Genomic DNA, 115,343 nt, shown 5'->3' on the forward strand with positions numbered 1-115,343 from the left:
GGGCTCGAACTTCGTCAGCAACCACTGCAAATCCACGTCCTGCATCTCCAGCACGTGCTGCTTCTATTGCAGCGTTCAAAGCCAATAGATTGGTTTGTTCTGCGATAGAACGAATGACGTCAACTACACCGGCAATCAACTGCACATCGTTGTTCAGATTGTCCAAAGACGAGCTACTTTGCCCGATTTCTTCAATCAACGAATGAATGCTTTCGATGCTCTTGTTGACGACATCTCTTGCCTGGCCACCTACATCGCTGGTTTCTCGCGCTGCGTGTGAAGCACCTTGGGCACTGACGGAAACCTGGTGCGCAGCCGTGGACATTTCATGAATGGCTGTCGCTACTTGATCTGTCTCCTGGCGTTGACGATCCATGGCCTGTTCTGACCTTTGTGCCTGGACCGACATATCTTCGACCATTTCGGTCAATTGTTCGGTCATCTCAGCAATCTGTCGCACGAGGCTATGAATTTTTTCCACAAACACGTTGAACGAGTGCGCCAAATCGCCAAGCTCATCGTTGCTTGAAATCGGCAAACGGTGTGTCAAGTCTCCATTTCCAGCGGCAATGTCGTCCAGGTTCTTTTTGATGACCAGCACTGGTTTCACAATGCTGTTGCCAAGCCAAATGCCGATCAGCGCTACGAGTAGCAGCACGCAAAAAACAAGGGTGAGTATGTATGACGTGTACTGGCCGATCCGCGTATAGCGCTCACTGGCGATGGCCTGCACCTGAACTTCAAGATCGTCCAGATTTACTTGGGTGCCCAAGATCAGGTCCCACTTGTCCAGGTAAACGGTGTAACCGAGCTTGGGCGTAGGTTTAGGGCTTGTGGGCGTCTGCCAATCGTAGCGAAAAAAATGAGTGCCGGTCTTGGCTGCTTCAACCAGCCCGCGAATGACATACACGCCGTTGGCATCTTTGCTATCGACAAAACTCTTGCCGATATCGGTGTTCAGGTTTGCAGAGAACACTCGAACAGACGTGGAGTCATAGCCGTAAAAATAGTTTTGTTTATCGAAACTCAGCGTTCGCAAAATTTTCACGGCCTGATCGCGAGCCTCCAGATCTCCATAGCGGGAAGCGTCATATATCGACTGAATCGAAGCTTGGGCAATTTCCATATAGTGCTTCAGTGACGTTTTTCGCTCGTTGATCAGGAGCTCGCGCGTCTGCGCAACCTCCTCGGATGCCAGCTTTTGCAAAACCCAAAAGGTGGTGCCGCTGATCATCGACGCCAGTAAAAGGCCGGGGATAATCGCCAGAAGGATGACTTTGCTACGAAGATTAAGCGTCACGATGAGTTTCGCCTCACTCAAGAGAATTTATTGTGACCCACCCATTTTTACCTTGAGCCAATTGGCTCAGCGCTGCATAAAAGTAGGGGGTGTTTTTGGTTGAAGCTGCTGAATCTGGAGAGGTTACGCTCTCCATTTTTATGAAAAGAGTCTTTAATGATCGAATGATCAATAGTAGTCTACGCCCAGCGGAAACGGCTTGTCGATGCCCGGCCATAGATGGAGGTTTCACCCCACACGGGCAGGTATCGATTTCAAAAGTAGGAGGGGCCAACAATGAGTGGCTCGATCAACTCCTCTTCATTGAATCAAGCGGGGTCGTTCACTGAGCGCGGGTATCTTGCGCACGACGCAACGCGACGTTGCGTCCTGTCCATATTCTCTCGAGGTGCAGTGCCGCCTATGTTGTTGGCCTGGCAAACATGAATGCGAGTGACCTTCATCGGAGAGTCACCGCTGTCGAACCTCAGGAGTCTATGGCATGGGCGTTTCTACAAGTGATACAGCAGCGACGATACAAAAAGCATCGATGACAAAGGGGCTGGTGCTTCTGTTTGCTTTTTGTTGTGGTGCCATCGTGGCCAACATCTATTACGCACAACCGATTATTAGCTTGATCGCCCCGGATATTGGCATGTCGAGTGGGAGCGCGAGCCTCATTGTGTCGCTGACCCAGATTGGTTATGCGCTCGGATTGTTTTTCCTGGTGCCCTTGGCGGACTTGGTAGAAAACCGCCGGCTGATGATCACGACGATCGTGATTACGATCTTCAGCCTGATCGCCGCCGGTTTATCCAAGCAGCCGAGTGTATTTCTAGTGGTATCGGCGCTCATCGGTTTCAGCTCAGTGTCCGTGCAAATGCTTATCCCATTGGCCGCACATCTGGCACCGGAGGAGTCTCGCGGCCGGGTGGTTGGCGGGATTATGGGGGGCTTGCTGCTGGGGATTCTGCTTGCGCGTCCGCTGTCGAGTCTGGTTGCCGATCATTTGGGCTGGCGGGCCGTATTTATTGGGGCCGCTGCCTTGATGCTCGTTATCTCCATCGTGATTGGCATGACCATGCCCAAATGGCAACCGACCCATCGCGCGTCTTACGGTCAATTGCTGAAGTCCCTCGGCGAACTGTTTTGCCGTGAGCCTGTACTGCGTCATCGCGCGCTCTATCAAGGGCTGATGTTTGCGGCGTTCAGTTTGTTCTGGACCGCCGTGCCGCTGATATTGAGTCGTGAGTTCGGTCTCACGCAAAGTCAGATTGCGATTTTCTCTTTGGTTGGCGCCATCGGTGCCATTGCCGCGCCTATCAGTGGCCGACTTGCTGATGCAGGGCATACCCGACGAGCGTCCCAGCTGGCCATGGTGCTGGGAGTATTGAGTTTCCTTCCGGCCTTCATCAATCCCTTTTACGGTGTGATTGGTTTAGCGGTCACCGGTGTAGCGCTGGATTTTGCGGTGCAAATGAACATGGTGCTGGGCCAGCGAGCCGTCTATGCCCTGGGCACTGCCAACAGAGGCCGCCTGAATGCGTTGTACATGATCAGTATCTTTATTGGCGGTGCAATTGGTTCTTCGGTGGCCAGTTCGCTTTATGAGCACGCCGGCTGGTTGGCGATTGCTGCGGTGGGAAGCGCATTGTCACTGGTTGCTTTAGTCGTCTTCTCGATGGTTTCCCGTCAGACCCGAATTGATGCAACGCTCAAGCTGAACAACGGATGAGTCAAGGAGTGTCATGGACAAGCTGCTCGCATTGAAAATGTTCGTTCAGGCTGTGGATTCGAAGGGCTTTTCTTCCGCCGCTCGACAGTTAGGCCTGGCGACGTCTTCTGTGACTCGGATGATCGATGGGCTTGAGACTGAACTGGGCGCAGTACTGCTTAATCGCTCCACGCGCCAAATCTCATTATCAGATGCCGGAGCCGCCTACTACTTGAAAGCGCGGGAGGTACTGAATGCTGTCGCCGAGGCGGATGCCACGGTCACTGACCGTGGGGAATTTCCTGCAGGGCATCTTCGTATTTCCGTACCCGTAGCGCTTGGGCGCCGTCTGATTGCGCCTCATATTGCGTCGCTGTTGAAGCGTTACCCTCAACTTGTGTTGGACATGACGCTCTCCGACGACATCGTTGAATTACTGGGGGAGCGCGTCGATCTGGCGATCCGATTGGGATCGGCAGCCGCCATGGATGGTGTCGTCAGTCGTCCCGTCGGTCATTTCAAACGCCGGGTGGTGGCGAGCGCCGAGTACCTGAATGCACATGGTTTTCCTGAACATCCCATGGACCTCATGCGGCACGAGTGCTTGCGTTTCAGTTATGGCCCAAAGCAACAGGTGTGGACTTTCTTAAAGGAGGGCGAGGAGACTCGAGTTCCGATTGAGGGCCGCTTCAAAAGTAACAATGCGGAAGTTTTGCGTGAAGTTGCGCTGGCGGGTGGCGGGGTGGCTTTGTTACCTGACTGGCTCGTCAACGACGATATAGGCAGCGGTGATTTGACTTCATTGTTTGAGCCTTTTGTTATCAATCCTAACGAGGCCAGTTCGGCCATTTCTGCGCTGTATCTTCCCAATCATCGTGGCTCCAAGCGCGTCAATGCGTTTATCGATTTCATTAGCGAATTGCTAGGGCCTGAAGGCTTAGTCGAGAGCTGATCGCTTCATTGTTGTTTTCGAGCGCTTGACGAAACAAACCCCTTTCGCCGTGTGGGCACGGTAGATCTCCGGAGATTTGAATGAGCACTGCGACATTGCATTACGTCTACGACCCGTTCTGTGGCTGGTGCTATGGCGCGGCGCCGATGATCACGGCGGCCACCGCTATTCCTGGCCTGGAAATACAGGCCCATGGCGTGGGCATGCTTTCGGGGGACAAAAGCAAGTTGATGTCGGGTGAGTGGCGCGATTTTGTTCGTCCTCACGAAGCCCGGATTACTGCATTCAGCAAACAAACCTTCGCGGACGCCTATGTTCAAGGCGTACTGGAAAATGAAAATGTCCAGCTGGACTCTTCACCACCGATTGCAGCGATGTTGACCGCTCAACAGCTGTCCGGACGCGGCATCGAAATGCTCAAACGCCTGCAATTTGCCTACTACCAAGAAGGCCAGGCCATTGCTGATCGAGGGGTAATCGCTGGCATTGCCAATGAGCTTGGGTTTGAGCCCGAAGTGTTCATGGCAACTTTTGATGTGATCACTGCAGACTCATTGCAGGACCACATCGACCGCAGCAACGGGATGCTTGAATCTCTGAATGCGCGCGGATTTCCGGCATTTGCGCTGGAGATCGATGGCGAAATGGAAGTGTTGGCCATAGGGCATTACTTAAGCCGACCCGCCTTGTTCAAGAAGGATATTGAAAGCCGTCTGGCCAAATAAGTGTGGTTCATAGCCAGTGCATTCTTTTGTTTTGTATGATGCCTTAATGAAGCTCCAGTGAGGCGTTATGCAAGACTCAAAAAATAGAGACGAGAACGAGTCGGGGAAATCAGCGAAATCAGCAGACTTCGCCAAATCGACGACTCGACGTCTGTCGCCTGAGGTCAGGGAAAAGCAAATCGTGCAGAAAGCTATTGAGCATTTTGCGACGTGCGGATTCTCGGGCAGTACGCGGGAGCTGGCGCGACAATTGGACATTACCCAACCTTTACTCTATCGATATTTCCCCAGCAAAGAGGCACTCATAGACCGCGTGTACGACGAGGTGTATCAGTGGGATTCTTCGTGGGAGTCGATGATCAAGGATCGCTCCGAACCCCTCCAGTCTCGCCTGGTGCATTTCTACACCTCATATGCTCGTGTGATTCTGCGCCGAGAGTGGATTCGTATCTTCGTATTTGCCGGGCTGACACGTGAAGGTATCAATGATCGGTATCTGGCTAAATTGCGTGAGCGGGTCTTCATTCCTGTCATTGCAGAAATCCGCCACGCTCATGGATTGGCGCCGTCCTCAGGTGAAACGATCAATGAAAAAGAGCTCGAACTGATCTGGAGCCTGCATGCCAGCATTTTCTATATCGGTGTGCGCAAATGGATTTACGATCTTCCAGTGACTGAAGACATTGATGCGCTGATCGAGCAAATGGTTGATGCGTTCCTTAACGGCAGTCCTCACGTACTGCAGCAAGTCGATAACGATCTCGGTGGGAAGCCTCGCTTGAATTGATCGGCTTCGATTCCCCGTTTCCTGCCTCCTGATCTCCTGTTTTTCCCCCTCTTTTTTGTCGACCACTCATCACCTGTTTCAGCCTTCAGCTGAGCGGGTGGTAAGGGGCATACGCGCGCCATTTTGCCCTGAAAAGCCCTTTCCCAGCGCCTGAAGCCCGTTCTCTGTGGGCGACGCCACATCGTGGTTCAAGCGTGTCCTCAAAAATTTGATCCTCCACCTATTTACTTCAATTTCGTCAGGTCGTATTGTTTATCAACTGATAAATAAATACAAAAAACTGTTGGAGGCACCATGCAAGTCGTGAAGCTCGCTCATTACTCGATCCGGTCGTTCGACCTGGAAAAGTCCAGTCGATTTTATGAAAGGGTGCTCGGTTTTACGCCTGGCTACCGGCCGCCATTCGATTTTCCTGGCGTTTGGTTGTACATGGGAGGTGATGAAAAGGACTTCGGCACGGTCCACATTATCGGGATTGACCCTTCCAATCCTGAAGGCCTGAAAAAATACCTGGGCGATAAGGAGATCCCGCTGACAGGCACTGGGACTGTTGATCACATTGCTTTTTTGGTCACCGGCCTGGTCGAGTTCTGGGACGTCTTCAAAGCCGAGGGGATTGAGTGGCGCGATCGCACTGTGCCGAGCCTCGGCCTGCATCAGGTGTTCATCGAAGATCCGTCTGGTGTCACCATCGAGCTCAATTTCCCTGCCTCCGAGATTGAGGCGGTGGGGTCTTACGCCTCCCATGCCTCTGCAACTGTGGGAGAGCAGCCATGATGAACTCCTTGCACAAGCCCCGCGCCATAGTTGTGGGCGGCTCGCTGGGCGGCCTGTTTGCAGCAAATATGCTGTTGCGCAAAGGTTGGGACGTTGAGGTCTTCGAACGCGTTCCGGATGAACTCGCAGGACGAGGCGCGGGGATCGTTACACACCCTGAGTTGTTCGAAGCGATGGCCGCAGCGGGAATTCCCCTCGACGCCTCTGTAGGTATCGATGTGCTTTCGCGCGTCACTTTGGCCCAGGACGGCGATGTCGTACTTGAGAACGCACTTCCACAAACGTTGACCGCGTGGGGGAAGATGTACCAAGTGCTTCGCTCAGCGTTCCCAGATTCCCTGTATCGCTGTGGTGGCAGTGTCGTGTCGGTCGAAAGTACTGAAACCCATGCCAGCGTTACATTGGCCGATGGGACGACTCATCAAGCCGACGTCATTATTGCGGCTGATGGATTTCGGTCGACAATTCGCCAACATTTTTTACCCGATGTGCACCTGCAATATGCCGGCTATATCGCCTGGCGCGGGTTAGTCGATGAAAGTGCGCTGTCTGACGCTGCTCACGCCGTGCTTTTCGATAAATTCGCGTTTTGTTTGCCCCCGCATGAACAGATCTTGGGGTATCCAGTTGCCGGGCATTCCAACAGCACCCTCGTCGGCGAGCGCCGTTACAACTTTGTGTGGTACCGCACCAGCGGTGACGATGACTTGAAGAATTTGCTGCGTGATGAAAGCGGTAAACAGTTTGAAGGCGGGATTCCTCCGGCGCTGATACGCCGTGATGTGCTCGACAATATGTACAAGTCCGCAGAGACATTACTGGCCCCGCAGTTTGCCGAAGTCGTTAAGAAAGCTGCTCAGCCGTTATTCCAGCCAATTTACGATCTGGAAGTACCCAAGATGAATTTCGGACGTGTCGCGTTGCTCGGCGATGCGGCATTTGTGGCGCGTCCTCATTGCGGGATGGGGGTTACCAAGGCCGCCGGTGACGCTTTGGCAATCGTGGAGGCACTGGAGCGACATGCATCCGTTGAAGAGGCATTAGCGGACTATAGCGAGCAACGCTGTCGATTCGGGGCATCGATTGTTCAGCACGCCAGGCATCTTGGCGCGTATATGCAGGCGCAACTGAAAAGCGAGGAAGAGCGTGAAATGGCGGAGTTGTACCGGACCCCGGAAGCCGTGATGCGTGAGACCGCCGTGCCCGTGAAGTTTTAATTCAGCCCCAAGCCATTTGCAGGAGATCACCATGGAACATGCATATCCGCAAGACGGTGGCCCGACCATGCCCGCTGAGCAGGTTGATTACGCTGTTCAAAACCCGATTCTCGAAAATCCGGAGTTTCGTGCTTTGGTAAAACAACGACGGATATTTTCGTGGAGCATGACGGCACTTATGCTCGCCGTCTATTTTGGTTTTATTCTTTCCCTGGCCTTTATACCCGCCCGTTTGGGTACGCCTATTACAGAAGGCCAGCCGATGACGTGGGGCGTGCCAATCGGTTTTGGAATGCTCGCCTTCACGATTCTCCTCGTCGCTGTCTATGTCTGGCGCACTAACACCTGCTACGACCCTAAAATAAAAACAATTATCAGGAGCTTCAACAAATGAAGCGTCTACTCATTGCAATTTCCGCCATGCTTGCTTCGGTAACGGTATATGCGGCCGACGTCCCTGGCGCCGTACAAAAACATAATCCCATTGCCATCGGCATGTTTTTGGCATTCGTTATTTTCACTCTGTTCGTCACACGGTGGGCGGCACGCAAAAACAATAGCGTTGCGGATCACTATGCCGCAGGAGGAAAAATTACCGGCTTCCAGAATGGGTGGGCTATCGCGGGCGACTATATGTCCGCGGCGTCTTTGCTAGGTATCTCCGCGTTGGTGTTCACCAGTGGATTTGATGGTCTGATTTACTCGATCGGCTTCCTTGCCAGTTGGCCGATCATTCTGTTTCTGATTGCGGAGCCCTTGCGAAATCTGGGGCGCTACACCCTGGCAGACGTACTGTCCTATCGACTGAAACAACGTCCCATACGAGCATTTTCGGCCTCCAGTTCCATTGTGATCGTGTTGCTTTACCTGGTTTCTCAATTGGTAGGTGCCGGAAAACTGGTGGAGTTGCTGTTTGGTTTCGATTACACCGCGGCGGTGCTTCTAGTGGGCACGCTAATGGTGATTTATGTTTTCTTTGGTGGGATGTTAGCAACCACCTGGATTCAGATTATCAAGGCCGTATTACTGCTGACTGGCTGCGTGTTCATGGCTTTCATGGTGCTGTCCCAATTCGGATTCAGCCTGAACCAGCTGTTTACTCAAGCGACCCAGGTGCATCCTTCACATGTTGCAATCATGAGCCCAGGTGGTTTGATTACCGACCCGGTGTCTGCGATTTCACTAGGCTTGGCATTAGTCTTCGGCACGGCAGGCCTTCCACATATTCTTATGCGGTTTTTCACTGTCGGTAACGTCAAGGCCGCGCGGCAAAGTATTCTTTATGCCACAGGCCTGGTCGGTATCGGTTATGCCCTGATCGTTATTATCGGCTTCGGCACCATCGCGCTGGTTGCCAGCAATCCCGATTATCACGATGCATCAGGTGGCATATTAGGCGGCGTTAATATGGTTGCGATTCACCTCGCACACAACGTTGGCGGGAATGTTTTCCTGGGGTTTATGTGTGCAGTGTCGTTCTCGACGATATTGGCGGTAGTGGCAGGGCTCACCCTTGCAGGCTCGTCTGCTGTTTCACATGATCTCTACGCACACGCCTTGCGCCGGGGCACCGCCAGCGACCGTGAAGAGATGCGCGTCTCTCGCGTTACAACCATCGTGTTGGGTGTGTTGTCGATTCTATTGGCCATTGCTTTTGAAAAACAGAACATCGCATTTATTGTGAGCTTAACGTTCTCCATCGCCGCGAGTTCCAATTTCCCCGTGCTGTTATTGTCGATTTACTGGAAGGGGCTGACGACACGTGGCGCCGTAATTGGCGGATCGTTGGGACTGGTATCAGCCATTACGCTTTGCATTCTTAGCCCGACCGTTTGGGTCAAGATCCTGCATAATCCGCAAGCCTGGTTCCCGTACGAATATCCGGCCTTGTTTTCCATGACCGTGGCATTTGTCGGTATTTTTTGGTTCTCTATTACTGATCGCTCAGTCAGTGCCATCGGTGAGCGCAATCGATTCCAGAATCAATTGGTCGATTCTGAACTGGGTACGCCGGCTACATGGAGCGCGCAGCTGAAAGCTGATTGATTCAGGTGACGTTACTTGCGTTAGAAAGTGGTCTGTCTGCTGTATGAAAGTGCAGCGCTATTAGTTAATTTTAAGTTTGTGCATATCGCTCAATTGTGCTCTCGCGCGTTGCATGCCTGCGCCTGGAAAGTCGCTTAAAAGTGTAGACAAAAATAATAATCTCTACTTTGGTGCAAAAACAATGAAATGTACTTTGACTGTTACAGTCGCCCTATGTGTATTGGTGCAGCAAGCCCATGCGGTGGGTTTCATCGATGACAGTAAAGCGGCGCTTAAACTGCGTAACTTCTATATCAATAGCGATTACCGAGATTCAGCGACACCCGCTCAGAAGGCCGCCAACCAGAGTTATCAAGCGGAGTGGGGACAAGCCTTTCAGCTCGAATTCATATCGGGTTACACCCCAGGGCCCGTAGGTTTCGGTGTTGATGCGTTAGGCATGTTGGGTGTCAGGGTGGATTCAAGCGCTGGCAAGCATGGCAACCCAACGGGGACCAACTACGGCGGCATAGTGTTTCCAAGCGACGGCGACCATGCGGTTGACGAGGTCTCCAACCTGGGGTTGACCGGTAAGGTAAAAATATCCAAGACCGAGCTGAAGCTTGGAACCTTGGTCCCGAAATTGCCGGTGATCTTCAGCAATGACGGACGATTGTTGCCGCAAACCTGGCAAGGAACCCAGGTTACTTCGGCAGATATCAAAGATCTGACGTTGGTGGGGGGCCAAATTGATGAGGTGAAGGGGCGTAACTCCAGCAACAATGAAAATATGTCAATCGCGGGTGCGAACAATGCGGTCACGGGTCGCTTCAGTAATAAATTCATCTACGCCGGTGGCGATTACAAGCTGACAAAAGATCTAACCTTGCAATACTATTACGGCAACCTGAAAGATTTTTATAAGCAAAACTTCTTTGGTCTCATTCATAACTGGGCAATCGGTCCTGGGGTGCTGACCAGTGATGTTCGATACTTCAACAGCAAAAATGATGGTGCGAATGGTCATGATCCGGCGTATTTCACGACGGGTTACTACGGTGGTAATACATTAAAAGGGGAGGTCGACAATAATCTGTTCAGTGGATTGTTTACCTACGCCGTTGCGGGTCACACCTTTGGTGCAGGTTATGAAGTCAGCAATGGTAAAAGTGACTTCCCGTATTTAAATCAGGGTGATGGCCCAACCACCTACACCATTACGGAGATGCAGGTTCAGAAATTTGTTCGTGCCGGCGAGAAATCATGGCAAGCCCGTTACTCTTTTGACTTCGCAAAAGTGGGCTTGCCAGGTGCGACGGCAGGTGTTGTGTATGTCAAAGGTGATGATATCAATACTATTGCTTCCAGCAATTCCAGCGAATGGGAACGAGATATTACGCTGGCCTATGTCGTGCAATCGGGCCCCTTAAAAGGCTTTGGCGTGATGTGGAAAAATGCAATGGTGCGGAACAATATCCCTAACGCCCGTCAACAAGACGAGAATCGCGTGATTATAAATTACCAATTGGCGTTGTTTTAGTTTCTTGATCGAGACCGCGTCAGAGCAGATATCCAAGTATCAAAAAACGTATCCGGTGGTCCGGTCGTGTGTGACTGGCCGCTGTAACTGACAGGTAACGCTTTTACGAGTGTTGCGTGTACATGTCGTTCTCTTCCAACGGCATGTTTTGTAGAAGAGTAACATTTCCTTTAGTTGGGGTAGGGCGGTGCAAGTGATCCTTCACCGCCTTTTTTTATTCCTTCACGCTGATAGCCCGTTGAATCGACGCAGCAATTGCGTCAGTTGTTGCAGATCCTCATCGTTCCAGCCATCGATACGCTGCCGAAAGACGACGCCCTTGTGAACAATGGCGTGGCGGATTCTGGTCCGGCCTTGATGGCTCAAATTCAAAAGGGTGCCTCGACCATCCGAAGGATTCGGTTGCGCCTCCACCAGTCCCAGGTGGATGAGCCTTGCTGTCAACCTGCTCGTCGCGCTGCGATCCATCGCTACAGCTTCGGCGACACCACTGACCTTCGCCGGCCCGAACGCGAGTAGCCAGTGCGCGATATGGAACGCTGCCGGTGGCAACTCTGGGTGAAATTCGGCTGATGTCGAGACCGTCAGGGCTCGCGAAGCACTCAGCAGTGCACTGAATTGTTCACCCAGCGCGAGAACCAGGCGCTCCCGATCGTTGGAGGTCTGAGTGAGCGGTTTGTTTTCTGGTGTTTCCATGTCCGTCTGTTCCCGTTTCTGTCAGCAAAAGCCTGCCTGCTGTTCGTTCATGGACAAATGCTTATTTGCGATTATGGTGGACATTAGTCCATTAACTGAGCTGACGGATAGTGAAAACACCACAATGAATATCAACGCAACCATTGTCCTTACAGGTGCTACCAGCGGAATTGGTCAGCTTGCTGCCATCGAGCTGGCCAGGCGAGGTGCCCATCTCGTTCTGACTGCGCGTGACAAGACAAAGGCTGCTGCAACCTGCGAGCGCATTCACGCGGCTGTACCTGATGCGCGTGTCGACGTTCACTACGCGGATCTCAGCAGCCTCGATTCCGTCGCTGCGCTCGGTTTCGAACTCGTCTCGCAATACGAGCGCATTGATGTGTTGATCAACAACGCAGGCCTTCACGCTTTTGATCAGCGTGTCACCGTTGATGGCCACGCCGAGATGCTCGCGGTGAACTACCTCGCCCCCTGGCTGCTGACAAACCTCTTGCGCGATACGCTGGTTCGCTCGGCCCCCTCGCGGATCATCACTGTTGCTTCAGAGGCGTCGAGACGCAGCGGCGGGCTGGATCTGGAACGAGATCTCTTCGATACCGTGCCATTCACGCGCCTTGGCTCTTCGAAGAGTTATTCGAAAACCAAGTTGATGGACATCATGTTTTCGCAGGAACTGGCGCGTCAGCTTCTAGACACCGGCGTTGCGGTGCATTGTCTGGACCCAGGCTTCAACGTCACGGGGCTTGGCCGCGAACTGGGATTCTCTACGTTGCTGGCTAGGGCTCTCAATTGGTTGCGCATCGGTGATCCGCAGCGCGGTGCGGACATCATCGTCCGCTTGGCTACCGATTCAGATATCTCTCCGGCATCGGGTGGCTACTTTTCGGTGAATGACGCGAAACCGATACAGCCTACGCCTCCAGCGGAGAACGCCGCCGCCTGCCAAGATCTTTGGGCGGCGACGTCAGCCCTGCTTGCCAACCATTACAGGTCATAACGTCAACACCGCCCGATCGATCATGACCCCAGTGCATCCTGCCAGCCTCGTCGTGCCAGGGGCAGATCGAGCAAGCGTTTGCCGGTGGCATCGTTGATGGCGTTGCCCAGTGCTGCGGCCATGGGTCCCTGGACGATTTCCGCGGCACCAAGAAATGGCTGATCCGGCTGATCAATCATGTGGACCTCGACCTGTTGCGGTAAATCCGGAAAACGCATGATCGGATAGCCGCTCCAGTCGAAGCTGTGCATGCCGCTGGCGTCATAGAGGACTCGCTCATAGAGCGTCCAACTCGCGGACTGCACGATGCCGCCCTGAATCTGATTGAGCAGCCCGTCGGGGCTGACAATTTGCCCCACGTCGACGGCGGCGACTACGCGATCAATCATCACCTGTCCGGTCTGGCGCTGCACATGCAATTGCACGGCGATCGCGCAGTAACCCATGCTGTTTTTGTAGCGCGCGAAGGCGAAGCCGATTCCGCTGCCGGGTCCCGTTGCTTTTTGCGGCCAGCGAAACTCCGCGGCCACGCGCTCCACCACCGCCCGTGCTCGGGGATCGCTCAAGTGATTCAGGCGAAATTTCACCGGGTCGATGGTGGCCCTGGCCGCCAGTTCATCGACGGTGCTCTCGATGGCGAACACGTTGATATGGGCACCAAGCGAACGCATGGCCGAGGTCCTGAAAGGCATGGTCAGCACAAAGTTCAGATCGACTTTCAGGTTGGGTATCTCATACAACGGAACGGCGTTGCGGTCGCCGTCACCTTCGGGCTGAGCAATCGGGACGGAAGGGGCGGGGGTGAAGGGGTTGGTCAACAGCCACGCCGGTAAAAGGCGCCCGGCATTGACGATACGTTCGTTGTGCGGGGTACTCCAGAGTTCGTATTTCCAGTCACGAAGACGCCCGCTGTCGTCCAGTCCCGCTTCCACTTCGGCAAGCATGGCCGAGCTATAGGGCTCCCAGAGATTTTCCTGTTCGCGCATCCATTGCACCCGTATCGGCTTGCCGGGAATGGCCATGGCGATCAGCGCGGCATCGGCGGCGGCGTCATCGGCGCCGTTGTGGCCATAGCAACCGGAACCTTCAGCGTGGATGCAACGCACCTGAGCTACCGGCAGGCCGACCATCTCGGCGATACCCTTGCGCAGAGGGTAAACACCTTGGGTATGGGTCCAGACGGTCAGTGTTCCATCCTTGAACCAGGCCACTGCGCAGGAGGGCCCGATGGAGCCGTGCATCAGGTATTGCTTGGTCACTCGAGCCTTATAGGCGCGCGGCACCGGTTGCGGGAGGTCACCCTTATCCCTCACCGGGTAGCGTCGCGACGGCAATTCGGTGAGGAGTTGATGGATGTGTGTCGAGTCAGGTAGCGGATTACCTTCGGTCCAACGGGCCGTGGCGTAGCCCTCGCGCATCGCTTTGACCGCCAGCCACTCATCGGTGGCGACCACGGCGAGGTAGCTGCCATTGCGGATCAGTTTCACCCCGCCGGGTAGTTTCCCGAGGCCGGCCTCGTCAATCTCCAGAAGCTGACTGCCGCGCCGGGGCGGGCGTATCACACGGGCGTGCAGCATATCGGGCAGGCGCATGTCCTGCACGTAGGCGGCACCGCCGCTGACTTTGGCCGGGATGTCCAGTCGAGGCAACGATTTGCCGATCAGGGTGAAGCTGCTGGCTGGTTTGAAGGGCGAGTTGGCCGATGCAAAGCGATGCATCTCAACCCCCACCACTGCCTGTGCGTAGGTCATGCTGCGGCCTTGTGCATCGTAGATCAGCGCATTCCGCGTGGTCAGGCTGTCGATGCTGCACTGCCATTGCCGTGCTGCGGACTCGAGTAACAACTGACGCACCTGGGCCGCGGCGTTGAACAGCGCAGTGCCGCTGTCGACGATTGTATGGCTGCCAGCGGTGTAACCCTCATTGGGTGTCAGCGCGGTGTCGGCAGTGAGAAAACGGATGAGCCCAGGTGGCACTTCAAGGCGTTCGGCGGTGATCTGCAGGAGCGCAGTTTTGACACCAGTGCCCAGCTCCACTTTGCCGGTGTAGACGGTGATGCCATCTTTCGCATCGATGCGGATCCAGGCGTCCAGATAGGGCGTGGCCCGCAGGCTGCCGGGCAGACCAGGCGCGAGGATGGCCGTCCCCAAGGTGTCCACTTCGGTGTCGGCGAAGGCGCGGGGAATACCCGGAAGCATCGCGAACCCCATCACCAATGCCCCGTTTATCACGAAGGCGCGGCGGCTCAGATTGACGTTTTGCGTTGGAGTTTTCATACCTTGCCTCCCTGCGCGACAACCGACTTGATCGCGGCGAAGATCCGCACATGGGTGCCGCAGCGGCACAAGTTGGGCGCCATGTGGCGACGGATCGTTTCATCGTCTGGATGCGGGTTGGCCTCCAACAGCGCCTGTGCCCGTACGATCATCCCCGCGATGCAATAACCACACTGGGCCGCCTGTTCGTCGATAAAGGCTTTCTGCAACGGCCCCGGTTGCTCGGCGCTGCCCAGGCTCTCGACGGTGCGCACCGATTTGCCTGCCATCGCGCCGCACGGCGTCAGGCAGGAAAACACCGGTTTGTCGTTCACTAACACGGTACAGGCGCCGCACTGACCCAGACCGCAGCCGTATTTGGCGCCATTGAGCCCCACTTGGTTGCGCAAGGCATACAGCAGGGGCATGTCGTCCGCGATGTCCAGTTCGTGAGTCTTGCCGTTGATGTCGAGTGTGATCACGGTTGTTGCTCCTGAGCCCGAATGCTTTTGATTGTCTCGTCGAGGTCCGTCCAGGGGCGGTTCGCACAGCTTTCGTTGCGCAAGAACTCGGCAAGTGCAGCCACATGACTGTCGTCCAGGCTATGGTCGAAGGCAGGCATGTAGTGGCTGGAAGCGGCGCTGGACATCGGGATGCCCTGCAGGATGGTCTGGATCAAATTGCGTGGCGAGTCCGCCGTCACCGCCGAGGTGTTTGCCAGTGCAGGCCGCGATTCAATGACGCGCATCGGTGCTGCGCTGCCGTGGCAACTCGCGCAGGCCCCATCGAACAACGAGGCACCCAGAAGCGCCCTGGCGCTGGGCTTGACCCCAGAGGTGCAGGGAGGCGACGGTGCATCCGATGAGGTTTTCTTGAGGTCAAGAATGTACTGCGCGATGGCATGTGCGTCTTCCGCCGGTAATTGCGCGATGCTCAGGCTGACCGGCAACATCGGGCCCGCCGCTGCGCCATGTCCTTCGGCGACCTCGCCCGTCAGATAGGCGACTAACTGGGCTTCATTCCAGGGATGTTGTGCCTCGGCCATTCCGCGTAGGGCAGGTGCTGTCCAGCCATCGACGACGCCACCGTTGAACAGTTCGCTGCCTTTTTCCCCGCCAATCAGATTCAGGGGCGAATGGCAGGATGAACAGTGTCCCGCGCCCTCGACCAGATAGCGTCCGCGGTTCCATTGCGCAGATCGGTTGGGAAGTGGTTCCAGCGGATCCCCATGCAGGAACAGCAAGTTCCAGAAAGACACCAGCGGGCGGAAGTTCATAGGGAAGACCATATGATTGTCGGGAGCGGTGTATTTGACCGGGTCCACGCTCATCAGGAAGGCATAGGCGTCGGCGATATCAGCATCGCTCATCTTCCGGTAATGCACATAGGGGAAAGCCGGATAGAGAAAGTGGCCGTCACGCGCGATGCCTTCACGCATGGCCCGTTCAAAGGCGTCCAGCGACCACTGACCGATACCAGTTTGCGGATCCGGGGTGATGTTGGTGGTGAAGAGGGTTCCGAAGGGCGTTACCAGCGGCAAACCGCCGGCCATGTAGGCGCCCCCCGGCCGAGTGTGGCATACCGCACAGTCACCCGCTTCGACGACACGGCGGCCTCTGTCCAGAGTCTCGCGATCAGCATTCAGGGGTTGGCTGACAGTGGCAATTTCCGGCCTCCACATCATCCAGAACGCAAACCCTAACCCCGCGACGCCGATTGCCAGAACGGCACCGATGATCGTCTTGCGCTTCATCGCCTTACCTCTCGAGCTGAATTAACGACAGATTTCTCAATCCGCCGCGTGCGATTGGCGTACGGCGATTTTCCATGGCGTGAGCTTAGAGAGAGCAGTTGTGATGGAGTACCCCATCAAGGCGCAACGCTACATTGCGTAAGTCGCAACGTCAGTTGCCGTTAGCGCAGAGATCGCTCCATCGTTGCGTTTTACGAAAAGCAACGTTGTCCAGCGGGTGGATTCTCTGGCGGGGCCTGCGGACCTACCGTGGCAGGGTGAAAACATTCAACCACGGAGACCGTCATGAGTTTGCACTCAACCAAAATTCAGGTGACTTACGACTTCATCTGCCCATGGTGCTGGATCGGTGAGGAAAATCTTGAACGCGCACTGGCCGCGTCGGGTTTTTCAACGGACCGCCCCATTAGTTTCCTGCCTTATCAGTTGAACCCAGACATGCCTGTTCGAGGCATGGATCGCAAAACCTATCGCTCTGGCAAGTTCGGGAGCTGGGCGCGTAGCCAGGCCATGGACGCACAGGTCACCCACGCCGGTAAGGCCGTCGGCCTTGAGTTCGATTATGAGCGAGTCGAAAAAACTCCCAACACCCTGGCCGCGCATCGGTTGGTATGGCGCGAGCAACAGGCGGGTCGAGACGCATCCTTGCTGGTCAAGGCCATTTTCAAGGCGTACTTCGGCGAGGGGCGGGACATCGGCGACCTCACTGTGCTAGCCGACATCGGTGCCGAAACCGGGCTGGACCGAGAGATCATTGTCGACTTTCTCAAAGCCGATGAAGGCACGGCTGAAATCTTGAAGCTTGAAGCCCAAACCAAGGCGTCCGGTGTGCGCTCGGTGCCGAGTATTCAGATCGCAGATGACGTGATCAGTGGCGCCCAGCCCATCGAAATAATGATCCAGATACTGAAACGAAGCCAAGCCGCATAGGCGTTTTTTCAATCCCAATCCCTTCAGGAAATCATCATGACTCATCATTTGTTCAGTCAGATCAAACTCGGCCAATTCACCCTCGATCACCGCGTCGCCATGGCGCCTCTGACTCGCTCGCGGGCGGGACAACCGGGCAACGTACCGACATCGATGAACGTCGAGTACTACCGTCAGCGTGCCAGTGCCGCATTGATTATTACCGAGGCTACACAGATTTCGCAGCAGGGCCAGGGTTACGCCTGGACGCCTGGCATCCATAGCGACGAGCAGATTCAGGGCTGGAAGGCTGTCAGCGAAGCCGTGCACGCAGAAGGCGGGCGCATTTTCCTACAGCTCTGGCATGTGGGGCGAGTGTCGCACCCGGTGTTCCAACCCAACGGCGGTTTGCCGGTGGCGCCGACCGCGCAGCCGGTGCCCGGCAAGACCTTCATCCTGAATGAACAAGGCGAGGGCGTCTGGGGTGATGTACCTGTCCCTCAGGAGCTGGACATTCCAGGGATCGAAGCGATCGTTGTCGACTTCCGCAAGGCCGCTCGCAACGCGATTCTGGCCGGTATGGATGGAGTGGAAATTCACGCGGGCAATGGTTACCTGCTCGACCAATTCATCAATAGCGACAGCAATAAGCGGAGTGATCGCTACGGCGGAAGTATCGAAAACCGTGCGCGGTTACTACTTGATGTTGTGGAGGCTGTGACTGCGGAAGTAGGTGCCGAGCGCGTTGCTGTTCGTCTGACACCGATGGGGCGTTTCATGGGGATGGGCGATGACACCCCGGAGCAAACCTTTGGCTACATTGCATCCCGGCTCAATCACTGGAGTCTCGCTTACCTGCACCTGGTAGAACCGATGATGGTCGGCACAGTACTCGACGAAAGTAACGATCCCCGCTGGGACGCCATTATCAAGCAGCTACGTACTGACTTTCACGGTGTTCTGATGCTGGCGGGTGGTTATTCCGGCGAAACCGCAGAACAGGCCATCGCGCAAGGCCGTGCTGACCTCATCGCTTTTGGTCGCCCGTTCATTGCCAACCCCGATTTGCCGGCTCGCTTGCGCGGTCGCAACGAACTCAACGTGGCGGACGGCGACAGTTTCTTTGGCGGCGACGCCAAGGGGTATATCGACTATCCGGTGTTGGCATGACGCAACGGTAAACCGGAGTTTGGGGAATCACCCTGCAACGAGGAGAAAGGTAATGAAGAGTTCAGACGTTCCGAAGGCCTTGGTCATAGGTGGTTCCCTGGGAGGGTTGTTCGCCGCCACGGCGTTACGCGCGATTGGCTGGCACGTCGATATTTTCGAGCGGTCCCCCGCGGCGATGGACAGCCGTGGCGGTGGCATCGTTCTGCAAGCGGAGGTCCTGCACCATTTTCGCTATGCGGGCATTCATCCAGCAGGTGCGCTGGGCGTCCGGTCCCATGATCGTCTCTATCTGGACCGAGCCGGAAGCGTCGTGCATAAAGAGCAGATGCCGCAAACTCAGACATCCTGGAATACGCTGTACAGCTCATTATTTTCTGCATTTCCTGCTGAGCATTATCACCGTGGCAAGACGTTGGTAGATCTGACCCAGAATGAGCACCGGGTGACTGCGACTTTTGCAGATGGCAGCAGTGCGGAGGGTGACTTGCTGATTGGTGCTGATGGCGCGGGTTCTACCGTGCGAAGCGTGGTGTTGCCTGGGGCGGCACCTACTTATTCGGGGTATGTGGTGTGGCGTGGGCTTGTCGATGAAGAACAACTTCCAGACTTTGCCAAAACGCAGCTTTACGAGGACTTTGTTTTTCAACAGGACCCTGAATCGCTGATGCTGGAATACATGGTGCCGGGCGTGAATGGCTCCGTTAATCCTGGGGAGCGTCGGTTCAATTGGCTGTGGTATTTGAAAGCTGCGCAAGGTGCGCAGCTGGACGCTGTGCTCACTGACAGCAATGGTCTTCGGCGTAATCACTCCATTCCGCCCGGGGCCTTGGCCACTGAGCAGAATGCTTACATACGGGAAATGGGTGAGCGCCAGACGAACCCGGCTTTTCGAGAAGTGATTCGCCAGACCAAGGATATTTTTGTGCAAGCGATCCTTGATCTCAAAGTTCCTCAGATGGTGTTTGGCCGTGTGCTGTTGACTGGCGACGCGGCTTTTGTGCCGCGCCCTCATACCGCCGGAAGCACGGCAAAGGCAGCCCGTAATGCACTGTCTCTGGCCCAATCAATCGACGCCGTCGGCGACATTGATAAAGCCCTGCTAGCCTGGCAGAAACAACAACTTGCAGAAGGCAAACGCATGGCAGACTGGGGGGTGAGTATGGGCAATCGGATTATGGGGATCGCCCAAGCATGATATAGCTGCTCACATCGGACTTATTGGCGAGAGCCTTGCGCTGGCTAGATAAAGGTGGGTTGTGATCGTTGGGCTGTTGCAGTCTTTATAGCTTGAATATAAAAGAGGAGATTAGCTTCATGTCGAAGCTATCTCCTATTTTTAGCGTCTGTAAACTTTGAGGCATTAACCATTCTGGCAGGCGCTACCCAGTATTTTATATTGCAGGTCGTGGGTTATACCCTTGTGATCCACATACACCATGTGCGCGTCCACTGGGCCGCAAGCGTTGTTTGGGTCCTCTACCGTAGTGAGGTCGATGACCTTGGCGATATCCAGGTGTTCGGAATAGTTGTACTGTTCAGGTTCAGGGGTAGAGGCACTGTTGTGGGCGCCATCATGGGCTGAAGCGTAAATGCTAAACATCATGAGCGAGGCGAGCATCGCATATTTCATCAGGTTGTTTTCCAGTAAGAGTCAGAGAGGAAGCAACATCTCTTTGTGTGCTGCTGGAATCAATTATGCTGTCGTCATGATCTTTATAAAAATACTCAAGCCGGATACTGAATATTACCGAAAGTGATAGAAGCCCTTATTTAATCCAGCGGTGAGTAGGTATGGCTGAAGAAGCTCGGTGTTTTTGTAGATACTGTTGGTCTGGTGATTTTTTAGGGTGTTTCGACCTATGTATTAAATGTCGGTATTGATCCACAGTATGATTTATTAGTATTTGTTTATTTTAGTTCGGATGATTGGACTGTGATCCCGAACTGAACGGCAAAGACGAATTGATGAAGCCTCGAACGACATGAAAAAAAATGCCGGTCAGACCGGCCAAAGGGAAATCAAGAGTTACGCCAACGTTATGCGGGGAGGCCCAGGATTCTGGCCGCGTTGGTGCCGAGCACTGCCGCTTTCTCGCGGGGACCCAGGCCTACGCTTTCGACAAAACGCACCGGCTGTTCATAGCCCATGTCGAAGCAGTAGTCGCTGCCCAGTACCAGATGGTCGATACCGACATTGGCGATCAAATAGTCCAGCACTGGCCCGGAATGCGACACGGTGTCATAGCTGAATCGCGTCAAGTAGCTGCTCGGCTTCTGCGCCAGGCGTCGTGTTTCAGGACGTGAGGTCCAACCGGCATCGAGACGTCCCACGAGTATCGGCAATGCCCCACCTGCGTGAGGCAATGACACATGCAGGTTTGGGTATTGATCCAATACTCCGCCGAGGATCAGGTGTGACGCCGCGATAGCGGTATCGAACGGGTTGCCCAGCAAGTTGCTCAAATAATATTTGCTCAGGCGGCTGCCGCCGACCGTTTGTTGCGGGTGCAGGAATACCGGGAGTCCCAGTTGTTCTATGCGGGCAAAGACTGGCGCGAAACGCAGATTGTCCAGGTCCAGGCCATTGATGTTGGTGCCCATGTACACCCCCCGAACCCCAGGCAATTCGGCTGCGCGCTCCAACTCGGCAATGGCATCGTCAGCCTCTAGCATCGGTAACGTGGCCAGTACCACAAAACGTCGCGGGTGTTGGCGATGGACCGTCGATGCGGCATCGTTCCAGGCACGTGCCAGGCGGGCATTGAGTCGTCGATCTGCCCAGTACACCATAGGCACGCTAAGGGACAGCGCCTGTACATCGACGCCGGAGTGGTCCATATCGAGCAAGCGCGCCTGCACGTCGATAAATTTCAAGGGCAAAGGTCCTAACCCGCCGGCCGGAGTGGCGAAGCTGAAAGTAGTCTCATGGCGGGTATAGCTTCCACCGAACGCTTTGCCCTCACTTCCCAAAAGGTGTAAGAACTCTTCAGGGTAGTAGTGCGCGTGGATATCCACCGATCGCACAGGGATGTCAGCTCCTCCCTTGATCGGTTCCGCCGCCGAGACGGGCGATAAACGGGTCACCAGCAGGCCACCCGCGGTAGCTGCCATGATGCCCAGCAGTTGGCGACGGGTCTTTGAAAGACAGCAGGGGCATTGCATTGTCGATCTCCTTTTTATTGTTGTCGTAGCGGGTTCAGGTGCGCGCCTTTGTGCTTGCACGGGTTCAGAACGACCGGCCCCGCCGTGGGCATGTACCTGATCCGAGATGCTGTTTTATTAATCAATCGATCATTTGTTGGGTTTTGATTATCATCTGATCAATTGGAAGATCGCAAGCATCTTTAATTAATCAGGGCATTGAGCACAGCCTTGCAAGATTCCCATTGCTTGGTCATGCACAGTCGCTACCTTTATCTTTACCTTTCGATCTCGGAATCCGTTCATGGATAAGTTGCTGGCACTGAAAATGTTTGTCGAAACGGTGCGCTGTGGGGGTTACTCGTCTGCGGCGCGTAAGCTCGGCATCTCCACATCGTCAGTGACGCGGCAGGTAGCGGGGCTGGAAAGTGAATTGGGAGCCAGCTTGCTTAACCGCACCACGCGCAACACGAGCGTCACGGTGGCGGGGCAGCACTATTTCGATAAAGCCGTGGCGATCCTCGAAGCCATCGACGAAGCCGATGCTGTCGTTGCCGACCGTGGCAGCGAAGCCCAAGGGCGTTTACGCGCCAGCGTCCCGGTGGAATTCGGCCGGCGAATCATCGCCCCGCACTTGGGGCGGTTGCTTGAACGCCATCCCGGTCTGGAAATCAGTCTCTCGCTGAGCGACGAGGTCAGTGACCTGCTCAGCGAACAAATCGATGTGTCAGTACGTCTCGGTTCATCGGTTGTCAGTGATGACATCGTCAGCAAGCGGCTGGGCGATTTCCAGCGTTGGGTGGTGGCGAGTCCCGAATACCTGACTCGAACTGGACTGCCCCGACACCCTCGCGACCTGCTGGAACATCAGTGCTTGCGTTTCGATTACCGCACGGGCCACCACAATTGGACATTCCAGGGAGATGAGGACGTCATCCGCTTGAATGTGCAGGGACGGCTGCAAAGCAACAATGCCGATATTCTGCGCGAGGCCGCCTTGGCCGGTGGCGGGGTGACGCTATTGGCCGATTGGCTGGTAAGTGAGGATGTCAGTGCAGGTCGGCTGACTCGCGTGCTGGAGCAATATGAAGTCAACCCAGGCAGTGCAAGCACCTGCATCAATGCGCTGTATCTGCCCAACCATCGTGGTTCCAGTCGCATCAATGTATTCATCGAGTTTCTTCAGGAAATTCTCGCGCCTTAAGCACGTCCTGTGCATCAGGCAAGACCGCGTTGCGCGTCGCTTTTGATCGAAGTGACTGCCAGCCAATACCAGCGCAGCGCGCGGTCGGCCGATCTGATTGCCCGTTCGGGCAAAAGCAGCGTTGCCGAATGCGCAATGAAGCCTTGCACAGGGCAGCGATTCTCCCCGCGTGCTCGGGTTCGTACAGTGGCACCCATCAACTGACCCCGGTCGTCAAAGCGGCATCCCGCGGCCACTGACAAAAAATTTCGTTTAGAACTCGCCCCGATTCGGCCAGCTACGGCTCGCTATCGCCTGGCGAAAGTATGAGGAATGCCCCATGAAACCTACACAGACGGTTCCCTTGATCGTCTCCGCTCTGGCGCTGTCGATCGTGCTGGCGGGCTGCAAGCAAGAGGCGCCCGTGCAAGACGTCAAACCGCCCCAGGTTGGAGTCGTCACGCTTCAATCACAGACTTACACCGTGCAAAGCGAACTGCCGGGGCGTACCGCACCTTTTCGCGTCGCGGAAGTTCGGCCACAAGTGGACGGAATCATTCAGCAACGCTTGTTCGACGAAGGAAGCGAGGTCAAACCCGGCCAAGCGCTATACCGCATTGATCCATCGCCATACGAGGCAGACGTGGCTCGTGCCCGCGCCTCATTTCAACAAGCACGTTCCCTTGCAGACCGTTATCGACAGCTGATCGGAGAAAGAGCCGTGAGCCGCCAGGAGTTCGAGGATGCGCAGGCGCGACAACTGACGGCGGAGGCTGATCTCAAGCGTGCCGAAATCAACCTGCGTTACACCCGTGTGCTCGCGCCGATTGCCGGCCGCATCGGCCGTTCCAGCGTGACCGAAGGGGCGCTGGTGAACAACGGCCAGACGGGAGCCATGGCGTCCATTCAGCAGCTCGACCCGATTTACGTCGATATCACCGAGTCCTCTGCGAACCTGCTCAGGTTGCGTGAGGACCTCAAGCAAGGTCGCCTGGAGAACGCGGGGTCGGACGCCGCCGTGGTGACCCTCGCGCTGGAAAACGGCAGCGCGTACGGACTGACTGGGCGCCTGAAATTTTCTGAGGTGTCAGTCGATCCCTCCACGGGTTCGGTGACCCTGCGCGCGGTGTTTCCCAACCCCGAACATCTGCTTCTACCGGGCATGTTTGTAAGGGCAAAACTCCAGAGCGGTGTGCGGCAGGCCGCCATTCTCGCTCCGCAACAAGGGGTGATTCGCGACCTGAAGGGCAATCCTAGCGCACTGGTGGTCAGCGCTGACGGAACCGTGGAACAGCGTCCCCTGACGGCCAATCGGACAGTGGGTAACCAATGGTTGGTAGAGCATGGCCTTGAGGCGGGGGATCGCTTGATCACTGAGGGGCTGCAGTTCGTCAAACCGGGCATGAAAGTCACCGTGACCGCCGCTCAAAACGTGGCGCCGGCGTTGGCCGGTGCCACGGCCGGGGGGAACTGAGCATGTCCAGGTTCTTTATCGATAGGCCCATTTTTGCCTGGGTACTCGCATTGATCGTCATGCTGGCCGGCGGGCTCGCAATCCTCAAGCTGCCCGTCAACCAATACCCTGACATCGCTCCGCCAGCAATCTCGATTCAGGTGACCTACCCAGGGGCGTCGGCCCAGACTGTGCAAGACACTGTGGTCCAGGTCATCGAGCAACAGCTCAACGGCATCGACAACCTTCGCTACGTCAGTTCGGAAAGCAACTCCGACGGCACCATGGCGATCACGGTTACGTTCAACCAGGGGACGAACCCCGACATCGCCCAGGTTCAGGTTCAGAACAAGCTGAACCTGGCCACGCCACTGTTGCCGCAAGAAGTCCAGCAGCAGGGCATCAGGGTGACCAAAGCGGTCAAGAATTTCCTGATCGTCATTGGTGTTGTCTCCGAAGACGGCAGCATGTCCCGCGAGGACTTGGCCAACTACGTGGTGTCCAACATGCAGGATCCGCTGTCGCGTTCTTCTGGCGTCGGCGACTTCCAGGTGTTCGGCGCGCAGTACTCCATGCGGATCTGGCTTGATCCTTCGAAGCTGGTCAGTTTCGGCCTGACGCCCGTCGATGTGAAAAGTGCGATCCAGGCCCAAAACGTGCAAGTGTCGTCCGGTCAGATCGGCGGACTGCCAGCACTGCCGGGCCAACAACTCAATGCCACCATCATTGGCAAAACCCGCTTGCAGTCGGCTGACGAGTTCAAGGACATTCAACTCAAAGTCAATCCTGACGGCTCGGAGGTACGCCTGGCCGATGTCGCCGAGGTTACGCTGGGCGGCGAAACTTACAGCGTCAACGCCCAGTTCAACGGTAAGCCGGCGTCCGGCATTGCCATCAAGCTCGCCCCCGGGGCGAACGCCCTGGATACCACCAAGGCAATCCGCGACACCCTGGACCAGCTGCAGCCCTTTTTTCCTCACGGCATGAAAGTGGTCTATCCGTACGACACCACACCTGTTGTGCGCGCCTCGATCCATGGCGTGTTTCATACCTTGGGAGAGGCGGTCGTCCTGGTGTTCCTGGTGATGCTGCTGTTTCTGCAGAACCTGCGCGCGACTATCATTACCACGCTGACCGTTCCTGTCGTCCTGCTGGGTACGTTCGGTGTCCTCGCGGTCGCCGGTTTCACTATCAACACTCTGTCGATGTTCGGCATGGTGTTGGCCATCGGCCTCCTGGTGGATGACGCCATCGTCGTCGTCGAGAACGTCGAGCGTGTTATGCGTGAGGAGCATTTGTCGGCAAAAGAAGCCACGATTCGCTCCATGAAACAAATCCAGGGCGCACTCGTCGGCATCGCCATGGTGTTATCGGCGGTGCTGTTGCCGATGGCGTTCTTCGACGGTTCAACCGGCGTTATCTATCGCCAGTTTTCCCTCACCATCGTCTCGGCAATGGCTCTGTCGGTGCTTACCGCGCTGGTGTTCACGCCTGCCTTGTGCGCCACGATGCTCAAGCCGCACGACCCCTCACGCGGGCTCGCACGGCTCGGTTTCTTCCGTGCATTCAATCGTGGATTTGATCGCGGCGTGCAACGATACGAGCGTGGCGTCTCCGGGATGCTGCGGCACAAGGCGCCGGCATTCCTGGCCTACCTGCTGATCGTCGCTGGCATGGTCCTTCTGTTCAACCGCATCCCCACCGCTTTTCTGCCTGATGAAGACCAGGGCGTGATTTTTACCCAAGTGCAGACACCCGCTGGGTCCAGTGCCGAGCGCACGCAGAAAGTGCTCGACAGTGTGCGTCAGTACTTGCTCGCCACGCATAAAGAGGGTGGTGAGACCAACGCGGTAGATGCAGTGTTTACCGTGAATGGATTCAACTTCGCGGGACGCGGGCAAAGCTCGGGCATGGCCTTTGTGCTGCTCAAACCCTGGGGACAACGTGATCCTGAGGGTGCGGCACTCGCGTTGGCCGCGCGCGCTCAAGCGAAATACAGAGGCATGCGCGATGCAATGGTATTTGCCGTAGTGCCGCCGGCCGTGCGCGAGTTGGGCAACGCTTCGGGCTTCGATTTATTCCTGCAGGACCAAGCCGGTGTCGGCCACGAGGTGCTGGTGCAGGCGCGCAATCAGTTCTTGCGTCTGGCCTCCGAAAGCAAAGTGCTGACGGCGGTGCGGCTCAACGGCCTGAGCGATGAGCCGCAGTATCGGTTGAAGATCGATGACCGGCGGGCGAGGGCGCAGGGGGTTTCACAAACAGACATCAACACCACCCTGTCCGTGGCCTTCGGCGGTAACTACGTCAATGATTTCATCGACCGTGGCCGAGTCAAGAAAGTGTTTGTGCAGGGCCAGGCCAGCGCACGCATGTCCCCTGAAGATCTGGACAAATGGTACGTACGCAACGCCGCCGGGAAAATGGTGCCGTTCTCCGCTTTCGCCTCCGGTGAGTGGGTTTTCGGTTCTCCCAAACTGGCGCGCTACAACGGCGTGCCGGCAGAGGAAATACTGGGTAGCCCGGCACCGGGTTACAGCACGGGTGATGCCATGGCTGAAGCACAGGCCATCGCTGCTCAGTTGCCGCCCGGGGTTGCGCTGGCGTGGACGGGCTTGTCGTATGAAGAAAAGCTGTCCGGTTCTCAAGCGCCGGTCATGTACGCGCTCTCGCTGCTTTTGGTGTTCCTCTGTCTCGCGGCCCTGTACGAAAGCTGGTCTATCCCGTTGGCCGTGATGTTGGTGGTGCCGTTGGGTGTTGTCGGTGCATTGCTGGCCACTACCGTGCGCGGTCTGTCCAACGACGTGTTCTTCCAGGTGGGCCTGCTGACAACAATAGGGCTGGCGGCGAAGAACGCCATCCTCATCGTGGAGTTCGCTAAGGAACTGCATGAGCAGGGCATGAGCTACACGCAAGCGGCGATTGAAGCGGCACGACTAAGATTGCGCCCCATTGTCATGACCTCGCTGGCGTTCATCCTTGGGGTTGTGCCGTTGGCCATCTCTACCGGCGCGGGCTCTGGCAGCCAGCACGCCATCGGCACAGGCGTGATCGGCGGCATGCTGACCGCCACCGTCCTGGCCATCTTCTGGGTGCCGCTCTTTTATGTGTCGGTGTCGTCACTCTTCGCACGTCGATCGTCCGTCGTTCCGGCCGTGGCCGCTCAAGAGGAGGTCATGTCGTGATCAAACCTTTCAGCTTTCTAGTACTCGCTTCGCTGCTGTTCAGTGGTTGCTCCCTAATTCCGGCGTATCAGCAGCCACAGGCTCCGGTGCCGGCCGTTTATCCATTGGCGCCCCTGACTCGTGATGAGAGTGCGGCAGCGCTCGATTGGCGCGAATTCTTTCCCGATCCGGCGTTGCATCGCCTGATCGAGACGGCACTGGCCAACAATCGGGATATCCGAGTCTCCACATTGAACGTCGAGGCCTACCAGGCGCGATATCGCATTCGCCGCGCGGATCTGTTGCCGGACGTCTCGGCAGCAGGAAGCGGCAGTCGTCAGCGCGTCCCGGCAGACCTGGCACCTGATGATAAAGCCACGATCGAGAGTCAGTACTCGGTCGGGCTGAACGTGAGCTACGAGCTGGACCTGTTCGGCCGTGTACGCAGCCTCGATCAAGAGGCCTTGCAGCGTTACCTGGCCAGCGAACAGGCGCAGCGCTCAGCCCACATCGGGTTGGTTGCGAGCGTTGCGAGCGCCTGGCTTACCCTGCAGGCCGATCAGGCGCTGGAGCGACTGACCAGCGATACACTCGACACTTATGAAAACAGCTACCAGATGACCCAGCGAAGCGCTGAAGTGGGCACGGCGTCGGACCTAGGGTTGAGCCAGTCACAAACCCTGGTACAAGGCGCTCGTGGTTCGATGGCGCGGTATCGTCGGCAAGTGGCCGAAGACCACAACCTGTTGGTGTTGTTGATCGGAGGCGAACTCCCGGCAGACCTGGTTGCCGGTGATTGGGAGCGACAATCTTTGCCTGAGGTCCCCGTCGGGTTGCCTTCGGATTTGCTCAGTCGCCGCCCCGACATACTGGAAGCCGAATTACTGTTGAAGGCTGCTAATGCGAATATCGGCGCAGCGCGGGCTGCGTTCTTTCCCCGAATCAGCCTGACGGCAGGCGCCGGTTCTTCCAGCGAGGCATTGTCCGGGCTGTTCAACGGAGGGTCGGGAGCCTGGAACTTTTTTCCACAGGTCAGCCTGCCGATCTTCAATGCGGGCAGCTTGCAGGCGAGCCTGGATGTCTCTCAAGTCGAAAAGGACATTCAAGTGGCGCGTTATGAAAAGGCCATCCAGTCAGCCTTCAGAGAAGTCAGTGATGGGCTGGCCGCAACCGAGACCTTTGGGCAGCAGATTGAGGCGCAACAAGGGTTGGTCAGCGCGAGTGCCAAATACTATCGGCTCGCGGAAAGTCGCTACCTGACAGGCATTGACAGCTCTTTGACTCTTCTGGATGCACAACGGACGCTGTTCGCTGCACAGCAAGCATTGATCAGTGATCAGTTGGCTGAGCGAGTAGCTTCCATCGATTTGTTCAAGGCGCTGGGAGGCGGGTGGAAAGGCTGATCTCCTTCGGATAACTCACTCTCACGGTTACGGACAAAGCGCTGACGCTGAGTCAGCGCTGAGTTAAAGCGGTAAAGCCTGCGTCCTCGAAGTGCAGGTTTATTGGATGCCCTAGATGGATGCACCAAGGCGTAACAACACAGACGCGGCATAGGCAGCGGCTTGAATGAATTGTTGTCGATCCAACTTTGATGAGGAACAGTCATGGCCAATGCAGCGGCATCAATTCGTGTACCAGCTTCAGCGGAAAAGATCTGGGATTTGGCAGGTGGATTCAATTCGTTGCCTGACTGGATGCCGGGTGTGACAACCAGCGAGCTTAGCGAAGGCGGGCGCTTACGCAGCATCTGTCTAGAAAGTGGTGAAATCATCGTCGAGCGACTCGAGTACTTCGATAACCAAGGGCGCACTTATAGCTATTCCATTACCGAAGGGGCGTTCCCGGTTACCGATTATTTTTCGATATTTACCGTAATACCTGATGGTGAAAATGCGTCGATTGTTGAGTGGTCCGGAGAGTTCGCCGCCAATGGTGTTAGTACCCAAGAAGCCGAGGCGATTTTCCTGGGTTTCTATGAAGATTCCCTCGAATCTCTCAAAGCCAAATTCGTATGAGCAGTAGCAAGAGCACACTCACGTTTTCTGCATCCAAGCTGGCATTTACGATCAGCCACCTACATTTTTCTCAGCTAAACCTCAGTCTCGTCATCGAAAATGGAACGGGTTGCCATGCTCCGCAGACAGGTTTTTGAATCGGTTGTCCAGATTGCTTGGGAAGTTGTTTTCCGTCAATGTAAGCCTGTCACCTTTGCTCATCGCGAATTTAAGGTCACAACACGGGTTGTCGCGGATGTTGAATTCCGGAGAGCTCTGGGTGGAACAGCCCTATGAGGGTGTCCGCGTCTCTGTCGCCGCGCACACTGGAAAAGACAACATCCACTCGTTTGGCGTGTGCTCGTAGGTCGAGGACAGCACCGCACTGAGTCGATCGCCCAACTGGTTCCAGGCGCGCTTCTTCTCTTCGGCATAATCGTGATGCAGGTAGTGGCGTCTCACCCGCGAGCCGGCCAGCACATGATTTTGGCAGCGGTCGATGACGTCCAGGCTGACCCCCAACGCCTGCATCATGGTCGCGCCCGTGCGGCGCAGGTCATGCGGCGTCCAGTCGCCGTTTTGGCCGTCGGCAAGGACCAGAGTGTCGTCGTGACGCCGTCTTGAGAGGGCCTTGCGGTTTTTGAACCGGGCCTGACGATCGCCCACCTGCTTGCTCACCACTTTCACATCCACATGCTGATCATCCTGCTTGTTCGGAAAGCACCATTGCGAATCTCCCGTCAGGCTTTTGAGTTCCTGAAAGAAATGCAGGGCAAAGGGGGAGAGGAAGACATGGTGGTCTTGTTTCTTGCCCCGGGAGCCTTTGACATTTTCACTGGGGAGGAACCACGTCTGTCGGTCCAGATCGACATTTTTCCATTCGGCCTGCAGCAACTCGCCAATCCGGCACAAGGTGCCCAGGCTGATCCAGAGCGCGAGTTGAGTTTCTTTCTTTAGCGGCCGTATGCCGTCGTATTTTTGCCCGGCGGGCAGGGCGTGGTAATCGGCAGTCATTTGCTGGAAGCGGTTGTGCAGTTCCAACAGCTCAGCCGGTGAAAGGATGCGGCTTCTTTCGGCCTCGTAGTCGGCTGGGATCAGAGGGGAGATGTCGACCAGTTCCGTCGGATCGCCCTCGATCAATAAGGCCCGCCAGGGCTGACGTTTTCTGGCCCAGCTGAACATCTGGGTGAGGTCGGCGAAGAAACTGATGGCTTGCCGGTGAGCGCCGCGGTTGACCACGGCGCGGATCAGCGCCCGAACATCGTGTTCGGAGACGCTGCTCACCGCGGTCTTGCCGAGTGCCGGAAAAAGGTCCTTGTTAAAGCGCCGTTGCAATTCAGCATTGCCATCTTTGCGCGCCACTCCATCCAACAGCCACGCCTTGGCCAGATCCTGGACGGTCAGCGTTTTCACCTTCGTTGTTTTTACTTGTTCAGCCTCTACGTTAGCAGCGGCGTATGCCTGTGCCTTGGCGGTTTTCTTGTGCTCGTTGGGATTGATTTGCTCATCAATGAGTGCCCGGGCCTGGTTGCGCGCCTTGCGGATGTCCGTCAGGGATTTGCGTGGCCAGGATCCGCAGGCGTACTCTTTGTTCTGGTCGCCCCACCGATAGCGATAGAAAAAGCTGACCGACACGCCGTCCTTACGCAGGGAAATTCGACCGGCGAGATTGCCATCCTCCCGGAGGATTCGACCGGCATCGTTGGCGGTCAGTGACTCGAGTTTTTTGATGGTAATTTTGGCCATGAAATGGACTCCCCCTACTTTTACCCCCACAAAAACGTCGGCTCTTGATGGACGTTACTGGACTCTCGTAGAGCAGAACACCGCTGGAGCTCAAGTAAATACTAGCTTATAAAAATCCAGAGTAAAATTTTGGAGGCTTTCAAGATGTACGAAAAAGGAGATGGGGTGCTAGGGGTCGAGTGTTCGAATCACTCCGTCCCGACCATATAATTCAAGGGGTTGCGAGATTATATCTCGCGACCCCTTTTTATTTTTAGTCGTTTTTACCCCCCACAAAACGACTGGCTCTGGGTGGAATCTTCAGCTAATACCAAGGTTATTGCGCAAGAAAACTACGCGTCTGTGATGTCACCAGGTTGTATCGTACGTTCAGCTTGGGCATACCGAGTTCTTGCTTGATAGCCTCGACAATCTTTAACTGGATGTCATGGGAAAAAACACCGGTTGACCGGACCCGTCGGCAACATAAGAGAAGGGAATGGACGAGTCTCGATGACTTAGGGCGATGGACCCCGATGCCTTGATTTTCTTAAGCGTGCCGGTGAGTTCGGCAGCCCTTAGGGGAGTACTGCTTAAAACAACAGACATGGTAACGCTCAGGATGTCGTAAGACAGGCCGCCCAAATGCCATCAGTTATCCAGCACTTCATGGGGCGACTATGAGCCCAATAGACATCGCGGCAGAACTGGGGGTGTAGGGTCTATTCACATTCTGCATAGTAACTGCGCAGAAAGTGGATAAGTGCTGAGGTTGCGCTGCAGGTATATTCGAGCACTACGTCTTATACCGCAGGAATCTTCTGTGACAGCTTTCTCGTACAGCATCAACCCAGAAATTTTCGATGTACATCCTGAGTATCGCCGTGGAGTAGTCGTTTTCCGCAACCTCGACAACTCAAAGCAGCATCCTGAGATCACTCAGCAACTACGCCGTAGTGAGGCGGATCTGCGTGAGCGGATCGTAGGCAATCCTGCTGAGTACCCACAAATTTCTGCGTGGCGAGATGCGTATCGTCAGTTCGGGGCTAAGCCTTCCGAACATCGAAGCTCCATTGAGGCTCTGAGCCGCCGTGTGCTAAAGCCAGACTCCCTTCCTGACATCAATACATTGGTTGATATCGGCAACCTTCTCTCGTTGCGATATGTCCTACCAGCAGGCGTACACCCGATCACAGCTCATTCACATAATGTGGAGTTGCGTAAGGCAAACGCTCTAGATCGGTTCTTCGCTGAGCCCGGTAAGGAGCCTGAGCTCATCTCGCCTGATGAGATTGTGCTGGCAGCAGACAATCGCATCCTCACCCGCCGTTGGACATGGCGGCAGGCTGCGGATACTCGTACTCTGCCTGAAACCAGTTTCGTATTTTTTGACATTGATGGCCTGCTCCCCAGTACTGAAAGTGACGTGAAGGCGGCCATTGCGGATTTGACCCACCTAGTGAGCCGATTCTGTGGAGGGGAATGCCTTGGCTACGGCATACTGGATGCAGGTAAGCCGTCTTTGAGTATCAACCTGGAATAGTATCTATGAACCCCGCCTTCAATAATCTCAGTATTTCCCAATTGAAGGCGCTGGTAACGATCCTAGAGGTGCCTCATCTCAGCCGGGCTGCAAAAATTCTAGGTACCAGTCAGTCAACTTTGAGTCGGCATCTGGCTCTATTTCGCGAGGTGCTTGGTGATCCTCTTCTGGTTCGTCAGGGGCGAGAGTACGCCCTGACTGAGCGCGGACATCAACTGCTTGAGCCGCTTAAGAGCCTTCTGGAGCAGATAGACAGCATCAGCTCACCTGCCATTTTTTCACCGGCCACCTGCAATCGGCGATTTACATTGGCTGGCTCCGACTACGTTGCGCAGTACATTCTTCCTGACTTGCTGCGAGATCTTGCCATCGTCGCGCCTGATGTCAGCATCGACTTCTGTACCTGGCAGGCCAATCGTTTCGATTGGCTCTCGAGTGGTAAGGTTGATCTGATTACTAGCATGATTGACGAAACCCCTGCGGATTACCACGGTCGCATCATTGGAGAGGATGTTGCGGTATGTTGTATGCGTTCGGGGCATCCTCTTGCTTCGTCCTCCGCCATAAACCAACGGGATTATCTTTCCTGGCCACATGTAAAAATCACGGTTGGAGGCGATAAAGACGGGTTTGTAGACTCCTACCTACGCAAGCAGCAGCTCACTCGTAACCTTAAATTATCGGTTCCGTACTATTCAGCTGCGCTGGGTGTTATCCAACACAGCGATGCGCTACTGACATTGCCAGAGCATATTGCTCGGAGATGGGCTGAGCAGGCTGAAATCTGCTTCCGCCCCCTGTCATTTATTGAGCACCAATTTCGCTATTGGGTCGTCTGGCACAGTCGCACCCAAACCTCGGCTGAACAACAATGGTTCCGGCAGTTCGTCTATCAACATTGTCGAGGGTCTCAGTTTCTCAGCCCTGGCGATCACCTTCCGCATTGCCAAAGCCTTTGATTATTCAGAACCTGCATAGCAACTATGCAGGTGCGGTGGCTGTCTGCTGAGCGTCATGGTGGTAATGTGAAGCCTCATTGAATCGCCTTGGGCTATTCGATATGGAAATACCCAAACAATCATAATTATGGGTGCTTCATACCCTCTTTATACCTGCCGAAATCACGTCTCACCTAGTGCCTGTGTGGTTGCTATCTGGGATGATGACAATTGAGAAAATAACTATGAGCAGAATTCAGAGTTCTGGGCCCGAGCTTTCACGCGGCCTATCGAATCGTCACATCCAAATGATTGGATTAGGTGGAGCCATAGGCACTGGTTTGTTCCTTGGCAGTGCTGGAGTGATCAAAACAGCCGGGCCAGGGCTTTTAATTGGATATGCCTTTGCAGGTATGATCGCGTTCCTCATTATGCGACAACTGGGCGAGATGTTAGTTGACGAGCCTGTGTCTGGGTCTCTTAGTCATTTTGCTCGAAAGTATTGTGGTGGGTTTCTAGGTTATCTTACTGGCTGGAACTATATAGCTGCCTATGTTCTGGTTGGAATGGCTGAACTTACAGCAATCGGTAAGTACATTCAGTTCTGGTGGCCGGAAATTCCAACATGGACAACCGCCGCTGGCTTTTTTCTAATCGTGAATTGCATGAACCTGCTGAACGTTCGGGTTTATGGAGAAGTGGAGTTCTGGTTCGCGTTGGTGAAGGTTCTTGCCATCATCGCTATGATCGGATTTGGTAGCTGGTTGCTCTTTGGCCCTATCCAGCCAATGGGGGCTTCTGTCACTAACCTGTGGTCGCATGGTGGCTTCCTCCCAAATGGGGTCGGTGGGCTGCTGATGGCACTCCCATTCATCATGTTCGCATTTGGCGGCCTGGAGATGATTGGCTTTACTGCTGGCGAGGCGAAAGATCCAAAGAAAACTATTCCTCGTGCTATCAACCAAGTTTTGTATCGGATTGGCATATTTTACATTGCAGCCCTGACTATCCTGTTGGCCCTCTCACCTTGGGATATCCTTGTAGCCTCCTTGGATCAAGCTGGTGATCCGTACAGCGCTAGCCCGTTTGTCAAGATTTTGAGTCTGCTGGGCAGTGACTTGGCAGCTCATTTGCTCAACTTGGTTGTTTTGACAGCAGCTATGTCAGTCTATAACGGTGTTGTCTATTGCAATACACGCTTGTTGTTTTCAATGGCTGAGCAGAACCAGGCGCCTAAGTACCTTACCAAACTCAATAGTAATCGAATTCCTGTAAATGCTCTGATCGCAACTTCGTTGGTGACTGGGCTGGCGGTCATCCTGAATTATTTTTCGCCAAATGGGACAATGGAGGTACTAATGTCTCTAACTGTTTCGGCAACTGTTATTAATTGGCTTTTAACAAGCTATACGCATTTGAAGTTTAGAAAGGCAAAGGCAAAGGCAGAGGGTGGTGAAGGGGTGGAATATAAGTCTCCATTTCACCCGTTCAGTAACTACCTCTGTATTGCCTTTATTGTTGGTTTGTTAGTGATTATGGCCTTCATTCCCGCAATCCGCATCGCGGTATGGTTGATCCCGCTTTGGCTTATTTTGGTATATGCAAGCTACCGGAAATATCAAACAGGCGCTTCCAGTAAAGTTAGCTACGAATAAATTGCAATAGGTGCTTATATGAAAACCGACAAGAATTCTCCGTCAACAATGACAGGCGGTGATGCCTTAGTTCAAGGCCTCAAGGCGCATGGTGTAGATACGGTTTTTGCACTTCCAGGTGCTCAAATCTATGGCCTCACCGACGCACTCGCTCGCAACGCGGATAGCCTGCGAATCTTCGGTGCACGTCACGAGCAGACTAGCGCTTACATGGCGTTCGGATATGCCCGATCCACAGGGAAACCAGGCGTTTTCACTGTGGTTCCAGGGCCCGGTATTCTCAACTCCAGTGCTGCGATGCTGACCGCTCATGGCTGTAACGCACCCGTTCTAGCACTAACCGGCGACGTCATGAGCGCGTTCAAGGATCGTGGTCGCGGTCAACTGCATGAGCTTCCGCGCCAATTGGAAATTCTGCAAAGCGTTGGCAAATGGGCGGCTCATATCGAGCAACCTGCTGATGCACCCTGGCAAGTCGCGCGTGCTTTCCAAGAGATGCTGTCTGGACGTCCAGGCGTAGTATCGCTTCAGGCGTCCTGGGATTTCTTCACAAAATCCGCCGCTGTTTCACCCCAACAACCTATTGGCTTGAAGCCGACTCCGCCTGTAGATACCGACGCGGTAGAACGTGCTGCGGATTTGTTGAGCAAGGCAAAATCGCCAATGATCTTCGTAGGATCGGGCGCCCTGGATGCCAGCGCTGAAGTCAATCAATTGGCCGAAGTTTTGGGTGCGCCTGTGGTTAGCTTCAGGGGAGGTCGTGGTGTTGTAAGCGACGAGCATCCTTTGGGGTTCACAGTTGCTGCCGGTGCCCGGTTGTGGCCGCAAACTGACGTAGCTGTAGTTATCGGTTCTCGATTCGAGCTGCTGGACATTCGCTGGCGGCACCGTCCAGCTGGGCTGAAGCTGATCCGCATTGATATCGACCCGGCGGAGGTTCGCAGAATCAATGCGGAGGTTAACTTGGTCGCCGATGCTGGCGAGGCGTCCAAGTCGCTCGCCGAAGCAGTTCTGCGAGTTGGCCCACCTCGGCATCGGGATGCGGAAATTGCCGAAGCCAAGGCTGCTGCGGAGCATGCTATCCAGGTTGTGCAACCTCAACTCGACTACCTGCGAGTTATCCGCGACGTACTGCCACGTGATGGCTTTTTCATCGAGGAAATCTCCCAAGTCGGGTTCACGTCCATCTTCGGATTCCCAGTATATAAACCCCGCACATTGGTTACCTCTGGTCACCAAGGCACGCTTGGATTTGGGTTCCCTACTGCCCTTGGCGTGAAGGCTGCTCATCCAGACAAGGCTGTGGTTTCCATCTGTGGTGACGGTGGTTTCTTGTTCGCAGCCCAAGAGCTGGCAACGGCTGTGCAGTACAAACTGAATCTGGTCACCATCGTCTTCAACAACAGCGCCTTCGGGAACGTTTACCGGGATCAGCAGGAGAGTTTTGGTGGTCGGTTGCTCGGTTCCGAATTGGTAAACCCTGATTTCGTTAAATTCGCTGAGTCGTTCGGTGTGCAGGCACACCGTGTCAATTCACCTGCTCAGTTGCGTCCTATTTTGGAGCATGCATTCGCTGCGGATAAGCCTGTGTTGATCGAAGTTACCGTGCCTCGCGGCGGTGATACGAGCCCCTGGGCATTCCTGCACCCAACTTTTGCTAACTGAATCTAGGAGACACTGATGTTTGAGCAGGTCGAAATTTATCCAGGTGACCCCATCCTTTCGCTGATGGACGACTATCAGAAAGATCTCCGTGTTGAGAAGGTTAACCTCAGCATCGGTTTCTATTACGACGAGAATGGCAACGTACCTGTGCTGGACTCGGTAAAAAAAGCGAAGAGCATCTTGGATGCGCGCACCCAGGAACCCAACCTCTACCTCCCTATGGACGGTCTCCCTTCCTTCCGTAAGCTTGTACAGGAGTATCTGTTTGGAGAGGCTAACGCCTCTCATGGAGAGCGTATCGCTACCATTCAAACAGTTGGAGGTTCAGGCGCGATTCGTGTTGGCGCAGATTTCTTGAAGCGCTATTACCCGGATTCTCAAGTTTGGGTCAGTGACCCAACTTGGGACAATCACCACGCGATCTTCAACGGTGCTGGCTTTGAAGTGCAGCGCTATCAGTACCTGAAGGAGGGTGGCCAGGAGATCAATTTTGAAGGACTGATCGATACCTTCGAATCATTGCCGGCGAACACTATCGTTCTCTTACATGCTTGCTGTCACAACCCTACAGGTCTCGACCTGGCACCCGATCAATGGGACGCCCTATTCAGCGTGTTCGCCAAGCGCTCGTTGATTCCATTCCTCGATGCTGCGTATCTGGGAATGGGGGATGGACTTGCGCAAGACCGCTATGCAATTCGTGCGCTGGCCGCGTCGGGCATCACCGGCCTAATCAGCAATTCCTTCTCGAAAGTATTCTCCTTGTACGGCGAGCGAGTGGGGTCGCTGTCCATTATTTGTGAAAGCAGTGCGATTGCTGGTCGAGTCGCTGGTCAGCTTAAAGGCACTGTGCGCACCAACTATTCGAACCCACCTCGATTCGGCGCGGAGCTCGTGAGCATCATCCTGTCCGAACCGTCACTCAAAACAGCATGGCTGGCAGAGCTTGAGCGGATGCGTCAGCGAATGGTGGACATGCGACATGCTCTTTATGACGAGATCAAGACGCTCAAGCCGTCCACTAATGTGGAGTATCTCGTTACGCAGAAAGGCATGTTTAGTTTCTCCGGCCTGGCACCAGAGGCTGTAGATCGCATTCGAGAGAATCATGGCATTTATTTTATCCGCAATGGGCGAGTGTGCATTGCAGGGCTGAATGCCTCAAACGTATCCAAAGTGGCAGCTGCCATCGCATCAGAGTCGTGATGCGTTTCAGTTGAGCGTTGACCCCTTAGCGCCCACTTGGGCGCTTTTTTTCTCCCGAGATTTTGGTCTCTGACGTCCCTGGCATGAACGCAATCTAGGAGGCGTCAGATGTATGCAACTACCTGCTGACTAGGAGAATCGATTATGAGCAGGCATCAAGCGCACGTTCAGCAATCCATAGAGACCTGGAGCGCAGCCATGCAGGCCGCATGTGGCCCGTATGAAACTGAGTTAAATGCGGATTGCCCTGTCTTTGTCGGAGATGTGATCTCAGGTATGAGGGCAGGCTTGCGGTATGCGAGTTTGCGAACGAACGCCGCGCGGGTTCGTCGTAGTCCACGATCTCCTGATCGGCATGACGATCAACATTACGTACTCATCAGCCAGAGCAGTGGCAGGGCATGCATAACTCATGCAGGCGTATCTCATCATCTTGCTCCTGGCGATCTCCTACTCATGGACAGCATAGGTACTTGTGAAATTGAGCCACAAGGCCTCATCGAACACATAGCCATATCTTTGCCCCGCGCAGAAGTGGCCCGACAGCTTGGCCGGGTTGGGGTGATCCAGGGACGAATAGATTCTGGTTCCACGAGCGGGCGATTGCTGGGTTTACTGGTGAATCACCTACCCCAGGAAGCTGATTCACAGTCGACAAGTCAAGATCAAGGTGTCCTGCTGGCAGTTCTGTCATTGCTCGGCTCGGCCATCAATACCACACCACTGCTGACGAGCCACGATGTCAAATCTTGCAGAAGCCTTAGGCAACAAGCTGATGAATTTATCAAATTGTCGCTCGCACAGCCTGATTTAACTCCAGTATCTGTTGCATCAGCCCTTGGTGTTTCCTTACGTCAGCTCTATCGAGCGTTTGAGTCCACTGGAGACAGTGTGTATCGCTACATTTTGCTCCAGCGGTTGCAAGCGAGTGCTGATGAGTTGGTAGGCTCAGACTGTAACCACAAATCCATCACAGAGATCGCCTATAGGTGGGGATTCACTGATTCGGCTCACTTCAGCCGTACATTCAAAAAACTGCACGGAGTCAGTCCACGTGAGTTTCGAAACGCTCGGGGTAACAATTTTTCCATATTTGAACAACACAGCTGACAATCGATGCCGAAACCTAATGAGTTGCTAACCCTGAAGTTGTCGCATGCCCGTGAGTCGGTGATGCGTTATTTTCGTCCATCGCTTAATCATCATGGTTTAACAGAGCAGCAATGGCGGGTCATTAGGGTGCTACATGAGCATGGAGACCTTGAGATTAATAAGCTCGCCATGTTTTGCTGCATCGTCAAACCTAGCTTGTCCACTGTGTTGACCCGAATGGAAAGCGCCGGATTTGTCAGTCGTCAGAAGGTGGAGTTGGACAAGCGCCGCGTTTTGGTACGTTTGCATCCCAAGGGAAGGGATATATTTGAAGCGCTCGCTTACGATATGGAAAGAAATCATCAACGGCTGCAGGAGCGCTACGGACAAGAAAAGTGGCAGAGGCTTATAGTGCTGTTGGATGATCTGAATAAGGTCTAGGTGTCGGCGGCCGCCTCGGGCCTGGCAACGCCGCCGATACTTGCCCTTTTTTGAACCTAATACACACTGCTACCGATGCTAGCTGTTTCTGGCTGATCTTTGAAACGCCCGATCAAAGATTGTAGGCCTCGCATCAACACCGTGGTATCCACTCCTACGGCCACGAATGTGGCACCCAGCTCCAGATAGCGGCGCGCTAACTTTTCGTCGGCGCTGAGGATGCCAGCAGCCTTGCCGGCCTTACGAACCCGGGCAATGGCATCTTCGATAGCCGCTTGCACGTCTGGATGGCCCGGGTTGCCACGATGGCCCATGGCTGCCGAAAGATCAGCTGGGCCAATGAAGACCCCGTCTACACCTTCTACTTCGGCAATGGCATCCAGGTTTTCCAACCCCTGCTTGTTTTCGATCTGTACCAGTAGGCAGATCTCGTCGTCAGCTTTATCCAAATATCCGGGTACGCTGTTCCAGCGCGAAGCTCGGGCCAAGGCACTGCCCACCCCGCGAATACCCTTGGGTGGATAAGTGACGGCGCGTACCAACTCACGGGCTTGCTCGGCACTCTCGACCATGGGTACGAGCAAGGTTTGTGCACCGATATCGAGAACTTGCTTGATAAGCGCGGCGTCTCCCACAACAGGGCGAATTACAGGCTGAGACTGATAACCGGCGATAGCTTGCAGTTGGGCTAGCAAGCTTCTGAGGTCATTAGGTGCATGCTCGCCATCGATCAGCAGCCAGTCGAATCCGGCGTTGGCCGCAAGTTCGGCACAGTAGGAATTGGCCAGCCCGAGCCATAGACCAATTTGGGGCTCGCCGCTTTTCAGGCGAGCTTTGAAGGTGTTGATGAGCATTTTAGACTCCTTGGGTATCAACACTTTCGACTCATACGAACCGGCAAGCGATGCTGCCGAGTTGGTCGTAGTCGACGTGAAAGGAATCCCCAGGTTTAGCTGCTACCGGACGGGTGAACGAGCCGCCCAGGATTACTTGGCCAGCTTTGAGCGTGACGTCGTAAGGAGCAAGTTTATTGGCCAACCAAGCCACACCCTTAGCTGGATGGTTGAGCACTGCGGCACTGACCCCCGACTCCTCAATCACGCCGTTGCGGTAAAGCACTGCCGGCACTTTGCGCAGATCAATATCGGTTGGCCGAACCGCGCGCCCCCCCAAGACGACGCCAGCGTTTGCAGCATTATCAGAGATAGTGTCAAACACCTTACGGGTGACTCCAGAGTCTGGATCTACCTGTTGGATGCGAGCATCGATGATTTCCAATGCAGGGATGACCCACTCCGTAGCCTCAAGCACGTCAAAAACTGTAACGTTCGGGCCTTTCAGCTCTTTGCCAAGGATGAACGCCAGCTCCACTTCCACGCGAGGAACGATGAAGCGCTCGAAGGGGATGTCGGTGCCTTCTTCGAAGAACATGTCATCGAGCAGAGCCCCATAGTCCGGCTCGGTTATGTTTGAGGACACCTGCATTGCGCGGGACGTGAGACCGATTTTGTGACCGAGTAATTTGCGGCCATCTTTGATCTTCTGAGCTACCCAGGCGCGTTGAATTGCATACGCATCTTCAATGGTGATTTCTGGATAATCCAAGGAGAACTGGCGAACTTGTTGGCGCGAACGCTCAGCGGCGTCTAGCCGAGAAGCTGCTTGTTGGATGATTGTCGGGGCGAGCATGTTGAGACCTCAGGAAGTCTTGTTGAACAGAGGGTGCAGACTGCTGTGTTTTCCGTCGTAAACCTGGTTTGTGCTCTCGTCGATCTGCAAGGTGAGGCCCACAGGTCGTGAATTAATGACTGGATTCATATAAGTGCGGAGTACCTCCAGCAGGCTATCGCCTACGGCGGTGTGAACACCTTTGCTGCGTCCAGCCCCTATACGTAGGTTCGCGTACAGGAAGCCGTAGTCCCTTTTGCCGTCAGCTACTGCGCTATGTGCTGCCGGGTACGCAAGCACGCGGGTTCCACCTGTTGGGAATACGGCTTTGCCGTTTTCGTCGTAGTGGCCGAGCATGTTGTTAGCCAATGCGCGGCATAAACCTTGAACGTCGACGTCATTTTCGAGGTCAGGGGAGTAAAGCAGCACGAGGTGGGGCATTTCAGATCTCCAGCCATCAACGTGACGCGAAGGACGTGACGGCAGTTCAGCATTTCTGGTGGTAGCTTTAGGAGCTTTGCGAGCAGCGCAGCAATACCAATCCTAAAGTCGGCTAGTGGGAACAATGGCAGACGGATTTGAGGCATTGGCCGCTGGGATGACGGATCCGTCCTGGGGCGTGACAGGGAAAATGGCATTGATCTGACCTGTGCCGGAAGACGCAAAATAAGGGGTCAGAACCTCAACATTTCCGTCGTACTTAGACCAACCCAAAGCGCCCAAGAGCATTGCGGTGTCATGCATGAAACCCTCGCCGTGGCCCTTCGCTGCATATTCAGGAAGCATGCTGCAGAATTCTTCCCATTCAGCGTTTTGCCACATCTCGACGATCCGCTCGTCAAGGTTCTCCAAGAAAGGGCTCCAGATTTTGTTGGCAAACTCCGGCGCCTGGCCATTTTGAGCAAATCGATGAGAAAGCGACCCGCTCGCGAAAAACGCTACGGTGCCATCGTAGTGATCCTCGACTGCCTTGCGCATTGCCCAACCCAGACGTGCGCTGTCGTTCAGGTAATGGGAGGTGCAAAGCGATGATACTGATATCACTTTGAAATGCTTGTCCTGGTTCATGTAGCGCATAGGCACCAAGGTACCGTATTCAGGCCCCAGGCTGGTCGAATCATGGGCCATGGTTTCGACACCGTAGCGATTGCCCGCCTCAGCCAGGATGCGTCCCAGGTCTGGGTTGCCGGGGAACTCGTACTCCATGTTGCTGATGAAGTGTGGGAGCTCGTTGCTGGTGTACACCCCTTTGAAGTTAGGCGCACAGTTGATGTGGTAGTTGGCATTGACCAGCCAGTGGGTATCGAACACCACGATGGTGTCCACACCCAACTCGCGGCAGCGTCTGCTGATTTCGATGTGGCCATCAATTGCTGCCTGTCGATAGCCATGATTAAGGCCCGGTAGCTCAGATAGATACATCGAAGGAACGTGAGTGATTTTTGCTGCCAGAGCGAGTTTGCCCATGACTGTTCTCCTGACGAGGGCGCGCTGCCCTTAGTTCTTGTGATATGTCTGCACGCAGGCGGAAGCGGTGACTCGTACCGGCTTTAAAGCCTGGCCGAGTCACTCATGCGAACAGAGCGTCACACGCCCCAGCGCGGAATGTGGTGGCTGCCCATGGAGATGCAAACGTTCTTGATTTCCGCGAAGACTTCAAAGCTGTATTGGCCGCCTTCGCGACCGGTGCCCGAGCCCTTCACTCCACCGAACGGCTGGCGCAAGTCACGCACGTTCTGGCTGTTGATGAAAACCATGCCAGCCTCGATTCCACGGGCCAGGCGGTGAGCCTTGCCAATGTCTTGTGTCCAGATATAGGAGGCCAGGCCGTACTCAGTATCGTTGGCCAACTGCAGTGCTTCGGCCTCGTCCTTAAACGGAATCAAGCACGCCACCGGGCCAAAGATTTCTTCCTGAGCAATACGCATCTTGTTGTTCACGTCAGCGAATACAGTCGGCTGGATGAACTGACCACGCGCCAGGTGCGCTGGCAGGTTGGCTGGGCGCTCCAGGCCGCCAGCAACCAGGCTGGCTCCTTCTTCGATACCGATTTTGATGTAGCCGGTGACCTTGTCGTAGTGGGCCTGGGTGATCATCGAGCCAACTTGGGTCTTCGGATCCTGTGGGTCACCGACGATCAGGCGCTTGGCGCGTGCCGCGAATTCAGCGACGAACTGCGGGTAAACGCTTTTCTGAATAAAAATCCGGCTGCCGGCAGTGCAACGTTCGCCGTTCAACGAGAAGATGGTGAACAGGGCAGCGTCCAGCGCGCGCTCAAGGTCGGCATCTTCAAAAATCACTACTGGTGACTTGCCACCCAGTTCCATCGAGTATTTTTTCAAGCCTGCGGTTTGCATGATTTTCTTGCCAGTAGCGGTGCCACCGGTGAAGGAAATCGCCCGCACGTCGGGGTGGCGAACCAGAGCGTCACCGGCGGTGGCACCGTAGCCCTGGATCACGTTGAGCACGCCATTGGGGATACCGGCTTCGACCGCGAGGCGGCCCAGCTCATTGGCGGTCAGCGGCGACAGCTCAGACATCTTCAGCACGGCAGTGTTGCCCAGTGCCAGGCATGGTGCGGTTTTCCAGGTAGCGGTCATGAACGGCACGTTCCACGGCGACACCAGCCCGCACACGCCGACCGGCTGGTACAAGGTGTAGTTGAGCATCTGGTCGTCGACCGGGTACGTGTGGCCGTCCATGCGGGTGCAGACTTCGGCGAAGAAGTCGAAGTTGTGCGAAGCACGCGGGATCAGCACGTTCTTGGTCTGGTGAATCGGCAGGCCCGTGTCCAGAGTCTCCAGCTCGGCCAGATGTGGAACGTTTTGCTCAATCAACTCGCCAAGTTTGCGCATCAGTCGTGCGCGCTCTTTGGCTGGCGTATTGGCCCATTTAGGAAAGGCTTCCTTGGCCGCCGCCACCGCTTGTGCGACTTCTTCGGCACCGCCACTGGCCACTTCACCAATCGCTTCGCCGGTGGCCGGATTGTAGTTGGTGAAGGTGTCTTTGCTTTCGACCTCACGGCCATTAATCCAATGTTTGATCATCTTACTCAAGCCTCTTTACGTGCGGAGAAAAAATCCACTTCGCTGACAATTCGATTGACTAGACGACCAACGCCTTCGACTTCCACGATCACTTCATCGCCCGGAACTACGTCTGCAAGGCCTTCCGGCGTACCGGTGGCGATCATGTCGCCGGGCTGCAGGGTCATGAAACTGGACAGGTATTCGATCAGGTAAGGGATGTCGAAGATCATGTCCTTGGTGCTCCCTTCCTGCTTGAGCTCTCCGTTGATCCAGGTGCGCAAGGTGAGGTCGGTTACGTCTGGTACATCGGCGACGTCGACGATCCATGGGCCAACGGGCGTTGTGGCATCACGGTTCTTCACCCGCAGATTGGGGCGGTAGTAATTTTCCAGGTAGTCGCGGATGGCGTAGTCGTTACAAACGGTGTAACCGGCCAGGTAGTCCATCGCGTCTTCACGCTTGACGTTACGCGCCGGCCTACCGATCACAGCCACCAACTCGCACTCGTAGTGCATGTAGGCGACGCCATCTGGGCGCCAGGTGACCTGATTGTGTCCGGTGTAAGTGCCGGGTGATTTGATGAAAGCCAGCGGCTCAGTCGGCGGCGCGAAGGCAAGCTCTTTGGCATGGTCGGCGTAGTTCAGGCCAAGGGCGAACATGTTGCCGTTGGCAGGAGGAAGCCATTCAACTTGGTCTTCAGCGATGAGGCGTCCATCAGCCAAGCGCAGGGCGTTATGCGCTTCGACGATGGCGGCAAACTCTTGGCCTTCGAAACGGATGCGGGCACGTTTCATCAGCGACTCTCCTGCTCGGCGGTGATATGGTTGGTCAGGCGGCCAAGGCCTGTTATCTCGACATCGACCCTGTCACCAGGCTGAACATCGACTCGGCCTTCAGGTGTACCGGTGATCAATACATCACCTGCTTCCAGCGTCATAAATTCGCTAAGCTCTGCGATCAGTCGCGCCACGCTTCGTACTTGGTTGGCAGTGTTGTTCTCCTGCACCAACTCACCATTGATTAACAGCTTCAGGGTTAGCGCTTGTGGGTTCGGTACGCTACTGGCAGGAATCAAGGACGGGCCGATGGCACAAAATCCATCTCGACACTTCGCCTTCACGGCTGGTCGGTAGTAGCTGTCCTCGGGCAGGCTGAATTCATTGATGATGGTGTAGCCGGCAACATGAGATAGGGCATCGCTTTCGCTCACCCTGCTTGCACGCTGGCCGATAATCACGCCCAGCGCAGGCCCAGGCTGCAACCGCTCGCCGTCGGGACGAGTGACGACGCCCTCGTGTGTATTGCGGGTGTTCGGTGTTTTGATAAATAGAACCGGTTTCACCGGGGGCTTTTGATAAGGAGGTGCATTAAACTCGGACAGGCGCTGCTCAAGCAGACCTTGGTAGTTTAGAGCGATACCGAAAAGCGTTCCATTCGCCGTGTCGTGCAAGCTTCGGGACATCAATAGTCTCCTCAGTGGCTTGGCCGGGGCAGGCCAGTATTTATTGGCTTTTTTACTATCTGAGCCAGATAAGCCCGAAATCAGCTGGTCGAGGCAGACTCCGAACTCCTTGGGTTCTTGATACTCAAAAATCTAGGTGGCTAGTTACGTGAGTGTTCCGTAGGAAACTTGCGCCTTTAATAACGAATCATCACCGACTTCAACTCGGTGAAGTCCTCAATGAAGGCCCCACCAAATTCGCGCCCCATACCCGATGACTTCACACCGCCAAATGGAACTGCGGGATCAAGCAGGGTGTGCATGTTTACCCACAAAGTGCCTACCTGAATCTCGGGGATCATCCGCAAGGCCTTGGCCAAATCGTTCGTCCACAGGCTCGCGCTGAGTCCATATGGACTGTCATTCATCAACGAGACCAACTCATCTTCGTCGTCGTAAGGTAGGAAGGTCGCGACTGGGCCAAATGTCTCTTCGGTCATGAGCGTGTCTGACGCGCTGTTGGCAAGAATCACTGTGGGCTCAACGTAGCAACCAGGTCGATCAATCACATTGCCGCCATAAACAATGGTGTTGTTCTGGGCTCGGGATTGAGCGAAATAGTGCGCGAGTTTTTGCTGATGCTGAGCGTTGGTAACTGGCCCAAACTCACTAGTGTCGTCGAGAGGCGAGCCAATTTTCAGTGTCTTCAGTCGAGTAACTAACTGATCGAGTAAAGGATCAATTTGAGAGCGGTGTACATAGAAGCGTTCAGCTGCTGCACAGATCTGACCGGAGTGCAGGAAGCCTGCCTCAATAATTCCGGAGACCGCCTTTTCTAGCGATACGTCAGGAAGAAAGCCTGCAGCGTTCTTGCCGCCGAGCTCCAAAGTCGCACGAGTCAATTTCGCCTGCATAGCTGAGGCGCCAACAGCAATGCCAGTAGGAACTGATCCGGTGAAAGAGACTTTGTTCGTCCCCGGATGATCGATCAGTGCTTTACCAACTGATCCGTCACCGCAGACAACGTTTAGGACTCCCGGAGGAAGGCCAGCATCCATTGCGAGTTCGGCGATACGCAGGATCGTCAGGGGAGTGAATTCGCTTGGCTTGATGATGACGCTGCAGCCGGTTACCAGCGCCGATGCCACTTTCCAAATGGCGATCATGGTCGAGAAGTTCCAGGGCACTATGCCCACAACCACACCAACTGGTTCCCGTAGCGTGAAGGCCGTGTAGCGTTCACCGTTGAACGACGGAATTGATGGGGTGATTGTCTCCCCTGTGATCTTGGTGGCCCAACCGGCGTAGTAACGCAGGAAATTTGCCGCTTGGCCCACTTCGAAGGCGCGAGAAATGTTAATCAATTTTCCGGATTGCAGCGTTTCAAGCTGTGCCAGCTCCTCGCCATGGGCCTCCAAAAGATCAGCGAGATTGAATAACACTGCACTGCGCTGTGCGGGAGTGACCAAACCCCAAGACTTAAAACCTTGGCGAGAAGACTCCACTACTGCGTCAACCTCAGCGCCGCTTGCTTGGCCTACATGAGCAATTGTCTGCCCGTCAGCAGGGTTTACGACAGGCAGTAATTTTCCGCCCTTGGCTGATACGCTGCAACCGTGCAAAAACATCCCATGTGGTTGGCGTAGGAATGCTTGAACGCTCGGGAGCAGGGATACATAAGCCATAACAGTAACCTCGGAAAGCAGGGAGTGCTTGAGGCTACCTGTCAGCAAAGGCAGAAGATTGTCGATTCATGCCAGGTAATATTTGATTCTCCATGCCATCGTCCCTGAACCCCATAGCAATGCTTGGACAATCACTTGCTATTGATAAGACAAATGCTATCCAGCGCGGCGTAGAAGTTCGCAGAGTAACTAAGCTCTCATATGTCGGATTTGTCCTGAACGGACTGTGTTCAAACAATGAGTCCACATGCAACAGGTGGCGTGAGCATGGGGAAGTGCCCGATAGGTTCCAAATGTCGAATGTCCACTATGGCTGTCTGCTGAACAGGCCGCAATCGACCCATCCTGGGACTATCCGCCTGCGAAGTCTGAACGATTCAGACATTGGATTATGAAGTGGTGGAGGAGGCATCAGTGAGGTTTACCTGCTTGGTAGAAGGTCACTGATTTTAAGGCCTCAATTCATCTTGCTGTGATCAATAAGCGCTCGAGCCACGGTCTCGACCGTGAGAGTCAGGGGCACCTTGTCACCTTCCTTTACCCTGGCTTACCAAGTCGATCGGCATAACGTGGTAGCTGTGCGAATTTGCGCCTTAATCACAAAGCCTGCTTTTGTCGAAATCTGCCTGTTAGGTGGACAGATAGCGCCAACGACTGTGAACATCAACACCTCCAGTGGGCCCCGGCGGCCGTAACGGCACCACCGCCAACGCAGTGTGCTCGGTGACGGACTTACCACCCAGCCTACCAGGGACTTATTGGGTTACGTTTGTGGAATAGGAGAGTATTGCGAAGCGCGAGCAGGGCGATAGTCCAATGCGCTCCCCCGCACGCACCATCAACTGGAACGTGCGGGGGCGCAATGATGAGAGACCGAGCCATCGTTTTTCGTCGGGTCAACTCCTGAAAAACGTGACGCTTCTAGCCATCGATAAGCTACTTCGCTGTAATCACCGAAAGCTTGGTGATTCCAGCTCGTTCAATAGACGCCATGGCCCGAGCCACCTCACCGTAATTCACCCCGTTGTCCGCCTGCAATTGCACTCGAACATTGGCATCTTTTATCTTGGCAGCCTTGAGGTTGGTTTCCAGCAAATCAGGCTGGATTTCATCCTTGTTGATGTACAGTTTTCCCTTGTCATCGATGCTCACCACCAGCGGATCTTTCTGCTCCACGGTTGCGACCGATTCGGTTTTAGGCAGGTTGATCGGAATCGCGTTGGTCAGCAGCGGTGCGGTGACGATGAACACCACCAGCAGCACCAACATCACGTCCACCAACGGCGTGACGTTGATCTCGCTAAGTACTTCATCGCTGTCTTGTGTAGAAAAGGCCATTTCAGGAGGCCTCCTTGACTTTCTGCCCGGCGACGGTGGCCCCGGATTTTCCTGATACCGGATGCAACTGCACGCGGAACGCGTGTTTCTGAGCCAAGCTGTAGAAGTCATGGGCGAAGTCGTCGAGGTCGGCGGCAGTCAGTTTCAGGCGACGTAGGAAGTAGTTGTAGACCAGCACAGCGGGCACCGCGACGGCAATGCCGACGCCTGTGGCGACGAGTGCGGCGCCGATTGGCCCGGCCACGGTTTCCAGGCTCGCCGAGCCCGCAGCACTGATCCCTTTCAATGCCGACATGATGCCCCAGACCGTGCCGAACAAGCCGATGAAGGGCGAGGTGCTGCCGATGCTGGCGAGGATCGCCAACCCGGTTTCCAGCGAACGACGCTCACGCACGATCTGCTGGCGCAGGGCACGCTCGAGACGGTCCTGATGATTGATCGACTGGCTGAGGTCGGTCGCATGGCTGTCACCGACCTGAATCGCCGCATACCCGGCCAGTGCCACACTGGCCGCTGCTCCCGGCAGAGTGTTGGCAGATTCGGCAGCCGATTCAAGGCTGGAGGCGGCCCAGAATTGCTTGTGGAATTTGCGGTCCTGCGCCTTGAGCCGGACGAATTGCAGGCCTTTGAGCAAGGCCAGGCCCCAGGTCGCAACGGAGAAGAGGATCAATAGCCAGATGACGGCGTGTTCGATGGATTCGAAGGGAGATGCGAGTAGGGTCATGGTCTGCGTTCTCTATGTAAATGCTGAGTGGCGGTGCTCCTTTTGTGGGGTGGCCCGCTGTTGCCAGGGTGTTGGGGTCCTAATTGCTACTTGATCTTGAAGTCGATGGGCACGCTGACCCAACCGTCCTGGGCGACATCGCCTTGTTTGGCCGGGACGAAACTCCAGCGCTTTACTGCTGCCAGTGCCGCTTCATCGAGTTGATCGCGGCCGCTGCTTTTCTGGATCTGGATTTCACCGGGTTTGCCGCTGGCCAGCACATGCACCCGCAACAACACCGTGCCTTGCCAGCCTCGACGCATCGCCACTGACGGGTATTCCGGCGCCGGGTTGTGCAGGTAACCAGCGTTGGCCGACGCCGGCGTGATTGGTTGCGGAGCAGGCGGGGCAGCAAGGGCAGGCGCCGCGACCGGTTGTGGCGGCGCGGGTGGAGCAGGCTGCTGCGCCACGGGTTTGGCAACCGGTTTAGGCGCAGGCTTGGGCTTGGGGATCGGCTTGGGCGGTGGAGGTTTTACCGCCAACTCGTCCTCCACCGGCGGTGGTGGCTCGACCACTGGAATCGGCTCGGGTGGCGGTTGCACCACTGGCGGCGCCGGCTGCGAGAACTCGATGGTCATCGGCGGAATCTCCGGTGGCACCACCGGCAATTGCGGTGTCGGTGTCTGGTTGACCCAGACAATCACCGCGCCATGCAATACGAGCGCGAACACCCCCAGCAACACCACCTCGCGACGGCTCAACACACGCATGGGCGTGCTGTGCAGACGCGACAGCGCCAAGGGTTCGCGAAAGACCCGGCCAAGGTTGAGCAGTTCACCGGGCCCGGGGCTCTGGAATACCTGCGGTAAAACTGCAGGGCTCTGGACATTGCCCATTTATTTACTCCTGTGAATCTTCAGTTTTTTTCACGCTTCGACGGATCGCTTCGATGCTCAATGCCCCACCAATTCTTCTAGCAGTTGTTCCTTGTAGCCTTGCAGTACCGGTGAAGCCCGATCCCGAGCATGGGGCAGGTTGACTTTGATTTCGTGCTTGATCCGTCCCGGGTGGGCGTCCATGACGATCACCCGGTCACCCAGGTACAGCGCTTCTTCGATGTCGTGAGTGACCATGATCACCGTGCAACGTTGCTGCACCCAGATGCGCTGCAATTCATGTTGCAGGCGTACTCGGGTCAGCGCGTCGAGGGCACCCAGGGGTTCATCGAGCAACAACACCTTCGGCTTGTTGATCAGTGCCCGGGCGATGGCTGCCCGTTGCGCCATGCCGCCGGACAACTGATGCGGGTAGGCGTTTTCAAAGCCTTCAAGGTTGACCAGGGCAATGTGTTCGGCCACCAGCCGGTCTTTTTCCGCCTGGGACAGCGGGTGGTTCTTCAATGCCAGCGCAATGTTCTGGCTCAACGTCATCCAGGGAAACAAGCGGTGGTCCTGGAATACGATCCCGCGTTCCAGGCTGGTGCCGACGATCTGTTTGCCGTCCAGCGAAATGTCACCTTCGTAGTCGGCCTCGAGCCCGACAATCAAGCGCAGCAGGGTGGATTTTCCGCAGCCACTGGCTCCGACAATGCTGACAAACTCGCCCGGACGGACATCGAGGTGAATGTTCTGCAAGACCGGCAAGGGCTGGCCTTCGATCCGATAGGCTTTACTCAGGCCGCGAATGTGCAGCGCACCGGGTTGCAATGGGGTGCTGTAGGGCAGGGCATGTTGGGCAATTGCGTTCATGGAGGGGCCTTTCAACGAATGTTGCGCCAGCGCAGCAAATGGCGGCTAAGAAGGGTGAAAATCAGGGTCATCAGGTAGCCGCAGAGGCCGATGCACAACACGCTGAGGACAATGACCTCCATGCGTGAGCCAGCTTCGGCGTTCATCATCAGGTTGCCCAGGCCGGCACCGGAAGACAGAAACAACTCGCTGCCCACGGCGGTCACCCAGGCAAACGCGAGTGCGTGCAACACACCGGTGGCAATGCTCGGTAGCGCCGCCGGCAGCAGCACGTGGCGGAACCGCTGCCAGCGGCTCAGCACCAGCACCTGGCCGACTTCACGGTAGCGCTGCTCGACATGGCTGAAGCCCTGATAGGTGTTGAGCACCATCGGATAAAACGCCGCGAGACAGACGATCAACACCTTGGAAAACTCACCGTTGCCGAACCACATGGCGATCAGCGGAATCCAGCCGAGCATCGGCACCTGGCGAATCGAATGAAACAATGGCCCGATCAACCGATTGGCCAATGCTGACAGCGCCATCAGCACTCCCAGCAGCACGCCAAAGAAGATGCCCAGGCTCAGGCCGGTGCTGGTGCGAGCCAGGCTGGCGAGCAGATTCACCAGCAGTTCGCCATTGGCCAGCAATTCGAGCAACGCCGAACCGATCGCTGACAACGGCACAAAGGCATAGGCCCCGGCGGCGCCCTGGCGTGACAGGTATTCCCAGCCACCGATCAACAACAGTGGCAGCAGCAAGCCGCGGGATTTGGCAATGAGTCCAGACATCAACGGCTCCTAGCGGGTCTGCCAGCGGAACACCCGCTGTTCGAGTTGGCGAAAGCTGAAGTCGAGTACAAAGCCAATCACACCGGTGACAACCACCCCGACCATCACCACATCAATGCGCAACATCTGCCGGCTCATCTCGATCATCTGACCAAGGCCACTGTCGGCAGCGAGCAACTCGGTGGCCACCAGTACCACCCAGGCGCGGGTCAGGCTGATACGAAACCCGGTGATGATCGGTGGCGCAGCGGCGGGCAGGGCGATCTCGCGGACGAATATCGGCCAGCGCAGCCGATAAACTGCAGCCACCTCGAAATAGCTGCGCGGGATGGCTTTGACGCCTTCGCTGGCGGCCAGTGCCACCGGGAAGAAAGCGGTTTTGGCGACGATGATGATCTTGAAGGTTTCATCGATACCGAACAGCAGCACGAACATCGGAATCAACGCGATGCTGGGGATCTGGCGCAGGGTGTGGAACAGCGGCGAGCAGTAGATTTCGACATTTTTCGACAGGGCCATGAGCACACCGAACGCCAGGCCGGACAACGATCCGATAGCGAATCCCAGCCCCAGACGCGACAGACTGTTGAGCAGATGTTCGAGGAGTTCACCGCTGGCGGACAGCTCTTCGAAGGTCTGCCACACCTGTGCCGGAGGCACCAGCAGGTTGCGCGGGAAAATCCCGGCCTCAGCCACCGCCGCCCACAGCAATAGTAGAGCCAGAGGGGAGATGAGCCAGGTCAGCGAGGACAAAAGACGTTGGGTACGCATGGCGGGTCTTAATTCGGTGGAATACCGAAGGGGTATCGCAAGAGATGTGCCAGCGCCGCAAGTTTATGGTTGATCGTGAATACGCCATCGCTGGCAAGCCAGCTCCTACAGAGCAGCGCATGACCTGTAGGAGCTGGCTTGCCAGCGATGGCGTCGGAATGCACAGCATAGATTGGTGCCTCATCAGCACCCACTGCTGCCAGAGCAACACCCAGGCAGCAGGCCGGTCAGAAGTCGTAACTGACGCTGGTGTAGTAGAACGCGCCCTGGGCGCCTTCGGGGCTGGTGATCGAGTACTTCGGTACGCCATACAGCTGCGCGCCGTCAGCCTTGTCCGGATGGGTATCGAACAGGTTGATCGCACCCAGCGAAACCTTCAGGGATTTGTTGAAGGTGTAGGACACGTCCAGGTCGGTCACCCATTGCGGGCTATAGGTCTGGTCCAGGTTCGGGTTGGTCGCGTTGAGGCTTTTCCATTCGCCATATCGACGCTGAGCCACGGTGACGCCCCAACCTTCGTACAGCCAGTTGGCACTCAGGACCATCTTGGTTTCGGGGGTGCCATCTTCGATCAGGCCTTGGGTGGTGCGCCCGACAATCTGCGAGCCCTTGATGTTGCCGACATCGCGCAGGCCGGTGATTTTGGTGTTGTTCTGGCTCACGCCGGCATTGAGGTTCAGTTGCCCCCATTGCTGCAGGTCCAACTGATAGTTGCTGGCCAGTTCGATGCCGTCGGTGCGGGTGTCGGCAACGTTGGTGTAGAACGCCGCGCTCTGGATGTTCGCGTAGGGCGTACCGGCGAAAATTGGCGAGACCACCGAGGCGGGTAACTGGTCGGAGAGGGTGATGCGGTTATCGATATCGATGCGATAGGCGTCCAGGGTCACCGACGCATTGGCTAGCGGGCGCCATACCAGGCCCAGGGAATAGCTGGTGGACTCTTCCGGTTTCAGCGATTTGCCGCCCAGCAGTGTCGCTTCCGGGCTCTCGGCGCGTAGCGTTCGTTGCTGCACTTCGACAAAGTTGCCACTGCCTGGCGGTTGCTCCACCACCTGCACGCTGAATGAGGACAAGCCACTCTGGACCAGGGACGGCGCGCGATAACCGGTGCTGGCGGTGGCTCGGGCGGCGATCTGCGGGGTGAAGTCATAGCGCAGGGACAGTTTGCCGTTGGTGGTGTCACCGAAGTCCGAATAGTGCTCGGTGCGCACCGCGACGCCGGCCTGGAACTTTTCGGTGATCTGGCCTTCGACGTCGATATAGGCGCCCAGTACGTTGCGGTCAAGGGACGCCGCGTCGACCTGGGTGATGCCTGAGTAGTAGCCCGGGATGCGCCGGCGAGTCACCGGATCGACTGTATTGAAGAGCGGGCCGTTCTGCCATCCTGCTGCTTCGCCTGCGCTCAGTTCGTAGTTCTCCTCGCGCCAGGCAAGTCCGGCGGAAAGCGTCAGCGGCTTGAACAACAGATCGGTCGGGAAGTCCCGTACCCAATCCAGGGTCACGTTGGTTTGGTCAGCCTCACGTTTGCCGGTGAAGATTTTTTCCGGACTGGTGGCGCCCCAGCTGGGGTTGATTGCATTTCGGTCCGTGGACTCAAGGGTGTTGTCGCCATGGTTGACGGCGAAGTCGAATTTGCCCAGTTGCTCGTTTTCGTAACGCAGTCCGCCGGTCAACGCATAGTCTTCCAGCGAGTAGCGGGTTATCGGCAGGCGTCCGTCCGGGAAGCGCTGCAACGCGGTGCTGCTGTAGTTGTTGCGCAAGGTCGTGGGCGGATCGAAGAAGCCTTCGGCGTCGATGTTCTTGTGGGAGTAGGTGGCAAAACCGTAAGCCGTCAGACCTTCGCCAATGCCGACTTCACTGTTCAGGGCGAAGTTGTATTGGTCCGACACATTGCCCGAGCCCCAGCGCCAGGTGCGGTAGCGGTTGTTCTGTTCGCGAGGCGTATTGATGCTGGTGGAACCAGGGTAAAAGATCCGGTTATCCGGGTTGGTGTCGCTGGCCGGGTCCTGACTGCCGGCGTCTAAGCTCAGGGTCAGGAAGCCGTCGTTGGGCAGGGCGAAGCCTTTCCAACCGCTGAGTTTGCGCTGGATGCCATCGCCTTTGTCATAGCCACCGAAGCGGTATCCGAGGTTGCCGCCGTCATCCTTTTCCTTGAGCACTATATTGATCACGCCAGCGATGGCGTCCGAGCCGTATTGCGCCGCCGCGCCATCGCGCAGGATTTCCACGCGCTGGATCGAGCTCAGTGGAATCAGGCTTAAATCGACCGCCGCTGCACCGCGTCCGTTGACCAGGCTCTGGCGGGTAACGTTGGCGCTGGTGTGGCGGCGCTTGCCGTTGACCAGCACCAACACCTGATCAGACGCCAGACCGCGCAACGATGCGCCTTGGGCGATGGAGCCGGCAAAGGCTCCCTGGGGCGATTGCGGGTAGGTGAAAGACGGCGACAGCGCGGTGAGCGCGCCGGACAAGTCGCTGGCGCCAGTTTGCTCCAGCTGTTCGCCAGACAGCACGTCAATGGGCGCGGCGCTTTCCAGCGCCGTGAGGTCGCTGCGACGGGTGCCGAGTACGACCACGGTGTCCAGGTGATCGCCGTTAGCGCCGGGTTGGGTTTCGGCAGCCACGACAGGTACGGCAAAGCTGCCAATGACCAGCGCGATAGCGCCGGCCAACGGGGTGTGATGGAACATGGATGAATTCCTTCCAGACGTATGAAGACCCCTTGCAGGAGCTGGCAAGCCAGCTCCTGCAGGGAATATGTGGATACCGGGGGACCGGAAATCGATGGGTTTTGCGTGGATACCGGGGGACCAGAAATCGACTATTTTTCTGTAGGAGCTGGCTTGCCAGCGATGGCGGCCGTCAGGGCGATGCAAGGCTCAGGGGCCCCATCGCCAGCAAGCCGGCTCCTACAGGTCTGTGCGAGTCCGGGGCGTCAGAAGCGGCTGGTCACGCTCAGGCCAACGGTGCGTGGGTCGCCGTAGGTGATGACGTACTGACCCAGTGTGCCGTTCGGACGGCCATGCACCTGGTAACGGCGGTCGGTGACGTTGTTGACGAATCCGGTAACGCTGAGCTTTTCATCTGGGCTGAACCAGGTCAGGCGGGTGTTGGCCAGGGTGTAGTGCGGCTGACTGAGGGTCTTGTCGGCACTGCTCTGGCGATCGGCGAGGAAGTATTCCTTGTCGCGGAAACTCACATCGCCACCGGCTACCAACTTGCCACCGATTTCCAGTGGGAAAGTGTAATCGGCACCGAGCGCCACCACGTTGCGCGGGGAGCGCACGAAGCTGTTGCCGCTGTAATCACCGGTGACGACACCTGTGTTGGGGTTGGTGTTCTTGAAGTCGGTGTATTCGGTGTCGAGGAACGATACCGCAGCACGCAGGTGCAGGTAGTCAGTCGGCTGCGCTTCGAGTTCCAGCTCGGCGCCCTTGACCGTACCCTTGGCGCCGTTGGTCAGCGCCGTGGTCAGCACGCCGTTGTTGACCGTCAGCAAGTTCACCTGAATGTCCGAGTAGTCGTAATAGAAGATGTTAGCGTTGGCCGTCAGGCGATGATCGAACCACTCGGATTTGAGGCCGAGTTCGTAGGCGTCGAGTTGTTCCGGGTCCACCGTGGTCAGCTGTGAAAGGCTGGTGGACAGGCCGGTGTTGAAACCGCCGGAACGGAAGCCATGGGCGTAACGGAAGAACACCCGCATGTTGTCATTGATCCGGTATTCCGGCGTCAGGTCATAGGTCCAGGCTTCCCAGGTCTTGTCTTCCTGCCGATTGCCATTGGTGCCGGCGCCCGCCAGCGGCACCAGTGGGCCGTTGGCGGTGATACGGGTCAGTTGGGTCAGGTCAAGGTCGATGTCTTTCTTTTCCTGGGTCCAGCGCAGGCCGCCGGTGACAGAGAAGTCATCGGTGAAGTCGTAGGTCAGGTTGCCGAACAGCGCGTAGCTGTCCGTGGTGTGGTCGTAGCTGAGGTTACGAAAATCGGTGACGCCGCCGGTCTGGTTCGAGCCGGTGCCGTTAGGCGTCGGGCCTGGCGTGATGATGCGCTGTGCGGAGCTGTCGAGGTCTTCGTGGAAGTAGTGTGCACCCACCAGCCAGCGTAGGGTTTCCTGCTGCGGCGAGGCCAGGCGCAACTCCTGGGAGTACTGCGCGTATTTGTTGTCGGAAATCGCCGCGCCGTTGACCTCAAAAGGCGTGTAGTCGGCATCGCTGGTGGACTGGCCGCGAATGTAGTCATAGGCACTGATGGAGGTCAGGGTGTAGTCGCCCAGATGCCAGTTCAGGGTCAGCGAAGTGCCATCGTGATTGAGCTTGGAGTCTTCATTGACATTGATGGCGATATCGCGCCCATTGGGCCGTTGATAGCCGACGTTGTAGTAACGCCCGACCGTCAGCGAACCGTTGCTGCCATCGCCTTTGTATTCGCGACTGTGGACCTTCAGCAGCGCCTCAAGATCATCATTCACTTGAGCAAGCAGTTGCAGACGTACGGCTTTCTTGTTGACGTCGCCGTAAGTGTTGTCGTCCACCAGGTTTTTCTGGAAACCGTCACGCTCTTCGGAATAAAGCGACACCCGTCCCGCGAGTTTGTCATCCACCAGCGTTCCGCCCAAGGCGCCGCTGACGATGCGTTCGTCCTTGGTACCAACGCCGATCGTGCCGAAGCCGTCGGTGTCGAAAGTCGGTTTTTTGGAGATGACGTTCACCGCGCCGGCGGTGGTGTTCTTGCCGTACAGCGTGCCTTGCGGGCCCCGCAGGATCTCGATGCGCTCTAGGTCGAACAACGGCCCGCCACCGGCGATTGGCGCGTTCAGGTACACATCATCGGCATAGATCCCTACTGGAAAGACGGTTGCTGCGCCGGTATCGCCGGTCCCCAGGCCGCGAATGTACCAACGCGGCCGACCATCGCCGTCCGGGTTTTTCGCTGACGTGTTGGGAACGAACGTGGTGATGTCGCCCATATTGCGCACGCCGTCTGCGACGAGCTGGCTGCCCTGTACCACCGACACCGCCACCGGAACCTCTTGCAGGGTTTCTTCCCGGTGTTGAGCGGTGACGGTCACGGTCTTGAGTGACGGTTCAGTGGTGGATTTACTGCTGTCGGCTTCAGTGGTGTCTGCTGCCAGCACCCCCTTGCTGACGCCTCCGGCAAGTAACAAGGCAAGCCAGATACTCTTGGTGATCGGATTAAGTTTATGCATTTAAGTCTCCCCCAATAAAGTTTCACTAATAGGGGTAGAGCAGAGATCGTGCCAAGAGATTTTTTTTGGGGCGTTAGTTTTATTAAATGGTTGTTTTTATATGGTTTTAATGTTGTGAACAGTTCGCCTTAATGAGGTTTTACAAGGGTTTTGTTAGTTGGATCCAGTCCGGACTAAAGAGCCTGCCAGACATTCAGCAGAAGTTGCTTGGAGAGTGTTGCTGGAGCAGCAGGAATAGGGCAGGAGGGTGTTGCCAGGCAAGCAGTGTGTTTGTCTTTCGGACGCTATCGCCAGCAAGCAGGCTCCTACGGGTCGTGCACAAACCTTGTAGGAGTCGGCTTGCTGGCGATGGCGGTATTGGTGGCGACGAAGAACTCAAACCGCCAGGCGAGAAGTGGAGCCGATGACGTTTTCCAGTACGCTGAAATCGATCCAGTCGCGCACATCGAATCGCCGCGGGATAAAGTCCCAGCGATGCAGAAAGTCGGTGAAATCCTGCAGCGCCTCGATGGAGCGGGTATCGAGGGTCGTGCGCAAACGCCGGTGAGCGTCTTCACCGTAGGCGGCAGCCACCCAGTACTCGCTGGTGTTCAATTCACGGGCCAGAAAACGCCGGGTTTCATCCGGATTGGCCCACGCCCATTGCTCGGTGCGCAGCACGGTATCGACGATTTTCACGCTGGCGTCGAAATGCTCATGTAACAGATGAGTATCAACGGTCAGCGTCCGTGGTGTGCCGTTGTTCGAGCGAATCAGCGGGTCGGGGTGCGAGCCGGTATCGATAACCACCTGCAAGCCGAATTCGTTGGCCAAGTGCACGGCGTGGGCGCCCTTGAGGAAAATCGCGTCGATGTCGCCGCGCAACAGGCCGATCAGTTCGTTATTGCGACGGCTGAAGCGCGTTACACCGAGGCTGACTTCCGAGCCGTAGACATGTTGTTTCTGATCATCGCTGTAGGTGCCGCCATAGGGGTAGTCCACCAGCTCAACGTCAGACACCTCCAGGCCTTCGAGCTTTAGAGCATTCTCTAGCCCGCGCAGGGCTTGGGCGCGGGTGAAGTCGATCTGCACGTTGGCCCATTTAGGCACGCCGAAGCGCCGGTTTTTCAGGTCACGAACACTCTTCACGCCGCTTTCTGCGGTGGTCAGGATCAACTGCACCTCGTCGCTCCAGGACAGCCCCAGCACCCGGGTCTGTACGCCGCTGGCGTAGGCCCAGATGGCCGGGATATTACCGCCGTGACGCACGGAGTTTTTCAGGTGATGGTCGTAGTGTGCTTCGCGAACTTCCCGCTCGCTGGACTCGCGCAGGGATTGAATGTTGGTGCCGAACGGCAGAAAGGCTTCCGCCAGTCGACCGGATTGCACAGCGATGCCCAACCCCGTGGGAACAGGGCTGTGGGTGTACCAAAGCGTATCGAGTGGTTTGCTCATAAAGGCCTTCAGTTCGAGTCCATGAAACCTGGCGGGTTAGCCAGCCAGCGCGGTGTGTGTTTGCAGCAGCGCGTCCAGTGGGCGACGGTCGATCCAGTCGCGCACGTCGAAACTTTGCGGGATGAAGCGCCAGCGATGCAGAAAGTGGGTGAAGTCTTGCAGTGCAGCAATGGCTTGTTCATCCAGTTCGGTGCGCAGGCGCAGGTGGGCGTCATTGCCATAAGCGGCGCTGACCCAGTACTCGCTGCTGTTGATTTCGCGGGCCAGGTAGCGGCGCGTGTCTTCGGGGTGGGTGTGAGCCCAATGTTCGGCGCGTCGTACGGAATCGAGAATGCCGGTGGCGACGTCGAAGTGGTTGTCCAGCAGGTTCAGGTCCACTGCCAGTGTGCGGGGGGTGCCGTTGTTACTGCGAATCAGCGGCTCGGGGTGCGAGCCGGTGTCGATCACGGTACGCAGGCCGAATTCATGGGCATGGCGGGCAGCGCTGGCGCCTTTGAGGAAAATCGCATCGACCTCGCCGCGCAGCAGACCGACCAATTCCAGATTTCGTCCCTCGACCCGCTGTGCGCTGACCGGTGTGCCGTTCACGGTACTGACCTGCGGATCGCTGAACGTGCCGTCATAGCGGTAGTTCACCAATTGCACGTCACCGACCTGCAAGCCTTCCAGAATCAGAGCGTTTTCCAGCCCGCGCAGGGCTTGGGCGCGGGTGAAATCGATCTGCGCACCGGCCCAGTCGGGCAAGCCGAAACGGCGTCCTTTGAGGTCCTTGACGGTTTTGATGCCGCTGCCTGGAAGGGTCAGGATCAGTTGCACTTCATCGGCCCATGACAGGCCGATAACGCGTGTTTCCCGGCCTTGGGCCCGAGCCCAGATCGCCGGAATATTGCCGCCATGGCGTACGGAATTGCGCAGCGTGTGATCGAAATGCGACTCGCGAACAGCCTTGTCGGTGGATTCGCGCAACGACTGCACCTGCGTGCCCAATGCGCCAACGGTGTCTTGCAGCCAGCCTTTTTGCACAGCGATGCCCAGCCCGGTGGGAACCGGACAGCGGGTGTACCACAGGGTGTCGAGGGGGTGAGTCATCAGAAATTCTCCCGCAGCGCTCAGGCGCTGGCCTTCAAATGAGCTGCCGTCTGGACGGCAGGGCGTTGGTGCACCAGCGGCAGGACTTCCTGACCAATGCGCAGTGCTTCTTCCAGGTGTGGGTTGCCGGCGAGGATGAAGGTTGAGAAACCGACATCGCGGTATTCCACCAGGCGTTCGGCGATGTTCTCGTGGCTACCCACCAGACCCACGGTCGGCCCCGGTTTGGCCTTGGCGAAACCCGCCCACAGGTTTGGGCCGATGATCAGGTCGTCGAAGCGGTCGATGTTCTGGTGGTAAGCGGTCTGGCGTGCGCCACCGACCGAATCGGAGCCGCTGGTGAAACCCTTGGCGACCACGCTGCTCTTGCCTTCGAGCTTGTCGAACTGGCGACGCAAATCTTTCCAAGCCAACTCTTCGGTTTCCCGGGCGAACAGGTCCACCCGCAGACCGAAGCGCACGCTGCGACCCTGTTTGTCCGCCAGTTCACGTACGCGCTCGATGTGCGGCTTGAGCTTGTCGATGGGCTCGGCCCAGTTCAGGTAAACGTCTGCGTGTTTGGCGGCCACATCCAGCGCTACGTCGGAGAACCCGGAAAAGTACACACCGGGTTTGCGCTCGTTTTGCAGGCCGTGGGGCAGGGCACCGTTCTCCAATTGGTAGATATCGCCGTCATAGGAGAAGCGATCGTTCTGCCAAAGGCCCTGAATGATGTCGAGGAATTCGCCGGTGCGCTTGTAGCGCAGGTCATGTTCCAGGTAGTCGCCGTTGGCCCGCTGACTGGCGGGGTTGCCACCGGTGATGATGTTCCACTCCAGGCGTCCGCGACTGAGGTTTTGCAGGATGGCGGCTTGTTGCGCGGCGTAGGCCGGCAGGGTCCAGGTCGCCTGGAAGGCGATGAGAAATTTGATGCGACGGGTTTCCCGTGCCAGTGCCGCTGCGGCGATCCACGGCTCCGGGCCGGTGGGCAACAAGGCGCCTTCGAAACCGGCCAGTTCTGCAGCTTTGGCGACTTGGGCGATGTAGTCGATGTAGGTGAAGTCGTCGGGGTCACCGTTGGGCAAGCGCCCGGGTGCGATGTTACCGGGACGATAGTGCGGATTGCCGCGGTTGTGTTTGTCGGTGGTCAGTTGCGGACCATCGGTGCCCAGCGGCAGGCGCCAGAAAAACTCAGTGCTCATGGGGTGCTCCTGATTCAAGTACGCGGTGCGTCGCGCAGGTGCGAGGACGTCTTGTCAGGGTGGTTGCAACGGACATGCCATGCTCGGCGAGCCGGGTTATGGCCAGCGGGGCCGGGCCTTTGGCGGGGAATCGGGGAGGGATGGACGGCGAGGGTGCTTCTGTAGCAGCAGTCCGTCAGCAATGGTTGCTCGACGTGCAACAAGGAATGTTTATCGCACGTGCATCTGCAGGAGCCGGCTTGCTGGCGATGAGGCCGCTGGTTTTTTTGCGATATCAAGGACGTCATCGCCAGCAAGCCGGCTCCTACAGGCGATGGCGGTCTGAATCACGCTGATGCTGTGGCGACAATCTCATCAATGGACGAACCCGCTTCGGCACTGCGCAGGTAGGTCTGGTACAGCGCCGCATAAGCCCCACCTTGATTGATCAATTGGCTGTGCGGCCCTTGCTCGACCAGGCGACCCTGACGAATGACCGCGATACGGTCGGCATCGCGAATGGTCGCCAGGCGATGGGCGATGATGATGGCGGTGCGACCTTCGCAAAGTCGACGAAACGCTCGCTGTATTCGACGCTCGGTATAGATGTCGACAGCTGAGGTCGCTTCGTCCAGCACCAGCACCGCCGGATCTGCAAGATAGGCGCGCACCAGGCAAACCAACTGCCGTTGCCCATGACTCAAGTGCCCGCCCAGCGGCCCGACTTCGGTTTGGTATTGGTGTGGCAAACGCTCCAGTACTTCGTCAGCGCCCAACTCCCGGGCAGCTGCAATCAGGCTCGCATCGTCGGCGTGGGGCGCTGCCAGACGCAGGTTGTCGAGGATGCTGCCGCTGAACAACACATTGTCCTGCAAGACCACGCCGACGTTACGCCGCAACTCATGCTGGGACAGGTTGCGAACATCAATGCCATCCAGCCTGACTGCACCCGACTGCACCTCATAGAAGCGCGTCAACAACTGCACCAGCGTGCTCTTGCCATGGCCCGAGGGGCCGACTATCGCCAGCACCTCACCGGCAGGAATGTGCAGGTCAAGATCGTTGATCACCGGCGACGCACTGTTGGCATCGTAGCTGAACCGCACTCGTTCAAAACTCACTTCGCCCCGCGCTTTGCCCACCCGTTGTGGCATCGCGCTGTCATTGATTTCCGGGCGGGTGTCGAGCAGCAGGAAGATGCGCTGCGCCGAAGCCGAACCCGTGGCGTAGCGTTCGAACAGGTCCGACAGCTCCTGCAAAGGCCCGAGGAACAGGAATACATAAAACAGACTCTCTGCGATCTGGCCCACGGTCACTTCCGTCTGCGCCAGACCGTAAGCGCCCACCAACAACAGCACCGCCATGCCCGCTGAGCTGAGCAGGGCGGTAAAAGGGGCGAACCAGCCGGACCGCAGGCTGCCGCGAATCAGCGCCTGATTGAAGTCATCCAGCAATCTGCGATAGCGCCGCAGGTTTGGGGCCTGCTGGGCACACTGCTGCAACATGCGTGCGCCGCTGACGCTCTCTACCAGATGCGCGGTGAAACGACTGCGGTTCTCTGCGACCTTGGCCCAGTTGCGCTGGGAGATGCGTTTGAAACTCCAGGTCGCCAGCACCAGCAAAGGCACGGTCGCGGCCAGGCTCAGAAAAAACCGTGGATCGATGCGCCAGAGCATCACTGAAGCCAGTGCGCAGCGCAGCAAAGCGCCCAGCAATTCGGGCGGACCCTGGATCAACAGCGGCTCAAGGGCATCGACATCGCGGTCGACACGGGAAATGATCCGACCGGTCTTGGTCCGGTCGAAATAGCTGACGCTCAGGCTCTGGACGTGAGCAAACACCCGCACCCGCAGGTCATTCAACACACGGATCGCCGCACTGCCGGCCACAAACTGGGAGATCCCGGCGAGCAGGAATCGCCCCAGCCAACTGGCTGCCAAGCCCAAGCCGAGCCAGAGCGCGAGGCGCTCATCGAGCAACCAGTGATCGCTCTGTTGAATCAGCCCGCGGTCAAGCAGTTCACGGACGAACCAGGGGCGCAGGAACACCGTGAATACCAGCAAAAGCTCAATGCCGATGACGCCGGCAATGTGTCGGCGAATCGGTTTCAGCAGCGGCAACAGTCGACTGAACATGCTGCGGTCGAGGGCTTTTTTGGCCAGCATTTCTTCAATTTCGATATCGCTCAAGGCTTTGCCGGCGATTGGGTTAGCCATGGTCGATCCCTAGCAGGTCGCGGTAATCCGGATGGGTTTTCAAGAGTTCAGCATGGGTACCGCTGGCGGCGATCCGACCGTCCTGGAGCATCAGCACGCGGTCCGCCAGGAGGATGGTCGAGAGCTTGCTGGAGATCACCAGCAAGGTGGTGGCCCGGCCTTGATCACGGCGCAGCTGACGAATGTTGTTCAACACCTGGCGTTCGCTGATCGCATCCAGCGCGCTGGTGGCATCGTCCAGGCACAGGACGTCCGGCGCGCCGAGCAGCGCACGGGCCAGGCTCAGGCGCTGGCGTTGTCCACCCGACAGTGTCACGCCACGATCACCGAGCGGCGTGGCCAAACCTTGGGGCAGACGTTCAAGCACATCTTCAGCGGCAGCCAGTCGCAAACCGCGACGTAACTGTTGATCGCTGGCGTGCGGTGCAGTGAGGCGCAGATTGGCCGCGAGCGTGTCGGAAAACAAAAAGCTTTCTTGCGGCACCACATGCACCCGGCGCCTCAGTTCGTCCAGATTCCAATGACGAATGTCTTGCCAGCCAGCACTGTCCGAACCGATCAGCAAACGACCGGAACTGATGTCGCTCAGACGTGGCAACAGGCTTGCCAGCAGGCTTTTACCGGTACCGGTCGCACCCACCAGAGCAACGATTTCACCGGGCTGCAAAGTCAGCGAGCAATCACGCAGAATCTCTCGCCCGCCTCCGGGAGCGCTGACACTGACGTGATCTAGCTTCAGCCCCAGCGGCGAATCGGGAAGGTTGTAATTACCGCTGCGAATCGCGGCCGGTTCGTCCAGCAGTTGCCATATTCGCTCGGCACTGGAGCGTGCATCGGCGAAGGTCTGCATGACACGGCCGATGCCTTCGATGCGAAACACCAGGGTGGTGGCGATCAGCAGTGAAGTGACCAATTCACCGATGCCTAATCGACCGGTGGCCACCAGATGAGCGCCGTACACCAGTATCCATACGTGCCCCAAGGCAACGACGGCCTGGGGCAGGGGGATGCGCGAACTGGAGTAGGCAAGGGCGTCGCGGGCGTGGTCAGCGAACACCGCAACCTGCGAGGCGAAGCGCTGAATCCGACTGTGTTCCAGGCCAAACGACTTGATTACCCGCACGCCGCTGATGCCTTCGCTGAGGTCCTGATTGACCCGGTCATAGGCTTCGCCAACCGCTCGATCAAGCGTGACCAGGCGCTCGGTCTGGCGTACGAAAATCCAGAGGCCACACACAGTCAGCAACAACGGAACCAGCCCCAGAAGCGGGTTGTACCAACCCAGCAGGCCGACGGTTGCCAGTACCACCAGTGGTGTTTCCACCACTTGGCGCCAGAAGCTGATGAGCGCATCGCGAACCTTGTCGGCATCACGGGTGGTGCGCGTGATCATTTCACCCATACCGTGCTGCCAGTGATAATCCAAGTGCAGCGTTTGCACCTGTTGCAGGATGCGTTCGCGAAGACGCGTCAGCAGTTCCTGGCTAAGCACCAGTGACAACACGCTGGCGGCGTATTGCAAGGCGCCACGGCCCACGGCCACCGCGAGCATCAGCCACAACCAGTACCAGCCTCGGCTGGCATCCAGGCTGCCATCGGCTTGCCGGATCACCGCGCGACCGGCGCTGACATCGTTCACCGCGTGCCCGATCAGCCATTGCTGCCAGACCAGCCCAAGGTTCACGGCAATGAACAACGCCGCTACCAACGTGAATCGCCAGGGCATTTCCCGGTAAATCGCCAGGCTACGCAATAGGGGGTGTTTTTCGATCATCTAATTGCTCTGTGATAAGTGCCACACCCAACGCACCTGTAGGAGCCGGCTTGCTGGCGATGGCGTCTTTGATTGCGGTGCAAACGTCGAAGGCCAATCGCTGGCAAGCCAGCTCCCGCAGGTTTGTCGGTGTTATCGCCAGCAAGCCGGCTCCTACGGTTCAAGCGCGTGAACCCGATTCATCGCCCAGGGCTGGTGGCACCCTGTTTTTCCTTGGCGTTGAGGATTGCGGTGTACTCGCCCGGATCGACCCCATTGAGGTAGTAGTTGCCGACGTGATGCAGGCGCCAGCGGATCGGGTCGTGGGTGGTGTGGACCCGGGCGTTGCGCCAGAAGCGATCGAGGTTCCATTTACTCAGTGACGAGCTGGCGCCGAGCAGGGAAAAGATGTCGCTGGAGATCTTCAGCGAGGCCGAATCGGAATGGGCGCGCGCGGTGGCCACCGAGAGAATCAGTTCGTCCTGCAGCTCCTTGTTGTCCGGGTCCAGTTCGTGTTGGTCGAACACCCGTGCAGCATCGCGCAGCAAGGATTGCGCACCCCGCAAGGCCACGGCGTATTCGCCAATCTGTTTGATGATGTGCGGTTCTTGATTGGCGTGATCGACGCCGCTTTCCACCCAGGGACGGGCGTTTTGATTGAGGTATTGCACGGCGGCCGACAGTGCGCCTTCGGCAATGCCAGTGTCGATGGCCGCGTGGAGAATCTGCGGGAAGGTCAGACCTGTGCGTTTCATCGGTCCTTTCCGCTGCGAGACGAAGCCTTCGTCGAGTTCGATGTTGTCGAAGATCACCGTGCCGCTCACCGAGTTCTTCTGGCCGAAGGCTTCCCAGTCATCGACCAGCGTCAGGCCCGGGGTATTGCGATTGAGCAGCACGCCGGCACCGCCGTCGTCACTGGCGGCCGTCAGGGAAATCCACTCGGCCAGGTAAGAACCGGTTGAGTAGAACTTGCTGCCATTGAGGATCAGCTTGCCGTCGGCGCGACGTTCGACACGGGTCTTGAGCGCGAACTTGTTCTTGCCGCCCACTTCGGCCAAGGCATTGCCGAAACGCTTGCCGGCCAACACGTCGCGAATCAGCCGGTCGCGAATCTCTTCGGAATAGCCGGTGAAAATTCCCCGCAGCATGACGTTATGGATTTGCAGCAACTGACCGACGCCGCCGTCAGCGACTGAAATGAGGCGCACGGTTTCAACGATGGTTTCCACCGAAGCACCGAGCCCGCCAAAAGCCTTGGGAACGCCAATGGCCGTCAGGCCACTTTCGGACAACAGAAGCGCCTGGCGCTTGGGCAGTTGGCCGTTCTGACTGGCATCGGCGGCGATTTCGGCAATCTCCAGGGCAATTTCCCTGGCCACGGCGATGGCCTGGGCTTCGCTTTGCAGCAAGCGAATGGGGGCTTGCTCCTGGGTGAGTTGGCCGGTGGGATGATATTCAACATTGCTCATTGCGGTACCTCTGATAATTGATCTGCTGACCGTGTAAACCAAACGAATCCCCTGTAGGAGCCGGCTTGCTGGCGATGGCGTCCTTCAGGTTTGTGAAAGGCTTTGAGCAAGTTCTGCGCCAAGGGCTTTAAACCCTGTGCGGTGCAGGGTCTGGCGCGGCAAAGGAAGATCAGGTGCTGCTGGAGAAGCAGCGCGATGGCGGCGATTGCTCGAACAGCAGCAGTCGCCGCGCAACGCTGCTGGCAGGCCAGCAGTTGCGGGGGCGGTATTTGCGCACGAAGGCCTGAAGCCCTTTAAAACCAAGGCTTTCAGCTTTTGGCACGAGCACTGCAATAGCTCTGGCAAATAGTCGCCGCGACTGACTTCTAACCAGATGGAGCTGCCCATGACGCTTGCTACCAAACAAACCCGACCCGATCCCCAGACTGAGCTGGACCAGATCTGGTTCACCCGGTGCCCGGTTCCGACGGCCTCCGGTATCGCCTACAAACTCGGCTGGCTCAGCGACGAGTTCGCTGCCGATGGGCTGCCGGTTTCGACCTTGCAGGAGGCCCGTCAACTGGGTCATCACCACTACGATCACGAGTTGCCGGGACTGTTTCGCGAAGGCGGAAATGTGCCGGCATTGGCGGCGCGGGCGGCCGGTGCGCCAAGTCGCTTGATCGGCCTGACCTGGATCGAAGAATGGCAAACCATTCTGGTTCGTCCGGACTCCGGCATCAGCCGGCCGCAGGATCTAAAAGGCAAGCGTCTGGCGCTGCCCGCCTGGGGCGAAACCCGTCCTGGAAGCATCGCTCGGGCCATGAGTTTGCACGGCTATAAAGGCGCGCTGAGCCTGGCCGGGCTGGGGTTCGATGATGTTGAACTGGTGGAAGTCGACCTTCAGGACCAGGAGCGAGCGGCGAACCCGCAGGAAGGTTTACAACGATTGTGGTCGGGCCTCGATTACCTGGTACGCGGTGAGGTGGACGCGGTCTACGTCAAAGGTGCTTCCGCCGCCGACGCCGCGCGGCGTCTCGGGCTGGTGGTAGGCATCGACCTGGACCTGGTCGCCGAGCCGCGCTATCGCATCAACAACGGTACGCCGCGTCCGATCACCGTCCACCAGAGCCTGCTGGACAACCACTTCGACCTGGTGGTGCGGTTTCTCGCGCAAACCCTCAATGCCGCTGACTGGGCCGCCAATAACCGCGAGGCACTGAACACCATTCTGGAAGAAGAAACCCGCGCCGGCAGCGCCGGGGTCGCCGAGGCCTATCGCGGAGAATTCCACACCACGCTTGCGCCGGATCTGTCTTCGCAGCGCATTGAGTTTCTCGATACCCAGAAAGATTTTCTTTATCTGCACGGCTTCCTGGAACGCGATTTTTCCATCGCCGACTGGGTCGATCCGCATCCATTGCAAGCCGCCCATGAACTGCTGGCCAAGCGCCGCGCCTGAATCCGGAGAAATGCCATGACCGTACTTATCAACGAACAATTGATCAGCGAAGAACTGAAGAGCTTTATCGACAAGGTGTTGATCGAGGCTGAGGAAGCCTTCACCGTATTTCGTGAGACCAACACCATCACGGCCAACGGCACCGTCGGTTTCATCGAGCGTGTGCCGGGTCAAGAACTGCTGGTGTCGGTCAACTACGGCGGACCATGGAATTACCGTAAGCCGCTGCAAGCGACGGTCACCGATTTTGAAGGCAAGGTTATCTACGGCAAAGGCAAGGGCGGTTTGGGGCGATACACCAAACTGTTCCAACAGCATGCCGACATCACCACCGTGTCCCATGTGCATTCGCCGTACCTCGGTGCCTGGGCGCAGACCCATCGCACCCTGCCATTCCAATACGTGCCGGTGCAGCGCTATCAACTGGCCCGGGAGCTGCCGGTGTACATCGACCGACGTCAGCAGGAAGTCGATTTCATCCTCGACAAGATCAACGAGAACCCTTTCAACCTGGCCATTCTGGAAGCCAACGGCGGGTCGACCGTGTGGGGCAAGCAAGGTTTGCGTGCCACCGCTGAATTCATCTTGCTGCTGGAAGAGGGCGCGCAACTGCAATTGCTCGCCGATGCCTTGGGTGGGTCCCGTCCTTATGGGCCGGGCGTTCTGACCCAGCAATGGAAAATGAGCGGCCTTTACGAACAAGCCACCGAACTGGGCCTGGTACCCGCCATCGACCACCGTAATTAAACCCGGTCACAACGATGCATCGGGTTCACGTGATCGAACTGTAGGAGCCGGCTTGCTGGCGATGGCGGCCGAACGGTCGACACATAATCAAGGAACACGCCCATGGCTGTAAAAATTCTCTGGTACCTCACCACCCCCGACGGACCTTATCCGTGGGAGCCGGAAGGACGCTGGAAAACCGATTTCGAGCATTTGAAGCAACTGGCCGTGGCCAGCGATCGCCTGGGATATTACGGATCACTGCTGGGTTCCAGTCCCAACGAAAGCCTGGCCGTTTCCGCTGCGTTGATCGATGCCACCCAGCGCCTGCGTTTTCTGGTGGCGCAGCACCCCGGCGAATTATCGCCAGCGGTGTTGGCCAAGTGGGCGCTGACGTTCGATCAATTCTCCAACGGCCGCCTGTTGTTCAACGTCGTCAACGGCAACGACGCTGGCCTGGCGACCCTCGGTGTGCATTACCCCCACGATGAGCGCTATGACTTCAGCCTCGAATACTGGCGCGCCTTTCAGCGCTTCTACGCTGGCGACACCTCGGGGTATGACGGTCAATACGTCAAGCTTGCCCCACGGACGCCAGCCGCTGCCCACCATCCACTGGGCGGCTGGCACCCACCCAAACAGAAGCCAGGAATCCCGCTGTGGGGCGCAGGCACCTCGGGCCCCGGCGTTGCCCATTCGGTGCAGTTGCTCGACGTCTACCTGAGCTTCGCCAACACACCACCCAAGCTTGGCGAGAAGTTTCGCAAAGTGGCGGCAGAGGCAGCGAAAATCGGCCGCGAGCTGACCTTCGGCACGCGCCTGCAAATCATTGTCCGTGAAACCGAAGAAGAAGCCTGGGCCCACGCCGAAAAACTCTTGCAGCGCACCTCGCTGCAGACCGCGCGCACAGCCATCGAACGGCAACTGCCCGCAGGCGAAACCCTGGACAGCTTCCACAGCGACGACCCGCAAATACAGCGCAACGTCGAGGCCATTCGTGCAGGTCGCCTGCCCAAGGCAAGGGACCTGGAGATCTACCCCAACGTCTGGCTCGGTCCGAGCCTGTTCGGTTTCAACATCCTCGGCCCGGCCGCGGGTACTTATCTGGTGGGCAGCGCCGAACAGGTCGCCGAGCGCATTCGTGAATACGAAGCCCAAGGCACGTCGGCGTTCATCCTGTCAGGTTTCCCGTTGATCGATGAGGCGCACCGGGTGGCGGACCTGTTGTTCCCGTTGCTCGACCTGGATCACGGGTTCGACGTACCGCGCCTGCGGGCCGACGCACCAACGGTGCAGCGCGCCAACGTGGTCGAGCAAGCCTGAGGAGTCAGTCATGAGCGAAGGATTTTCCCGTCGTACGTTTCTCGGTAACGGCCTGGCGGTAGGTGGCGGCCTGATACTCGGCAGCAGCCTGCTCAGCGGTTGCGACAATGGAGCTACTGTCAGTGGCGCAGCAGCGTTGTCCAGCACGCCGGTGCATGGCGGTCGTCTGCGGGTCGGCATTATCGATGGCGACCAGTCAGGCAACCTCGACGCGCACAAACCGGTGGGCGGTGGGATCATTCGCGGCTGGGCGTTGTACAGCAAGTTCTGGGAGTGGAACACCGACGTCAGCACGCGACTGGCCCTGGCCGAATTTGCCGAGCCCAACGCGGATGCCAGCGCCTGGACCATTCGCATCAAGCCGGGGCTGGAGTTTCACCACGGCAAGAGCATTGGCGCCGATGACATGCTGTTCTCGATCCTGCGCCTGACCGACCCGAAACTGGCTTCGCCCTTTGCCGGTCTGGTGGGTGCGATTGACCGCAATGCCTTGCGCAAACTGGACGCACGCACCATTGAAATATGTTTCAAGGAAGGACAAAGCTTCTATCCGCTGGATGAAACCCTGATCAGTTTCGGTGGCATTGTCCCCACCGATTACGACCCGATCAGCAATCCGGTGGGTGCCGGGCCTTACAAACTCAAGAGTTTCATCCCCGGTCAGCGCTCGCTCTACCAGCGTTTCGAAAACTACTACAAACCCGGCCAACCCTATGCCGATGAACTGGAAATCATCGAGTTCAAGGATCAAGTGTCCCGTGCTGCGGCTTTGCGTGCCGGACAAATCGATGTCGCCAGCGGCGTGCAGGCCGAACACAGCGCGCTGCTCAAGGCTGATTCGCGACTCAAGTTGTATGCGTCACCGAGCACGTCATTTACCGGTTTCAACTTGAATCTGGCCAAAGCGCCGTTTCAGGATCAGCGCGTGCGTCAGGCGTTTCGGCTGCTGGCCGACCGTCGCGAACTGATCGACCGCGGGCTCAATGGCTTCGGGCGGATCGCCAATGACCTGTATTCTCCCCACGACCCGACCTACAACCACAGCATTGTCCAGCGCCCATACGATCTGGAACAAGCGCGTTCACTCTTGCGTCAGACGGGGCAAGACGACCTGCGGGTGGTGCTGACTACCACGCCCGGACCGGGCGTCAATGCGGCGCTGGTGTTTGCCCAGCAGGCAAAGAAAGCCGGAGTCGAGATCAAGGTCACCCAGGTCGATGGCTCGGTGTTCAACGGCCCGCAACGGGAAAACTGGTTGCTATCGCCGGGCTCGACGCCGGCACGGGGCTTTCTGGCGTCGGCGCTGCATAACGACGCGCCGCAGGCCATTTACAACCGCAGCAATTTCCACGATGAGCGTTTCACTTCGCTGTACCGACAGGCACTGGCGCAGCCAGTTCTGGAACAGCGCAAGGTCCTGGTACACGAGGCACAAAGTATTCAACACGAGCGCGGCGGTCTGCTGATCTGGGGTTTCAATGACGTACTGGATGCCGCCTCTGTCCGCGTCGGTGGATTGTCTCCGGAACAGACGACCTTCGCCTCATGGCGCTTCGACGAGATGTGGGTGAACCATGCCTGAGCCGTCTTGCAAAGCCCTGCGCACGCCGGCCTGGTTGTCCTGGTTCATCGGACGATTGGGCTACGGCCTGCTGACCGCATGGGTCATCAGTCTTGTGGTGTTCATTGCCACACAGGCACTGCCTTCGGACCCGGCGCGGGTGATTCTCGGCCCGGATGCGCCGCTGGAAAGCATCCTCACGCTGCAAAAACAGTTAGGCCTGGATCGGCCGATTCTGGAGCAATACCTGCGCTGGCTCGGCCATGCGTTGAGAGGCGAGTTAGGGGTGTCGCTCGATTCCAATGCGCCGGTTGGCAGCATCTTGTTCGGTCGATTCGGCTACACGTTGGCGCTGTTGGCCGGCGTGATTGCAGTGGTGGTGCCCGCGGCGTTACTGCTTGGCGTGTCGCTGGCCTTGCGGCGTGACAGTCGTCTGGACCGCTGGAGCCTGTCGCTGTTGATTTTCCTCAAGGCTACCCCGGGTTTTCTATTGGCCATCGGCCTGGTATTGCTGTTTTCGATGCCGCACATGGACGTGCTCCCGGCGGTGTCGATTCTTGATCCGGACAAATCGCTGCTGCGCCAATTGCAGTTTCTGGTGCTGCCGGTGTTGGCCCTCAGTCTCTCGGCCTTGCCGTACCTGACGCGCATGGTGCGGGCGTCGATGATCGAAGCGTTGGAGTCCGACTACGTTGTAGCCGCCAGGCTACGGGGTATTCCCGAGTCGCGAATCGTCTGGCGGCACACGTTGCCCAATGCATTGGTACCGGCGATCCAGGGCGTGGCCCTGACTTTGCGTACGTTGATCGGTGGTGCTTTGTTGGCGGAGGTGATCTTCAGCTATCCGGGTATCGGCACCTCGTTGAACTCGGCGATTCAAATGCGTGATTTGCCGATGGTTCAGGCCATCGTGTTGGTGATCACCCTGGGCGTGGTGCTGATCAACCTGTTCGCCGATCTGCTGACGGTGCTGCTGACTCCCAAACTACGGACCGCACGCCGGGTAACCATGATTCGGCCTGATCGCAGGGGCATCCAGCCTTGGTGGCGTCGCTCCCCATCCAAGGCGCCTTGAGAGGTGATGCATGACTGACTCCCGAAGTTTGCGCTGGCAACAGTGGCTGGCGGAACCGCAAACCCGCAAGGGCACACTGATCACCCTGGCGGTGGTGGTCCTGGCACTGCTTGGGCCGTTACTGGCGCCGCACAGTCCGACAGCAATGGTCGGCTCTGTGTATGGCGCGCCGGTGGGTGCTGCCTGGTTGGGCTATGACTTCCTCGGCCATGACGTGTTGTCGCGCTTGCTCAGTGGTGGCCTGTCAGTGCTCTGGATGTCGGTGGCGGCGGCTTCGATCGCGTTGTTGACCGGCAGCACTCTGGGCCTGTTGGCGGGATTTTCCCGGCGATGCCTGGATCAGTTGATCACCTGGCTGGCGGACGTGTCACTGGCTTTTCCCGACCTGATTCTGGTGCTGTTAATCGTCTCGATGCTGGGGCGCGCGCCTTGGCTGATTGTGCTGACCGTGTCGATCGCTTTCACGCCGGGGGTGATTCGCCTGGCCCGTGGCAGCGCGGTGGCAGTGGCGGGGCAGGAGTTTGTCGAGGCCGCACAGATGATGGGCTATTCGAGGCGGCGGATTCTTTTCAAGGAAATCCTGCCGAACATCCTTACGCCGCTGCTGGTGCACTTTGGCAACATGCTGACCTGGGGCGTGGGCATGCTCTCGGGCTTGAGTTTTCTCGGTTACGGCGTGGCGCCGCCCACCGCTGATTGGGGGCTGATGATCAACGAAAATCAGGCGGGTTTGCTGGTACAGCCGTGGGCGGTACTGGCTCCGGCGATTCTGATCGGCATTTTTGCCTATGGCACCAATATTCTGGCTGAAGGCATCGGCCGCAGCAGTTCAAGGATCGGAGAGAAACAGCCATGAACACCATTGCCGGGATCGAATCCCGTCATCCTGTACTGACGACACAGGTGTTGCAGGTTCGCGATTTGCGGGTTGAGTTACCGGGGCAAATCGATGTGCTGTCCGGCGTCACCTTCAATCTTGAATGCGGAGAAATTCTTGGATTGGTCGGGGAGTCCGGCTCCGGCAAGACTACCCTGGCCACCGCCTTGCTGGCCCATGCCCGAAGGGGGGCGCGGATTGTCGGTGGACAGGTCGAAGTGTCCGGTCGATCACTCTTGACGCTGACAGGTGAAGACCTGCGTCGGGCTCGGGGCAGCCTGATTGGCTACGTGGCCCAGGACCCGGCGACCGCGCTGAATCCGGCATTGCGTATCGGCAATCTGCTGCGTGAAACCCTCAGCGTTCACCAGATTGAACTGGACCGCGCCGCGCAACAGCAGCGCATTGTCGATACCTTGCGCGATGTCGGGTTGCCCGATGACGCAGTATTTTTGCGACGCTTTCCCCATCAATTATCCGGAGGGCAGCAGCAACGGGTGATGCTGGCGTTGGCCTTTGTCTTGCGCCCGGCACTGATCGTGCTCGATGAGCCGACGACAGCGCTGGACGTCACCACCCAGGCCCACATCCTGGCGACGTTGCGCCGGTTATGCAAAAGCCTGGGCGTGGCGGCGGTGTATGTGTCCCATGACCTGGCGGTGATCAAGGATCTGGTGGACCGGGTGATGGTGATGTACGCCGGGCGTATCGTCGAGGTTGCACAGCGCGAAGTGCTGTTCCATCAACCGGCTCATCCCTATACCCGCGGCTTGTTGGCGGCGATTCCCGATGTGTCGCAACGCCGGGATTTGCAGGCGATTCCGGGTCATGCACCGGCACCGGGACAGCGACCACAGGGATGCGCCTTCGCGCCTCGATGTGGCCGTCGAGTTGCGGCGTGTTCGGTGCTCGAACCGCAATTGCAGGACCTCTCTTCACAGCAGCGTGTGGCCTGTCTGGCTCCGCATCTTCAGGCCTTGCAGCTGATCAGCCAAACCTCGGCGTCACCAGTCATTGAAGCGTTGGAGCGCACGCCACTACTGGAGATCAAAGACCTGAACGTGGCCTACGACCGCCAGGTCCTGTTCGATGTGTCTCTGCGTGTGGCTGCCGGTGAATGCCTGGCGCTGGTGGGTGAGTCCGGTTCGGGCAAAACCAGCCTGGCCCGCGCCATTGCTGGCCTGGGAGAGAACGCCGAAGGTGAGTTGCATTACGCGGGCGAGTTGTTGAGCCTGTCGGCGCGACAACGTGACGGAGCGCAACGGCACCAGATTCAGTACATTTTCCAGAACCCGTATCGGGCACTGAATCCGCGGCAAACGGTTTACCAAACCTTGAGTGCGCCACTGGAGCATTTCTTCGGCATCAAGGGCGCATCCGTGCGGCAAAAGGTGGATACGGCGCTCAAGCGGGTGTCGCTACCGGCCTACGTGGCGGATCAGTATCCTCACAGCCTGTCCGGTGGTGAACGTCAGCGCGTGGCGATTGCACGGGCGTTGGTCTGTGAGCCAAAACTATTGATCTGCGACGAAATCACCTCGGCACTGGACGTCTCGGTTCAGGCGTCGATTCTGGCGCTGTTGCGGCAACTGCAAGGGGAAGGGCTGACGCTGCTGTTCGTCACCCATGACCTGGGCGTGGTTCGCGCCATTGCCGACCGGGTATTGGTGTTGAAGTTGGGTCGTGTGGTGGAGCAGGGGCGGCTGGATGCGGTGCTGGATCAGCCGCAAGCGGCGTATACGCGCACATTGCTGGAAAACTCTCCGACATTGCGGTGACGTCAATCGCCAGCAAGCCGGCTCCTACAACGCTGAAACGTGATGCGACATATAACTGTAGAAGCCGGCTTGCTGGCGATGAGGGCAGTACGGACACATCCAGTGCCAGAATTTGACGACGTTCCTCATTCTTACGCACTAACGTTGTATTTCGGACTTAAACACAGGAGGGCAATGGAATGCCCGATCTTCCCCACGCCAATCGCTTGCGCGGCGGGCGCTATTCCCAATCCGGCCAAATCTACTTGCTCACGGCCGTCACTCATCACCGTGATCCGGTATTTGCCAATTGGCGCGTTGGGCGCCTGATGGTGGACCAATTTCGCCAGGCCCAGACAGAAGAATGCGCCGAGTCACTCGCTTGGGTGGTCATGCCCGATCATTTTCATTGGCTAGTGGAACTGAAGAACAGCACGTTGCCGGCGTTGATGCTGGCTACCAAGTCTTGCAGCGCACGGGCAGTCAATGCATCTTTAAAACGTAGTGGCCCGCTATGGCAGAGAGGCTTTCACGACCGTGCAATTCGACGGGAGGATGATTTACAGGCAGTGGCCCGATACATCGTTGCCAATCCGTTACGTGCGGGGTTGGTGAGGCGTGTGCATGATTATCCTTTGTGGGATTCCAAATGGTTGTAGCGGGTAGCACGTGGTGGCCGTTGTGACGCCATCGCCTGCAAGCCGGCTCCTACGGGACTGGATTCACAACTATCCATTGTAGGAGCCGGCTTGGTGCGGGCGGCGTACTGGCGATGGTATCGGTGAGCGTTGCGATGTGCTTACGCCACCCGCGCCTTGCGGCGGCGTGCTTCTTCGCGCACGGCCGGGATGATCCAGCGACCGTAATCCACGGTGTCGTAGAGCGGGTCGTAGCCGCGGTTGAGGAACGTGGTCACTCCCAGATCGACGTAATCCAGCAACGCCTGGGCCACGGTTTCCGGCGTGCCGACCAACGCGGTGGTGTCGCCGTAGGCACCGACGGCGGTGGCGGTGGGCATCCAGAGCGCACGGTCATGACGATCGCCCAGGGCTGCGGCGGCGAGCAAGCGTTCGGAACCGGTGCCTTTGATGCGTTTCTGCCAGGGGCTGCCCGCCGCAAATTGCGGGTTGGCTTTGATCTGCTCAAGGATCTGCTGCGCCCGTTGCCACGCCAATTCCTCGGTCGCACCCAGGATCAATCGTACGGACAGGCTAACGCGCGGCGCCTCGACACCCGCTGCACTGGCGGCCGCACGCAGTTTGCCGATCTGTTCGGCCACGCCGCTCAAAGGCTCACCCCACAAGGCATACAGGTCCGCATGTTTCACTGCGATCTGATAGGCAATGTCCGAAGACCCACCAAAGGAAATCGGAATGTGCGGCTGCTGCAACGGTTTGACCGGTGAGAACGCACCCTTGATGTTGAAGTATTCTCCTTCGAAGTCGAAAGGCTCCTCGGCGGTCCACGTCCGGCGGACGATCTCCAGGTATTCATCAGTACGTTTATAGCGTTCGGTCTTGTCCAGCAAGAAATCGCCTTCCTGAGGTTCGGCGGTGATCCCGGTGATGGCATGCAGACGAATCCGGCCGCCTCCGGTGGTGTGATCCAGTGTCGCGAAAGACCGGGCCGCGACTGTCGGGGCGGTGAGGCCCGGACGGTGAGCGATCATGAACCCCAACCGCTCGGTGTGAGCGGCGGCGTAGGCGGCAATCTGCAAACTGTCGGCGCTGCCCGGACCGCTGGCGATCAGCACTCGGTCGAACCCTGCATGCTCATGGGCGCGGGCGTGGTGACGAATAAACTCCAGATCGAAATCCGGGCTGCGCACGCCCCGGGTCTCGGACCACTGGCGGGGGAAAATCATGCCTACGAATTCAATGGACATAGAAAAACTCCTGATGGCGGCAAACGGATTGGCCGCGGGCTAGAACTGGTAATCCACCTGGGCCAGCAAGGTGCGGCCGGGCATGGGTTGCAGGAAGGTATTGGTGGATCCGGCCAGACCGCTGACGAAGTTCAGCTCGTTGGTCAGGTTGAGCACGCGCAAAGTGGTGCTCCACTGTGGCTGGCGGTAGTACACAGCAAGGTCGAGGTTGTATTCGTCGGGGATTTTCACGGTCTTGCTCAGGTTCAGGTACCAGCTGCTGGTCCACCAGCCGGACAGTTCAGCGCCGAAACCTGAATCGAAGCGGTAGTCAACGTAACCACTGGCGGTGTATTCGGGAATCTGTACCGCATCGAAGCGTCCGGACGGCCGCTGATTGAGGCTGTTGTTGTCGCCGAACACCGTGCCGTTGTCGGGAATGAACCCCGCCGAGGCGAAACCGGCCTGGGAGGCAAATTCGTTGTAGGCGGTGAGTTTTGAGAGGTTCAGCGCCGTGCGCAGGTGATCGTCAGGCTGGTAACGAATGGTCGACTCCACGCCCTTGATCACCAGTCGCGCAATGTTGTTGTTGCTGTCGGGTGACTGATCCCGTTCCTGCTTGAATGCCGCCAGGGTCATGAACAGCTCGTTGGGCACGGCTTCGACTTTCAATCCGACTTCGTGCAATACGCTCAGGCTTTCGAAGGCCAGTGGGTTGAGCAGGTTGGCACCGGCGCCGCTGCCCCAGCCCAGTCCGTTGGAGAAGAACCCGGTATTGACCGCCAGCGAGCGATCGAAGGTGTAGTACAGCGTGCTGTTCTCGGTGGGCTTTATGTACGGACTGACCTGAAAGGCAAACAGTCGGTAGTTGTCACTGTCCTTGCGTGGGTTGCCACCGGCTAGCACGAACGGGTTTTCGATTTCAGCGTCGATCCAGCTGCGGCTGGCACCGATGTTCAAGCCGACACGCTCGCCCAGCTTCAGGTTGTGCTGGGTGAACAACGTGCGCGTGGTCCAGGTGCTTTCAGCGGTGTAAGGCGCGACGGATTCGGCATAGAGCCCGTGACCGGCCGGGTACATAGCCGGCAGATTCAGCCAGCCATAGTAGTTGGAGAATTGCGGCACCCCGGGCTGGCCGATCCAGGCACCGTTGCCACCGGCCGGATTGGAACCGGTCAGCCCCAGCAGATCCCCCGGATTCTTGCCCGATGGGTCCTGAGTCAGGTCATAGGCGTTGATGGTTGAACCGAAGTTGTTGTTGGCAGCGATCGACTGGTTGAACTCGCGGCGGTAAATCAGCCCGGTATTGCTGTCATCACGCAAGGTCAAACCGCCCAGCTGCGCTTCGTTACGCGAGCGAAACTCGAAGCGGTTATCGAAAATATTGTCCTTGGACTGCACCTGGAAAGAACCGACGGCGTCGGTCATGTCCCGCGAGCGCTGGTAAAACGTGCTGTTGGCCAGGGTGACGGTCGGCGTCAGATCGGCTTCTACCCGCAGTTGCGTGGTGAAGCGCCGCGAGGTGTTTTCATCCTCGTCGCGCTGGCCGGTTTGCGAGGACAGGGAGGTCAGGCCGTTGCCGGCCAGCGACGGGTCATACACCCAGCCACGCAGGCTGCCCGGGTTGGCGCGTGTGTTAGGCGAGGCGGCCTGGAAACTGCCATCGATAACGCTGTATTGGCCCTGAGCGTTACGTTGGCGTTTGACCCAGCCCAGGGTCGGCGCATCCGCTGCACCAGAGGCGAGTACCGGCGACCACAGGGTGTTGCCGTTCTGGATGATCGGCGTCGCGCGCCCGGCGTAATATTTGCCGCTGTCCACCAGCTCTTGGTTGGCGCGGTTCCAGCCGTGGGTGATGTTGTAGTCGTAGTAGTCGTCGTAACTGGCATTCCAGTCGACGCGCACGTTGTCATTGCGCCAGGCGAGGGCGCCGTAGAACGCGTCGAAGTTGTTGTCGACGTTGTCGTAGAAATCTTCCTGGCGCTGCTTGGTAATGCTGATCCGGTAGGACAGGTTGTCACTTAGCGGGCCGGTGTTATCAACGCTGAATTTACTGGAATCACGGGATTCACCGTCCGGCACCCACGTGCCCAGCTCACCGCTGAGTCTGGTTTTGAACTCATTGAAGTTCGGTTTCTTGCTCAGGTAATTGACGTAGCCACCACTACCGGACACCGAGCCATAGGTCACCGAGGATGGGCCGGCGACGATGTCGGCGCCTTCATAGGCGTTGAAGTTGGCCGGGTGTCGCACACCGTAAGCGCGCTGGCCGTCCTGGAAAACTTCAGAACCCTGAGCGCGAAACTGCGGTGCGATCCCGGCGTTCTGGCCGCCACCACGGGTGATGCCCGGCGCGTATTTGACCAGATCGTCGGCGCTACGGATCGGGTCGTTCGCCAGTTGCTCGGCATTGACCTGCGTGATCGAGCGCGGAGTGTCGAGCACCTTGGCTTCGATGCCTCCGTAGATCGAGGACACAGACCGGGTGGGCAGGGCGTCATCGTCGGAATCGCTGGCACTGGCTTGAACAGTGACGGTTTGCAGTTGAGTGTCGGCGGCGAAGGTCGCCGTCGACAGGGTGGAAACGATGACCAATGCCAGTGCGTGGCCAGAAGCGGGACGAACGAAGCCGATAGAGGGCATGAACATGTGCCTCGAAAGATAAATTCATTGAATGGCGTAAACGTCATAACGGCCACCGCCCCTGTAGGAGCCGGCTTGCTGGCGATGGCGTCATAACGGTCCCCATCGCCAGCAAGCCGGCTCCTACAGGTCGGCGTCTGCGCGGGTTATGCCGTGTCTTTCAACCAGAGTTTTTCAAAGCGCCAGGTGCTGAACAGCGACTCTTCGGCCGCCGCGCCGCCCACGCGGTTGGCCACACTGTCGAGCAAATCGGCGTAGCCCCAGATCAACATGCCGCCGCGTTCGTACTGGATCTGCTGGACCTTGTGGACCAGCGCCTTGCGTTTCTCCAGGTCGGGTTGGGCCATGGCCGCCAGAAACAACTCGCTGAATTGTGGATCGTTGAAATGGGTCTTGTTCGACACGGCAAACGGAGCGTCGGTGTGAATCGCGCTGGCCAGGAATGGCGCACCGATGCTGCCGCCAGTACTCAGTGTCCAGTCGTTGCGCAGCGGGCCCTGAAACGTGGCCAAGTCGACTTGTTTGACCTTGAGCGTGACACCGATGCGCTTGGCCTGTTCGGCCAGCACCAACGCTGAGGTCAGCCCCGGACCGGGTGTCGTCACCAGTTCCAGTTCAAGGTTTTCATGCCCGGCTTCCTTGAGCAGTTGCGCCGCACGTTGTGGGTCGTGAGGTCGCGGCCCCAGCGTGTGGTTGAAGGTCGGATCGCTCGGCGCATAAAGGTCGTTGGCCACTCGGCCCTGTCCGTTGAGCGCTCGGCGCACCAGTTCTTCCCGGTCGGCCAGCAGGCGAAATGCCTCGCGCACCCGTGGATCGTTGAATGGCGGTTTGTCGAGGTTCATGTCGAACGACAACCAGTTGCCGGTCACCGATTTGAGAACCGTGAGCCTTGGGTCGCGCTGCAGGACTTCCAATTGCTCGGTGGGCATCACGTTGGCCATGTCGATTTGCCCGGAACGCAGGGCGGCCAGGCGCGAAACCTGATCCTTGAAATCGATGATTTCCAACTCGTCGGCGTAGGGTTTGCCTTCCTTGTAGTAGTTCTCGAACCGCGTGAACAACGAGCGCTGGCCGGGGGTGAAGCTTTTCAGTTTGTACGGGCCAGCGCCTACCGGGTTGGTCACCGGGTGGTAGTCCACTGGCACGATCCCGCCAAAATTGACCCAGGTTTCCGCCAGCGGCATGTAGCTGCGGCCTTCGCGGAAGTTCAGGCGTACGGTGCGCGAGTCGAGTTTGACCAGGTTGTCGCGGTCAACCCAGTGCAACAGCGCGGCGTAGGGCGAGGCCAGTTGTGGGTCGGTGAGGCGGCGAATGGAGAACATCAGGTCATCGGCGTCGATGGTTTTGCCGTGGTGAAACTCCAGGTCTGGACGCAGGCGAAGCGTCCAGCTGCTGGCATCGGCATTCGGCTCGGCGAATTCGGCCAGGGCCAGGCGCGGTTGCATTTGCTCGTCCCATTCCCACAACTTGCTGTAGAGCGCAAAGCCGCGAACGATGCCGCTGCCGATGGGTTTGTGTGCGTCGAGGTTGCCGCTCTGGTTACCGTCGAGAATCCCCAGCCGCAGACGTCCGCCATAGCGCGGCTGATTGTCGGCCGTGGTGCTGACGCTTGGCTTTTCGCTGCTCGGGCCGCAGCCGGCGAGCAGGCCGCCACCGAGCAGTAAACCACCGCCAAGCAGCGCGCTGTGGCCGAGAAAATCCCGACGGCTGAACAATGAGTGGTCGTCGCTCATGGCATCAGGCTCCGGCCGGACCGTTGGCGGAGCGCAACTCCAGCGGTGCTGGAGCAGGGCGGCTCAGTTCGACGCGCTCACTGCGAAAGTGCGGCAAGATGTGCTCGCCCAGGCGGTAGGCTTCTTCCAGATGCGGGTAGCCCGCGAGGAAGAACAGATCAATGCCGATGGCGTTGTACTCGCGAATCCGCGCCACCACATTTTCATAACTGCCCACCAGCGCGCAGCCCGGCGGAATACCGATGTAGCCGAAACCGGTCCAGACGTTGGGGTGAATGAAAAAATCATCGAAGCTTTGGGTCTCGGCCTTTTCTGCGAACCCGGTTTCGTAGCTGAGCTTGCGCGCGGAGCGCAGCCCGGCATGGGCCGCCACCGCCTTGACCGCGCCCCTGGCGATGCCTTCATCGAAGAAACGTTTGGCTTCGGTGCGGGCCAGTTCCTCGTTCTCCCGGGTAATGACATCGATCGACAAGCCAAAACGAATGTCGGTGCGCCCATACTTCAATGCACGCTCGCGGATATCGGCAATCAGAGCGGCAATTTCATCTGGGTGCTCGGCGCGCATCAGGTAGAAGTCGGCGTGCCTGGCCGCGAACTCCCGGGCCGGGATCGATGAGCCGGCGGTGCAGATCAGTGGCAGCTCGGCCTTCTTCAACGGCCCGCGCAAACCACCGCCTTCGGCCTTGTAGAATTTGCCCTCGTAGTGGAAGTTCTCGTTGTGCCAATAGCCCTTGACCACGTCCATGAACTCGATGGCCCGCTCATAGCGCTCGTCATGATCGCTGAAGTCACCGACCTGGCGCTGAATCGCGTCCGAGCCGCCGTTGATGATGTTCCACACCAAGCGATTGCCGGTGGCGCGCTGATAGGTTGCGGCTTGCTGCACCGCCACCCACGGCGTGTAGTGGTAGGGCTGGAATGCCGTGACGAATTTCAGCGTGCGGGTTTCACGGGCGAGCAGTGAGCAGACGGTCCAGGGTTCTTCACCCGAAGGGGCGTTGACCATCAGGGCACCGCCGAAGCCGTTGATCTCTGCGGCCTTGGCGATCTGCCCTAGGTAGTCGATGTAGGTAAAGTGGTCGCCCACGCTGAACGCCGAGACAGCGCCGGTGCTAGGGCCGCCGCGATGCCAGTCGCCACGGTTGCGCGGGTCGCCAGGGAGGAATTGGGTTTCGCCGTGAAGCGGCAGACGCGTGAAAAATTCAATGCTCATGTCGAAGGCTCCGTTTCACTGCACGCTAGGGCTGCAGATCGGGGTGATCGGCTGATCGTTGATGACCTTGTGCGCGAAAGGCACCGAGTCCTTGAGGGAGGCGTTGACCGTTTCGCTATGCCCCAACCCTTTGTAGAGATGGCCCTCAACCACGGAGCCGGTCTTGCAGGCGTCTTGCATCAGCGCGACCTGGGTCGAAGCCGCAGGGGTTTTATCTTCAGCACCGGTGCCAATGAAAATCGGTTGGGCCAGTTTCAGCGTCGGGTAAGACACTTGCTTCTGCCACGCCGCAAGCTGGTCGCCCTTGTAGTCTTTTTTGGCGTTTGCCGGCGTCAGGCCGACACCCACCACATCGCTGACCAGCGCCGCCAGGCAACTGGTGCGGGCCTGCTCGAAAAGAGGCAGCGCCTTGTCGGTGTAGAAGTCCTTGGGGTTGATGCTCGGGTCGTACTGCTGGGCCGCCAGCAAGGTGTAGAAGCCATAGGCGAGGGACGCGTCGACCTTATTGACGTCCTGTTCACCGACGTTTTTCGCACCCACGGTGTAGATCACGCCGGTACCGATACTGCCTTTGACGCCGAGGTCGGGCGCATAAGTCGGCGCATAGGCCGCCGAAGCGAAGGCGCCGGCGCCCCCCTGGGACTGACCGACGATCAGCACTTTGTTGGCCAGCCCCGGAACACCGGCGACCACGGCTTTGGCCGCATCGAGAATGCCGTAGGCCGCCATGCGATTGTTCAGCAACGGGTGACCACCGGGTACTCCGAGGCCCTGATAGTCGGTGGCGACAATGGCATAACCTTCGTCCAGCCAACGGCTGAGGTACTGCACGTCGCGATAGGAACGGCCTTGCCAGGACGGCGCGCAAACGTCCGCTACACCGACGGTGCCATGACCCCAACTGGCGACCGGCCAACCTCCGGCGGGCGCCTTGCCCTTGGGCAGGAACAGCGTGCCCGAGACCACGATCGGGGTTTTGTTGTCGATGCCGTCGGTGGACGTGTAGAGAATCCGTTGCGCGCTGGCGGCGTTGGGCAGGCTAAGGGTCTTTTCCAACGGCTCGCTACGCAGCAGTTTGCCGGGCGTCGCCGGGATTACTTCTTGCCAGGTGTAGAACGCCGAGACACGGCCGTCACCTTGCTGCGGATCGGGTTTTGGTGCGTGTGTACCGGCCGCCATAGCTGTGATGGACAGCGCCAGGAAACTTAAACCGAAGACGAATTTTTGCGGCAGTTTCATCAGGATTTCCCTATTCATGGATTGTTGCTGACCTGGGCACGCAGGGCCGGCCAGTAGTCGGTAAGTTTCAGATCGATCAGCGCCTGGTTGGTGAAACCGGTGGCCAGCGAAGGGGTGATGTCGTAGTTGTCGCGAATCAGGTGATTCGCCAGGGCGTAAGCGGTCAGGGCCTGGTAATGGGCTTTGAGTTGTTGGTCGCTCTTCGGCGCCCAGCGCTCTTTCCAGGTCACCGGATCGTTCTGGTCATCGCGACGCAGCACGCTTTCAGCCGTACCGGCGCGTGAGGAGAGTTGGTAGTAGGCGTCCTGGTTCTGTTCCTCAGAGATCCACCAGGCTGCCTTGACCCATGCCGTCGCCAACAATTGCGTGACATCGGGGTGCTGCGTGACAAAGTTGTCGGTACCCCAAAGGTCGGAGACCAGGCGCCAGTCGTTGGCTCCTTGCTTGGTCGACCACAGAATCTTGCCCACGCCTTTGTCCTCAAGCGCGTAAGCCTCGCTGAGCAGCACCGCCGCATCGACTTTTCCAGCGGACACCGCCGCGGCACCGACTTGCGGGTTGAGGTTGGCGATTTTGAAATCGTCGAGCTTCAGGCCTTTGCTGGCGAGAAAGTTGCTGAAAGCGAATTCCCAAGGACGACCGCGATGCAGAGCCAGGCGTTTGCCTTTGAGGTCTTCAATGCTCTTGGCCTCGGAACCCGCCGGCACCACCAGGTAGATGTTGTTGCCGCTGCCTCCGGGCACGATCAATTTGCCCGGCACGCCACCCGCGCCGGCGATCACTGAGGGCAGATCGCCGCGTACGGCAAAGTCGATGCTGTTGTTGCTGAAGCCTTCGTTGATCTGCGGACCGGCGCCGGCGTGGGGCAGGGCGATCCACTCGAGTTTCACGCCGCGTTGGCTCAGTTGCTGTTCAAGCCAGCCGTCCTCGATAACGCGTCCGGCAATACCGCCAAACACCGGCTTGCCGCCTTGGGTGTAGGCAACGATGGCGATCTTCACCGACGTTGGTGCCTGTTCGGCCAGTGCGGTGGCACTGAGTAGTAAGCCGGTCAATGCGACCAGGCCGTTGCGCCAGAAACGCTTCATAGAAATCTCCCTAAATGGCCAATAACGAAACTCAATCTGTAAGAGTCGGCTTGCTGGCGAGGAGGCCCTTAAGCTTTTGAAAATGCCATCGCTGGCAAGCCAGCTCCTACAGGTGGAACGTTGTTAGGAGGGAGAGAGCAGATTGCATGCCACACCGTGAAAAACCGGCTGCAGGCCTTGCGCGGTGTGTATTTCGGGATGGGGGAAAGCGAGAAGTGAGGCGGTGGGTGCTGATCAGCAAGCAGGGGGATGCTTGTCAATTGCTGCTCCAGCAACACGTGAAGAGCAATCGAACGATATATTCTAAACCGGAATATACAAATGCTAATTAATAATTTTTTAGTCTAAATATCTTAGTGCACTATTGAGCACGCGCTTTTACTGCCAGGAATGCACCATGTCGCTGATCACTCATCCAAATGCCCGCGAATTGACCAAGTCGGTAAGGGCCACCGTTCTGGTGTTCAAGGACCCGCGCTCACAGGAGTTGCTCAGTCGTATAGAGCGCCTGGCGCCCAGTGAAGCCAACACGTTGATCATCGGTGAAACCGGAACCGGCAAAGAGCTGGTTGCCCGCCATATTCATAATTTGAGTAGAAGAGGGCGCGATCCTTTCGTTGCAGTGAACTGCGGCGCCTTCGCCGAAACCCTGGTGGAAAGTGAGCTGTTCGGCCACGAAAAAGGCGCATTCACCGGCGCCACTTCCAGCAAGGCCGGTTGGTTCGAAGCTGCCAATGGCGGCACGTTGTTTCTTGATGAGATCGGTGATTTGCCGCTGAACATGCAGGTAAAATTGCTGCGGGTTTTGCAGGAGCGCGAAGTGGTGCGCCTGGGTTCGCGTACGCCGATTCCAATCAACGTGCGCTTGGTGGCCGCGACCAACGTCAACCTCGCGGATGCAGTGGTTGCCGGCCATTTTCGCGAGGATCTTTTCTACCGATTGCACGTCGCCACGATTCGCCTGCCGCCGCTGCGGGAGCGACCGGGCGACATTTTGCCATTGGCTGAGTTTTTCCTCGAAGAACACTGCCAGCGCTTGGGTTACAACCGTGCTTCATTGAGTGTCGAAGCCGAACGAAAACTGTTGGAGCACAGTTGGCCGGGCAACATCCGTGAGCTGGAAAACTCGATTCATCATGCCTTGCTGGTGTGCCGCAATCAGCGGGTTGCACCGGCGGATCTGCATCTGGTGGACATGCGTTCCTCGGGTATCCGCCAAGAACAGGAACAGGCCGTTCATGCAAGTCCCGGCATCGCTGGGCCAGTGAACCTGGAAGCAGCACTCAACGCGTTGTTCGAGCAAAATATTCCAGACCTGTACGAGCACATTGAAGAAACCATTTTCCGTGCGGCCTACCGGTTTTGCCATGGCAACCAATTGCAGACTGGACGACTGCTGAACATCAGCCGCAACATCGTTCGGGCGCGACTGGAAAAGATCGGAGAGTTGAACAAACCGTTGTCGGTGGAGGAGTAACAGGTCACCGTGACTGCCTGATACGGAGTGAATGATCGTTCAGCGAATCAGCGAATCAGCGAATGACGGCTTCTGGCCGATTCTGTTGAAAAAGTCTGTAATCCGAGTCCGGGAAGCCTTTGCCAAAAGTAAAGATTTCAATCTCGGACGCGTACTTTTCAGATGCACAAACTATGGCCGACTTTTTCAACAGAATCGGCCGATTTCTGCCGGTTATGACGGGCCGGAATCGACCCGGAGCAAGCGCTCAGCGGTACCTACGAAACAATGAGGAGTCCAGCACTAAAGAATCCTACTTATGAAGGCTGTAGGGATTCAGTGGCGGCGTACGCTGGAAAAGAGATCATCGACTCGGTCTGTGGGTGCTCGTAGGTCGAGGACAACACAGCACTGAGTCGATCGCCCAACAAATTCCAGGCGCGCTTTTTCTCTTCGGCATAATCATGATGCAGGTAGTGCCGCCTTACCCGCGAGCCGGCCAACACATGGTTTTGGCAGCGATCGATGACGTCCAGGTTGACACCCAAAGCCTGCATCATGGTCGCACCGGTGCGGCGTAGGTCATGAGGTGTCCAGTCGCCGTTTTGGCCGTCGGCAAGGACCAGGGTATCGTCATGACGCCGTCGTGAAAGGGCCTTGCGGTTTTTGAACCGGGCTTGGCGGTCACCCACCTGTTTACTCACCACTTTCACGTCCACATGCCCATCATCCTGCTTATTGGGAAAGCACCACTGAGAATCTCCCGTGAGGGTCTTGAGTTCCTGAAAAAAATGCAGGGCGAAGGGCGAGAGGAAAACATGGTGGTCCTGTTTCTTGCCGCGGGTGCCTTTGACGTTTTCACTGGGGAGGAACCAGGTCTGTTGGTCCAGATCGACATTTTTCCATTCGGCCTGCAGCAACTCGCCAATCCGGCACAGGGTGCCTAGGCTGATCCAGAGCGCGAGTTGGGTTTCCTTCTTTAGCGGCCGAATGCCCTCGTATTTTTGCCCGGCGGGGAGGGCGTTGTAATCGGCGGTCATTTGCTGGAAGCGGTTGTGCAACTCCAACAGCTCAGCCGGGGAAAAGATGCGGCTTCTTTCCGCTTCGTAGTCGGCAGGGATCAGGGGGGCGATATCGACCAGTTCCGTCGGATCACCCTCGACCAATAAAGCCCGCCAGGGTTGGCGCTTTCTGGCCCAGCTGAACATCTGGGTGAGGTCGGCAAAGAAGCTGATGGCTTGCCGGTGAGCGCCGCGGTTGACCACGGCTCGGATCAGCGCCCGAACATCGTGTTCGGAGACGCTGCTCACTGCGGTCTTGCCGAGTGCAGGCAAAAGGTCCTTGTTAAAACGACGTTGCAACTCGGTATTGCCGTCTTTACGCGCGACGCCATCCAACAGCCAGGCCTGGGCCAGATCCTGGACGGTCAGTGTTTGCACCTTCGTCGTTTTTACTTGTTCGGCCTCTACGTTAGCAGCGGCGTATGCCTGTGCCTTGGCGGTTTTCTTTTGCTCGTTGGGATTGATTTGCTCATCAATGAGCGCTCGGGCCTGGTTGCGTGCTTTGCGGATGTCGGTCAGGGATTTGCGCGGCCAGGAGCCGCAGGCGTACTCTTTGTTCTGCTCGCCCCAGCGATACCGATAGAAAAAGCTGACCGATATACCGTCCTTACGCACGGAGATTCGACCGGCGAGATTACCATCCTCCCGGAGGATGCGGCCGGCATCTTCAGCGGTCAGCGACTCGAGTTCTTTGATGGTAATTTTGGCCATGAAACGGACTCCCCCTACTTTTACCCCCACAAAAACGTCGGCTCTTGATGGACGTTACTGGACTCTCGTAGAGCAGAACACCGCTGGAGCTCAAGTAAATACTAGCTTGGAAAAATCCAGAGTAAAATTTTGGAGTCTTTCAAGAAGTATGAAAAAGGAGATGGGGTGCTAGGGGTCGAGTGTTCGAATCACTCCGTCCCGACCATTATTCCTGAGTAAAATCAGACACTTAAGCCGATCACCTGGATCGGCTTTTTTGTGCCCGCGAAAAACTGCTGTCGCAGCAAAACCGTTCAAGGTTTCTTTTCTTCAACTCCATCCTTCGACCCGCTGGAGGTTTGCGCATCCTTATCTGTCTCGTGGGACTCTGCACCGGAGTTCGACCCCGAGGCTTCTTCACCCTTTTTGTCGGCCTTGTCTTCCTTGGATTCGGTGCCTCCCTGATTGACCCCGGGAATACCCGTAGGCGGAACGGTGCTGCCCGCCATCGACAGCGGTGCGGTGGCAGATAAAAGACTTCCAAGCATGAGGGCTGCAATGGTTCTGTTCATCGTCGGGCTTCCGCGTCAGGTGGATAGACGTTGGAAGTTCTGACGCGGGGTAAAGTGCCGGTCAACTGACGGGCGGGTACCGTATCGCGGTGTGGCGCAGTTTATCTCAACGGTACAGATAATTACGGCCATGCTTCACTGCTCTCGCAACTGGCTCCACTCGATGCCGAACCGTCCGAGGTATTTTCTCAATCGGTCCGCATCATTGGGCTGCGCCTTGGTCTGTCGCGACACACCGAACAGTCGCCTGCCGGCATCCGACAAGCTGTCTGCCTGTCTGCAAACCTCGAGCACCGCCTTCAATTGCAGTCGATCGAACAGGTCCAGCGTCTGCGCATCGCCCGGCAGATCATTCGTCATCCCGGCCGGTTGCGCCAGGCCCCACGCATACCGCAGCCGATCAATTTCCTCCTCGACCTGCGCTTCATCGATTCGCCCGCTGTCGGCCAGCGTCGCCATGCGCGTGATCGAGGCCGAAAGCTCGCGGAAATTGCCCAGCCACGCAGCTTCCCGTGAGCTGGCGAAACTCAAGTAGCGCCGTCGGGCTTCAAGGTTGAAGCGCACCAGTTGGCCGTGTTCGCGCGCGTGGCGTTCAAGCTCGAAATCGATGTTGGGTTCGATGTCTTCGCGGCGACCCGCCAGGCCCGGCAGGTCGAACGTCCAGAGGTTGATCCGTGCGTAGAGATCTTCCCTGAACAGACCTTCGGCGACGCGACTGCGCAGGTCGCGGTGGGTGCCGGCGATGATCAGGAAGTCGCTGTCGACCTCCTTGTCCGAGCCCAGCGGGAAGAAGCGCTTCTCTTCGATGGCCTTGAGCAGCATGGCTTGTTCGTCCGCGCCCAGCTCGCCGATCTCGTCGAGAAACAACATGCCGCCGTCAGCGGCCCGCAGCAGACCATCGCGGGCGTTTTGCGCGCCGGTAAAGGCGCCTTTGACGTGGCCGAACAGCGCGGACATTGCCCCATCGCCACGCAGGGTAGCGCAGTTCACTTCAACGAAACGCCCCTGCATTTGATGGCGACTGCGTTTGAGCTCGTAGATACGTCGGGCGAGAAAGGATTTGCCGGCGCCGGTCGGGCCGATCAGCAGCATCGGCGCTTTGGAGCGGACGGCCACGCGTTCGATCTGCTCGATGGAACGGTTGAAAGCTGTGTTGCGGGTGGCGATGCCGGACTTGAGAAATTCCAGGCCTTCCAGACGTTTGTGGGTGAAGCGTGAGGCAATCCTGTCGTAGCGCGACAGATCCAGGTCGATCAGGGCGTGGGTGCCGGTGGCTGGTTCTTCTTCGCTCTTGCGGCGGGCGGGGGAGGTCTGGATCAGGCGCGCGGGCAGGTAGCGCGCCTCGGTCAGCAAGAACCAGCAGATCTGCGCGACGTGGGTCCCCGTGGTGATGTGCACCAGATAGTCCTCACGCTCGGTATCGAAGGTGTATTCGGAGGTGAAGTCGTGAAGTGCGCCGTAGACCTCCTCGAAATCCCAGGGGTTGCGCAACGCCATCGGGTGCAGGCGCACTTCCGTGCCCGGCGACACCTGACGGATGTCCTCGCGAATGCGTTCGGCCAGGCTCGCGTCCCGTGCATCTGTGCCGTGTATCAGTTCCAGGCGATGGATCAATACGTCCGGTTGCTGGCACAGGCCCACACTAGGCCGCCAATGGTTCCAGCGATTGGCGCCTTTGCCTACGCGATCGAGGGTGGCGCCGATGAAACCGATGGCGACGGTGCGCTTGCTGGACATTGATTATCCTGAAAGATAAATGACGATAGCCAATGATAGTCTTCGAGGGTGTTATCTGTCGTGACGAAAATTCAGGAATGCTCGTTCTTAAAATAAAACTCTTTAAAATCAAATAGATAAAAATAATTCACGAACGTTTTCAAAAACTGGCACAGCGGCTGCAATACCTCTCGCAACGAACAGGACAACACAGCGAGACGCCACGATGGCCAACTTCAACCTCTTCAACACGCAATCGAAAAGCCTGCCGGCGTGCGACACCTTGAATGCTTCCGGAGCCGCGGCTTATGCCTATACGCCCAAGCATCAACTGGCACAGTTGGCAGTCACCGGTTGCCTGAATTCGACCTTTTACGCATCCGCGCAAAGTCAGTTGGATCAGGTGTTGAAGCTGGTGGCGGAGCTGGACAGCCGCTTCGTGGCGAATGCCGCTCTTTACGCCCGTCAAAAGGGTCATATGAAAGACATGCCGGCGTTGTTGCTGGCGGCGCTGACCGCTCAGCGTTCGGCTTTGGTGCCAGAGGTGTTCGGGCAGGTCGTGGACAGCGGCAAGATGCTACGCAATTTCGTGCAGATCCTGCGCAGTGGCGCTACCGGTCGCCGCTCCATGGGTTCTCAACCCAAGCGTCTGGTGCAGAACTGGCTGAACAGTGCAACCGAGCGACAGTTGTTGCAGGCATCGATCGGCAATCAGCCTTCGCTGGCGGATGTGGTGAAGATGGTTCACCCAAAACCGTCCGAGGCCTGGCGCGAAGCGTTTTTTGCCTGGGTGATCGGTAAACCGGTGGATGCACAGGCGTTGCCCGCACTGACTCGCGATTTGCTGGCCTTTCGCAGCGGTGCGAGTGATCAAGTGCCTGAAGTGCCGTTTCAATTGCTCGGTAACGAAACCTTGAGCAAGGAACAATGGGCAGCTCAGGCGCGGAACATGGGCTGGCAGGGCCTGCGCATCAACCTCAATACGCTGGCGCGCCACGGCGCTTTTGAAGTACCGGGTTGCACCGAATATGTGGCCGCTCGGTTGGCGGATCCTGAAGCGGTCGCTAAAGCGCGGGTGTATCCGTACCAGTTGCTGGCGGCGTATCGGATGGTTGGCGATGACGTGCCGGCGCCGATTCGCGAGGCCTTGCAGGATGCGCTGGAGCTGTCGTTGACCAATGTGCCGAAGCTTCAGAGTGCGGTGGTAATTTGCCCGGATGTTTCCGGCTCGATGGGCAGCCCGCTGACCGGTTACCGTCAGGGCGCGACCACCGCGGTGCGCTGCATCGATGTGGCGGCGTTGATCACGGCGGCGGTGTTGCGTAAACAGCCGACGGCGCGGGTGATGCCGTTCGAATGGAAGGTGGTGGATATCACCCTCAACCCGCGCGACAGTGTGATCAGCAATGCCGAAAAGCTTGCGGGCATTTTCGGCGGCGGAACCTGCTGCTCGGCGCCGTTGAAGAAACTGGCGGACAGCAAGGCCAGGGTCGATACGCTGATCATGGTGTCGGACAACGAATCCTGGATCGATGCGCGACGCCAGGGCGCCAGCGAGACGATGCTGCAATGGGAACGGATCAAGCGGATCAACCCCCAGGCACGCCTGATTTGCATTGACCTGCAACCGGGTTGGGCGACACCAGCGGCGGATCGTGACGACATCCTGAATGTCGGCGGTTTCAGTGACGCGGTGTTCGATGTGATCGAGCAGTTCACTGCCGGCCTGTACGGACCGCAGCATTGGGTCGAAGCGATTGAAAGCATGGGATGAGGCGATGAGCCGCCCAATGAATTGATTTGTCACGGGCACTGAATGCCGGTGGGACTACATCCAAGACGTCTCACCAAACCCTTGTCAGGGTTCGTGACGGCACGAATGCCGATGGCTGTACATCTGAGGCCGGCTAACCCCGGTGCGCGGTAACGCGCAACAGTCATCAACCTTTGTCGTGCCACCTTTTTTGAATCTGCCGGCGAATGCCGGTGGAACTACCTGAAGAATCGAGATGATGAAAGAACACACTTACCAATTGCTGGAAGTCGCCAACGGCAAACCGATCAAACTCTGGACCGAAGGCGTCCCGGTGGAAAACGAAGCGCGCGAGCAGTTGATGAACACGGCGAAGATGCCCTTCATCTTCAAGCATCTGGCGGTCATGCCAGACGTCCATCTGGGCAAGGGCTCGACCATCGGCAGCGTGATTCCCACAGTCGGCGCGATCATCCCGGCAGCGGTCGGGGTGGACATCGGTTGCGGCATGATTGCCGCGCGAACTTCGCTGACCGCGGCCGACCTGCCGGACAATCTGCATGGCCTGCGCAGTGCCATCGAGCAAGCGGTGCCCCATGGCCGCAGTTCGACCCGGTCGCGCCGTGACAAAGGCGCCTGGGACGAGATTCCGCAACAGGCCGATCAGGCCTGGGCGGCGTTGAATCCACGGTTCAAGGCGATCACCGACAAGTACCCGAAACTGGCCAACACCAACAACCGCGGGCATCTCGGAACACTGGGCAGCGGTAACCACTTCATCGAAGTGTGCCTGGATGAGGCCAACCGGGTCTGGTTCATGTTGCACAGCGGCTCGCGCGGTGTCGGCAACGCCATCGGCAACCTGTTCATCCAGATGGCCCAGGCGGATATGCGTCAGCACATCGCCAACCTGCCGGATCGTGACCTGGCGTACTTCGAAGAAGGCAGCCGGCACTTTGACGATTACGTGGAGGCGGTGGGCTGGGCTCAGGATTTCGCCAAACAGAACCGTGCGCTGATGATGCAAGCGGTGATTCAGGCCACGCGGCAGATCATCCGCAAGCCATTCGACGTCGCGCTGGAAGCGGTGAACTGCCACCACAACTACGTGCAGAAAGAGCGGCATTTCGGCGAGGACATTCTGGTCACCCGCAAAGGCGCGGTGTCGGCGAAAAAGGGCGAGTTGGGGATCATCCCCGGTTCGATGGGCGCCAAGAGTTTCATCGTGCGCGGTCTGGGCAACGAAGAATCGTTTTGCTCCTGCAGCCACGGTGCCGGTCGGACCATGAGTCGTACCAAGGCCAAAAACACCTTTACCGTCGAAGATCAGATCCGTGCCACCGCGCACGTTGAATGCCGCAAGGATGCTGCGGTGATCGATGAAATTCCGATGGCCTACAAGGACATCGACAAAGTCATGCACGCCCAGCGTGAGCTGGTTGAAGTGCTGCACACCCTGCGTCAGGTGGTGTGCGTCAAGGGATAACGCGTGCCGCAAGGCACGCCGGAACAAGGATTGAAGGACATGAAATTCGAAGAACGTCACCCGCTGTGCGGCGTCATGCGCGGCCGGGTACTGGAAGAACTGGCGCGCATAGAGCGCGAACGCAATGTCACGGTGCTGTACGCCTGCGAGTCGGGCAGCCGGGCCTGGGGTTTTGCCTCGCCGGACAGTGATTACGATGTGCGCTTCGTTTATGTGGAGAAACCGGAGTGGTTCGTCCAGGTCGATGCGCCGAGCGATGTGATCGAGCGACCGCTGGATGACGAGCTGGATGTCAGTGGCTGGGAGCTGCGCAAAACCCTCGGGCTGTTGCGCAAATCCAACCCGACCTTGCTCGAATGGCTCGACTCACCGCTGGTTTATCGCAGCGAGACCGCAGCGGTTTCTCAGCTGCGGGCACTGGCCGAGGCGTTCTACAGCCCGCCAGCCGCGCGCAATCACTACCTGTCGATGGCGAAGAAGAACTTCCGTGGTTATCTGCAAGGCGAAAGCGTGCGGTTCAAGAAGTACTTCTATGTACTGCGGCCCCTGCTGGCGGTGCGCTGGATCGATCAGGGACGCGGTCGGCCGCCGATGACGTTCAGCGATCTGCTGAGCACCGTCGATGACCGGGCCTTGCTCAATGAGGTCGACGAACTGCTCGCGCTCAAGCGCAATGCCGACGAAAGCGCTTACGGTCCTCGTCGTCCGGCGCTGCATGCGTTCATCGAGGAGGAACTTGAGCGTGCGGTGCCGACATTGCCCCGAACCCGGGAGGATTCGCGCCAGCTCGATCAATACCTGCGGGAAACCGTTGGTTTGTACGCCTAAGGAAAAAAATGAAACAGGACGTGATTGAACTGGACGGCGCCATCGGCGGTGGGCAGGTGTTGCGCAGTGCGTTGAGTCTGTCGATGGTGACGGGTCAGGCGTTTCGCATTGAGCGGATTCGGGCCCGGCGCAGTCGTCCGGGCCTGTTGCGCCAGCATCTGACCGCCGTGATGGCGGCAGCGCAGGTCTGCGGTGCAAAGATCCAGGGAGCGGAACTGGGCTCGCAGACATTGAGCTTCGAGCCGGGACCGATTCGCGGCGGCGATTATCGCTTTGCCATTGGAACCGCCGGCAGTGGCACGCTGGTGTTGCAGACCTTGCTGCCCGCCTTGTTGCTGGCGCCGCAAGCCAGCCGCGTGCGGATCAGCGGCGGCACGCATAATCCGCTGGCACCACCGACCGATTTTCTCAGCCGCAGCTGGTTGCCGTTGCTGCGACGCATGGGCGCGGAGGTTGAACTGACGTTGCTGCGCCACGGGTTCGTACCGGCAGGGGGCGGTGAAATCGACGTCAGGGTGCAACCATCGAAATTGTCAGCACTGCACTTGTGTGAGCGCGGCTTGCCGCTTTCGCAACAGGCGTTTGCGCTGACGGCGGGACTGGCGCCGAGTGTCGGTATCCGCGAGCTCGAAAGGGTGGCCCAGCGATTGAACATGGCATCAGCGGAGTTGAACGCGGTCATCGTTGATCCGGCCTGTGGACCGGGCAATGTGTTGCTGCTGGAGTATGCGTTTGAACACGTCACCGAGGTTTTCAGCGCTTTCGGTCAAGCCTCACTGCGTTCGGAGAAGGTGGCGGACGCCGCGATCGATCAGGCGACCGATTGGTTGCACAGCGGTGCGGCGGTAGCGGAGCATCTGGCCGACCAGTTGCTGCTGCCGATGGTGCTGGCCGGAGGTGGCTCGTTTACCACGCCCAGGATGACCGAGCATTTGCACAGCAACATTTCGGTGATCAACCGTTTTGTACCGATCCACATCCAGTGCCAGGAAGAAGGCGCAGACCAGTTAAAGGTTGAAGTTCGCGCTCGGGAGCAATAGGCGGCAAATTGCTGGCCCCCGAAAGCTTTCAGTCCCGGCAAACTCGCCTTTTTTCAAAAGGTTAGGTGGGCTATATGCGGACGATTGTCATCACCGTAGCAACGCTTTCCCTCGCTCTGTTCGCGTTGGAGGCCCAGGCCAGGGAGCTGAGCAAGAGCCATCGTTTTGCGTGTACCTGGGGTTCGGAAATTGCCGCCGGTGCGCAACAATCGAAGCTTTCGGGCATTTCTCTTTATGGTGCGCGCAAGCGCTTGCAGGCGCGCAAGTTCCAGCAACCGTGGATGCGCATGACCGCCATGGGCATCACCGAGCAGACCTACGACAGCGCGTCGCGGCTCAAGCCGGCGGCCGTCAAGCAGACCTACTACGAACAGTGCGTTCGGCACGAGCTGGCCCAGCGTTGAATGACAGCGTCACTTGTCAGTTTCGCAATTGACCATCCACGACACGCCAAAGCGATCCACCAGCATGCCAAAACGTGCGGCCCAAAAGGTGGCTTCCAATGGCATGTCGACGCGACCGTCCCTGGCCAAGGCGTTAAACACCCGTTCGGCCTCGGCGATGCTGTCGACATTCAGGGAAATCGAGCAACCGCTCATGCCTTGGGTCGGGCGATCGGGCGTGGTGTCCGAAGCCATGAGCATCTGATCGCCGACTTTCAGGCAGGTGTGGATGATCAGGTTGTGGTGCTCTTTCGGTACATGTTCGGCGGCTGGGGTTTCGCCGAAGGTCATCATCGCTTCGAGCTTGCCTTGCAGGCATTGCTCGTAAAAGGTGAAGGCTGCGCGGCAGTCGCCGTTGAAGATCAGGTACGGGTTGATTTTCATGGTGGAGCTCCCGAATAGGCAGTGGAACGCCGCGCGGCCGGGTGTGCCGAAGCAGCGTCATGGATTGACTCCATCCAGCAAAGCGTTAGAACGCCGGATTGCCAGCCAATGCTGCAACAATTTCCTTTCCGGGTGACCGATGGTCGGCGAGGAGGGCGTCAGGAGTCGCGCGGGTTCTTCTGCACCGCAGCGCCCGCCACCCGAGCGGCAGGTCGGGTTTGCATCAGCGCATCGATCGCCTTGCGATAGTTCTGTCCGCCCAGCGCCATGCTGTTGTTGTGGGTTGCGCCGGGCACCAGCAGCAGGCGTTTCGGTTGCCGGGCGGCGGCGAACAGTTGCTCGCTGAAGCGTGACGGCACGAATGCGTCGGCCAGTCCGTGCACCACCAGCAACGGCATATGGATTTCGGCAATCTTGTCGATGGAGTCGAATTTCTGCGACAGCAACCAGCGCACCGGAAGAGAGGTGTTGGCCACGGCTGCCGCAACATCCGCCAGGGAGGTGAATGTGGATTCGATGACCAGCCCGCGCACCGGCAGTGGGGTGTGATTTCTGGCGGCATCGCGACCGAGCTCGGCAGCCAGGTCAATGGCGACCGCGCCGCCCAGCGAGTGCCCGTAGATCAGGCGTTTGTTCGGGTCGGGCTGCAACAGCTGGAAGCGTTCCCACGCCACCCTGGCATCCTCGTACACCGTGCTTTCCGACGGCAGGTCGCCGTGGCTCTGGCCGAAGCCGCGATAGTCGATGGCCAGTACCGAATAACCTGCTGCGCGCAATTGTTCGATACGAAACAGTTGCCCGGTGAGGTTCCAGCGCACGCCGTGCAGATAGAGGATGGCCGGTGCATCGGCACGCTCCGCCGGCCACCACCAGGCGTGAATGTTCTGCCCGGCCTTGAAGCTTTTCGGTTGCAGGTCGAGTTCCTGCACGCTGCCGGGCAATCCGTGATACCAGCCGGCGGTGCCCGGTTCGATGCGAAACAGCAGTTTGCGCTCGGTGTGTTCCAGCACGGCACAACTCGCCGGCACGCCGATGATCAGGGCGGCCATGCAGGCGAACGCCAGACGGCGGCGTCGAAGTCGGGTCATGAAGGCAAGGAACATTAAACGTTTCACCAAGGCGCGGACAAAGAACGCTTTTTACCAGATGCCTTGACCCGCGCGTGACATTTTCGACCACCGCACGCCTGCAACGATTACAAAATGCTGCAACGACTCAATCGATCTTCAGCACGATCTTGCCGATGTGGTCGCCCGCTTCCATGTGCGCATGGGCCAGGGCTGCGTCGGCGAGCGGGTAGACCTTGTCGATGATCGGCAGGCAACGCCCGGCAGCCAGCACCGGCCAGACGTGTTCGCGCAATTGATCGGCGATGGCGGCTTTTTCCGCCGAGGTACGGGCACGCAGGAGGGAACCGGTGACCACCGCACGCTTGCCGAGGATGGCCAGCAGATCGATGTCGTTGGCCCGCGCGCCGCCGAGGAAGCCGATCATTACCAACCGCCCATCCATTCCCAAGGCGCTGATGTTCCCGTTGAGGTACGAGCCGCCCATGATGTCGAGGATCACATTGACGCCCTGGCCGGCGGTTTTCTCGGCGATGACCGCCGCGAAATCCTGTTCCCGGTAGTTGATCGCTTCACCGCCCAGGTTACGGATCGCCGCGCATTTGTCGGCGCTGCCGGCGGTGGCGAAAGCTTCAATGCCAAACTCGCGGCACAGCATCAACGCGGTGGTGCCGATGCCGCTGGTGCCGCCGTGGATCAAGGCGCTCTGGCCACGGCTGGCGCCGCCGAGGCCGAACAGGTTGGCCCATACGGTGAAAAAGGTTTCCGGAATGGCCGCTGCCTGGATCCAGTTCAGCCCATCGGGGATCGGCAAGACCTGGCCCGCCGGAACCGTGCAGTATTCGGCGTAACCGCCGCCATTGGTCAGCGCACACACCCGGTCACCGACCGCGAATGTGCTGACACCGCCGCCGATCGCCACGACCTCGCCGGCCACTTCAAGGCCCGGAATCGGGTTCATGCCGGGCTTCATCGGGTATTTGCCGGCGCGTTGCAGGGCGTCCGGGCGATTGACGCCGGCGGCGTGCACGCGGATCAGCACTTCGCCTTCTGCGACGACCGGCAGCGGCACGCGTCGGGATTGCAGAACCTCGGGCCCACCCGGTTCGGTGATTTCGATTCGGGTCATTTCAGTGGGCAACGTCATTTTCGATTCCTCTTGAAAAAGTGATCAGTAGATGGGAACGCAGTCAGGGCGCAATGATTCCCGTCATTCGGCGCAGCAGCGTTGTTCGACGGAGGAGGGCAGCAATTTCATGGCGTGCTCAAGTATCAGCGCGATCACGATGGCAGCGCCGGCAATCACGAAGAGCAGCGCATGTTGTCCGCCCGTGGCGTTGAACAGCGCCGAATAGGCGAAGCCCGCCAGCGCCTGAAACGTTGCGAACGACACCGTGGCCCGGCTCCACGCCACCTGTTGGCGATGGTGATCCGGCACCAGCTCATGCACCCGGGCCAATGCCAGCGGGACAATGCCCGGCGGAAATGAACCAAGGATCACCGCCAGCAGCGCCAACGCCAGGAACGAATGCGAAACCGCCAGCAAACCCAGGGTGATCGCCTGCACCACCAGCACCAGACGAATGCCGGTGCGCGCGCCAAGATGATCGGCGAGAAAGCCATAACTCACCGGGCCGACGATGGCACCCAGACCGTACATGACCCAGATCAGCGCGCCGACGTGCGACCCGGCGCCCAGGCCACGGGCGACGTAATCCACCAGAAAGACCATGGCCGGCACCAGCCCGGCGGCCATGAACGCGTACTGGGCAAACAGCAGATAAACAGCAGTCGGTGTCGGCTCGACCGGTTCCACTTCAGCTGTGGTGGTGATTGCATGGGGCAGCTCCGAGGGCCAGCCGAACCAGCTCAACGCCGTCAGTGCCAATGACAAAGCGCCCAATCCCAGCCAGGTCGCCTGCAGGCCCAGCCCCAACAGCAGCGGAACAATCGTTCCCGAGCCGGCGATGCCCAGACCGATGCCGAGGAAAATCGCCCCACTGGCCAGGCCCTTGCGTGCGGCGGGTACATGGGGCAGTACGGTCGCGGCTACCAGCACCATGATCGCGCCGCCGGCGATTCCCGACAGCAGGCGCCAGCCGAAATACCAGCTCACCGACACGGGATAGGCACAGGCAAAAAACGCCACGGTCACCGCCAGCATCATCAGGCGCAGAGCGTTTCTCTGGGTGAGCCGGCGTGCCAGCGGTCGGCCGAGGAGGGCGCCGATCAGGTAACCGACCAGGTTGGCCGCGCCGAGATAGACCACATCATGGGCGGAAAACCACTGCGCCTGAATCAGTGAAGGGATAAGCGGTGTGTAGGCGAAACGCGCCAGACCGATGCTGACCAGGCTGGCGCAGAGTCCGGCGAAGATCGCCAGCCAGACACTTGTGTCCGGACGTTCGGGCGAAACAGTTGAAGTGTGCATGACGGCAATCCTTTGAAAGGTTTATGGCGCCCAGCATATCGGCTATCGTTGCTGCGTTAATGCAGCGAGTTTGCGTGATAGTGATGCGTTTATGCATCAATGGAGAACGCTATGAACTGGGATGATGCAAGGGTGTTTCTAGCGGTCTGCCGCGAGTCGACATTGCGCGGCGCCGCGCGTGTACTGGGCGTGGATCAGGCAACGGTCGGGCGCCGCATCACGGCACTGGAAAAGTCGCTGGGCGCGACCTTGTTCCTGCGCACCTCCGAGGGCTATGCACTGACGGCCGTCGGCGAAGCGGCGCTCAAGTCGGTGGAAAAAATGGAGTATTCGGCGCTGGAGCTGGAGCGGCGTATCCAGGGCCTGGATGATCGTCTGACCGGTAGCGTGCGGGTCAGCACCACCGATTCGCTGGCCATCGACTTCCTGATTCCGGCCATCGCGCAGTTGCACGAGCATCATCCGGACGTGCGCGTGCAACTGGACGCCTCTACGCAGATCCTTAGCCTGGCCAAACGTGAAGCGGACATCGCCGTGCGCAACACCCGTCCGGACAATCCGGACCTGATCGCCCGGCGCATCGCGCGTTGGCCGGTGGGATTGTTTGCCTCGCAGGCCTATGTCGACAGCCATGGCGTGCCGGCGCCGGGCAGTGCGTTCGAGGGCCATGATCTGGTGGTGTACCAGCCGTATCTGCAGGGCAACAAGGATCTGACCCTCGTGTCGGAGCCCATGACTCGCGGGCGGATCGTCGCCGGTCTGAGTTCCAGCCTGCTGGTACGCCGCTCGATTGCCGCCGGTCTGGGGGTAGGAGAAATCCCGGTCTACATGGGCGAGCGCGATGGTCTGGTCAGGTTGTGGCCGGAGCGCACGCGTCCGTTGCCTTATGAAGTGTGGCTGGTGACCCATGCGGATTTACGCCACACCGCGCGGGTCAGAGCGGTGATCGAACACATTGTCGAAGCGTTTGTGCTGGAAAACGAATAGTTGTTCTGCGAAAAAAACGGCCTTCATTGAAGGCCGTTTTCTGTGAGCGTTGAAACCGCTGCCTCATGGCATTTCCGGCAGTTCCTGCGGGCGCAGATCAAACACCAGGACTTCGGCATCCTGGCCATTGCTCAGGGTCAGCGCCTGTTCTTCACGAACCCGCACGCCGTCGCCTTCCTTCAACTGCACGCCGTTCAGTTCAACGCTGCCGCGAGCAACGTGCACATAGGCGTAGCGGTTGGCGGGCAGCGCGAGTGTCGCACTCTCCTGGCCATCGAACAGTCCGGCATACACCCGCGCATCCTGGCGCACTTTCAGCGAGCCGTGGCTGCCTTCGGGCGAAATGATCAGTTGCAGGCGGCCGCGTTTTTTCTGTTCGCTGAAGTGCTCTTGCTGGTAGCGCGGTTTGGCGCCGCTGACATCCGGCACGATCCAGATCTGCAGGAAGTGCACAGGCTTGCTCGCCGAGTGGTTGAACTCGCTGTGAGCCACGCCGCTGCCGGCGCTCATCAGTTGCACATCGCCTGGGCGGATCACCGAACCGGTGCCGAGGGTGTCCTTGTGTTCCAGAGCGCCTTCGAGCACATAGGAGAAAATCTCCATGTCACGGTGCGGGTGCTGGCCGAAGCCCTTGCCGGCGGCGACGCGGTCATCGTTGATCACCAGCAGGTCGGAGAAACCCTGTTCACGCGGGTCACGGTAGCTGGCGAAGGAAAAGGTGTGGAACGACTTCAACCAGCCATGATTGGCAAGACCACGGTCGGAAGCTTTACGAAGGGTCAGCATGATGAAATCTCCTTTCAGGACGTTGATTCGTCCGAGTGAGGAGAAGGTTACTGGTTACCCTGCGATGCAATAAGTAGATGAAAACTGAAATACTGTCCCGTTCTGGTTGACAGTTGTGTGCACTGGATCACGCATTCTTTTCCAACGTTTTCACCGTATCTGGCCATAATGCGCAGACTTATGACTTTGCTTGGATTTTGGTGATGCCCACATGAAGACCGTGGCAATGGTGCTGTTTCCGGATTTTCTGCTGCTCGACATGGCCGGGCCGCTGGAAGTCTTTTCGGTTGCCAACCGCTACCTGAAACCGCAAGACCACTATCACCTGACCACCCTGGGCACCGAGCGCGGGCCGTTGCGTGCGTCCAACGGTGTTCTCGTACACACCGATCGGCATATCGACGACGCCGATGAGCGCTATGACTTGCTGCTGGTGCCGGGCGGCCCCGGCGCCTACAACGAAAAACACCCGCCGCTGCTCGCCTGGCTGCAAGGTGCGGTGACGCGTGCCGGGCAGTACGGTTCGATCTGTACCGGCGCTTTCGTGCTTGGCCATGCCGGGTTGCTCGATGGCTATCGTGTGACTACCCACTGGAATTACACCGAACGCTTGATCAAGGGCTTTCCGAAGGCAAACGTCGCGACCGACCAGATTTTTATTGAGGATCGCAACCTGATCACCTCCGGAGGTGTCACGGCCGGTATCGATATGGCATTGGCGGTGGTCGCTCGCGATCATGGCAAAAAGATTGCCCAGGACGTGGCCAAGGTGCTGCTGGTTGTCATGAAGCGCCAGGGCGGGCAAGCGCAGTTCAGCCCGTTGATGGCAGCGGTGGCGCCCCAGGAAACGCCGATTACCCGGGTGCAGAATCATGTGCTGGAACACCTGGAGGAAGCTTTCACCGTCGAGCGCATGGCAGGGCTTGCGAACATGAGTGCACGGCATTTTGCCCGGGTGTTCGCTCGCGAGGTCAACATGACGCCCATGGAATTCCTGCAAAGCGCGCGCATCGATTGCGCGCGAAATCTGCTGGAAACCAGCGATCTGCCGCTGAAAACCGTGGCCTACAAAAGCGGTTTCGGCAGCGTGCGGCACATGCGGTTTCTGTTCGGCGAAAAGCTCGGGCTGACCCCCACGCAGTATCGCGAACAGTTCAGCTAGAGCGGTTCTGTCCGTTACGGGCATCCGGATGTCCGTGCTGGACCCCGCGTGGTGGTTGTACCGTCATCGAGGCCTGCGAAGATAACGGACATGAACAGCCTCGACGAATTGAACTCGGCGTCGGTCCTGCGTTTCGGGCCGTACGCGTTCCATTTGCGCCAGCGGCTGATCCTCGAAGGGGATCGGCAATTGCGCATGGGCGGGCGTGCGCTGGACATTCTGCAAGTGCTGGTCGAGCGCGCCGGCCAAGTGGTCAGCAAAGAGCAATTGATCGCGCTGGTGTGGCCGACCTCGGTGGTCGAGGAGATCAACCTGCGGGTGCACATCGCCGCGCTGCGCCGGGCCCTTGGCGACGGCGAAAAAGGCCAGCGCTACATCGTCAATGTGCCGCAACGCGGGTACAGCTTCGTGGCACCGGTGCAGGGCGACAGCGCCGCCCACGTGGTGTTCGAAAACCTGCAAGCGCCCCAACACAATTTGCCCGCACGACTGTCGCCGGTCACCGGGCGCGATTCACTGGTCGGCGGTCTGGTGCGGCAACTGCCGCTGTCCCGGCTCATGACGGTGACGGGGCCTGCCGGTGTCGGCAAAAGCACCGTGGCACTGCGCGCAGCGGAGCTGTTGCTGCAACATTTCCGTGACGGCGTGTGGCAGGTGGATCTGTCGCGGGTCGGCGATGACATCCCGCTCCTCGATCACCTGCTCAAAACCCTCGGCACTGATTTCCCCACATTGGCGGCGCGCCACGCCTTGCTGGTGCTGGACAATTGCGAACACCTGCACGCAGCCTGCCGGAACCTGTTGCAAACATTGCTCGACGCTGCGCCCCGTCTGTCGATTCTTGCCACCAGCCGAGAACCGTTGAACCTGGGTCTGGAAGTCCTCCAGCCACTGTCGCCCCTGACCCTTCCCAAAGCCTCGGCGCTCAACAGTGTCGATGAAGTCATGGGTTATTCGGCGGTGCAGCTGTTTGTCAGTCGCGCTCGCGCGCGTCAACACGGCTTCAGTCTGCGTGGACAGGATCTGGAAACGCTGCGCGATATCTGTCGGCGGCTCGACGGTCTGCCGCTGGCGATCGAACTGGCAGCGGCACAGATCGATGCCTTGGCGCTGGTCGGCCTTCAGACGCAACTGGATCAAGGCCTGCAAGCCCTGAGTCACGGTCGCCGCACCGCCGTGCCACGCCATCAGTCGATGAAAGCCGCGCTGGACTGGAGCTATCAGCGCTTGAGCGAGCACGAACAACGCGTGCTGCAACGCTTGTCGGTGTTCAAGATGGCTTTCACTCTCGACGCCGCCATCGGCGTGATCAGTTGCGCGCAACTGCCACCCTCGACGCTGGTGGCCGTGGTTGAGCAGTTGGCGGTCAAATCGTTACTGACATCGGACCGATCCAGCGGAACGCTGCGCTATCGAATGCTCAACACCACGCGCCGCTATGCCCGCGAACAGCTGGAGCAGGGCGGCGAACTGAGTGATGTCGAGCGTCGGCACGCGCGCTACCTGGGCCGCACCCGACCGGCCTCAAGCGGCCGACTGAGCGCGCAGTTCGTCGAGCAGTAGACGTACCTTGCGCAAATCCGGGGTGGCATAACCTTCGGTGAAGCGCTGATAGATCGGTGTCAGCAATTGGAGCGCCTCACGATAACGCGACTGGCGTTGCCACAACTGCGCCAGCGAAGTCGCGCTGCGCAGTTCCCAAGCCAGGGCGCCTTGTGTCCGCGCAATCTCAAGCGATTGCTGCAAGGCGCTTTCGACCGTGTGATGGCAGGGCGATTCAGCTGCCAGCAATCGCTCGGCGCGAGCCCGCAAGATCTCCGCAGTACTCCAGCCCGCCGCACCACTTTGTGCTCGTTCGAGCAACGCATCATCAACGAAACCCGGATCCAGCGTGACCATGATTTCCCTGACCAGACCGCTGTCGGCCGGCGGGATGGCGGGGGCCTTGTCGGCGTCGATCACCTGCGCGTAGTGCCGCGCCCAGGTGTAGAACAGCAGCACCGAATGCTTCTGCGCCTGTTCGAGCAGCAGTTGCAGCAACGCGCGGGCGTTCTGAACGTCGCCGTTGTAATGGGCGATCAGGCACGAGGCGAGTGCCAGGGTGTAGCAGATCGAGGTGCCGTGGTTGATCTGCACCGCGATGTCCAGTGCCTGCCGCGCCGTGCGCCAGGCCCGCTCGGGAAAACCTTGCAACCACAACACCCGGGCGAGGACGGTCAGCGAGGCGACGCTCTGGTCGTATTGCACGCCGAAACCGTGAGTGAAGCGGTTGAGGTGGCCGCTGTGGGCCATGCGCTGAATGACCTGTTCGGCGTGGATTCGCGCCTGATGCTGATCGCCGGCGTAATGCAGCGCGAGCACCCGCAAGCGGTGGGTACTCAGGGACAGCTGCGCATCGCCGTGCACCCCGAGGCTTTCGAATTGCTCGCTCTGCTCCAGCGCCATCTGGTAATGCCCGCAACTGAGATTGACCGCCATGTGCCCCGACACCGCGCGCAACTGGCCGGCCATGTCATCGTGCCGTTGCGCCAACTGGCGAGCGCTGACGAAGGCTTCGATGGTTTCCGGTGTGCCGCCCCAGGTGTGGTAGCAGGCGCTGCCGAGGGCCAGTTTCAAGGCGATTTCCAGGCGCGGGCAGGGCTCGTCGGATGACGCCAGCAACGCCAGTGCCCGACGCACATGAACGCCGTACTCCTTGAGCAGGGACAGTTCCTGCCACAACGGTGCCGAGGTCGCCGTCAGGCTTACGCCGAGCGCGCGCGAGCCTTCGTCATTCAGCGTCCACTCAAGCGCCGCGCGCAGGTCTTCAAGGCCACGGGCGTAACGCTCGATCCAGACGTCGGTCGCCGTGTTCTCCCAATCGGCCTGAGCCTGATGCATCAGCGCCAGGCTGCGTTCGGCATGGCGTTCGCGGGTTTCGCCGAGTTCGGCGGCCTGGTCGAGTTTTTCCAGCGCATAGCGGCGAGTGGTGTCGAGCAGACGATAGAACACCTCTTCATCGCCGACTTCGACGTTGAGCAGCGACTTGGCGACCAGTTGCGTGATCGAGGCAAACACTTCGTTCGATTCGATGTGCTGACCGACGATAACCGCCGCGGCAGATTCCAGCGTGAACGCGCCACGGAACACGCCGAGTCGGCGCAGCCCGGTCTGTTCGCAGGCGTTGAGCAGGTTGAAGCTCCAGTCCAGCGTAGCGCGCAGGGTTTCATGCCGGCCGAGGTGAGTCTGATGGCCCGCCGGCAAACGTCCCTGAAGCTGGCTCAGCAAACCCTCCAGCCCAAGACCCGCCACCTGCGCAGCGGCCAGTTCCAGTGCCAGGGGGATGCCGTCCAGCCGCCGACAGATGTCGATGATCAAGGGCAGGTCGGCGTTGCCCGGCTCAAAGTGTTCGTGGGCCGCCATCGCCCGTTCGACGAACAACTGCAGCGCCGAAAATCCCATCGCCTGATCGCGGTCGAGCACCGCAATCGGTGGCGGACAATCGAGAGATTCCAGACGTTGCACATACTCGCCCTCGGCGCGCAGGCTTTCGCGGCTGGTGGCCAGAATATGTACCTGCGGCGCGCCACGCAGAATGCTTTCACTGAGCAGCGCGACGGCGTCGATCAAGTGCTCGCAGTTATCGATCACCAGCAGCATCTGCCGCTCGCGCAGGCTGCTGATCAGGCACGCCATCGGCTCGCTGTCATGCAGCGAAAGATCCAGCAGGGTGGCGAGGTGCGAGCAGATCGAGCGGGGATCGTTGAGCGGTGCCAGATCCAGCAACCGAATACCGTCGCGATAACGGCCGATCAACTGTTCGGCGACACGCAGGGCCACGGTGGTCTTGCCGATGCCGCCGGGGCCGACCAGGGTGATGCAGCGCTGGCGCGGCAGTTGCGTCATCAGGCTGTCGACCACCGACTGGCGCCCGATCATCCGCGTGCGCCGCAATGGCAGGTTATGTCGACCGAGGTGGGCGGCGGGGCGTTGTTCGATGGATTGCAGCACGACCGGCGCGACGAAACTGTAACCACGCTGCGCCACGGTGACGATGTAGCGCTGCCCGGCCTGACCGTCACCGAGCGCCTTGCGCAGTGCGGCCATGTGCACCCGCAGGTTGATGTCTTCCACCACGCTGTCCGGCCAGACCCCGGCGATCAACTGCTGCTTGCTCACCACCTCGCCGGCGTGGGCCAGCAGGATCAGCAGAATGTCCATGGCGCGGCGGCCCAGGCGCAAAGGCTGGTCGCCTTCAAGCACCAGCCGCTGGCCGGGGTGGATCCGATAGGGGCCGAAACCGATGGCCTGATTCGGGGAAAGACTCAACCGCTCACTCCTTCGACGTTTTTTATGATCCTGGTCCGCCTCGGTGAAGAGTCCGTGACGGGCAGGGCGGATGGCGACTTGAGGGGCATGCAAGCCGTCTGATCCGCAGTATCCGGGCATATTCCTCAGGATTTGGCGCCAGCGCAACTTGCGCGCAAGGCTTGGGCCTTCGCATCGCTCGGCATTCAGTACCGTCACCACTGTATTCAAGGGCCGGAACCCGTGGCGGTTTGCCCGACAGCCGGGAAAAATTAACAACGATTAACTCGTCCGCGCCCGCTTCAGAGCCAAAACTCCGGGGCAAAGGAATGCATACGTCCGGAGGACGCTGCGATGAGCAAGGTAGTGGTGGTCTATCACAGTGGCTACGGGCATACCCGCGTCATTGCCCAGGCTGTGGCCCAAGGTGTGGAACGCCACCTGGGCAGCACCTGCCTGTTGCTGGCCGTGGAAGACGTGGAAGCCCACTGGGATGACTTGCACCGCGCCGACGCCATCATTTTCGGCGCGCCGACCTACATGGGCAGCGCGTCGGCGGCGTTCAAGCAATTCATGGAGGCCACGGCCTCGTTCTATCTCGCCCGGCCGTGGCGCGACAAGCTCGCAGCGGGCTTCACCAATTCCGGCAGCCTGTGCGGCGACAAGCTCAATACTTTGCTGCAAATGGCGGTGTTTGCGGCTCAGCATTCGATGATCTGGGTCGGGCTCGATCTGTTGCCGGCGCGTGCGTGCGAAGGTGTGTTCGACGGCCAATTGAATCGCCTCGGCAGCTCCCTCGGTGCGATGTCCCAATCCTGTGTCGAACAACCGCCCGAACAGGCACCTCCCTTGGAAGACCAACAAACCGCCGCGCACCTGGGCGAGCGGGTGGCGCGACTGGCGCAGCGGATGGCTCGCGGATGAAACCGCTTCAGCGGTTTTTCATGACCTGACAACGCCACGCAAACGGATTGATCCCTTCGCTGCGGGTGAAGATGTGGCAGAAGTGCGCCTGATCGCAGAAGCCGCATTCCAGGCTGATCTGCGTGAGGCTGTGGTTGGTCTGCTGGATCAACAGCTTGGCACGGGCAATGCGCTGGGTACGGATCCAGTCTTGCGGCGAGTACCCGGTGCTGCACTTGAACGCCCGGGAAAAATGACTGCGTGACAGTGAGCAGGCGCTGGCCAGCTCGGTGACTTCAAGGCTGTCGCCGAGGCGTTCGAGGATCAGTTGTTTCACCAGGCGTTCCCGTTGCGGGCTGAGGCCGCCGGTGCTGGTCTTGCGGGGTTCGCTGGCAGGGGCGCGGGCGACGGTTTGCTGTAAGTGAGCCATGGCCTAGGTCCGTGTCGGGGGGGAACGCACGGTCAGCGCTTTCCCTCAGGTCAAAAAAACAACGCTGCGCAGAGGGATTCATTGTTTGGTGAAGGGCGAGTGCTGACGAGTTAAACGTTGTTAATTCCACTGTCGGCTGCAACTCAGCACACCGTTGCAAGTGGCCATGACGGGAACCGGGCAGGATGGCGAAGATTGGGGGCGGGCCATAAGGGGCCGCAGAATCGGGCTCGGGCGAGAGGATGCATATGAAAGGTTTGTTCAACGGCGTAATCGGCATGGCGGTGGTCGGTGTGATGTCCAGCGCCATGGCGCAGGCACCGCAGGTCGGCACGCAGGCGCCGGGTTATTTCCGGCTGGCACTGGGCGATTACGAGGTGACGGCGTTGTTCGACGGCTACAACGACTTGTCGCCGAAGCTGCTGCAGGGCATGAGCCAAAGCCAGATTCGCGCGCTGCTGGCCCGTCGCTCGATTGAAACGCCGGGCGTGCAGACTGCGTTCAATGCGTTCCTGGTCAACACCGGCAAACAATTGATTCTGGTGGATACCGGCGCGGGCCAGTGCATCGGCGCCACTGCCGGCCAGCTCTCGGCGAACATGCAGGCAGCGGGTTACAAGCCTGAGCAGGTCGACGCGATTCTGCTTACGCACCTGCACCTGGATCACGTCTGTGGGCTGGTTGACGGCCAGCAACGGCCGATCTTTGCCAAGGCCACGGTTTACGCCGCCAAGGCCGAAGCCGATTATTGGCTCGATCCGCAGGCCGAGGCCAAGGCGCCAGCCGGTGCCCGGGAGTTTTTCAAGATCGCCCAGGACTCCACTGCGCCTTACGTGGCGGCCGGGCGCTTCAAAACGTTCGCAGAGGGCCAGTCGCCTTTGCCGGGTGTGGTCGAAGCGACACTGGAAGCCGGGCACACGCCGGGCAGCACCACCTACCGCTTCACTTCGCAGAACCAGAGCATCGTGTTCATGGGCGACCTGGTGCACAACCTGGCGGTGCAGTTCGATCATCCTGACGTGTCGATCCGCTTCGACGTCAACGGTCAGCAAGCGATCAAGAGTCGTAACGCCGTGTTCAGTGCAGCGGCGGCCAGCAAGACCTGGGTCACGGCTGCGCACTTGCCGTTTCCGGGCATTGGCCACATCACGGCGGTCGACAAGCACTTCCAGTGGGTACCGGTTGAATACGGCCCCTACAAACGCGCGGCCAAAGTGCCGCTGATCGAGTAAAGTGCGCAGCTCCCACGTCAGGCTCAAACAAGGAAAACGTGCCCCATGAACCGTAACGATCTGCGTCGCGTCGACATGAACCTGCTGGTGATTTTCGAAGCGCTGATGTTCGAAAAGAACCTGACCCGCGTCGCTGAAAAACTGTTCATGGGTCAACCGGCGGTGAGCGCGGCGCTGGGGCGTCTGCGCGATCTGTTCGATGATCCGCTGTTGCTGCGCAATGGCCGGGGCATGGAGCCGACGGCGCGGGCGCTGGCGATTCTCCAGGAACTGCAACCGGCGATGGACGTGATTTCCGGCGCGGTCAGCCGGGCCAAGGAGTTCGATCCGGCGACCAGTTGCGACGTGTTTCGCATCGGCTTGTCGGACGATGCCGAATTCGGTCTGTTTCCACCGCTGCTGCGCCAGTTGCAGGAAGAGGCGCCGGGGATTGTCGTGGTGGTACGTCGCGCCAATTACCTGCTGATGCCGGGGTTGCTGGCATCGGGAGAAATTTCTGTCGGCGTGAGCTACACCACCGATCTGCCGGCCAACGCCAAGCGCAAGAAACTGCGCGACATTCCCTGCAAGGTCCTGCGTGGCGACAATCGTCCGGGCCCGCTCACGCTTGACGAGTATTGCGAGCGCCCGCACGCGATGGTGTCGTTCTCCGGAGACCTGAGTGGCAATATCGATATGGACCTGGCCAAGGTCGGCCGCAGCCGCCGCGTGGTGCTCGGTGTGCCGCAGTTCAGCGGCTTGCGCGCGCTGCTGGCCGGCACCGAGATGATCGCGACCGTGCCGGATTATGCTGCGTGTGCGTTGGTCGAAGGGTGTGCGTTGCGGGCTGAAGATCCGCCGTTCCCGATTGATGCGGCGCAACTGTCGATGGCGTGGAGCGGGGTGCATGACAACGATCCGGCGGAGAAATGGCTGCGTTCGCGGATCAGTCAGTTCATGTCGGTGACGCTGGATATTCCGGCGGTTTAGTGCGGTGTTGAAAGGTGTTTATGGTTACGTCCGGTAAGCCACAACGCCTTGCGCCTTTGCCTACGTGTACGCCAGAATCCGCCGGCTTGTGCGCCTTGGGGGCGGATTCTATTGTTTGCCGGTCGCTGAAAAACAGCGATCGGGTTTAGCAGCCCGGATCTACTCTAGACGCACAATGCCGTTCGTTCGTGATCAGGCTCACGCCTGACCGTTCACGTTATGGCGGCTTTGCGTGGGGCACTTCGGTGCGCCGGGTTCTAGAGTCCTGGTCTGCTAACCCGCGTACGGCCGCCACCTTATCGCCCCCGGCATCGACAGCGAAGAACTGCTGGCCGACGCCTGCGAAACCCTGACCTCGGCCAAGGTCATGGCCAATGACTTCGCCGGGCTGGTGGACGGCTCGCATCGGCATGTGCTGCCTGGGATTGCGCAGTTGATTATGCTCGGTGAGCTGGCGGTGAATCGGGTGCTGGATACCCTTGAGGTGGCGGCTGATCCGGTTGCCTGATTCGGTATTGATAAAACGGCCTGCGGGCCGTTTTTGTAACTGGTCAAAACCTGCCACCTCGGCAAATCACCGCATTGACCATTCGTCGCTACTGTCAAAGTTGACAGTAGCGACGTTCCTCTCGATTGGCGTTCGATGGCACATGCCCGCTGCACTTGAAGCTGTACAGGCTTATCCAGTGAAGGAGTATGTGCCATGACGAAGATCTACTACTGCGAAACACCTGGCGGAACTGAAATCAAGGATGGTGGAGAAACTACGTCCAGAAAAGTATTGTTGAGCGTCGATGACGGGCCGCCCAATAGCGGGTGGGAAATGGTCCACAACATGGGCTATGCAAAGCCATTCCAGCTCAACTCCAGCGGAGCGGAAACAGTGCATATGGAAAACCTGGTTCCTGGAGAGAATCTTTTCCAGGTACGTGAACATTCCAGTGCGTCGCCGATATCGCAGTGGGTGGTGAACGTGAAGGAGGTGACGGCCGAGCTGACGATTGATCCAACCCCCATGACCCTCGACCAACACTCGTTCTTCAACTCCTATGGCTGGCTCTACATCCCTCAGAATGAAAGCAGCGCGACGCGTCCTGCGAGCGGTGGCGTTCTCCCCTATCAATACGCTTCAAGTAATCAGGATGTCGCTACCGTCGACGGATATGGCAAGGTGATCGCCCGCAGGAACGGTACGGTAACCATCACCGTGACGGACGCCGCGGGCAGCAGCGTTTTTTATATCGTTCGGGTATTCAACGTTTACCAGACTATTGTCAATAACGGGGTGTTAACAGCCGATGAGGCAAGGACGTGGACGGTTAGTGTGGGTGGCAATGTTGATAGCACCGTTGAAACTCTACAGATCACCCATTTGGCCAATTGGGCTCGCGATGTCTTCGATAACCGTCTCTATCCAGATCCGCTAAGTGAGCGATTTACTCAGATCCAGCCACTGGGCATGTTGTTTCGACAATGGGCTGGCACAAGTTTAGGAGGGTCCTATTGGCCATGGGGCAGCCCTCAGCGGATGAGAGTCATCACCTCCGTCCCCACCTGACAGGGTTTTCCCAAAAAGAGCACACCCACCCAATTTCTCCTCCGATCAACCATTGCACTACTCCCTGGAAAAGGGGACGTGGAAAAGGGGACGCATTTATTTGACGGGGTTGGTGGACGGCTCGCATCGGCGTGTGCTGCTGGGGATTGCGCAATTGATCATGTTGGGGGAACTGGCCGTGAATCGGGCGCTGGATAACCTGGACGTGGCGGCTGATACGGCTGGTTGATCCGGTAGCGATAAAACGGCCTGCGGGCCTTTTTTGCGACTGGTCAAAACCTGCCACCTCGGCAAACCACGGCATTGACCACTCGTCGCTACTGTCAAAGTTGACAGTAGCGACACTCCTCTCGATTGGCGTTCGATGGCACATCCACCGGTCAAGCAGTTGCCGCGAACCCCACGAAGGAGACTTTTCCATGGACATCCAGTCACCAAGCTTTGGCGCCACGAGTTTTCCCGGCGGAACCCCCGTCAACGATGGCGATAACATTCAATTCACGGACATTGAACTGTTCAGCAGCGATGGAACGGCTTTTCGCACCTACCAGATACTCGATAACGGTGTCGTTGTACGCGGAGGCGGATTTAATGGCTCTGGTGCATTTCGCGAGCTGTTCTTGAGCCTGGCTTCGGGACCACATCACTTCGAATTGCGCGAGCACGCCAGTGCGTTACCTACTTCCGAATTGCGGTTCACCGTCAACGGTGTATTGAAGTCGCCACAAGTCGATGAGGCTGAGGCGAACAACAACGTGCTGGACTTGGTTGCGTTGGGTTCGAATGACGCAACGCTTCGTGCGGGGGACTGGCCGGGAATCGAAGTGGGGCAACAAGTCTGGCTGAACTTTACGGGCTTCAAATCAGACGGAACGATGCATAACCTGACGTTCTGGAAGGGTGGAACTCACAAGACCAATGCGACGTGGATCAGTCAGGGTTACTGGATCAAGCCACTCAGTAACGGCTATCTGGCAGATCTTGGTAATGGCACCACGCTGACACTCACATTCAAGGTATCAATGGACAAGAGTGGCGAGGAAAGTACCGCCACACTGTTCCCTGAAACGGTTTATACGATCAGGACCGAAAGGCTGGAGATTGATCGCACGCCCATGATCCTCAACGGTATGGCCGTTTTTTCAAGGTACGGATGGGCGGACAGCCATCGGGATTTTCCCGGCAACACACAGAGCCGGTTGCCGAGCAATGGCACTGCGCCTTACACCTTTGTTTCAAAAAACACTGCCATTGCGACGGTCGATAGTTCAGGCAAGGTTCAGGGCAAGGCAAACGGCGTGACCATGATTGAAATCCAGGACGCGACAGGCGCTACGGCCAGCTATCCCGTCGAAGTCAGTCAAGTCTTTGAACTGGTCCACAATGGCGCGACAGTTTCAGTACCTGCGGCGGTCGCCTGGATGTCCTCGATAGGCGGATCACCACTGACTTCGGCAGTCTGGAACCTTATGGTCTTCAAATACCCCAACTATCAAAGTTACTGCCCGCTGTTTTACCACGTAAGCAACATCATCAGTTGGGCAAAAGGTTGGGGCTGGTGGTCATGTCAGCCACAAGGCAGCGGGCAGGAAATCGCCGGGTATGCGCAAAGTAGTCATGGCGGGAATCAAGGGCCGGGGTTGTACGCCCAAGTGGGCGCTGCTACAGCCACGGCAATGTGTATTCGGCCATTGAACGGTTAGGGCGCTCGAACGGAGCAGGCACTCTTGTTGAATAGTGTTTAAGGCTATGTCCGCAAAGCCACGCAACCTTGCGCCTTTGCCTACGTGTACGCCAGAATCCGCCGGCTTGTGCGCCTTGTAGCCGGGTCTTATCGTTTCCGGGTCACTGATGAATCAGCGACCGGATTTGACCGTCCGACTCAATCAAGGCGCGCCAGTACCCCCAGACCAGACTCAGATTTTTTCTGAATCCCGGTTTCGCGGTGGCTGTGCGTGGGAACGATCACGGTTCCGGCCCTGAACACGCCAAAGAGAGCACACCCATCCAATTTCCCCCCGGTCAATCGTTGCACCATTGCCTGCAATGATTGATCAAGGGTGGGCCCATGAACGCTGTACAACGC

General features: G+C 58.1%; 93 protein-coding genes and 5 pseudogenes (2 of these 98 only partly in view). 50 read left to right on the top strand and 48 right to left on the bottom strand.

Going from position 1 to position 115,343, the window contains the following annotated elements:
- Positions 1-136, bottom strand: a pseudogene (locus K3819_RS29675) (methyl-accepting chemotaxis protein); its annotated part reaches 380 nt to the left of the window's first position; the annotation flags it as partial.
- Positions 137-526: 390 nt separating this feature from the next.
- Positions 527-1,234, bottom strand: a pseudogene (locus K3819_RS29680) (cache domain-containing protein); the annotation flags it as partial.
- A gap of 547 nt (positions 1,235-1,781) precedes the next feature.
- On the opposite strand from K3819_RS29680, the gene K3819_RS10725 reads away from it, so the two are divergent.
- From K3819_RS10725 to K3819_RS10765, 9 genes are all read left to right on the top strand, one after another.
- Entirely contained in the window at positions 1,782-3,014 is a 1,233-nt protein-coding gene (locus K3819_RS10725; RefSeq protein ID WP_221399227.1) for an MFS transporter, read from the top strand.
- Positions 3,015-3,027: 13 nt separating this feature from the next.
- Positions 3,028-3,945: a LysR family transcriptional regulator gene (locus K3819_RS10730; RefSeq protein WP_221399228.1), complete on the top strand. Its 918-nt coding sequence runs from the start codon at positions 3,028-3,030 to the stop codon at positions 3,943-3,945.
- Between the two features lie 80 nt (positions 3,946-4,025).
- The gene (locus K3819_RS10735) at positions 4,026-4,670 is read left to right on the top strand and encodes a DsbA family protein (RefSeq protein WP_221399229.1); all 645 of its coding nucleotides are present in this window, start codon (positions 4,026-4,028) and stop codon (positions 4,668-4,670) included.
- A 67-nt stretch (positions 4,671-4,737) separates the two neighbouring features.
- Positions 4,738-5,457 (top strand): TetR/AcrR family transcriptional regulator, encoded by a 720-nt coding sequence (locus K3819_RS10740; protein WP_221399230.1) that lies wholly within the window; start codon positions 4,738-4,740, stop codon positions 5,455-5,457.
- Between the two features lie 294 nt (positions 5,458-5,751).
- Positions 5,752-6,234, top strand: coding sequence for a VOC family protein (locus K3819_RS10745; RefSeq protein WP_221399231.1), 483 nt, complete (start codon positions 5,752-5,754; stop codon positions 6,232-6,234).
- Positions 6,231-7,451, top strand: coding sequence for an FAD binding domain-containing protein (locus K3819_RS10750; RefSeq protein WP_221399232.1), 1,221 nt, complete (start codon positions 6,231-6,233; stop codon positions 7,449-7,451). The genes K3819_RS10745 and K3819_RS10750 overlap by 4 nt, the downstream gene beginning before the upstream one ends.
- A 31-nt stretch (positions 7,452-7,482) precedes the next feature.
- A complete protein-coding gene (locus K3819_RS10755) occupies positions 7,483-7,845 on the top strand; it encodes a DUF485 domain-containing protein (RefSeq protein WP_221399233.1) in 363 nt (120 codons plus the stop codon).
- Positions 7,842-9,497 (top strand): cation acetate symporter, encoded by a 1,656-nt coding sequence (locus tag K3819_RS10760; protein ID WP_221399234.1) that lies wholly within the window; start codon positions 7,842-7,844, stop codon positions 9,495-9,497. The genes K3819_RS10755 and K3819_RS10760 overlap by 4 nt, the downstream gene beginning before the upstream one ends.
- A 181-nt stretch (positions 9,498-9,678) precedes the next feature.
- Positions 9,679-11,016 (top strand): OprD family porin, encoded by a 1,338-nt coding sequence (locus K3819_RS10765; protein WP_221399676.1) that lies wholly within the window; start codon positions 9,679-9,681, stop codon positions 11,014-11,016.
- Positions 11,017-11,238: 222 nt separating this feature from the next.
- Here K3819_RS10765 and K3819_RS10770 read toward each other — a convergent pair whose 3' ends face one another.
- Positions 11,239-11,712, bottom strand: coding sequence for a MarR family winged helix-turn-helix transcriptional regulator (locus tag K3819_RS10770; RefSeq protein ID WP_221399235.1), 474 nt, complete (start codon positions 11,710-11,712; stop codon positions 11,239-11,241).
- On the opposite strand from K3819_RS10770, the gene K3819_RS10775 reads away from it, so the two are divergent.
- On the top strand, positions 11,684-12,709 hold the full coding sequence (locus K3819_RS10775) for an SDR family NAD(P)-dependent oxidoreductase (protein WP_221399236.1): 1,026 nt from the start codon (positions 11,684-11,686) through the stop codon (positions 12,707-12,709). The two genes, K3819_RS10770 and K3819_RS10775, sit on opposite strands and share 29 nt — an antisense overlap.
- Before the next feature lie 20 nt (positions 12,710-12,729).
- Here the strand turns inward: K3819_RS10775 and K3819_RS10780 are convergent, their stop codons facing one another.
- From K3819_RS10780 to K3819_RS10790, 3 genes are read right to left on the bottom strand one after another with little or no spacing between them, the layout of a single operon-like run.
- Positions 12,730-14,985 (bottom strand): molybdopterin cofactor-binding domain-containing protein, encoded by a 2,256-nt coding sequence (locus tag K3819_RS10780; RefSeq protein WP_221399237.1) that lies wholly within the window; start codon positions 14,983-14,985, stop codon positions 12,730-12,732.
- Positions 14,982-15,392 (bottom strand): (2Fe-2S)-binding protein, encoded by a 411-nt coding sequence (locus K3819_RS10785; protein WP_260329067.1) that lies wholly within the window; start codon positions 15,390-15,392, stop codon positions 14,982-14,984. The genes K3819_RS10780 and K3819_RS10785 overlap by 4 nt, the downstream gene beginning before the upstream one ends.
- A 50-nt stretch (positions 15,393-15,442) precedes the next feature.
- Positions 15,443-16,717, bottom strand: coding sequence for a c-type cytochrome (locus K3819_RS10790; protein WP_221399239.1), 1,275 nt, complete (start codon positions 16,715-16,717; stop codon positions 15,443-15,445).
- A gap of 285 nt (positions 16,718-17,002) precedes the next feature.
- Here K3819_RS10790 and K3819_RS10795 point away from each other — a divergent pair, with 285 nt between their 5' ends.
- The 3 genes from K3819_RS10795 to K3819_RS10805 are packed head-to-tail and all read left to right on the top strand — an operon-like array spanning position 17,003 to position 19,991.
- Positions 17,003-17,647: a DsbA family oxidoreductase gene (locus tag K3819_RS10795; RefSeq protein WP_221399240.1), complete on the top strand. Its 645-nt coding sequence runs from the start codon at positions 17,003-17,005 to the stop codon at positions 17,645-17,647.
- Positions 17,648-17,683: 36 nt separating this feature from the next.
- Positions 17,684-18,796, top strand: coding sequence for an alkene reductase (locus K3819_RS10800; RefSeq protein ID WP_221399241.1), 1,113 nt, complete (start codon positions 17,684-17,686; stop codon positions 18,794-18,796).
- Positions 18,797-18,848: 52 nt separating this feature from the next.
- Entirely contained in the window at positions 18,849-19,991 is a 1,143-nt protein-coding gene (locus K3819_RS10805) for an FAD binding domain-containing protein (RefSeq protein ID WP_221399242.1), read from the top strand.
- A gap of 165 nt (positions 19,992-20,156) precedes the next feature.
- Here K3819_RS10805 and K3819_RS10810 read toward each other — a convergent pair whose 3' ends face one another.
- Positions 20,157-20,426 (bottom strand): DUF2790 domain-containing protein, encoded by a 270-nt coding sequence (locus K3819_RS10810; protein ID WP_221399243.1) that lies wholly within the window; start codon positions 20,424-20,426, stop codon positions 20,157-20,159.
- Between the two features lie 407 nt (positions 20,427-20,833).
- Positions 20,834-21,958 carry an amidohydrolase family protein gene (locus tag K3819_RS10815; RefSeq protein ID WP_260329050.1) on the bottom strand — a complete coding sequence of 375 codons (1,125 nt, stop codon included), beginning with the start codon at positions 21,956-21,958 and terminating at the stop codon, positions 20,834-20,836.
- Positions 21,959-22,241: 283 nt separating this feature from the next.
- On the opposite strand from K3819_RS10815, the gene K3819_RS10820 reads away from it, so the two are divergent.
- The 5 genes from K3819_RS10820 to K3819_RS10840 all read left to right on the top strand — a co-directional run bounded on the left by K3819_RS10820 (position 22,242) and on the right by K3819_RS10840 (position 29,752).
- The gene (locus K3819_RS10820; RefSeq protein WP_221399244.1) at positions 22,242-23,141 is read left to right on the top strand and encodes a LysR family transcriptional regulator; all 900 of its coding nucleotides are present in this window, start codon (positions 22,242-22,244) and stop codon (positions 23,139-23,141) included.
- Between the two features lie 319 nt (positions 23,142-23,460).
- A complete protein-coding gene (locus K3819_RS10825) occupies positions 23,461-24,594 on the top strand; it encodes an efflux RND transporter periplasmic adaptor subunit (RefSeq protein WP_221399245.1) in 1,134 nt (377 codons plus the stop codon).
- Between the two features lie 2 nt (positions 24,595-24,596).
- Positions 24,597-27,755, top strand: a complete 3,159-nt coding sequence (locus tag K3819_RS10830; protein WP_221399246.1) for an efflux RND transporter permease subunit — start codon at positions 24,597-24,599, stop codon at positions 27,753-27,755.
- Complete coding sequence (locus tag K3819_RS10835) at positions 27,752-29,137, top strand: efflux transporter outer membrane subunit (protein ID WP_311736331.1); 1,386 nt, start codon at positions 27,752-27,754, stop codon at positions 29,135-29,137. The genes K3819_RS10830 and K3819_RS10835 overlap by 4 nt, the downstream gene beginning before the upstream one ends.
- Before the next feature lie 204 nt (positions 29,138-29,341).
- On the top strand, positions 29,342-29,752 hold the full coding sequence (locus K3819_RS10840; RefSeq protein ID WP_221399247.1) for an SRPBCC family protein: 411 nt from the start codon (positions 29,342-29,344) through the stop codon (positions 29,750-29,752).
- 270 nt (positions 29,753-30,022) lie between these two features.
- Here K3819_RS10840 and K3819_RS10845 read toward each other — a convergent pair whose 3' ends face one another.
- Both K3819_RS10845 and K3819_RS29415 read right to left on the bottom strand, forming a co-directional pair.
- Positions 30,023-31,477 carry a site-specific integrase gene (locus K3819_RS10845; protein ID WP_221399248.1) on the bottom strand — a complete coding sequence of 485 codons (1,455 nt, stop codon included), beginning with the start codon at positions 31,475-31,477 and terminating at the stop codon, positions 30,023-30,025.
- 319 nt (positions 31,478-31,796) lie between these two features.
- Positions 31,797-32,065, bottom strand: a pseudogene (locus K3819_RS29415) (amino acid ABC transporter substrate-binding protein); the annotation flags it as partial.
- 214 nt (positions 32,066-32,279) lie between these two features.
- Between K3819_RS29415 and K3819_RS10850 the strand changes: the two are divergent.
- From K3819_RS10850 to hpaR, 7 genes are all read left to right on the top strand, one after another.
- The gene (locus tag K3819_RS10850) at positions 32,280-32,999 is read left to right on the top strand and encodes a B3/4 domain-containing protein (protein WP_221399249.1); all 720 of its coding nucleotides are present in this window, start codon (positions 32,280-32,282) and stop codon (positions 32,997-32,999) included.
- A 5-nt stretch (positions 33,000-33,004) separates the two neighbouring features.
- The gene (locus tag K3819_RS10855; protein ID WP_221399250.1) at positions 33,005-33,958 is read left to right on the top strand and encodes a LysR family transcriptional regulator; all 954 of its coding nucleotides are present in this window, start codon (positions 33,005-33,007) and stop codon (positions 33,956-33,958) included.
- 224 nt (positions 33,959-34,182) lie between these two features.
- Positions 34,183-35,592 (top strand): amino acid permease, encoded by a 1,410-nt coding sequence (locus K3819_RS10860; RefSeq protein ID WP_221399251.1) that lies wholly within the window; start codon positions 34,183-34,185, stop codon positions 35,590-35,592.
- A gap of 18 nt (positions 35,593-35,610) precedes the next feature.
- Positions 35,611-37,257, top strand: coding sequence for a thiamine pyrophosphate-dependent enzyme (locus tag K3819_RS10865; protein WP_221399252.1), 1,647 nt, complete (start codon positions 35,611-35,613; stop codon positions 37,255-37,257).
- 15 nt (positions 37,258-37,272) lie between these two features.
- Complete coding sequence (locus tag K3819_RS10870) at positions 37,273-38,463, top strand: amino acid aminotransferase (RefSeq protein WP_221399253.1); 1,191 nt, start codon at positions 37,273-37,275, stop codon at positions 38,461-38,463.
- 198 nt (positions 38,464-38,661) lie between these two features.
- Positions 38,662-39,573, top strand: a complete 912-nt coding sequence (feaR, locus tag K3819_RS10875) for a transcriptional regulator FeaR (protein ID WP_260329068.1) — start codon at positions 38,662-38,664, stop codon at positions 39,571-39,573.
- A 6-nt stretch (positions 39,574-39,579) separates the two neighbouring features.
- Entirely contained in the window at positions 39,580-39,996 is a 417-nt protein-coding gene (gene hpaR / locus K3819_RS10880; protein ID WP_221399255.1) for a homoprotocatechuate degradation operon regulator HpaR, read from the top strand.
- A 56-nt stretch (positions 39,997-40,052) separates the two neighbouring features.
- Here hpaR and hpaI read toward each other — a convergent pair whose 3' ends face one another.
- From hpaI to K3819_RS10990, 22 genes are all read right to left on the bottom strand, one after another.
- The gene (hpaI, locus tag K3819_RS10885) at positions 40,053-40,850 is read right to left on the bottom strand and encodes a 4-hydroxy-2-oxoheptanedioate aldolase (protein WP_221399256.1); all 798 of its coding nucleotides are present in this window, start codon (positions 40,848-40,850) and stop codon (positions 40,053-40,055) included.
- A gap of 31 nt (positions 40,851-40,881) precedes the next feature.
- Positions 40,882-41,685 (bottom strand): 2-oxo-hept-4-ene-1,7-dioate hydratase, encoded by an 804-nt coding sequence (hpaH, locus tag K3819_RS10890; RefSeq protein ID WP_221399257.1) that lies wholly within the window; start codon positions 41,683-41,685, stop codon positions 40,882-40,884.
- Positions 41,686-41,694: 9 nt separating this feature from the next.
- Positions 41,695-42,105 carry a 5-carboxymethyl-2-hydroxymuconate Delta-isomerase gene (locus tag K3819_RS10895; RefSeq protein WP_221399258.1) on the bottom strand — a complete coding sequence of 137 codons (411 nt, stop codon included), beginning with the start codon at positions 42,103-42,105 and terminating at the stop codon, positions 41,695-41,697.
- Between the two features lie 102 nt (positions 42,106-42,207).
- Positions 42,208-43,131 carry a 3,4-dihydroxyphenylacetate 2,3-dioxygenase gene (gene hpaD, locus K3819_RS10900; protein WP_221399259.1) on the bottom strand — a complete coding sequence of 308 codons (924 nt, stop codon included), beginning with the start codon at positions 43,129-43,131 and terminating at the stop codon, positions 42,208-42,210.
- A 119-nt stretch (positions 43,132-43,250) separates the two neighbouring features.
- Positions 43,251-44,711: a 5-carboxymethyl-2-hydroxymuconate semialdehyde dehydrogenase gene (hpaE, locus tag K3819_RS10905; RefSeq protein ID WP_221399260.1), complete on the bottom strand. Its 1,461-nt coding sequence runs from the start codon at positions 44,709-44,711 to the stop codon at positions 43,251-43,253.
- A gap of 5 nt (positions 44,712-44,716) precedes the next feature.
- Positions 44,717-45,487, bottom strand: a complete 771-nt coding sequence (locus K3819_RS10910) for a fumarylacetoacetate hydrolase family protein (RefSeq protein ID WP_221399261.1) — start codon at positions 45,485-45,487, stop codon at positions 44,717-44,719.
- Positions 45,487-46,155, bottom strand: a complete 669-nt coding sequence (locus tag K3819_RS10915; protein WP_221399262.1) for a fumarylacetoacetate hydrolase family protein — start codon at positions 46,153-46,155, stop codon at positions 45,487-45,489. Before K3819_RS10915 ends, K3819_RS10910 begins: the two co-directional genes overlap by 1 nt.
- Before the next feature lie 176 nt (positions 46,156-46,331).
- Complete coding sequence (locus tag K3819_RS10920; protein ID WP_221399263.1) at positions 46,332-47,819, bottom strand: aldehyde dehydrogenase family protein; 1,488 nt, start codon at positions 47,817-47,819, stop codon at positions 46,332-46,334.
- A gap of 936 nt (positions 47,820-48,755) precedes the next feature.
- Entirely contained in the window at positions 48,756-49,157 is a 402-nt protein-coding gene (locus K3819_RS10925) for a biopolymer transporter ExbD (protein WP_221399264.1), read from the bottom strand.
- Position 49,158: 1 nt separating this feature from the next.
- The gene (locus K3819_RS10930; RefSeq protein WP_221399265.1) at positions 49,159-49,881 is read right to left on the bottom strand and encodes a MotA/TolQ/ExbB proton channel family protein; all 723 of its coding nucleotides are present in this window, start codon (positions 49,879-49,881) and stop codon (positions 49,159-49,161) included.
- A gap of 86 nt (positions 49,882-49,967) precedes the next feature.
- The gene (locus tag K3819_RS10935; RefSeq protein ID WP_221399266.1) at positions 49,968-50,756 is read right to left on the bottom strand and encodes an energy transducer TonB; all 789 of its coding nucleotides are present in this window, start codon (positions 50,754-50,756) and stop codon (positions 49,968-49,970) included.
- A 57-nt stretch (positions 50,757-50,813) separates the two neighbouring features.
- Positions 50,814-51,608: an ABC transporter ATP-binding protein gene (locus tag K3819_RS10940; RefSeq protein WP_221399267.1), complete on the bottom strand. Its 795-nt coding sequence runs from the start codon at positions 51,606-51,608 to the stop codon at positions 50,814-50,816.
- A gap of 11 nt (positions 51,609-51,619) precedes the next feature.
- Positions 51,620-52,381, bottom strand: a complete 762-nt coding sequence (locus tag K3819_RS10945) for an ABC transporter permease (RefSeq protein ID WP_221399268.1) — start codon at positions 52,379-52,381, stop codon at positions 51,620-51,622.
- Between the two features lie 9 nt (positions 52,382-52,390).
- Positions 52,391-53,152 (bottom strand): ABC transporter permease, encoded by a 762-nt coding sequence (locus K3819_RS10950; protein ID WP_221399269.1) that lies wholly within the window; start codon positions 53,150-53,152, stop codon positions 52,391-52,393.
- 227 nt (positions 53,153-53,379) lie between these two features.
- Positions 53,380-55,842, bottom strand: a complete 2,463-nt coding sequence (locus tag K3819_RS10955; RefSeq protein WP_221399270.1) for a TonB-dependent siderophore receptor — start codon at positions 55,840-55,842, stop codon at positions 53,380-53,382.
- 245 nt (positions 55,843-56,087) lie between these two features.
- Entirely contained in the window at positions 56,088-58,355 is a 2,268-nt protein-coding gene (locus K3819_RS10960; protein WP_221399271.1) for a TonB-dependent receptor, read from the bottom strand.
- Between the two features lie 375 nt (positions 58,356-58,730).
- Positions 58,731-59,789, bottom strand: a complete 1,059-nt coding sequence (locus K3819_RS10965) for an ABC transporter substrate-binding protein (protein WP_150700409.1) — start codon at positions 59,787-59,789, stop codon at positions 58,731-58,733.
- Positions 59,790-59,825: 36 nt separating this feature from the next.
- Positions 59,826-60,878: an ABC transporter substrate-binding protein gene (locus tag K3819_RS10970; RefSeq protein ID WP_221399272.1), complete on the bottom strand. Its 1,053-nt coding sequence runs from the start codon at positions 60,876-60,878 to the stop codon at positions 59,826-59,828.
- A gap of 20 nt (positions 60,879-60,898) precedes the next feature.
- A complete protein-coding gene (locus tag K3819_RS10975; protein WP_221399273.1) occupies positions 60,899-62,059 on the bottom strand; it encodes an LLM class flavin-dependent oxidoreductase in 1,161 nt (386 codons plus the stop codon).
- Positions 62,060-62,385: 326 nt separating this feature from the next.
- Complete coding sequence (locus K3819_RS10980) at positions 62,386-64,254, bottom strand: ABC transporter ATP-binding protein (protein WP_221399274.1); 1,869 nt, start codon at positions 64,252-64,254, stop codon at positions 62,386-62,388.
- Positions 64,247-66,028, bottom strand: a complete 1,782-nt coding sequence (locus K3819_RS10985; RefSeq protein ID WP_221399275.1) for an ABC transporter ATP-binding protein — start codon at positions 66,026-66,028, stop codon at positions 64,247-64,249. The genes K3819_RS10980 and K3819_RS10985 overlap by 8 nt, the downstream gene beginning before the upstream one ends.
- A gap of 179 nt (positions 66,029-66,207) precedes the next feature.
- Positions 66,208-67,476 carry an acyl-CoA dehydrogenase family protein gene (locus K3819_RS10990; RefSeq protein WP_221399276.1) on the bottom strand — a complete coding sequence of 423 codons (1,269 nt, stop codon included), beginning with the start codon at positions 67,474-67,476 and terminating at the stop codon, positions 66,208-66,210.
- Positions 67,477-67,861: 385 nt separating this feature from the next.
- Here K3819_RS10990 and K3819_RS10995 point away from each other — a divergent pair, with 385 nt between their 5' ends.
- From K3819_RS10995 to K3819_RS11030, 8 genes are all read left to right on the top strand, one after another.
- A complete protein-coding gene (locus K3819_RS10995; RefSeq protein WP_221399277.1) occupies positions 67,862-68,917 on the top strand; it encodes an ABC transporter substrate-binding protein in 1,056 nt (351 codons plus the stop codon).
- 15 nt (positions 68,918-68,932) lie between these two features.
- Positions 68,933-69,664 (top strand): class II aldolase/adducin family protein, encoded by a 732-nt coding sequence (locus K3819_RS11000; RefSeq protein ID WP_221399278.1) that lies wholly within the window; start codon positions 68,933-68,935, stop codon positions 69,662-69,664.
- Between the two features lie 102 nt (positions 69,665-69,766).
- Entirely contained in the window at positions 69,767-70,966 is a 1,200-nt protein-coding gene (locus K3819_RS11005) for an LLM class flavin-dependent oxidoreductase (protein ID WP_221399279.1), read from the top strand.
- Positions 70,967-70,976: 10 nt separating this feature from the next.
- Positions 70,977-72,548 carry an ABC transporter substrate-binding protein gene (locus tag K3819_RS11010; RefSeq protein ID WP_221399280.1) on the top strand — a complete coding sequence of 524 codons (1,572 nt, stop codon included), beginning with the start codon at positions 70,977-70,979 and terminating at the stop codon, positions 72,546-72,548.
- Entirely contained in the window at positions 72,541-73,602 is a 1,062-nt protein-coding gene (locus K3819_RS11015; RefSeq protein ID WP_221399281.1) for an ABC transporter permease, read from the top strand. Before K3819_RS11010 ends, K3819_RS11015 begins: the two co-directional genes overlap by 8 nt.
- Positions 73,603-73,612: 10 nt before the next feature.
- Positions 73,613-74,458: an ABC transporter permease gene (locus K3819_RS11020; RefSeq protein WP_221399282.1), complete on the top strand. Its 846-nt coding sequence runs from the start codon at positions 73,613-73,615 to the stop codon at positions 74,456-74,458.
- Positions 74,455-76,257, top strand: a complete 1,803-nt coding sequence (locus tag K3819_RS11025; RefSeq protein ID WP_221399283.1) for an ABC transporter ATP-binding protein — start codon at positions 74,455-74,457, stop codon at positions 76,255-76,257. The genes K3819_RS11020 and K3819_RS11025 overlap by 4 nt, the downstream gene beginning before the upstream one ends.
- A gap of 179 nt (positions 76,258-76,436) precedes the next feature.
- The gene (locus K3819_RS11030; protein WP_221399284.1) at positions 76,437-76,895 is read left to right on the top strand and encodes an REP-associated tyrosine transposase; all 459 of its coding nucleotides are present in this window, start codon (positions 76,437-76,439) and stop codon (positions 76,893-76,895) included.
- 140 nt (positions 76,896-77,035) lie between these two features.
- Here the strand turns inward: K3819_RS11030 and K3819_RS11035 are convergent, their stop codons facing one another.
- From K3819_RS11035 to K3819_RS11060, 6 genes are all read right to left on the bottom strand, one after another.
- Positions 77,036-78,121, bottom strand: a complete 1,086-nt coding sequence (locus tag K3819_RS11035; RefSeq protein ID WP_221399285.1) for an LLM class flavin-dependent oxidoreductase — start codon at positions 78,119-78,121, stop codon at positions 77,036-77,038.
- 39 nt (positions 78,122-78,160) lie between these two features.
- Complete coding sequence (locus K3819_RS11040) at positions 78,161-80,743, bottom strand: TonB-dependent receptor plug domain-containing protein (RefSeq protein WP_221399286.1); 2,583 nt, start codon at positions 80,741-80,743, stop codon at positions 78,161-78,163.
- Positions 80,744-80,889: 146 nt separating this feature from the next.
- Positions 80,890-82,476 (bottom strand): ABC transporter substrate-binding protein, encoded by a 1,587-nt coding sequence (locus K3819_RS11045; RefSeq protein ID WP_221399287.1) that lies wholly within the window; start codon positions 82,474-82,476, stop codon positions 80,890-80,892.
- A gap of 4 nt (positions 82,477-82,480) precedes the next feature.
- Positions 82,481-83,689, bottom strand: a complete 1,209-nt coding sequence (locus tag K3819_RS11050; RefSeq protein WP_221399288.1) for an LLM class flavin-dependent oxidoreductase — start codon at positions 83,687-83,689, stop codon at positions 82,481-82,483.
- 15 nt (positions 83,690-83,704) lie between these two features.
- Positions 83,705-84,928, bottom strand: a complete 1,224-nt coding sequence (locus K3819_RS11055; RefSeq protein WP_221399289.1) for a lipase family protein — start codon at positions 84,926-84,928, stop codon at positions 83,705-83,707.
- A 14-nt stretch (positions 84,929-84,942) separates the two neighbouring features.
- On the bottom strand, positions 84,943-86,016 hold the full coding sequence (locus K3819_RS11060; RefSeq protein WP_221399290.1) for an ABC transporter substrate-binding protein: 1,074 nt from the start codon (positions 86,014-86,016) through the stop codon (positions 84,943-84,945).
- A 397-nt stretch (positions 86,017-86,413) separates the two neighbouring features.
- Between K3819_RS11060 and K3819_RS11065 the strand changes: the two genes are divergently transcribed.
- A complete protein-coding gene (locus tag K3819_RS11065; RefSeq protein ID WP_221399291.1) occupies positions 86,414-87,493 on the top strand; it encodes a sigma-54-dependent Fis family transcriptional regulator in 1,080 nt (359 codons plus the stop codon).
- 296 nt (positions 87,494-87,789) lie between these two features.
- On the opposite strand, the gene K3819_RS11070 is transcribed toward K3819_RS11065, so the two are convergent.
- The 3 genes from K3819_RS11070 to rtcR form a co-directional block, all read right to left on the bottom strand.
- The gene (locus tag K3819_RS11070) at positions 87,790-89,244 is read right to left on the bottom strand and encodes a site-specific integrase (RefSeq protein ID WP_221399292.1); all 1,455 of its coding nucleotides are present in this window, start codon (positions 89,242-89,244) and stop codon (positions 87,790-87,792) included.
- A 293-nt stretch (positions 89,245-89,537) separates the two neighbouring features.
- Complete coding sequence (locus tag K3819_RS11075) at positions 89,538-89,795, bottom strand: hypothetical protein (protein WP_085612789.1); 258 nt, start codon at positions 89,793-89,795, stop codon at positions 89,538-89,540.
- 135 nt (positions 89,796-89,930) lie between these two features.
- Positions 89,931-91,532 carry an RNA repair transcriptional activator RtcR gene (gene rtcR, locus K3819_RS11080; RefSeq protein WP_221399293.1) on the bottom strand — a complete coding sequence of 534 codons (1,602 nt, stop codon included), beginning with the start codon at positions 91,530-91,532 and terminating at the stop codon, positions 89,931-89,933.
- Between the two features lie 205 nt (positions 91,533-91,737).
- Between rtcR and K3819_RS11085 the strand changes: the two genes are divergently transcribed.
- From K3819_RS11085 to K3819_RS11105, 5 genes are all read left to right on the top strand, one after another.
- Entirely contained in the window at positions 91,738-93,285 is a 1,548-nt protein-coding gene (locus K3819_RS11085; RefSeq protein ID WP_221399294.1) for an RNA-binding protein, read from the top strand.
- A 238-nt stretch (positions 93,286-93,523) separates the two neighbouring features.
- Positions 93,524-94,750, top strand: a complete 1,227-nt coding sequence (locus K3819_RS11090; protein WP_085612896.1) for an RtcB family protein — start codon at positions 93,524-93,526, stop codon at positions 94,748-94,750.
- Positions 94,751-94,789: 39 nt separating this feature from the next.
- The gene (locus tag K3819_RS11095; protein ID WP_221399295.1) at positions 94,790-95,578 is read left to right on the top strand and encodes a nucleotidyltransferase domain-containing protein; all 789 of its coding nucleotides are present in this window, start codon (positions 94,790-94,792) and stop codon (positions 95,576-95,578) included.
- 8 nt (positions 95,579-95,586) lie between these two features.
- Positions 95,587-96,618 carry an RNA 3'-terminal phosphate cyclase gene (gene rtcA, locus K3819_RS11100; protein WP_221399296.1) on the top strand — a complete coding sequence of 344 codons (1,032 nt, stop codon included), beginning with the start codon at positions 95,587-95,589 and terminating at the stop codon, positions 96,616-96,618.
- Between the two features lie 74 nt (positions 96,619-96,692).
- Positions 96,693-97,022: a hypothetical protein gene (locus tag K3819_RS11105; RefSeq protein WP_064595090.1), complete on the top strand. Its 330-nt coding sequence runs from the start codon at positions 96,693-96,695 to the stop codon at positions 97,020-97,022.
- A gap of 9 nt (positions 97,023-97,031) precedes the next feature.
- Here the strand turns inward: K3819_RS11105 and K3819_RS11110 are convergent, their stop codons facing one another.
- The 4 genes from K3819_RS11110 to K3819_RS11125 all read right to left on the bottom strand — a co-directional run bounded on the left by K3819_RS11110 (position 97,032) and on the right by K3819_RS11125 (position 100,943).
- Entirely contained in the window at positions 97,032-97,445 is a 414-nt protein-coding gene (locus tag K3819_RS11110) for a VOC family protein (RefSeq protein ID WP_064378880.1), read from the bottom strand.
- Positions 97,446-97,603: 158 nt separating this feature from the next.
- On the bottom strand, positions 97,604-98,548 hold the full coding sequence (locus K3819_RS11115; protein ID WP_039771538.1) for an alpha/beta hydrolase: 945 nt from the start codon (positions 98,546-98,548) through the stop codon (positions 97,604-97,606).
- A gap of 112 nt (positions 98,549-98,660) precedes the next feature.
- Positions 98,661-99,659, bottom strand: coding sequence for an NAD(P)H-quinone oxidoreductase (locus tag K3819_RS11120; protein ID WP_221399297.1), 999 nt, complete (start codon positions 99,657-99,659; stop codon positions 98,661-98,663).
- Between the two features lie 63 nt (positions 99,660-99,722).
- The gene (locus K3819_RS11125) at positions 99,723-100,943 is read right to left on the bottom strand and encodes a YbfB/YjiJ family MFS transporter (RefSeq protein WP_221399298.1); all 1,221 of its coding nucleotides are present in this window, start codon (positions 100,941-100,943) and stop codon (positions 99,723-99,725) included.
- A 111-nt stretch (positions 100,944-101,054) separates the two neighbouring features.
- Between K3819_RS11125 and K3819_RS11130 the strand changes: the two genes are divergently transcribed.
- Positions 101,055-101,930: a LysR family transcriptional regulator gene (locus tag K3819_RS11130; RefSeq protein WP_221399299.1), complete on the top strand. Its 876-nt coding sequence runs from the start codon at positions 101,055-101,057 to the stop codon at positions 101,928-101,930.
- Between the two features lie 63 nt (positions 101,931-101,993).
- Here K3819_RS11130 and K3819_RS11135 read toward each other — a convergent pair whose 3' ends face one another.
- A complete protein-coding gene (locus K3819_RS11135) occupies positions 101,994-102,716 on the bottom strand; it encodes a pirin family protein (RefSeq protein ID WP_085612781.1) in 723 nt (240 codons plus the stop codon).
- A gap of 211 nt (positions 102,717-102,927) precedes the next feature.
- On the opposite strand from K3819_RS11135, the gene K3819_RS11140 reads away from it, so the two are divergent.
- Positions 102,928-103,878 (top strand): GlxA family transcriptional regulator, encoded by a 951-nt coding sequence (locus K3819_RS11140; protein WP_221399300.1) that lies wholly within the window; start codon positions 102,928-102,930, stop codon positions 103,876-103,878.
- 90 nt (positions 103,879-103,968) lie between these two features.
- Positions 103,969-105,441, top strand: coding sequence for a winged helix-turn-helix domain-containing protein (locus K3819_RS11145; protein WP_221399301.1), 1,473 nt, complete (start codon positions 103,969-103,971; stop codon positions 105,439-105,441).
- On the opposite strand, the gene K3819_RS11150 is transcribed toward K3819_RS11145, so the two are convergent.
- Positions 105,403-108,186 (bottom strand): winged helix-turn-helix domain-containing protein, encoded by a 2,784-nt coding sequence (locus tag K3819_RS11150; RefSeq protein ID WP_221399302.1) that lies wholly within the window; start codon positions 108,184-108,186, stop codon positions 105,403-105,405. The two genes, K3819_RS11145 and K3819_RS11150, sit on opposite strands and share 39 nt — an antisense overlap.
- Positions 108,187-108,519: 333 nt before the next feature.
- Here K3819_RS11150 and K3819_RS11155 point away from each other — a divergent pair, with 333 nt between their 5' ends.
- Positions 108,520-109,089 (top strand): flavodoxin family protein, encoded by a 570-nt coding sequence (locus K3819_RS11155; protein WP_039771521.1) that lies wholly within the window; start codon positions 108,520-108,522, stop codon positions 109,087-109,089.
- A gap of 7 nt (positions 109,090-109,096) precedes the next feature.
- On the opposite strand, the gene K3819_RS11160 is transcribed toward K3819_RS11155, so the two are convergent.
- Positions 109,097-109,498, bottom strand: coding sequence for a helix-turn-helix domain-containing protein (locus K3819_RS11160; RefSeq protein WP_064595111.1), 402 nt, complete (start codon positions 109,496-109,498; stop codon positions 109,097-109,099).
- 248 nt (positions 109,499-109,746) lie between these two features.
- On the opposite strand from K3819_RS11160, the gene K3819_RS11165 reads away from it, so the two are divergent.
- The 7 genes and pseudogenes from K3819_RS11165 to K3819_RS11190 all read left to right on the top strand — a co-directional run.
- Positions 109,747-110,730, top strand: a complete 984-nt coding sequence (locus K3819_RS11165; RefSeq protein WP_221399303.1) for an MBL fold metallo-hydrolase — start codon at positions 109,747-109,749, stop codon at positions 110,728-110,730.
- Between the two features lie 45 nt (positions 110,731-110,775).
- Complete coding sequence (locus K3819_RS11170; protein WP_011333412.1) at positions 110,776-111,699, top strand: LysR family transcriptional regulator; 924 nt, start codon at positions 110,776-110,778, stop codon at positions 111,697-111,699.
- A gap of 289 nt (positions 111,700-111,988) precedes the next feature.
- Positions 111,989-112,207, top strand: a pseudogene (locus K3819_RS11175) (DUF6124 family protein); the annotation flags it as partial.
- A 195-nt stretch (positions 112,208-112,402) separates the two neighbouring features.
- Positions 112,403-113,257: an Ig-like domain-containing protein gene (locus K3819_RS11180; protein WP_221399304.1), complete on the top strand. Its 855-nt coding sequence runs from the start codon at positions 112,403-112,405 to the stop codon at positions 113,255-113,257.
- A 106-nt stretch (positions 113,258-113,363) separates the two neighbouring features.
- A pseudogene (locus K3819_RS29420) lies at positions 113,364-113,486 on the top strand (DUF6124 family protein); the annotation flags it as partial.
- A gap of 190 nt (positions 113,487-113,676) precedes the next feature.
- Complete coding sequence (locus tag K3819_RS11185; protein ID WP_085612772.1) at positions 113,677-114,960, top strand: hypothetical protein; 1,284 nt, start codon at positions 113,677-113,679, stop codon at positions 114,958-114,960.
- A 365-nt stretch (positions 114,961-115,325) separates the two neighbouring features.
- Positions 115,326-115,343, top strand: partial view of a DoxX family protein gene (locus K3819_RS11190; protein WP_085612771.1) — the start only. The gene runs 399 nt beyond the window's last position; the window shows 18 of its 417 coding nt (coding positions 1-18); its start codon is at positions 115,326-115,328; its stop codon lies off the right edge, out of view.

This window comes from Pseudomonas sp. 3-2 (assembly GCF_019710535.1).
Taxonomy (GTDB): Bacteria; Pseudomonadota; Gammaproteobacteria; order Pseudomonadales; family Pseudomonadaceae; genus Aquipseudomonas; species Aquipseudomonas pharyngis.

Bases quoted from the DNA above. Each gene is read 5' to 3' on its own strand.
- K3819_RS11025 (WP_221399283.1), top strand. From the start codon at position 74,455: ATGAACACCATTGCCGGGATCGAATCCCGTCATCCTGTACTGACGACA.
- K3819_RS11145 (WP_221399301.1), top strand. From the start codon at position 103,969: ATGAACAGCCTCGACGAATTGAACTCGGCGTCGGTCCTGCGTTTCGGG.
- K3819_RS11020 (WP_221399282.1), top strand. From the start codon at position 73,613: ATGACTGACTCCCGAAGTTTGCGCTGGCAACAGTGGCTGGCGGAACCG.
- K3819_RS11135 (WP_085612781.1), bottom strand. From the start codon at position 102,716: ATGCTGACCCTTCGTAAAGCTTCCGACCGTGGTCTTGCCAATCATGGC.
- K3819_RS10980 (WP_221399274.1), bottom strand. From the start codon at position 64,254: ATGGCTAACCCAATCGCCGGCAAAGCCTTGAGCGATATCGAAATTGAA.
- K3819_RS11050 (WP_221399288.1), bottom strand. From the start codon at position 83,689: ATGAGCATTGAATTTTTCACGCGTCTGCCGCTTCACGGCGAAACCCAA.
- K3819_RS11045 (WP_221399287.1), bottom strand. From the start codon at position 82,476: ATGAGCGACGACCACTCATTGTTCAGCCGTCGGGATTTTCTCGGCCAC.
- K3819_RS10800 (WP_221399241.1), top strand. From the start codon at position 17,684: ATGACTCATCATTTGTTCAGTCAGATCAAACTCGGCCAATTCACCCTC.
- K3819_RS10870 (WP_221399253.1), top strand. From the start codon at position 37,273: ATGTTTGAGCAGGTCGAAATTTATCCAGGTGACCCCATCCTTTCGCTG.
- K3819_RS11060 (WP_221399290.1), bottom strand. From the start codon at position 86,016: ATGAAGCGTTTCTGGCGCAACGGCCTGGTCGCATTGACCGGCTTACTA.
- K3819_RS10725 (WP_221399227.1), top strand. From the start codon at position 1,782: ATGGGCGTTTCTACAAGTGATACAGCAGCGACGATACAAAAAGCATCG.
- K3819_RS10735 (WP_221399229.1), top strand. From the start codon at position 4,026: ATGAGCACTGCGACATTGCATTACGTCTACGACCCGTTCTGTGGCTGG.
- K3819_RS10935 (WP_221399266.1), bottom strand. From the start codon at position 50,756: ATGGGCAATGTCCAGAGCCCTGCAGTTTTACCGCAGGTATTCCAGAGC.
- K3819_RS10990 (WP_221399276.1), bottom strand. From the start codon at position 67,476: ATGAGCAATGTTGAATATCATCCCACCGGCCAACTCACCCAGGAGCAA.
- hpaD (WP_221399259.1), bottom strand. From the start codon at position 43,131: ATGGGCAAACTCGCTCTGGCAGCAAAAATCACTCACGTTCCTTCGATG.
- K3819_RS11115 (WP_039771538.1), bottom strand. From the start codon at position 98,548: ATGTTCCTTGCCTTCATGACCCGACTTCGACGCCGCCGTCTGGCGTTC.
- K3819_RS11160 (WP_064595111.1), bottom strand. From the start codon at position 109,498: ATGGCTCACTTACAGCAAACCGTCGCCCGCGCCCCTGCCAGCGAACCC.
- hpaE (WP_221399260.1), bottom strand. From the start codon at position 44,711: ATGATCAAACATTGGATTAATGGCCGTGAGGTCGAAAGCAAAGACACC.
- K3819_RS11005 (WP_221399279.1), top strand. From the start codon at position 69,767: ATGGCTGTAAAAATTCTCTGGTACCTCACCACCCCCGACGGACCTTAT.
- K3819_RS11110 (WP_064378880.1), bottom strand. From the start codon at position 97,445: ATGAAAATCAACCCGTACCTGATCTTCAACGGCGACTGCCGCGCAGCC.
- K3819_RS11075 (WP_085612789.1), bottom strand. From the start codon at position 89,795: ATGAACAGAACCATTGCAGCCCTCATGCTTGGAAGTCTTTTATCTGCC.
- K3819_RS11180 (WP_221399304.1), top strand. From the start codon at position 112,403: ATGACGAAGATCTACTACTGCGAAACACCTGGCGGAACTGAAATCAAG.
- K3819_RS10965 (WP_150700409.1), bottom strand. From the start codon at position 59,789: ATGAGCAAACCACTCGATACGCTTTGGTACACCCACAGCCCTGTTCCC.
- K3819_RS11155 (WP_039771521.1), top strand. From the start codon at position 108,520: ATGAGCAAGGTAGTGGTGGTCTATCACAGTGGCTACGGGCATACCCGC.
- K3819_RS10975 (WP_221399273.1), bottom strand. From the start codon at position 62,059: ATGAGCACTGAGTTTTTCTGGCGCCTGCCGCTGGGCACCGATGGTCCG.
- K3819_RS11040 (WP_221399286.1), bottom strand. From the start codon at position 80,743: ATGCCCTCTATCGGCTTCGTTCGTCCCGCTTCTGGCCACGCACTGGCA.
- K3819_RS10920 (WP_221399263.1), bottom strand. From the start codon at position 47,819: ATGGCTTATGTATCCCTGCTCCCGAGCGTTCAAGCATTCCTACGCCAA.
- K3819_RS10960 (WP_221399271.1), bottom strand. From the start codon at position 58,355: ATGCATAAACTTAATCCGATCACCAAGAGTATCTGGCTTGCCTTGTTA.
- K3819_RS11030 (WP_221399284.1), top strand. From the start codon at position 76,437: ATGCCCGATCTTCCCCACGCCAATCGCTTGCGCGGCGGGCGCTATTCC.
- K3819_RS10745 (WP_221399231.1), top strand. From the start codon at position 5,752: ATGCAAGTCGTGAAGCTCGCTCATTACTCGATCCGGTCGTTCGACCTG.
- K3819_RS11125 (WP_221399298.1), bottom strand. From the start codon at position 100,943: ATGCACACTTCAACTGTTTCGCCCGAACGTCCGGACACAAGTGTCTGG.
- hpaR (WP_221399255.1), top strand. From the start codon at position 39,580: ATGCCGAAACCTAATGAGTTGCTAACCCTGAAGTTGTCGCATGCCCGT.
- K3819_RS10910 (WP_221399261.1), bottom strand. From the start codon at position 45,487: ATGAAACGTGCCCGCATCCGTTTCGAAGGCCAAGAGTTTGCCGCCATC.
- K3819_RS10730 (WP_221399228.1), top strand. From the start codon at position 3,028: ATGGACAAGCTGCTCGCATTGAAAATGTTCGTTCAGGCTGTGGATTCG.
- K3819_RS10765 (WP_221399676.1), top strand. From the start codon at position 9,679: ATGAAATGTACTTTGACTGTTACAGTCGCCCTATGTGTATTGGTGCAG.
- K3819_RS11185 (WP_085612772.1), top strand. From the start codon at position 113,677: ATGGACATCCAGTCACCAAGCTTTGGCGCCACGAGTTTTCCCGGCGGA.
- K3819_RS11170 (WP_011333412.1), top strand. From the start codon at position 110,776: ATGAACCGTAACGATCTGCGTCGCGTCGACATGAACCTGCTGGTGATT.
- K3819_RS10930 (WP_221399265.1), bottom strand. From the start codon at position 49,881: ATGACCCTACTCGCATCTCCCTTCGAATCCATCGAACACGCCGTCATC.
- K3819_RS10840 (WP_221399247.1), top strand. From the start codon at position 29,342: ATGGCCAATGCAGCGGCATCAATTCGTGTACCAGCTTCAGCGGAAAAG.
- K3819_RS11130 (WP_221399299.1), top strand. From the start codon at position 101,055: ATGAACTGGGATGATGCAAGGGTGTTTCTAGCGGTCTGCCGCGAGTCG.
- K3819_RS10820 (WP_221399244.1), top strand. From the start codon at position 22,242: ATGGATAAGTTGCTGGCACTGAAAATGTTTGTCGAAACGGTGCGCTGT.
- K3819_RS10810 (WP_221399243.1), bottom strand. From the start codon at position 20,426: ATGAAATATGCGATGCTCGCCTCGCTCATGATGTTTAGCATTTACGCT.
- K3819_RS10950 (WP_221399269.1), bottom strand. From the start codon at position 53,152: ATGCGTACCCAACGTCTTTTGTCCTCGCTGACCTGGCTCATCTCCCCT.
- K3819_RS10780 (WP_221399237.1), bottom strand. From the start codon at position 14,985: ATGAAAACTCCAACGCAAAACGTCAATCTGAGCCGCCGCGCCTTCGTG.
- K3819_RS10805 (WP_221399242.1), top strand. From the start codon at position 18,849: ATGAAGAGTTCAGACGTTCCGAAGGCCTTGGTCATAGGTGGTTCCCTG.
- K3819_RS10995 (WP_221399277.1), top strand. From the start codon at position 67,862: ATGACGCTTGCTACCAAACAAACCCGACCCGATCCCCAGACTGAGCTG.
- K3819_RS10755 (WP_221399233.1), top strand. From the start codon at position 7,483: ATGGAACATGCATATCCGCAAGACGGTGGCCCGACCATGCCCGCTGAG.
- K3819_RS11085 (WP_221399294.1), top strand. From the start codon at position 91,738: ATGGCCAACTTCAACCTCTTCAACACGCAATCGAAAAGCCTGCCGGCG.
- K3819_RS11015 (WP_221399281.1), top strand. From the start codon at position 72,541: ATGCCTGAGCCGTCTTGCAAAGCCCTGCGCACGCCGGCCTGGTTGTCC.
- K3819_RS11055 (WP_221399289.1), bottom strand. From the start codon at position 84,928: ATGAAACTGCCGCAAAAATTCGTCTTCGGTTTAAGTTTCCTGGCGCTG.
- K3819_RS11095 (WP_221399295.1), top strand. From the start codon at position 94,790: ATGAAATTCGAAGAACGTCACCCGCTGTGCGGCGTCATGCGCGGCCGG.
- K3819_RS10845 (WP_221399248.1), bottom strand. From the start codon at position 31,477: ATGGCCAAAATTACCATCAAAAAACTCGAGTCACTGACCGCCAACGAT.
- K3819_RS10815 (WP_260329050.1), bottom strand. From the start codon at position 21,958: ATGCAATGCCCCTGCTGTCTTTCAAAGACCCGTCGCCAACTGCTGGGC.
- K3819_RS10825 (WP_221399245.1), top strand. From the start codon at position 23,461: ATGAAACCTACACAGACGGTTCCCTTGATCGTCTCCGCTCTGGCGCTG.
- rtcR (WP_221399293.1), bottom strand. From the start codon at position 91,532: ATGTCCAGCAAGCGCACCGTCGCCATCGGTTTCATCGGCGCCACCCTC.
- K3819_RS10925 (WP_221399264.1), bottom strand. From the start codon at position 49,157: ATGGCCTTTTCTACACAAGACAGCGATGAAGTACTTAGCGAGATCAAC.
- K3819_RS11140 (WP_221399300.1), top strand. From the start codon at position 102,928: ATGAAGACCGTGGCAATGGTGCTGTTTCCGGATTTTCTGCTGCTCGAC.
- K3819_RS10940 (WP_221399267.1), bottom strand. From the start codon at position 51,608: ATGAACGCAATTGCCCAACATGCCCTGCCCTACAGCACCCCATTGCAA.
- K3819_RS10895 (WP_221399258.1), bottom strand. From the start codon at position 42,105: ATGCCCCACCTCGTGCTGCTTTACTCCCCTGACCTCGAAAATGACGTC.
- K3819_RS11065 (WP_221399291.1), top strand. From the start codon at position 86,414: ATGTCGCTGATCACTCATCCAAATGCCCGCGAATTGACCAAGTCGGTA.
- K3819_RS10770 (WP_221399235.1), bottom strand. From the start codon at position 11,712: ATGGAAACACCAGAAAACAAACCGCTCACTCAGACCTCCAACGATCGG.
- K3819_RS11000 (WP_221399278.1), top strand. From the start codon at position 68,933: ATGACCGTACTTATCAACGAACAATTGATCAGCGAAGAACTGAAGAGC.
- K3819_RS11070 (WP_221399292.1), bottom strand. From the start codon at position 89,244: ATGGCCAAAATTACCATCAAAGAACTCGAGTCGCTGACCGCTGAAGAT.
- K3819_RS11090 (WP_085612896.1), top strand. From the start codon at position 93,524: ATGAAAGAACACACTTACCAATTGCTGGAAGTCGCCAACGGCAAACCG.
- K3819_RS11105 (WP_064595090.1), top strand. From the start codon at position 96,693: ATGCGGACGATTGTCATCACCGTAGCAACGCTTTCCCTCGCTCTGTTC.
- K3819_RS10915 (WP_221399262.1), bottom strand. From the start codon at position 46,155: ATGTCCCGAAGCTTGCACGACACGGCGAATGGAACGCTTTTCGGTATC.
- rtcA (WP_221399296.1), top strand. From the start codon at position 95,587: ATGAAACAGGACGTGATTGAACTGGACGGCGCCATCGGCGGTGGGCAG.
- hpaI (WP_221399256.1), bottom strand. From the start codon at position 40,850: ATGCTCATCAACACCTTCAAAGCTCGCCTGAAAAGCGGCGAGCCCCAA.
- K3819_RS11165 (WP_221399303.1), top strand. From the start codon at position 109,747: ATGAAAGGTTTGTTCAACGGCGTAATCGGCATGGCGGTGGTCGGTGTG.
- feaR (WP_260329068.1), top strand. From the start codon at position 38,662: ATGCAGGCCGCATGTGGCCCGTATGAAACTGAGTTAAATGCGGATTGC.
- K3819_RS10955 (WP_221399270.1), bottom strand. From the start codon at position 55,842: ATGTTCCATCACACCCCGTTGGCCGGCGCTATCGCGCTGGTCATTGGC.
- K3819_RS11035 (WP_221399285.1), bottom strand. From the start codon at position 78,121: ATGTCCATTGAATTCGTAGGCATGATTTTCCCCCGCCAGTGGTCCGAG.
- K3819_RS10945 (WP_221399268.1), bottom strand. From the start codon at position 52,381: ATGTCTGGACTCATTGCCAAATCCCGCGGCTTGCTGCTGCCACTGTTG.
- K3819_RS10785 (WP_260329067.1), bottom strand. From the start codon at position 15,392: ATGCCCCTGCTGTATGCCTTGCGCAACCAAGTGGGGCTCAATGGCGCC.
- K3819_RS10985 (WP_221399275.1), bottom strand. From the start codon at position 66,028: ATGATCGAAAAACACCCCCTATTGCGTAGCCTGGCGATTTACCGGGAA.
- K3819_RS10830 (WP_221399246.1), top strand. From the start codon at position 24,597: ATGTCCAGGTTCTTTATCGATAGGCCCATTTTTGCCTGGGTACTCGCA.
- K3819_RS10855 (WP_221399250.1), top strand. From the start codon at position 33,005: ATGAACCCCGCCTTCAATAATCTCAGTATTTCCCAATTGAAGGCGCTG.
- K3819_RS10790 (WP_221399239.1), bottom strand. From the start codon at position 16,717: ATGAAGCGCAAGACGATCATCGGTGCCGTTCTGGCAATCGGCGTCGCG.
- K3819_RS10750 (WP_221399232.1), top strand. From the start codon at position 6,231: ATGATGAACTCCTTGCACAAGCCCCGCGCCATAGTTGTGGGCGGCTCG.
- K3819_RS10740 (WP_221399230.1), top strand. From the start codon at position 4,738: ATGCAAGACTCAAAAAATAGAGACGAGAACGAGTCGGGGAAATCAGCG.
- K3819_RS10865 (WP_221399252.1), top strand. From the start codon at position 35,611: ATGAAAACCGACAAGAATTCTCCGTCAACAATGACAGGCGGTGATGCC.
- K3819_RS10760 (WP_221399234.1), top strand. From the start codon at position 7,842: ATGAAGCGTCTACTCATTGCAATTTCCGCCATGCTTGCTTCGGTAACG.
- hpaH (WP_221399257.1), bottom strand. From the start codon at position 41,685: ATGCTCGCCCCGACAATCATCCAACAAGCAGCTTCTCGGCTAGACGCC.
- K3819_RS10970 (WP_221399272.1), bottom strand. From the start codon at position 60,878: ATGACTCACCCCCTCGACACCCTGTGGTACACCCGCTGTCCGGTTCCC.
- K3819_RS10860 (WP_221399251.1), top strand. From the start codon at position 34,183: ATGAGCAGAATTCAGAGTTCTGGGCCCGAGCTTTCACGCGGCCTATCG.
- K3819_RS11010 (WP_221399280.1), top strand. From the start codon at position 70,977: ATGAGCGAAGGATTTTCCCGTCGTACGTTTCTCGGTAACGGCCTGGCG.
- K3819_RS11120 (WP_221399297.1), bottom strand. From the start codon at position 99,659: ATGACGTTGCCCACTGAAATGACCCGAATCGAAATCACCGAACCGGGT.
- K3819_RS10795 (WP_221399240.1), top strand. From the start codon at position 17,003: ATGAGTTTGCACTCAACCAAAATTCAGGTGACTTACGACTTCATCTGC.